General features: G+C 63.9%; 81 protein-coding genes (1 of these 81 cut by a window edge). 31 read left to right on the forward strand and 50 right to left on the reverse strand.

Annotated elements, in window-relative coordinates; translation table 11 throughout:
• Both nirK and FXV83_RS28330 read left to right on the forward strand, forming a co-directional pair.
• Positions 1-770: the 3' portion of a copper-containing nitrite reductase gene (gene nirK, locus FXV83_RS28325; protein ID WP_187436219.1), read on the forward strand. The gene continues 328 nt to the left of window position 1, outside the view; 770 of the gene's 1,098 nt are visible here — the last part of the coding sequence; the start codon falls outside the window, past its left edge; its stop codon occupies positions 768-770.
• A gap of 52 nt (positions 771-822) precedes the next feature.
• Complete coding sequence (locus FXV83_RS28330) at positions 823-1,701, forward strand: formylglycine-generating enzyme family protein (RefSeq protein WP_148742874.1); 879 nt, start codon at positions 823-825, stop codon at positions 1,699-1,701.
• 430 nt (positions 1,702-2,131) lie between these two features.
• Here the strand turns inward: FXV83_RS28330 and FXV83_RS28335 are convergent, their stop codons facing one another.
• Positions 2,132-2,782, reverse strand: coding sequence for a CoA transferase subunit B (locus FXV83_RS28335; RefSeq protein WP_148742875.1), 651 nt, complete (start codon positions 2,780-2,782; stop codon positions 2,132-2,134).
• A 75-nt stretch (positions 2,783-2,857) separates the two neighbouring features.
• On the reverse strand, positions 2,858-3,565 hold the full coding sequence (locus FXV83_RS28340) for a CoA transferase subunit A (protein ID WP_148742876.1): 708 nt from the start codon (positions 3,563-3,565) through the stop codon (positions 2,858-2,860).
• A gap of 285 nt (positions 3,566-3,850) precedes the next feature.
• On the opposite strand from FXV83_RS28340, the gene FXV83_RS28345 reads away from it, so the two are divergent.
• Positions 3,851-5,779 carry an AsmA family protein gene (locus tag FXV83_RS28345; RefSeq protein ID WP_187436227.1) on the forward strand — a complete coding sequence of 643 codons (1,929 nt, stop codon included), beginning with the start codon at positions 3,851-3,853 and terminating at the stop codon, positions 5,777-5,779.
• Positions 5,780-5,845: 66 nt separating this feature from the next.
• On the opposite strand, the gene dctA is transcribed toward FXV83_RS28345, so the two are convergent.
• The gene (dctA, locus tag FXV83_RS28350; protein WP_148742878.1) at positions 5,846-7,231 is read right to left on the reverse strand and encodes a C4-dicarboxylate transporter DctA; all 1,386 of its coding nucleotides are present in this window, start codon (positions 7,229-7,231) and stop codon (positions 5,846-5,848) included.
• Between the two features lie 82 nt (positions 7,232-7,313).
• Positions 7,314-8,387: a 4-oxalomesaconate tautomerase gene (locus FXV83_RS28355; RefSeq protein ID WP_148742879.1), complete on the reverse strand. Its 1,074-nt coding sequence runs from the start codon at positions 8,385-8,387 to the stop codon at positions 7,314-7,316.
• 119 nt (positions 8,388-8,506) lie between these two features.
• Here FXV83_RS28355 and FXV83_RS28360 point away from each other — a divergent pair, with 119 nt between their 5' ends.
• The 4 genes from FXV83_RS28360 to FXV83_RS28375 all read left to right on the forward strand — a co-directional run bounded on the left by FXV83_RS28360 (position 8,507) and on the right by FXV83_RS28375 (position 13,010).
• Complete coding sequence (locus FXV83_RS28360) at positions 8,507-9,487, forward strand: LysR family transcriptional regulator (RefSeq protein ID WP_148742880.1); 981 nt, start codon at positions 8,507-8,509, stop codon at positions 9,485-9,487.
• A gap of 321 nt (positions 9,488-9,808) precedes the next feature.
• The gene (locus tag FXV83_RS28365; RefSeq protein ID WP_148742881.1) at positions 9,809-11,194 is read left to right on the forward strand and encodes an ABC transporter substrate-binding protein; all 1,386 of its coding nucleotides are present in this window, start codon (positions 9,809-9,811) and stop codon (positions 11,192-11,194) included.
• A 95-nt stretch (positions 11,195-11,289) separates the two neighbouring features.
• Complete coding sequence (locus FXV83_RS28370) at positions 11,290-12,162, forward strand: carbohydrate ABC transporter permease (protein ID WP_148742882.1); 873 nt, start codon at positions 11,290-11,292, stop codon at positions 12,160-12,162.
• The gene (locus tag FXV83_RS28375; RefSeq protein WP_148742883.1) at positions 12,159-13,010 is read left to right on the forward strand and encodes a carbohydrate ABC transporter permease; all 852 of its coding nucleotides are present in this window, start codon (positions 12,159-12,161) and stop codon (positions 13,008-13,010) included. Before FXV83_RS28370 ends, FXV83_RS28375 begins: the two co-directional genes overlap by 4 nt.
• 102 nt (positions 13,011-13,112) lie before the next feature.
• Here the strand turns inward: FXV83_RS28375 and FXV83_RS28380 are convergent, their stop codons facing one another.
• The 5 genes from FXV83_RS28380 to FXV83_RS28400 all read right to left on the reverse strand — a co-directional run bounded on the left by FXV83_RS28380 (position 13,113) and on the right by FXV83_RS28400 (position 20,366).
• Positions 13,113-13,925 carry an ABC transporter permease gene (locus tag FXV83_RS28380; RefSeq protein ID WP_148742884.1) on the reverse strand — a complete coding sequence of 271 codons (813 nt, stop codon included), beginning with the start codon at positions 13,923-13,925 and terminating at the stop codon, positions 13,113-13,115.
• A gap of 4 nt (positions 13,926-13,929) precedes the next feature.
• Positions 13,930-14,844: an ABC transporter permease gene (locus FXV83_RS28385; protein WP_148742885.1), complete on the reverse strand. Its 915-nt coding sequence runs from the start codon at positions 14,842-14,844 to the stop codon at positions 13,930-13,932.
• The gene (locus tag FXV83_RS28390; protein ID WP_148742887.1) at positions 14,841-16,013 is read right to left on the reverse strand and encodes an ABC transporter ATP-binding protein; all 1,173 of its coding nucleotides are present in this window, start codon (positions 16,011-16,013) and stop codon (positions 14,841-14,843) included. The genes FXV83_RS28385 and FXV83_RS28390 overlap by 4 nt, the downstream gene beginning before the upstream one ends.
• Positions 16,014-16,064: 51 nt before the next feature.
• The gene (locus tag FXV83_RS28395) at positions 16,065-17,543 is read right to left on the reverse strand and encodes a glycerol-3-phosphate dehydrogenase (protein ID WP_148742888.1); all 1,479 of its coding nucleotides are present in this window, start codon (positions 17,541-17,543) and stop codon (positions 16,065-16,067) included.
• A gap of 141 nt (positions 17,544-17,684) precedes the next feature.
• On the reverse strand, positions 17,685-20,366 hold the full coding sequence (locus FXV83_RS28400) for a sensor domain-containing protein (protein ID WP_148742890.1): 2,682 nt from the start codon (positions 20,364-20,366) through the stop codon (positions 17,685-17,687).
• Positions 20,367-20,567: 201 nt separating this feature from the next.
• On the opposite strand from FXV83_RS28400, the gene FXV83_RS28405 reads away from it, so the two are divergent.
• The gene (locus FXV83_RS28405) at positions 20,568-21,671 is read left to right on the forward strand and encodes an NAD(P)/FAD-dependent oxidoreductase (RefSeq protein WP_148742892.1); all 1,104 of its coding nucleotides are present in this window, start codon (positions 20,568-20,570) and stop codon (positions 21,669-21,671) included.
• Positions 21,672-21,773: 102 nt separating this feature from the next.
• On the opposite strand, the gene FXV83_RS28410 is transcribed toward FXV83_RS28405, so the two are convergent.
• Positions 21,774-21,953 (reverse strand): YdcH family protein, encoded by a 180-nt coding sequence (locus FXV83_RS28410; protein WP_187436220.1) that lies wholly within the window; start codon positions 21,951-21,953, stop codon positions 21,774-21,776.
• 326 nt (positions 21,954-22,279) lie between these two features.
• Between FXV83_RS28410 and FXV83_RS28420 the strand changes: the two genes are divergently transcribed.
• The 3 genes from FXV83_RS28420 (at position 22,280) to FXV83_RS28430 (ending at position 23,108) form a co-directional block, all read left to right on the forward strand.
• Entirely contained in the window at positions 22,280-22,486 is a 207-nt protein-coding gene (locus FXV83_RS28420; protein WP_027545541.1) for a YdcH family protein, read from the forward strand.
• Positions 22,487-22,615: 129 nt separating this feature from the next.
• Positions 22,616-22,834 carry a hypothetical protein gene (locus FXV83_RS28425; protein WP_148742894.1) on the forward strand — a complete coding sequence of 73 codons (219 nt, stop codon included), beginning with the start codon at positions 22,616-22,618 and terminating at the stop codon, positions 22,832-22,834.
• 22 nt (positions 22,835-22,856) lie between these two features.
• Positions 22,857-23,108 carry a hypothetical protein gene (locus FXV83_RS28430; RefSeq protein ID WP_148742895.1) on the forward strand — a complete coding sequence of 84 codons (252 nt, stop codon included), beginning with the start codon at positions 22,857-22,859 and terminating at the stop codon, positions 23,106-23,108.
• Between the two features lie 107 nt (positions 23,109-23,215).
• On the opposite strand, the gene FXV83_RS28435 is transcribed toward FXV83_RS28430, so the two are convergent.
• Entirely contained in the window at positions 23,216-23,917 is a 702-nt protein-coding gene (locus FXV83_RS28435; RefSeq protein ID WP_187436221.1) for a GGDEF domain-containing protein, read from the reverse strand.
• A gap of 142 nt (positions 23,918-24,059) precedes the next feature.
• Between FXV83_RS28435 and purE the strand changes: the two genes are divergently transcribed.
• Both purE and FXV83_RS28445 read left to right on the forward strand, forming a co-directional pair.
• On the forward strand, positions 24,060-24,548 hold the full coding sequence (gene purE, locus FXV83_RS28440) for a 5-(carboxyamino)imidazole ribonucleotide mutase (protein ID WP_148742899.1): 489 nt from the start codon (positions 24,060-24,062) through the stop codon (positions 24,546-24,548).
• Positions 24,545-25,651: a 5-(carboxyamino)imidazole ribonucleotide synthase gene (locus FXV83_RS28445; protein WP_148742900.1), complete on the forward strand. Its 1,107-nt coding sequence runs from the start codon at positions 24,545-24,547 to the stop codon at positions 25,649-25,651. Before purE ends, FXV83_RS28445 begins: the two co-directional genes overlap by 4 nt.
• A 37-nt stretch (positions 25,652-25,688) precedes the next feature.
• Here the strand turns inward: FXV83_RS28445 and aqpZ are convergent, their stop codons facing one another.
• The gene (gene aqpZ, locus FXV83_RS28450; RefSeq protein ID WP_148742901.1) at positions 25,689-26,411 is read right to left on the reverse strand and encodes an aquaporin Z; all 723 of its coding nucleotides are present in this window, start codon (positions 26,409-26,411) and stop codon (positions 25,689-25,691) included.
• A 262-nt stretch (positions 26,412-26,673) separates the two neighbouring features.
• Between aqpZ and rpsU the strand changes: the two genes are divergently transcribed.
• The gene (rpsU, locus tag FXV83_RS28455; protein WP_148742902.1) at positions 26,674-26,979 is read left to right on the forward strand and encodes a 30S ribosomal protein S21; all 306 of its coding nucleotides are present in this window, start codon (positions 26,674-26,676) and stop codon (positions 26,977-26,979) included.
• 125 nt (positions 26,980-27,104) lie between these two features.
• A complete protein-coding gene (locus tag FXV83_RS28460; protein ID WP_148742904.1) occupies positions 27,105-27,752 on the forward strand; it encodes a tetratricopeptide repeat protein in 648 nt (215 codons plus the stop codon).
• Between the two features lie 30 nt (positions 27,753-27,782).
• Here the strand turns inward: FXV83_RS28460 and FXV83_RS28465 are convergent, their stop codons facing one another.
• From FXV83_RS28465 to FXV83_RS28525, 13 genes are all read right to left on the reverse strand, one after another.
• The gene (locus tag FXV83_RS28465) at positions 27,783-28,790 is read right to left on the reverse strand and encodes a hypothetical protein (protein ID WP_148742905.1); all 1,008 of its coding nucleotides are present in this window, start codon (positions 28,788-28,790) and stop codon (positions 27,783-27,785) included.
• Positions 28,791-28,880: 90 nt separating this feature from the next.
• Positions 28,881-29,165, reverse strand: a complete 285-nt coding sequence (locus FXV83_RS28470; protein WP_148742906.1) for a cupin domain-containing protein — start codon at positions 29,163-29,165, stop codon at positions 28,881-28,883.
• A 62-nt stretch (positions 29,166-29,227) separates the two neighbouring features.
• Positions 29,228-30,325, reverse strand: coding sequence for a calcium:cation antiporter (locus tag FXV83_RS28475; RefSeq protein ID WP_148742908.1), 1,098 nt, complete (start codon positions 30,323-30,325; stop codon positions 29,228-29,230).
• 50 nt (positions 30,326-30,375) lie between these two features.
• Positions 30,376-31,710 (reverse strand): sodium:proton antiporter, encoded by a 1,335-nt coding sequence (locus FXV83_RS28480; protein WP_187436228.1) that lies wholly within the window; start codon positions 31,708-31,710, stop codon positions 30,376-30,378.
• 97 nt (positions 31,711-31,807) lie between these two features.
• Entirely contained in the window at positions 31,808-32,605 is a 798-nt protein-coding gene (locus FXV83_RS28485; RefSeq protein WP_148742910.1) for an alpha/beta hydrolase, read from the reverse strand.
• Positions 32,606-32,817: 212 nt separating this feature from the next.
• Positions 32,818-34,215: an NAD(P)(+) transhydrogenase (Re/Si-specific) subunit beta gene (locus tag FXV83_RS28490; RefSeq protein WP_148742911.1), complete on the reverse strand. Its 1,398-nt coding sequence runs from the start codon at positions 34,213-34,215 to the stop codon at positions 32,818-32,820.
• A gap of 43 nt (positions 34,216-34,258) precedes the next feature.
• The gene (locus FXV83_RS28495) at positions 34,259-34,576 is read right to left on the reverse strand and encodes a proton-translocating transhydrogenase family protein (protein WP_007596278.1); all 318 of its coding nucleotides are present in this window, start codon (positions 34,574-34,576) and stop codon (positions 34,259-34,261) included.
• An 11-nt stretch (positions 34,577-34,587) separates the two neighbouring features.
• Entirely contained in the window at positions 34,588-35,715 is a 1,128-nt protein-coding gene (locus tag FXV83_RS28500; protein WP_148742913.1) for a Re/Si-specific NAD(P)(+) transhydrogenase subunit alpha, read from the reverse strand.
• A gap of 137 nt (positions 35,716-35,852) precedes the next feature.
• A complete protein-coding gene (locus FXV83_RS28505) occupies positions 35,853-36,005 on the reverse strand; it encodes an aa3-type cytochrome c oxidase subunit IV (RefSeq protein WP_008136857.1) in 153 nt (50 codons plus the stop codon).
• 94 nt (positions 36,006-36,099) lie between these two features.
• Positions 36,100-36,486 carry a type II toxin-antitoxin system death-on-curing family toxin gene (locus tag FXV83_RS28510; RefSeq protein ID WP_148742914.1) on the reverse strand — a complete coding sequence of 129 codons (387 nt, stop codon included), beginning with the start codon at positions 36,484-36,486 and terminating at the stop codon, positions 36,100-36,102.
• Positions 36,483-36,749, reverse strand: a complete 267-nt coding sequence (locus tag FXV83_RS28515) for an AbrB/MazE/SpoVT family DNA-binding domain-containing protein (RefSeq protein ID WP_148742916.1) — start codon at positions 36,747-36,749, stop codon at positions 36,483-36,485. The genes FXV83_RS28510 and FXV83_RS28515 overlap by 4 nt, the downstream gene beginning before the upstream one ends.
• A gap of 69 nt (positions 36,750-36,818) precedes the next feature.
• Positions 36,819-39,812: a patatin-like phospholipase domain-containing protein gene (locus FXV83_RS28520; protein ID WP_148742918.1), complete on the reverse strand. Its 2,994-nt coding sequence runs from the start codon at positions 39,810-39,812 to the stop codon at positions 36,819-36,821.
• Between the two features lie 316 nt (positions 39,813-40,128).
• On the reverse strand, positions 40,129-42,033 hold the full coding sequence (locus FXV83_RS28525; RefSeq protein ID WP_148742920.1) for a M3 family oligoendopeptidase: 1,905 nt from the start codon (positions 42,031-42,033) through the stop codon (positions 40,129-40,131).
• Positions 42,034-42,160: 127 nt separating this feature from the next.
• On the opposite strand from FXV83_RS28525, the gene FXV83_RS28530 reads away from it, so the two are divergent.
• The 3 genes from FXV83_RS28530 to FXV83_RS28540 all read left to right on the forward strand — a co-directional run bounded on the left by FXV83_RS28530 (position 42,161) and on the right by FXV83_RS28540 (position 48,080).
• The gene (locus tag FXV83_RS28530) at positions 42,161-43,657 is read left to right on the forward strand and encodes a sigma-54-dependent transcriptional regulator (RefSeq protein ID WP_148742921.1); all 1,497 of its coding nucleotides are present in this window, start codon (positions 42,161-42,163) and stop codon (positions 43,655-43,657) included.
• A 346-nt stretch (positions 43,658-44,003) separates the two neighbouring features.
• A complete protein-coding gene (locus FXV83_RS28535) occupies positions 44,004-46,217 on the forward strand; it encodes a L,D-transpeptidase scaffold domain-containing protein (RefSeq protein WP_148742923.1) in 2,214 nt (737 codons plus the stop codon).
• Positions 46,218-46,487: 270 nt separating this feature from the next.
• Positions 46,488-48,080: a peptidoglycan L,D-endopeptidase MepK gene (locus tag FXV83_RS28540; RefSeq protein ID WP_235940250.1), complete on the forward strand. Its 1,593-nt coding sequence runs from the start codon at positions 46,488-46,490 to the stop codon at positions 48,078-48,080.
• A gap of 51 nt (positions 48,081-48,131) precedes the next feature.
• Here FXV83_RS28540 and FXV83_RS28545 read toward each other — a convergent pair whose 3' ends face one another.
• The 3 genes from FXV83_RS28545 to FXV83_RS28555 form a co-directional block, all read right to left on the reverse strand.
• Entirely contained in the window at positions 48,132-49,898 is a 1,767-nt protein-coding gene (locus FXV83_RS28545) for an adenylate/guanylate cyclase domain-containing protein (protein WP_148742926.1), read from the reverse strand.
• 85 nt (positions 49,899-49,983) lie between these two features.
• Entirely contained in the window at positions 49,984-50,256 is a 273-nt protein-coding gene (locus FXV83_RS28550; protein WP_148742927.1) for a DUF2312 domain-containing protein, read from the reverse strand.
• Between the two features lie 220 nt (positions 50,257-50,476).
• The gene (locus tag FXV83_RS28555; RefSeq protein WP_148742929.1) at positions 50,477-50,779 is read right to left on the reverse strand and encodes a DUF1244 domain-containing protein; all 303 of its coding nucleotides are present in this window, start codon (positions 50,777-50,779) and stop codon (positions 50,477-50,479) included.
• Positions 50,780-50,949: 170 nt separating this feature from the next.
• Here FXV83_RS28555 and FXV83_RS28560 point away from each other — a divergent pair, with 170 nt between their 5' ends.
• Positions 50,950-51,543: a DUF1036 domain-containing protein gene (locus tag FXV83_RS28560; protein ID WP_148742930.1), complete on the forward strand. Its 594-nt coding sequence runs from the start codon at positions 50,950-50,952 to the stop codon at positions 51,541-51,543.
• The gene (pyk, locus tag FXV83_RS28565) at positions 51,540-52,976 is read left to right on the forward strand and encodes a pyruvate kinase (RefSeq protein WP_148742932.1); all 1,437 of its coding nucleotides are present in this window, start codon (positions 51,540-51,542) and stop codon (positions 52,974-52,976) included. Before FXV83_RS28560 ends, pyk begins: the two co-directional genes overlap by 4 nt.
• A gap of 159 nt (positions 52,977-53,135) precedes the next feature.
• Here pyk and FXV83_RS28570 read toward each other — a convergent pair whose 3' ends face one another.
• From FXV83_RS28570 to FXV83_RS28580, 3 genes are all read right to left on the reverse strand, one after another.
• The gene (locus tag FXV83_RS28570; protein WP_148742935.1) at positions 53,136-53,816 is read right to left on the reverse strand and encodes a TetR/AcrR family transcriptional regulator; all 681 of its coding nucleotides are present in this window, start codon (positions 53,814-53,816) and stop codon (positions 53,136-53,138) included.
• 215 nt (positions 53,817-54,031) lie between these two features.
• The gene (locus FXV83_RS44330) at positions 54,032-54,412 is read right to left on the reverse strand and encodes a hypothetical protein (protein ID WP_235940252.1); all 381 of its coding nucleotides are present in this window, start codon (positions 54,410-54,412) and stop codon (positions 54,032-54,034) included.
• A 270-nt stretch (positions 54,413-54,682) separates the two neighbouring features.
• On the reverse strand, positions 54,683-54,847 hold the full coding sequence (locus tag FXV83_RS28580) for a Flp family type IVb pilin (protein WP_148742979.1): 165 nt from the start codon (positions 54,845-54,847) through the stop codon (positions 54,683-54,685).
• A 304-nt stretch (positions 54,848-55,151) separates the two neighbouring features.
• Here FXV83_RS28580 and FXV83_RS28585 point away from each other — a divergent pair, with 304 nt between their 5' ends.
• From FXV83_RS28585 to FXV83_RS28600, 4 genes are all read left to right on the forward strand, one after another.
• Complete coding sequence (locus tag FXV83_RS28585) at positions 55,152-56,642, forward strand: hypothetical protein (RefSeq protein WP_148742937.1); 1,491 nt, start codon at positions 55,152-55,154, stop codon at positions 56,640-56,642.
• Between the two features lie 101 nt (positions 56,643-56,743).
• A complete protein-coding gene (locus FXV83_RS28590) occupies positions 56,744-58,306 on the forward strand; it encodes a hypothetical protein (RefSeq protein WP_148742938.1) in 1,563 nt (520 codons plus the stop codon).
• 180 nt (positions 58,307-58,486) lie between these two features.
• Complete coding sequence (locus FXV83_RS45205) at positions 58,487-59,482, forward strand: glycosyltransferase family 2 protein (RefSeq protein ID WP_148742940.1); 996 nt, start codon at positions 58,487-58,489, stop codon at positions 59,480-59,482.
• 8 nt (positions 59,483-59,490) lie between these two features.
• Entirely contained in the window at positions 59,491-60,174 is a 684-nt protein-coding gene (locus FXV83_RS28600; protein ID WP_187436222.1) for a methyltransferase domain-containing protein, read from the forward strand.
• A gap of 1 nt (position 60,175) precedes the next feature.
• Here the strand turns inward: FXV83_RS28600 and FXV83_RS28605 are convergent, their stop codons facing one another.
• The 11 genes from FXV83_RS28605 to tolQ all read right to left on the reverse strand — a co-directional run bounded on the left by FXV83_RS28605 (position 60,176) and on the right by tolQ (position 74,307).
• On the reverse strand, positions 60,176-61,750 hold the full coding sequence (locus FXV83_RS28605; protein WP_235940256.1) for a hypothetical protein: 1,575 nt from the start codon (positions 61,748-61,750) through the stop codon (positions 60,176-60,178).
• Positions 61,751-61,867: 117 nt separating this feature from the next.
• Positions 61,868-63,790 (reverse strand): ATP-dependent zinc metalloprotease FtsH, encoded by a 1,923-nt coding sequence (gene ftsH / locus FXV83_RS28610; RefSeq protein ID WP_014439804.1) that lies wholly within the window; start codon positions 63,788-63,790, stop codon positions 61,868-61,870.
• 267 nt (positions 63,791-64,057) lie between these two features.
• Positions 64,058-65,140, reverse strand: coding sequence for a tRNA lysidine(34) synthetase TilS (tilS, locus tag FXV83_RS28615; RefSeq protein ID WP_148742942.1), 1,083 nt, complete (start codon positions 65,138-65,140; stop codon positions 64,058-64,060).
• 157 nt (positions 65,141-65,297) lie between these two features.
• Complete coding sequence (gene ybgF / locus FXV83_RS28620; protein ID WP_187436223.1) at positions 65,298-66,320, reverse strand: tol-pal system protein YbgF; 1,023 nt, start codon at positions 66,318-66,320, stop codon at positions 65,298-65,300.
• 181 nt (positions 66,321-66,501) lie between these two features.
• Positions 66,502-66,990, reverse strand: a complete 489-nt coding sequence (gene pal, locus FXV83_RS28625) for a peptidoglycan-associated lipoprotein Pal (RefSeq protein WP_148742946.1) — start codon at positions 66,988-66,990, stop codon at positions 66,502-66,504.
• 247 nt (positions 66,991-67,237) lie between these two features.
• Positions 67,238-67,999 carry an N-acyl amino acid synthase FeeM domain-containing protein gene (locus tag FXV83_RS28630; protein WP_148742948.1) on the reverse strand — a complete coding sequence of 254 codons (762 nt, stop codon included), beginning with the start codon at positions 67,997-67,999 and terminating at the stop codon, positions 67,238-67,240.
• A gap of 153 nt (positions 68,000-68,152) precedes the next feature.
• Positions 68,153-70,486, reverse strand: coding sequence for a putative bifunctional diguanylate cyclase/phosphodiesterase (locus FXV83_RS28635; protein ID WP_148742949.1), 2,334 nt, complete (start codon positions 70,484-70,486; stop codon positions 68,153-68,155).
• Between the two features lie 244 nt (positions 70,487-70,730).
• Positions 70,731-72,098, reverse strand: a complete 1,368-nt coding sequence (tolB, locus tag FXV83_RS28640) for a Tol-Pal system beta propeller repeat protein TolB (RefSeq protein WP_430648954.1) — start codon at positions 72,096-72,098, stop codon at positions 70,731-70,733.
• 23 nt (positions 72,099-72,121) lie between these two features.
• A complete protein-coding gene (locus tag FXV83_RS28645; protein WP_148742953.1) occupies positions 72,122-73,090 on the reverse strand; it encodes a protein TolA in 969 nt (322 codons plus the stop codon).
• Positions 73,091-73,094: 4 nt separating this feature from the next.
• Positions 73,095-73,547 (reverse strand): protein TolR, encoded by a 453-nt coding sequence (tolR, locus tag FXV83_RS28650; protein ID WP_148742955.1) that lies wholly within the window; start codon positions 73,545-73,547, stop codon positions 73,095-73,097.
• A 43-nt stretch (positions 73,548-73,590) separates the two neighbouring features.
• Positions 73,591-74,307, reverse strand: a complete 717-nt coding sequence (tolQ, locus tag FXV83_RS28655; protein ID WP_018641591.1) for a protein TolQ — start codon at positions 74,305-74,307, stop codon at positions 73,591-73,593.
• 427 nt (positions 74,308-74,734) lie between these two features.
• On the opposite strand from tolQ, the gene FXV83_RS28660 reads away from it, so the two are divergent.
• Positions 74,735-75,250, forward strand: a complete 516-nt coding sequence (locus tag FXV83_RS28660) for a DUF2231 domain-containing protein (protein WP_148742956.1) — start codon at positions 74,735-74,737, stop codon at positions 75,248-75,250.
• 395 nt (positions 75,251-75,645) lie between these two features.
• Positions 75,646-76,809: an acyl-CoA desaturase gene (locus FXV83_RS28665; protein ID WP_148742958.1), complete on the forward strand. Its 1,164-nt coding sequence runs from the start codon at positions 75,646-75,648 to the stop codon at positions 76,807-76,809.
• A gap of 158 nt (positions 76,810-76,967) precedes the next feature.
• Here FXV83_RS28665 and FXV83_RS28670 read toward each other — a convergent pair whose 3' ends face one another.
• From FXV83_RS28670 to FXV83_RS28685, 4 genes are all read right to left on the reverse strand, one after another.
• Complete coding sequence (locus FXV83_RS28670; RefSeq protein WP_148742959.1) at positions 76,968-77,456, reverse strand: DUF2852 domain-containing protein; 489 nt, start codon at positions 77,454-77,456, stop codon at positions 76,968-76,970.
• Positions 77,457-77,576: 120 nt separating this feature from the next.
• Positions 77,577-78,317: a TetR/AcrR family transcriptional regulator gene (locus FXV83_RS28675; protein ID WP_148742961.1), complete on the reverse strand. Its 741-nt coding sequence runs from the start codon at positions 78,315-78,317 to the stop codon at positions 77,577-77,579.
• Positions 78,318-78,404: 87 nt separating this feature from the next.
• Positions 78,405-78,770: a YciI family protein gene (locus tag FXV83_RS28680; protein ID WP_148742963.1), complete on the reverse strand. Its 366-nt coding sequence runs from the start codon at positions 78,768-78,770 to the stop codon at positions 78,405-78,407.
• A gap of 78 nt (positions 78,771-78,848) precedes the next feature.
• The gene (locus tag FXV83_RS28685; RefSeq protein ID WP_148742964.1) at positions 78,849-79,256 is read right to left on the reverse strand and encodes a YciI family protein; all 408 of its coding nucleotides are present in this window, start codon (positions 79,254-79,256) and stop codon (positions 78,849-78,851) included.
• Positions 79,257-79,598: 342 nt separating this feature from the next.
• Between FXV83_RS28685 and FXV83_RS28690 the strand changes: the two genes are divergently transcribed.
• The 3 genes from FXV83_RS28690 to FXV83_RS28700 all read left to right on the forward strand — a co-directional run bounded on the left by FXV83_RS28690 (position 79,599) and on the right by FXV83_RS28700 (position 81,702).
• Positions 79,599-80,387, forward strand: a complete 789-nt coding sequence (locus tag FXV83_RS28690; RefSeq protein ID WP_148742965.1) for an SDR family NAD(P)-dependent oxidoreductase — start codon at positions 79,599-79,601, stop codon at positions 80,385-80,387.
• 30 nt (positions 80,388-80,417) lie between these two features.
• Positions 80,418-80,855 carry a hypothetical protein gene (locus tag FXV83_RS28695; RefSeq protein ID WP_148742966.1) on the forward strand — a complete coding sequence of 146 codons (438 nt, stop codon included), beginning with the start codon at positions 80,418-80,420 and terminating at the stop codon, positions 80,853-80,855.
• A 502-nt stretch (positions 80,856-81,357) separates the two neighbouring features.
• Positions 81,358-81,702: a hypothetical protein gene (locus FXV83_RS28700; protein WP_148742967.1), complete on the forward strand. Its 345-nt coding sequence runs from the start codon at positions 81,358-81,360 to the stop codon at positions 81,700-81,702.
• 109 nt (positions 81,703-81,811) lie between these two features.
• On the opposite strand, the gene FXV83_RS28705 is transcribed toward FXV83_RS28700, so the two are convergent.
• From FXV83_RS28705 to FXV83_RS28720, 4 genes are all read right to left on the reverse strand, one after another.
• Complete coding sequence (locus FXV83_RS28705) at positions 81,812-82,225, reverse strand: VOC family protein (protein WP_148742968.1); 414 nt, start codon at positions 82,223-82,225, stop codon at positions 81,812-81,814.
• Between the two features lie 38 nt (positions 82,226-82,263).
• Positions 82,264-82,800, reverse strand: coding sequence for an SRPBCC family protein (locus FXV83_RS28710; protein ID WP_148742969.1), 537 nt, complete (start codon positions 82,798-82,800; stop codon positions 82,264-82,266).
• 194 nt (positions 82,801-82,994) lie between these two features.
• Positions 82,995-84,296, reverse strand: coding sequence for an RNA polymerase sigma factor (locus FXV83_RS28715; RefSeq protein ID WP_148742970.1), 1,302 nt, complete (start codon positions 84,294-84,296; stop codon positions 82,995-82,997).
• Complete coding sequence (locus FXV83_RS28720; protein ID WP_148742971.1) at positions 84,293-84,661, reverse strand: YciI family protein; 369 nt, start codon at positions 84,659-84,661, stop codon at positions 84,293-84,295. The genes FXV83_RS28715 and FXV83_RS28720 overlap by 4 nt, the downstream gene beginning before the upstream one ends.
• Positions 84,662-84,803: 142 nt before the next feature.
• Between FXV83_RS28720 and FXV83_RS28725 the strand changes: the two genes are divergently transcribed.
• Positions 84,804-85,769 carry a 2-hydroxyacid dehydrogenase gene (locus FXV83_RS28725; protein WP_148742972.1) on the forward strand — a complete coding sequence of 322 codons (966 nt, stop codon included), beginning with the start codon at positions 84,804-84,806 and terminating at the stop codon, positions 85,767-85,769.
• A gap of 298 nt (positions 85,770-86,067) precedes the next feature.
• Positions 86,068-88,035: a methyl-accepting chemotaxis protein gene (locus tag FXV83_RS28730; RefSeq protein ID WP_187436224.1), complete on the forward strand. Its 1,968-nt coding sequence runs from the start codon at positions 86,068-86,070 to the stop codon at positions 88,033-88,035.
• The last annotated feature ends 160 nt before the right edge of the window (positions 88,036-88,195 follow it).

Consider the following 88,195-nt stretch of genomic DNA (forward strand, 5'->3'; position numbering starts at 1 on the left):
CCATGCCGCACAACATCGACTTCCACGCCGCGACCGGCGCGCTTGGCGGCGGCGCACTCACCCTGGTCAATCCCGGCGAGCAGGTCGTGCTGCGCTGGAAAGCAACGCGGACCGGCGTATTCGTCTATCACTGCGCGCCGGGCGGCCCGATGATCCCGTGGCACGTCGTCTCCGGCATGAACGGCGCCGTGATGGTGTTGCCGCGCGACGGCCTCAACGATGGCAAGGGCCACGCGCTGAAATACGACAAGGTCTACTATATCGGCGAGCAGGACATGTACGTGCCGCGCGACGAGAAGGGCAATTTCAAGTCCTACGATTCGCCCGGCGAAGCCTTCACCGACACCGAAGAGGTGATGAAGAAGCTGATCCCCTCGCACGTCGTGTTCAACGGCAAGGCTGGCGCGCTCACCGGCAAGAACGCGCTGACCGCCAAGGTCGGCGAGAACGTCCTGATGGTGCATTCGCAGGCCAATCGCGACAGCCGTCCGCATCTGATCGGCGGCCATGGCGACTATGTCTGGGAGACCGGAAAATTCTCCAATGCGCCGGAGACCGGACTCGAAACCTGGTTCATCCGCGGCGGCTCGGCGGGGGCTGCAATGTACAAGTTCCTGCAACCCGGCATCTACGCTTATGTCACGCATAATCTGATCGAGGCCGCCGACCTCGGCGCCACCGCGCACTTCAAAGTCGAAGGCAAGTGGAACGACGATCTGATGTCCCAGGTGAAGGCGCCTGCCGAGATACCGCCTGCCAACACCAACTAGACGCGACAAGGGGCCGGTGAGCACCGGTCCCTTCTTTCTTCGGGGAACGACCATGCTGATTGCATTCAAGTTGAAATTGGCACTGGCCTGCGCGGCCGGACTTGCAGGGCCGATCGCGGTTGCGCCGCTGATGTCGGACATGGCGATCGACGGCACCGCGGCGGAGCCTGCCATTGTCGAGGTCGCACCGGGCAGCTTCTTCTATCGGGAAGCCGGCGATTTCACGCGCGCCGGGCAGCAGGCGGAAGCGCCGTTGCGCGCCTTGCAGTTCAAGAGGCCGCTGCACGTCATGCGACATCAGGTTTCGTCATCCGACTATCAGCTTTGCGTGCGGGACGGCGCGTGCCGCGCGCTCGATCGCGGCGTGACGGTCGCACCCGATCGCCCCGCAGTGCAGGTGAGCTGGCACGATGCGCAGGCCTATGCGGACTGGCTATCGCGCAAGACCGGGCACCACTATCGCCTGCCGAGCGATGCGGAGTGGGCTTTTGCCGCCGGAAGCAGGTTCAAGGACGACGGCTCGCCGGTCGATGGCAGCGATCCGGCGAAACGCTGGATCAGCCGCTATGAACGCGAGTCGGAGCGCGATTTCGCCGACACCACGGCCTATCCGTTCGGCAAGTTCGGCCTGAACGAGCACGGCATCGAGGACATCGCCGGCAATGTCTGGGAATGGACCTCGACCTGCTTCGTGCGCTCGCGCGTTGATGAGGCCGGCAATGCCGGCCGCCCGACCGTGAACTGCGGCGTGCGCGTCGCCGAAGGCGCCCACCGCGCCTACGTCACCGACTTCATCCGGGACGCTCGCGCCGGCGGCTGCGCGCAAGGCGTCCCGCCCGCCAATCTCGGCTTCCGCCTGGTGCGCGAGGAAGCGCCGTGGATGGCCAGCGTGTCGGCGAGATGGGGTAAGGTGTGGACGGCGAGGTCGTAGTGCGTTGGTGCGTTCATCCTTGAAGAGCGATAGCGGTGCCTCGCACTTCGTCATTGCGAGCGCAGCGAAGCAATCCAGAATTTCTCCGCGGAGACAGCCTGGATTGCTTCGTCGCAAGCGCTCCTCGCAATGACGATGTGGAGGCAGCCCGCGCCCAACCCCCAGTGTCGTCCTGGCGAAGGCCAGGATCCATAACCACCGAAATGAGTTTTGCGAAGACCAGTGGTGATAGTCCTTCGGGACTAGCACCGGCGGTACTCGATAGACCTCGCGGTATGGGTCCTGGCCTTCGCCAGGACGACACCGAGGTTGCCGCCGTGCCTACCGCTCACTCGCTCGCCCGGCGCCATCAATCTTGCCCAGCGTGCACCGCCAAACGAAGATGGCCGGGACGAAGCCCGGCCATCTCGCGATTATCTCGATCGCGATTTTACGTGTTCTTCAGCGCGACGCGGAATTCGGCTTCGGTCTTGGCCTTGACCTCGTCGAGCGAGACGCCGTCGGCGAGCTCGATCAGCGCCATGCCGCCATCGCCGTGCTTGTCGATGGTGAAGACGGCGAGATCGGTGACGATCATGTCGACCACGCACTCGCCGGTCAGCGGCAGGTTGCACTTCTTCAGGAGCTTGGGGCCGTCCTTGGCGGAATGCTCCATCACCACCACGACGCGCTTGACGCCGGCGACGAGGTCCATCGCGCCGCCCATGCCCTTGACCATCTTGCCGGGGATCATCCAGTTGGCGAGATCGCCGTTCTGGGCCACCTGCATGGCGCCGAGGATCGACAGATCCATGTGGCCGCCGCGGATCATGCCGAACGAGTCTGCGCTGGAGAAATAGCTGGTCGACGGCAACTCGCTCACGGTCTGCTTGCCGGCATTGATGAGGTCGGCGTCCTCTTCGCCCTCATAGGGGAACGGTCCCATGCCGAGCATCCCGTTCTCGCTCTGGAGGCTGACATCCATGCCCTCGGGGATGTAGTTCGAGACCAGCGTCGGGATACCGATGCCGAGATTGACGTAATAGCCGTCACGCAGCTCCTTCGCGGCGCGCGCAGCCATCTGTTCACGGGTCCAGGCCATCTTGTTCTCCTGAAGTCTTATGTTTTTCGCATGATCTGTTCGGAAAACCGGTGCCCACTTTTCCGAATCATGCGCTTAAGCTGCCGTGCGCGGGCGGGTGTTGCGGAATTCGATGCGCTTCTGGGCCGTACCGACCTCGACGATGCGCTTGACGAAAATGCCAGGCGTGTGAATGTGGTCGGGATTGAGTTCACCGGCCGGAACCAGATGCTCGACCTCGGCGACGGTGACCTTCGCGGCGGTCGCCATCATCGGGTTAAAGTTGCGCGCGGTCTTGCGGTAGATCAGGTTGCCGGCGGTGTCGCCCTTCCAGGCGTGCACGATGGCGAGGTCGGCGAACAGGCCGCGCTCCATCAAATACTTCTCGCCGTCGAACTCCTTCACCTCCTTGCCTTCGGCGATCAGCGTGCCGACGCCGGTCTTGGTGTAGAAGGCCGGGATTCCGGCGCCGCCGGCGCGGATGCGCTCGGCCAGCGTTCCCTGCGGATTGAATTCGAGTTCCAGCTCGCCGGCGAGGAATTGCTGCGCAAACAGCTTGTTCTCGCCGACATAGGACGAGATCATCTTCTTGATCTGCCGGGTTTCCAGGAGGCGGCTGAGCCCGATGCCGTCGACGCCGGCATTGTTGGACACCACTGTCAGGCCCTTGACGCCGGAATCGCGGATCGCATCTGACAGCACCTCGGCGATGCCGCAGAGACCGAAGCCGCCCGACATGATCATCATGCCGTCTTTCAGAACGCCCTCGAGAGCCGATTTGGCGTCGGGATAGACCTTGTTCATGCAAAAACCTCGACTGAACCTTCGGCTTGCGGGCGTCGCGCCTCATTGGCGGCGATTATTAGGCGAAATCGTCCAAGTCCGTCAATCATACGGGGTTCTCCGCCCCACGGCGCAGTGATAGAAGCTGCCCACGCCGTGGGCAAACCGGCCTGCGGCCTTGAAAGCGACAAGAAAACCCATCAAGTTGCGGCACTTAACATGATAGGACTTGGGGCAGGGCGCGCGGGTTTCCCGGCCCGCCCTTCCGGCTCCAACGACCAACCCGATCAGGACATGCCATTGACCATGGCCCAAGGAATGAAGCGCCTCGGGACGCCGATCGCGGCGCTGCTCGGTGTCGCGCTGGTCGCCCTGATCGCGACCTCCTGGCTCATCAACCGCGACGCGCTGCGCAAGGCGGTGGAAGCGCAGATCCGCGACGTCACCGGGCTCGAGCTCAGTGTCACGGGCGCGATCGACATCTCGTTGCTGCCAGCGAGCTACATTTCCTTCCATGACGTCGGCCTGAAGGGCGGCGGCACCAGCGACCCCGCGCTCCGTGTCGACGTGCTCACCGCCAATCTGCGGCTGCTGCCGCTGCTGCTGCAACGGTTCGAGATCGCCGACCTGACGCTACTGCGGCCGCGTATCCATGTCAGCCTGAAGCCGGACGGCGAGAGCAACTGGACGCCGTTCATCCGGACGATTGCGCGCACCATGAAGCCCGGCGCCGACAACCAGGTCTCGTTCTCAGAGATCAGGATCCAGGACGGTGTGCTCAATTACGAGGACGCCGCCACGCATGCCACCGAGCAGTTCGACGACATCGACCTGTCGCTGGCGTGGCCCTCGATCTCGCGCTCCTTTGCCGCGACTGGGCAGTTCGACTGGCGCGGCGAGCGCGTCGACGGCTCGATCAGTTTTTCCGATTTCGTCGCGGCCCTCTCCGGCGACCGCTCGGGATTGAAGGCGCGGATCGCCAGCGCGCCGCTCAAGCTCGCCTTCGACGGCAGCGTCGCCAACCGCACCAGCCCGATGATGGAGGGTATCCTCACCATCGACAGCCCGTCCTTGCGCAGCGCGCTGCGCTGGACCGGACAGCCGCAGCCCGGCAGCGGCGGCTTCGGCCGCTTCGCGCTGAAGGCCCGCGCCAATGTCGTGGGCGCCTCGATCGCACTCACCAACGTCAATGTCGAGCTCGATGGCAACGCCGCCGAGGGCGTGATGACCTACGCCAATAACGGCCGGCAGACGCTCCAGGCCACGCTCGCCGCCGACGCGCTCGACTTCACCCCCTACATCTCGACCTTTCGCCTGCTCGCCAGCGGCGCGCGCGACTGGAACAGGCAGCTGTTCGATCTCAACGGACTGTCGACCACCGACCTCGATATGCGGCTGTCGGCGGCGCGGCTGACGGTCGGGCCGTCGAAACTCGGCCGCACCGCGATCGGCGCGAGTTTGCGCAACGGCACGCTGGCGCTGTCGGTCGGCGAGGCGCAAGTCTATGGCGGCATCGCCAAGGGTTCGTTCGGGATCGCGCGCGCCGACACCGTCGCCGACGTCAAGGCGCAATTCCAGTTCGCCGACGTCGACCTCCAGGCCTGCGCCTCCGAACTGTTCGGCATCAACAAGCTGTCCGGACGGGGTACCATCAACGTGTCCCTCGTCGCCTCCGGCTCGAGCCCGTTCGGCCTGGCGCAGTCGCTCGACGGCAGCGCCACGGTGACCGGGCACGACGGCGCGATCGCGGGCTTCAACGCCGAGCAGTTGCTGAAGCGGCTGGAACGCCGGCCGCTGTCCGGCGGCGGCAATTTCCGCAGCGGCTCGACCCCTTACGACAATCTCACCATCGCGGTGAAATTCGCCGACGGGGTCGCAACCGCCGAGGACATCCGCGTCGAAGGACCTGCCGCGAAGATTACGATGACCGGCACAGCCTCGGTGCCGACGCGCGAATACGACATGAAGGGCGTGGCAAGCCTCAACAGCGCATCGGGCTTCGAATTGCCCTTCGTGGTGCAGGGCCCCTGGGACGATCCGCTGATCTTCCCCGATCCCGAAAGCCTGATCCGCCGCTCGCCGGCCTCAGCCCCACTGCTCGACATGCTCAAGGACCGCAAGGCCGGCGATGCCGTACGCTCCGCGATCGAGCGCATCACCGGCACCGGAAAGCGCCCTCCGCCGGCGGAATCACCGACGGCGGAGAACGCCAAAGAGGGCGCCAAATCCAACTAGGCCGATAGCCGTCGCTCTGTCAGATTTTGGCTGAATACTGCGGCCGATGTCATCCCAAAGGTGGGGTCAAGCGGCCGATTGCGTCGTCGCAATCCAGGTCTTGTCCTGCTGCACCACCGCTGCCTCGCCGATCTTCGATCCGGCCGCGACGTTGGAAGTGCCACTCTGTCCCAGTTCGCGGGCCAATACCTCGCGGTCACAAGCGTCCTCCCACAGCGAAATTGTGATGGCTGCGACGCAGTTGCTGATCATGCTGGTCAGCGCCCGCGCTTCCGACATGAAGCGGTCGATGCCGACAAGCAGCGCCACGCCGGTCACGGGAAGATCCGGCATGACGGAGAGGGTCGCGACAAGTGCGACGAAGCCGCTGCCGGTCACGCCGGCCGCCCCTTTGGAAGTCAGCAGCATCAATCCGAGCATCGCCGCAATCTGGCCCCACGACAGATGAATGTCGCAGGCCTGCGCGATGAACATGGAGGCCAACGTGAGATAGATGGCGCTGCCGTCCAGGTTGAAGGAGTAGCCCATCGGCAACACGAGCCCGGACACGCCTTTCCGGCATCCGAGTTGCTCCAGCTTGCGCAGCGCCCCAGGCAATGCTGGCTCCGACGATGACGTGCCGAGCACGATCAGCAGTTCTTCCTTGAAATAGCGGATGGTCCTCCACAGGCTGAAGCCGTTCAGCCGCGCCAATGTACCGAGCACGACGATCACGAAGACGGAGCAGGCGAAATAGAATGTCAGGATCAGCAGTCCGAGCGAGCCGATCGAACGGACGCCGTAGCGGCCCACCGTAAACGCCATGGCGCCAAAGGCGCCGAGCGGGGCTAGCTTCATGATAAAGCCGAAGGACACGAACAGCACCCGTGAAAACGAGTCGATTGCCTTTGTCACCACGGCACCGCCGTCGCCGGCGCGGCTTAGGGCAAAGGCGATCAGGACGGAGACCAGCAGCACCGGCAGCACTTCACCGTCGGCGAACGCTCCGAAGAACGAATGCGGGATAATGTGCAGCACGAAGTCCGCGAATCCGGACGTCCCTGCTTGCTTGGTGAATTTCGCGGCCACCGACGGATCCAGCGTGCTGAGGGAAACGTGCATGCCTGCGCCCGGCTGGATCAACGATACAGCGATCAGGCCGCCCAGCAGTGCGAGCGCGGTCAGCAGGTAAAACAGCGCCATGGATTTCACCAGCGTGCGGGCGACGTCGCGGGAATCGCTGATGCTGTTGATGCCGCTCACGATGGTGCAGAACACGATCGGCGCGATCATCATCTTGACCAGCTTGACGAAGCCGTCTCCGAGGGGCTTCAGCGCGGCGCCAAATTCAGGCCAGAAATGGCCCGTGAGGATACCCAGCAAGAGGCCAATCAGCACCTGGACGTAGAGAATCCGGTAGAATGGCTTTCGCACCTCAGTGTTCGGGTGCCCGACCAGCGCTTCCTTCTGCATTCTCGTTTCTCCCATGGTCTGAATTCATGGCTCTGAATTCACGGCTTTGATTTTTCTTGATGGCTTCGGAGGCGGCCCGGCTTCAGGCCGCCAGGACCGAATGAGGCACGTGCGACCTGCGGGCGAAGACGTGGCCCTCGAAAATCCGTCGGGCTGTCCGCTGCACCCGGGCCACCGGGCCGGGCTCCAACCGAACCACGAGTTGGCCGGAGGGATGGGCAAGCGTGATCGTCACCGGCGGCGCCACCGGTCCGACCATCTCTGCGGCGATCGTGCCTAGCGTCACACACGCAGTCGCGATCGCGACGGCGCCGGTCACCGCCAGCGCGCTATGGCAGTCGTGTGGCATGAAGTACCGGGTGTTCAACGTCGCCTCGACCGCGGGCGCAATCAGAACCGGTTTCGGAATCACCATTGACGCGGAATCTGGAAAACCCATCCGGCGTCCAGCCTCGATGCGCAGGTTTTCGAGCCGCGCGCGGAAGCCGCTATCGGCGAAGGCCGAGGGTGCCTCACGGCCGGTCCATCCCAAATCCGCCGCACGGACCAGCATGACGGGCATGGCTGCGTCGATGCAGGTGACGTCGATCCCTTCGATGCGGTCGACCGGACGTCCGGTCGGCAGCAGGCGACCGGTGCGTGCGCCGGCCGCGTTGGGGAACGACAGTTCGATGGGCGCGGCCGTTCCGGGTACGCCGTCGATCCGCGCTTCGCCCTCGTAGGTCACCCGCGCGCCGGGCGTGGCAACCGTCGCGTCAATCAGCTTGCCGGTGTTCACATTATGGATGCGCACATGGGTGCGATCTGCGGCAGCGGCGACCAGGCCGGCTTCGATTGCGAACGGCCCTACCGCCGCCAGCATATTCCCGCAGTTCGGCGCGGTATCGACGATCCCTTCACGGACCCGCACCTGAGCGAACAGGTAGTCGACATCGGCACCGGCTACCGATGGCGGTCCGACGATCGCGACCTTGTTGATCACGGCGTTGCCACCGCCAATGCCGTCGATTCCAAGATCGTGTCCCCCTCCCATCACAGACAGCAGGATCGCGTCGCGCAGCCTGGGATCGGCCGGAAGATCGCTGGCCAGAAAGAACGGCCCGCGCGAGGTACCTCCGCGCATCACCACACAGGGAATAGCGATCTGATCGTTCATGGGATTCTTCCTTCGGGCTACATCTTGCGCCCGGCCCCCACGATCCCGCGATCCTACTCTTTTGTGAAATGCAAAGATTTGGTGTATTATTCCGATTATCAATATAAAGGAGCCCAGCCATGAATGCCGAACTGCTCGACCTCAAGGCGTTCATCACCGTGGCGGAGATGGGCAGCTTCGTCCGCACCGCGAAGGCGCTGAACCTGTCGCAGCCGGCGCTCAGCCGACGCATTCAGAAGCTGGAGGAAAGCCTCGGTGCGCCGTTGCTCGAACGGTCCACGCGCCACGTCAATCTCACCATGACGGGCCGCGACTTCCTGCCGAAAGTGCGCCGCCTCATCGACGAGTTTGAAACCTCGGTGCTGGCCATCCAAGATATCGGCGCGCGAAGTTCAGGTTTGGTCTCGGTGGCTGCGGTGCCGACAGCGGTATTCTATTTCCTGCCGCGGGCGATCGGCCGGTTCGCCGAAGCGTATCCGCGTATTCGCATCCGGATTCTGGACATCGGCGCCAATGAAGGATTGGAGGCGGTAGCACGCGGAGAAGCTGACTTCGGCATCAATTTCATTGGCGCTTCGCATGCCGAAATTGAATTCGAGAAACTGGTTGAAGATCCTTTCGTCCTGGCCTGCCGCCATGACCATCCATTGGCATCGCGCAAACAGGTGAGTTGGTCGGAGATTGTGCCGCACCGTATCATCACCGTGGGTCGCAACAGCGGCAATCGCGCGTTGATCGACAATGCGATGGCGCGGCACGGCTTGCAGCTCAACTGGACCTACGAAGTCGCTCACCTCTCCGGTTCGCTTGGCTTGGTCGAAGCGGGATTGGGCATCGCTGTGCTGCCGAGGCTCGCGACGCCAGCCGACGGCCATCCGATCATTCACACCATTCGGTTGATCGAGCCGGAGGTGTCGCGGACGATTGGAATTGTGCGCAGGCGCGGGGCGACACTATCTCCGCATGCCAGCCAGCTTCTCAAAATGCTCCTCGAGGCATGGCGCTCTCCCTTGCGGACGAGCGGGCAAGGCAGGTCGCGGCCCCGATCTGCTGAGGCGAGTTCGAATGCTGCTTCGGCGGGCCTGAAGCGGAAACGCTGACAGCTGCCCGCGGCGCGGTGCCAGTCTGTTCCCCTATCAAGCTGGAGCCCCCACGGATCACTCCACGACAGCCGGATCTTCTGGCGATTCGGTGTGTGATGCAGCGGATTGTGCGGCGAAGCCAGAACCCACGAGGCGAATTGATTGCCGCGAATTGATGCAGCGTTTAGATCGATGCGCGGACGGATGCGCGGATTAAGCATCTTCACAGCCTTCACCCCACGACCTATGTCTGACAAGAAGCCGCTAGATCGGATAGCGGCCATGGGCTAGTGTTTTATACGACCGGTTAAAAACACCGGCCGTTTGAGGGAGAAAAACGTGAAATCCAAGGTTATTGGCGCAGTATCACTGGCGGTCGCTGCGGTCGGGCTGTTTGCGGCCACTGCACCCGCCTTTGCGCAGCAAAAGACGATTACGGTCTGGTGGGGCAAGGGCTTCTATCGCTCCGAAGACGACGCGCTGATCGAAACTATCAATAAGTTCGAAGCCAAGACCGGCATCAAAGTCGAATTGTCGCAGTACGCGATCCAGGACATGATTCCGAAGACGGTCGCGGCACTCGATGCCGGCACCGTGCCCGATGTCGCCTATTCCGACTCTTATGACGTGCAGGCGCAGGGCAAATGGGCCTATGAAGGCAAGCTCGAGGACCTCACGGACGTCATGGAGCCTATCAAGGGCCGGTTCGTGCAGAACACGCTGGATGCGTCGATCCTCCACAACGACGTCGCCAAGAAGAAGGCCTATTACGGCTTCCCCCTGAAGCAGCAGAGCATGCATGTCCAGATCTGGAACGACATGCTGGAGAAGGCCGGCTTCAAGCAGAGCGACATTCCGACCGACTGGGCGGGCTACTGGACGTTCTGGTGCGACAAGGTGCAGCCGGCGATCCGCAAGGCGACCGGCCAGCGCATCTACGCCGTCGGCCAGCCGATGGGCGTGGAATCCACCGACTCCTTTCAGTCGTTCTACACCTTCATGGACGCCTACCATGTCAAGCTGGTCGACGACGACGGCAAGCTCACCGTCGACGATCCCAAGGTGCGCGAGGGCCTGATCAAGGCGATGAAGGACTACACCGACACCTACATCAAGGGCTGCACCCCGCCATCCTCCACGACCTGGAAGGATCCGGACAACAACGTTGCCTTCCACAACAAGACCATCGTGATGACGCACAACTTCACGATCTCGATCGCAGCGAAGTGGTACGAGGATTCGACCAACCAGGCGCTCACGCCCGAGCAGCGCGAAGCCGGCAAGAAAGCCTACGAGCAGGACATCATCACCGCGTCCTTCCCGAAGGCGCCCGACGGCACGACTATCCGCTACCGCTCCGACGTCAAGACCGGGCTTGTCTTCACCGCGGCCAAGAACAAGGCCGAGGCCAAGCAGTTCATCAGCTTCCTGCTCCAGGAGGAGAACGTCCGTCCCTATATCGAGGGCGCACTTGGCCGCTGGTTCCCGGTGACCAAGGAAAGCCAGGCGAGCCCGTTCTGGCAGGCTGACAAGCACCGCAAGGCCGTTTACGCCCAGTTCACCGGCGGCACTGCGCCGTTCGACTTCACCAAGAACTGGAAGTTCACGATCCTCAACAACGAGAACGTGTGGGCCAAGGCGATGAACCGGGTCGTCAGCGAGAAGGTTCCGGTCGACAAGGCTGTCGACGAGCTGATCGTCCGCATCAAGCAGGTCGCGGGCTAAACGATCTTTCCCTCTCCCCGCTCCGCGGGGAGAGGTGCTAGAACAGCACCGGCCGCGTCTCGCGGCCGGCAATTCGTTTTGAAGAGTCCTAAAGAATGGCGATCACGCTCTCTGGCGATCATGCGATCCTCTCACCGCCCTTATCGTCACGACTGACACCGGCGCAGGTCTGGGGCATCGTGCTGCTCGCGCCCTATCTGCTCGTCTTCCTCGCCTTCGTCGTCTATCCCGTCTGCTACGGGCTCTGGCTGGCGCGTGCTCCGGCGAACTATGTGGCGCTCTATAACGACCCGATCTTCGCGCGCGCCGCGGTCAACACGCTGATCTTCCTGGTCATCGGCATCAACATCAAGATGCTGATCGCGCTGTTCCTGTCCGGCTTCTTCGCGCAGCAGCGCACCTGGATCAAATGGCTTTCGGTGATCTTCATACTGCCCTGGGCGGTGCCGTCGATCCCGACCATCCTGTCGGTGCGCTTCATGCTCAATCCCGAATGGGGCGTGATCAACCACCTCATCTTCTCTTTCACCGGCGATGACGGCCCGAACTGGCTGAACGACCCGACGGTGGCGCTGACCATGGCGATCGCTGTGCACATCTGGAAGTCGCTGCCGTTCTGGACGCTGATCCTGATCACAGGCCGGCTTGCGATCTCGCACGATCTGTTCGAGGCCGCCGAGGTCGACGGTGCGAGCTGGTGGCAGAAATTCCGCTTCATCACCTGGCCGTCGATGCAGACGCTCTACATCACCTGCACGCTGCTCTCGATGATCTGGACGCTGGGCGACTTCAACAGCGTCTATCTGCTCACCGGCGGCGGGCCGGCCGACCTCACGCACGTGCTGGCGACGCTCGGCATCCGCTATCTCAGGCTCGATCAGCTCTCGCTCGCGATGGCCTCCATCGTCTGCGCGATGCCGTTCGTGCTGCCGCTCGTGTACTTCATGATGAAACGGTTGTCGCGATGAAGATTCCTACCTTACGCGAAGTCGCGACCGAAGCGCGGTTGCTGCTGATCGGCATTCCCGTCTTCATCTGGACGATGGTTCCGATCTATCACATGTTCCTGTTCGCGATCTCTCCGAAGGAGGACGCGTTCTCGGGCAAGCTGTGGCCGGACCATCCGACGCTGCACAACTTCGAAATCGTGTTCAAGCAGCAGCATTATTTCCTGCGCGACTTCTACGTTCAGTTCTGGAATTCGCTGGTGATCGCCGCCTCTGTCGGCGTGCTGACGCTGTTCATCGCCACCGCAGCGGCGTTCTCGATCTCGCGGCTGAAGGTGCCCGGCGGGCGCATCGTGATGAACCTGGCGCTGTTTACCTATTTCATCCCCGCGGCGTTCCTCGCCGTGCCGATGTACCGCACCATGGGCAATTACGGCCTGCTCAACAATCACTGGGCACTGATCCTCGCCATGGTGACGATCGCCTCGCCCTACGCGATCTGGGTGCTGAAGCAAGCGTCCGACAAGCTGCCGGTCGAGCTCGACGAGGCCGCGGTGATGGACGGCGCCACCACGCTCCAGATCTTCCGCCTGGTCTACCTGCCGCTGATGATGCCCTCGCTGGTCGCGATCGGCACCTATGCGGTGCTGCTCGCCTGGAACGAATATCTCTACGCGTTCCTGCTGCTCTCGAACGACCGCGAGATCACGCTCCCGGTCGCGCTCGGCAACTTCCTCGCCGCCGACGATTCGCCCTGGGAGCTGTTGATGACCACCGGCTTCATCTACGCGCTGCCGCCGGCCGCAATCTACTACGCCTTCCGCCGCTACATGGTGGGCGGGCTCACGGCGGGTGCGGTGAAGTCTTAAATAGCGTTCGTCATTGCGAGCGAAGCGAAGCAATCCAGACTACCTCTGCAGAGACAGACTGGACTGCTTCGTCGCAAGAGCTCCTCGCAATGACAGCGCGGCCTACAGCGGTGCCGCGCTCTCGCCCTGCGCGCTCGACAGTTTCGAGGCCAGCGAGGCGATGACGATGACGATCGCGATCAGGCCGATCACCAGCGTGCAGATGGCGTTGATCTCGGGTTTCACGCCAAGCCGTACCTCGGAATAGATCCGGATCGGCAAGGTCGCCGAGCCGGGGCCGGTGGTGAAGCTCGCGATCACGAGATCGTCGAGCGACAGCGTGAAGGCCAGCATCCAGCCCGCGATGATCGCAGGCGCGATCAGCGGCAGCGTGACGGCAACGAACGCGCGGACCGGGTCGCAGCCGAGGTCCATCGCCGCCTCCTCCAGCGAACGGTCGAGCGAGCCGAGGCGGGACTGCACGACCACAGCGACGAAACACATCGTCAGCGTGGTGTGAGCGATCGTCACCGTCCAGAAGCCGCGCTCGGCGTTCAGTGCCACGAACAGCAGCAGCAGCGACAGTCCCGTGATCACCTCCGGCATCACCAGCGGCGCATAGAGCATGCCGGAGAACAGCGTGCGGCCGCCAAAGCGCTCGCCGCGCGACAGCGCGACGGCGGCGAGCGTGCCGAGCAGGGTGGCGATGCTCGCGGATGAGGCGGCCACCTTGAGGCTCATCCAGGCCGCCTCGATCATGGCGCGGTCACCAAAGAACTCGTGGTACCAGCGCAGCGACCAGCCGCCCCACACCGTCACCAGCCGCGAGGCGTTGAACGAATAGATGACGAGGATGAGGATCGGCAAATAAAGGAACCCAAGCCCCAGCGCGAGCGAGGCGATGTTGAAGTGGGACAGGCGGGAGCGTTTGCGCATCGCCTCACCGTCCCTGTTCCAGTTGCCGGCGCTGCAGCCGTTCGTACAGCAGGAGCGGCACCAACAGCACCACGAGGAGAACGATGGCCGCAGCGGAGGCGACGGGCCAATCCTTGTTGGTGAAGAACTCGAGCCACAGGGTCTGGCCGATCATCAGCGAATTTGAGCCGGCCAGAAGGTCGGGAATGACGAACTCGCCAACGATCGGAATGAAGCAGAGCAGCACGCCGGCGCCGACGCCCGGCAGCGATAGCGGGAAAGTGACGAGCCAGAATACCTGCCGGGGCGGCGCGCCCAGATCGCTGGCGGCCTCCTCCAGCGCCGGCTCCATCTTGGCGAGCGTCGCGTAGAGCGGCAGGATCATGAATGGCAGGTAGGAATAGACGATACCAATATACATCGCGCTGTCGGTGGAGAGCCACACCACCGGCTGGCTGACCAGATGCAGCGCCAGCAGGATCCGATTGAGCAGGCCGTCGTGCTGGAGGATGTTGATCCAGGCGTAGATGCGGATCAGGAACGAGGTCCAGAACGGCACGATCACCAGCACCATCGCCACCGCCTGCCAGCGGGTCGGCAGCCGTGCCATGCCGTAAGCGATGGGATAGCCGATCAGGAGCAGCAGCGCGGTCGCGGTGACGGCAACCGTGAGGCTGCGCACGTAGGCGTAGACATACAGGTCGTCGGAGACCAGCAGCTTGAAATTGTCGATCGACAGCGCGGCAAAGGCAGCCTCGAGCGATGCCCGTCCCGCCGTCAGGTCGAACACCGGCTCGTAAGGCGGCTGCGCGATCGCGGTCTGCGACAGGCTGATCTTGAGCACGAAGGCGAACGGCACCAGGAAGAGTAGCACCATCCAGACATAAGGCGCGATCGCGGCGAAGCGCGCTGGTCGCGCGAAGATGCGGCGCGCGCTCATGGCGGCAGCACCACGCAGTCGTCGGGCGTGAACCAGGCAACGACGTGCTGGTTCAGGCTATAGGCATCGGCGTCGAGGCGCGCGCTGTTGGCCACCGAGGCCTGCACTATGCCGCCCGTGTCGAGCTTCACCTTGTAGACGGTGGAGCCGCCGAGATAGCAGATGTCCGCGACCATGCCATCCAGCCGGTTGATCGCTGTCTCATGACCGGCCTCGCTCACCGGGCCAAGGCGAGACAGCTTGACCTTCTCGGGACGGATCGCGACCGACAATCTTGTTCCGTCGGTGGGCTCGCGCGGCTCGGCCACCACCAGGGTGCCGGCGTCGCGCGTGGCGATCACCAGGCGATGACCGTCGCGCAGCTTGAACTCGCCGTCGAACAGATTGACGTCACCGACGAACTCCGCGATCCAGCGCGAGCGCGGCGCCTCGTAGAGTTCGCGGGGACTCGCGACCTGGGCGAGCTTGCCGGCGTTCATCACGCCGATCCGGCTCGCCATCGTCATCGCTTCCTCCTGGTCGTGGGTGACGATGATGAAGGTCGTGCCGAGCCGGCGCTGAAGCTCCATCAGCTCGCCTTGCGTGCTCTCGCGTAGCTTCTTGTCGAGCGCCGCGAGTGGCTCGTCGAGCAACAGAAGCTGCGGACGGCGCGCCAGTGCACGGGCCAGCGCCACGCGTTGCCGCTGGCCGCCGGAGAGCTGGTCGGGCTTGCGCTTTTCAAGTCCTTCGAGCTTCACCAGCGCCATCATCTCCGCAACGCGCGTGTCGATGTCGGCGCGCCCCATGCCGGCGCGCTTCGGGCCGAAGGCGATGTTATCGCGCACCGACAGGTGCGGAAACAGCGCATAGCTCTGGAACATCATGTTGATCGGGCGCTCGTGCGGCAGCGCGTGCGCGATGTCCTTGCCGCCAAGCAGGATGCGTCCCTCGTCCGGTGCCTCGAAGCCGGCGAGCATGCGCAAGAGCGTGGTCTTGCCGCAGCCGCTCGGACCAAGCAGCGCAAAAAACTCGCCGGCCCTGATATCGAGCGAGACGCCGTCCACGGCCCGGAACGTCCCGAACGTCTTCGCCACGCCCTCGATGCGCAGCAAGGGCTGGTCGGGCGCCGGATGTGTCGCCACATCCGCAACACCCGCTGCGGCTTCCATTTTGCGCAACTCTTCAGCCATGTTCCCCGCCAACCCGATTCCGCCGCACGCTAGCGGCCGATCGGCCTTTGCTCAACCGGTCCGAGGCGGATCGTTCACATTCGCCATGAACGCAGCCAGAGCGTCGCGGTCCGCCGCAGGCATGGTCAGGCCGAGCTTGGAGCGGCGCCACAGGACATCTTCGGGAAAACGCGCCCATTCGTGGCTCATCAGATAGCGCACCTCGGCACCGGTCAGCTCGGGGCCGAAGACCGGACCAAGCTCGTCGCGTGTCTTTGCCTCGCCGAGCACGGCCGACAGCCGCGAGCCGTAGGCCGCAACCAGGCGCTGGGCCTGCGGCTCCGACAGAAAGCGCCAGCGGTCGCGCGCGAGGTCGACCTCGGTATCGAAACGATCCCAGGCAAAATCTCCGCCGGGGAGCGCCGCGCCGGCCGTCCAGCGCGGTGACATCGGATAGAACGGCGTCAACCGCGTCACCGCCCGCTCCGCGCGCAGGCGCGAGGTGGTGACGTCGCCGCCGAACATCGTGATCAGCGGCGCTTTGCGCCGGCGCGCGTCAAACTGCGCCGTCCCGTCCCGCCTCCGCGGCGATGCCGGCACCAAGTTGACGCCGGCGATGGTCCGCACCACGTCGGCCGTCGCGACCCGTTCACGGAAATAGCGGCTCGCCGCCTCGCAAAGATAGGCGATGTCGGCGCCCGGCATCGCCACGATCGCAGGGTCTCCGGTGAAGGCACGCGTGACGGTGCCGATCAGCGTAAAGTCGTGTTCAAACGGACTGGCGAAGATCAGCCGCCCGTCGTTGTTCTGGAAGACGTAGACGTTCCCGGACTCAAACAGCCGCGGCACGACAATCTGGCTCATCTGCATGGCCGCCATCGGCGGCTGCGGCTGCCGCAGCACGGTCTCGGCGACCATCGAGGTCCAGGCCCCCGTGGCATTGGCCATCGCGCGGGCCGTGATCACCCGGCGATAGCCGCGGTCGATCACGGCAAGCCGCCAGATATCGCTCCTGTCGGCGCGCACGCAGCGCGCTCCGGTCCGGATCACGGCGCCACGTTCGGCGGCATCCAGTGCCGTGAGCACCACCAGGCGGGAATCGTCGACGACGCAATCCGAATATTCGAAAGCGGTCCCGAACGGACGCTTCAGGGCGTTGCCGACCGGATGATGCGTAATGTCGAGGGTCGTCGTTGCAGGCAGGCCGCCGCGGTGCGTGAGGCTGTCATAGACGAACAGGCCGGCGCGCAGCAGCCACGGCGGACGCTCGTCCGAATGAGCCGGGATCACGAAGCGCATCGGCCTGACCAGGTGCGGCGCGATTCTGAGCCAGATCCGTCGCTCGGCCAGTGCCTGCCGCACCCGCCAGAAGCCCCGCCGTTCCAGCACCGACAGATCGCCGTGGACCAGCCGCGGCGTCGCCGACGAGGCGGCGCCGCCGAGATCGCCCTGTTCGACCAGGATGACCCGCAGGCCGCGGCCGGCGGCATCGCGCGCGAGGCTGACACCGTTCAGGCCGCCGCCGATGATCGCGATGTCGTAATCCGCCATGAAGCCGTCGAGAGGAGCGAAACTAAGCGCCTGCCATCACTAGGGCCATTTCCGTTCCGATGAAATCGGGACGGGGCTCAAGATTCTCGTTTTGACGCGTTTTCTTGACGCGACCCACAATCCACTTCGCTTGAAAACAAGCTAGCCGGTCTTGAGCGCAAGCTCCATGGTCTCGGCGCGGCCGACGAGGCCGGCATATTGCCCGATCGGCAACGGCTTGCCGAGCAGATAACCCTGGACGCCGTCGCAGCCTTCCTTGGCGAGGAACGTCAGCTGGTCGAGCGTCTCGACGCCCTCCGCGATGATCGACATTTCAAGGCCGTGGCCGAGATCGATCACGGCGCGCACGATCGCCGCCGATTGCGGGTTGCGGCCGAGATTGATGACAAAGGCGCGGTCGATCTTGATCTTGTCGAACGGGAACGCCTGCAGGTAGCTCAGCGAGGAATAGCCGCTGCCGAAATCGTCCATGGAGATACGCACGCCGAGCGCCTTCAGCCGGCGCAGCAGCGCCAGACCGCGATCGAAATCCCCGATCAGAACGCCCTCGGTGATTTCGAGCTCGAGCCGGCCAGGCGCGAGCCCGGTCTCAAGCAGGATCGAATGGACCAGCCCGACCACATCGCCGTGCATGAACTGCGCCGGCGAGAGATTGACCGCGACCTGGAGCGGCTTCGGCCACGACGCCGCCTCCCGGCAGACCTGACGAAGAATCCATTCGCCCATCTCGACGATCAGGCCGCTCTCCTCCGCGATGGGGATGAACTCAGCCGGCGAGACCTGGCCACGCACCGGATGCTGCCAGCGCGCCAGCGCCTCGAAGCCGATGATCTCGCTTTCGGCGACGCTATGGCCGGCAATCGCCTGCGGCTGGAAGGCAAGCGACAGCTCGCCATTCCTGATCGCCATCGACAGGTCCTGGTGCAGCACGCGGCGGTCGCGGATCTGCTGGTCCATCTCCGGCTGGTAGAGGCTGATCGTGCCGCGTGACTTCTGCTTTGCCCGGAACAGCGCGGCACCCGCATTGGCGAGCAGCGAGGCGCCATCGGCGCCATTATGCGGGAAGATCGACATGCCTGTGGTGACGCCGGCGCGGACCGCGCGACCGTCGATCTGGAATTCCCGGGCGACGGCATCGCCGAGCTGTTGCGCCAGCGCAAGGCCCGTCTCCGGCTGCTTGCCGTCGATGATAAGGCCGAACTCGTCGCCGGACAGGCGCGCCACAACGCCGCCGCGCGCGGCATCCTGGAGCCGCTGCGCCACCTCGACCAACAGCTTGTCGCCGAGCGCATGGCCGAAGACGTCATTGACCTCCTTCAGTCCATCGAGATCGACGCAGAGAACGGCAAACTCCTCGCTGGTGCCCTCGCAGGCTTCGATCATCTGGGTCAGGGCCTGTAGGAAGGCCGCGCGGTTCGGCAGGTCGGTGAGGCCGTCGTGATAGGCCATGTGCGCCATGCGCGATTCGGTCTGCCGCCGGTCGGTGACGTCCTCGTGGGTCTTGATCAGATATTGCGGCTCGCCGGTGTCGCCAAGCACGGTGGCGCGGCGGGTGAGAAACAAGCGCAATCCGTCCTTGGTGGAGATCGGGTGCTCCTCGGTGATCATCCCGCGCTTCTTGATGGCAGCCTCGTCGCGCGCGATGATCAGCTTGGCTTCCTTGGGATTGAAGATATCGGCGGCGGTCAGGCCGGTGGCTTCTTCGCGCCTGCGGTTGAGGATCGTTTCGGCGCTGCGGTTGGCGAGCAGATAGCGGCCGTCCTTGACCTGCTCCACAATCAGCGCCACCGGGATGTTGTCGACCACGAGCTCGAGGAACTTCTTGGTGCTCTCCAGTTCCTCCGACAGCGAGCTCCGGTCGGTAATGTCCTCGAACACCAGCAGCAGGAATTCGGGCTGGTTGTTCTCGTTGCGGACCACGATCCGGATCGAGGCAACCATGCGCCGGGTCGTGCCGCGCTCGACCTCGAATTCGTTGCGATACTGGCCGCCCGGCGCCGCGAGCGCGGCGCGGTCGGTCGCCTCGATGGCGGCCGCCGAATCGGACGTAAACAGCTCCCGCGCGTTCTTGCCGACGACATGGTCCCGCGAGAAGCCCCAGAACCGCTCATAGGCGCTGTTGGCGAAGATGTAGCGGCCGTCCTCGATGGCTTTCGCGGCGACGCAGGCCGGCACGTTGTCGAGCACCGATTCCAGGAACTGCTTGGTCGAGGCGAGCTGCCGCGACAGCCTGCGCTGCTCGCTGACATCGAGATGCGTTGCCACCGAGCCGCGGTTGGGCAACACGAAATATTTCACCAGGATGGCGCGCCCGTCCGGCAGTTCCGTGATCAGTCCGTTGGGGCTGGCCGCCTTCTCGTAGAATTCGCCGTCCGAGACGCCGAGCACCCCACGTTGCCGCCGCAGCTCGAGAATGTCGCGTCCGGTCATGTCGGGCCAGAGATCCGCTCGCGACAGGCCGTAGATCTCGAGGTAACGGTCGTTGCAGAAGATGATGCGCCGCTGCGCATCCGTCATCACCACGCCCTGGTTCAAATTGTTCATGGCGGAGGAGACGAAGGCGTTGCGCCGCAACTGGGACCGCTGGGCGCGGTGCACTGCGGCATGAATCCACAGGACGACGGCGGCTAGCAGCGAGCAGACGGCGGTGCCGCCGATCAGGGCTTCCCAGATCAGGCTGGGATCGAGCCCGCCGAGATAGCGCGCCGGGGCGAATTGTTCGGACAGCACAAGAGCCCGCGCAGGCGCAGCCGCACCGGCCAGGCACACGACGGCCTGCACAGCAATCACAATGCTGCCTGTGTGCCAGTTCTTCTCAGCCATCCGCCACCCGCGTTTCAACGTCGGATTGTCTGGCTTCACGGGTTTGGATCGGGTAAACGCCTGTTGGCGCAGCAGAAAAATGTGATGTGAAATACGGCAATTGCCCTGACATGATAAACGTTTCGTTAACGGAAGACGGCCTGGAGCGGCCGTTCCCGGGCAAACCGGCCCCCCCGCTTCCAGTGAATATCCTGAACAGCCATGGATAAGGTCGATTGCGTCGTCATTGGAGCCGGCGTGATCGGGCTCGCTGTGGCGCGAAAGCTGGCGCAGGCAGGCCGCGAGGTGATCGTGCTCGAGGTGGCCGAAGCCATCGGCACCGTCACCTCCTCGCGCAACAGCGAAGTGATCCACGCCGGCATCTACTACCGCGCCGGGAGCTGGATGGCGCGCATGTGCGTCAGCGGCAAGCACGCCCTCTACCGCTACTGCGCCGAGCGCGGGATCCCCCACAGGAATTGCGGCAAGCTGATCGTCGCCACCAGTGCAAGGGAAACCGAGAAGCTGCAATCGATCAAGGCGCATGCCGAGGCCAATGGCGTACTCGACATGCAGCTGCTCTCCGGCGAGGCCGCGCGCGCGCTGGAGCCGGCGCTTGCCTGCGACGCCGCGCTGCTCTCGCCTTCAACGGGCATCATCGACAGCCACGCCTACATGCTATCGCTGCGCGGCGAGGCCGAGGCGGCGGGCGCAGCCTTTGCGTTTCACACGCCGATGATCCGCGCCAAGGCGACGGGCGGCGTCATCGAGATCGACGCCGGCGGCGAATCGCCGATGACGCTGCAATGCGGCCTGCTCGTCAACGCCGCAGGTCTCTCGGCGACGACGGTGGCGCGCAACATCGAAGGCATGCCGCTGGACCGGATTCCGCCGGCCTACCTCGCCAAGGGAAATTACTTCAGCTGCAACGCCAAGGCGCCGTTCTCGCGCCTGATCTATCCGGTACCCGAACCGGGCGGGCTCGGCGTGCATCTGACGCTGGACCTGGCAGGCCAGGCGCGTTTCGGCCCGGACGTCGAATGGATCGAGACGATCGACTACGCGGTCGATCCCTCGCGCGCCGAGCGCTTCTATCCGGCGATCCGCAAATACTGGCCGACGCTGCCCGATGGCGCGCTGCTGCCGAGCTATTCGGGCATTCGTCCGAAGATCGTGCCGCCGGCCGTCGCCACGCAGGATTTCCTGATGCAGGGCCCGCGCGATCATGGGGTCGAAGGCCTGATCAATCTGTTCGGCATCGAATCGCCGGGGCTGACGTCATCGCTCGCAATCGCGGATCACGTCGCCGAGTTCGCGGGACTCTAGCGCAAACAAGTCTGTACGACGCAGCCTTACGCAGGGACGAGCGCAAAAGCTGTCATCCCTGCGTGAAAGGGTAGGATCAACTCTACGCTGTTACGGGGGTCACTAGTGAAGCGTTTCGTTCTGCTTCAATCGCTCGATCTGGTCCTTGACCATCAGCTTCCGGCGCTTCAACTCAACAATTCGCAGGTCGTCTGTTGAAAGGTGCACGAGAGCTTCGTGCAATTCGTTTTCGAGAGTTTTATGCTTCCGTTCCAATTCAACCAGATGTGCCTGAATTGTCATTCGAAACCTCCTCGGTAGGGGCAACCTTGGATTCGATCCGGACGAGGAAGTGTACATCACCGATTCGTTCTGTCGATGGGTATCCATCGCCGCAGTGTCATTTTTGAAAATTCATATGTAACGAAGCGTGAGTAAGGGAACCGCGGCGGAAAAATCCGTGATATCAATGCGTCTGCGCGGCGCCGTTGCGATCCAGGGAAATAACTTGTGGTAGATCCGTAAGCCACGATCCGAGATCGCTTGCGGTCACGCGGCGCAAGGACGATAATTTCCACAGGACATCCACAGCCTTAATCTTAGCCTATCGGTTTTCGGCCACCGCAGACATGACCCATGAAGACGAGCGCGAGCTCGAAGCCGAGCTCGCCCGGTTGCAGCAGGAACACCGAGATCTCGATGCGGCGATCGATGCACTGCATCAATCGCCTGCCCCCGACCTATTGCGGTTACAGCGATTGAAGAAACGCAAGCTGCTGTTGCGAGATCGCATCGCGTTCATCGAAGACCAGATCACGCCCGACATCATCGCCTGATCCACAGCCATCGTTCCGCGGGCGCTTCGCAGCATTTGAATCTGCTTGACTCGAAAAGAACAAAATAGGAACATTTACGGACCCTGATGCCCCAGAAAACCGCCCAGCAAACGCCCAAGGACAACGCGCATGTCGGCAACCGCCCTTTTCGACAACAGCCATTACGAACAAGCCTGCGATCAGGCGATCGCGATGTGCGACGGCAATCTGCGCAGCACCATCAAGGCGCTGCTCATGGCCAACGAATATCTGGAGGCCGAGCTCGAGGAATTGCAGGCGGCGATCTCGGCCGGCTGCATTCCGGAGACCTCACGCAGCAAGATGCGGAGCAAGAGCAGCGCCGCCTGAGTTCACCCCCTGGAGCAACGCCATGTCGGACGTGACCTATTACGTTGCAATGCCCTTTTTGATGGATGCCGACGGATCGCCGGTCGCGGGTGCGGCTGAGGAATGTCAATCCTCGGCCGCAGCGCTGCGGCGCGCCGAGATCCTTGCGCGCAGTGCCGGCCACATCGGCGCAGTCGCATTCAGCCGCAGCGGCGATCCCATGACCGGCGAATTCGGTGACGCAACGCTGTTGCGCAAATTCGGCAACGTGCCGCAAGACCTCGCCACGCTTTGATTCATTTTGTTCGAGCATGATCTCCGCGCAAACGCGTTCCGCGTTTGTCGCGAGGGAAAACCGCTGCACACTTGCGCCAACGCGGCCCTTCGGGTCCGGATCATGCTCTAGTTGTTGACGAGCCCGACGTGCGGCTCATGCCGCCGGTGCGCCTTGCGGACATACATGGCGGCGTCGGCCTGCTCCAGCGCACGAGCCGCATCGGATTGCGGGCCGAGCAACGCGACGCCGGCGGAAGCGCCCGCAGTCACGCGCTGTCCGCGGAACACAAAGGACAATTCGTCGACCGCCTGCTCGAAAATCGCGGCCTTCGCCTTGGCATCGGTCTCGCTGAGATTCCACAACAGCAGCGCGAACTCGTCGCCGCCGAGCCGGCCGACCACGTCCGACGCGCGGATCTGCCGCTTCAGTGCTCCCGCAATCGCCTTGAGCACCTCATCGCCGGCGGCGTGGCCGAAGGAATCGTTGACCGGCTTCAGCCGATCCACGTCGAGCACGATCAGCGCCCCGCTAGCGCGATAACGTTTCATGTAGGCAATGGCGCGGTTGAGCTCGCGTTCGAAGCCGCGCCGGTTCGGGATGTCGAGCAGGAAATCGGTATCGGCGGCCGCCTCGAGTTCCGCGACCCGCAGCATTGCCGCCTTGAGTTTGCTCCGCAGGTTGCGGATAGCAGCCTTGGCGCCGTCATCGGCCGACGCCACGCGACGGGCCGGCCCGGCGGAACGCCTGGGCGCAGTCCTGGATCGGTTCGCGCTGGTCTTGCGGCCCTTTTTGGCCTTCGCAGCGCTTGCCCTTTTCGGTTTCTTCATGGGCATCCTGCTCAATGAAGGCTTGCGGGGATTCACCAAGACAGGATAGTGCATTCCCTTCTCCTTGCCACCGCCTTGCGATCCGCCGGCCGGAACCGTTAATCTGGCCTATGTTTCTGTTTTCCTGAGCACAATTGACGTCATGACCGCGCCGATCGCCATTATCATGGGAAGCCAGTCGGACTGGGACACAATGCGGCATGCCGCCGACACGCTTGCAGCGCTCGGCATCGCCGCCGACTCCCGCGTCGTCTCGGCCCACCGGACCCCTGACCGGCTGTTCGCTTTCGCCAAGGGCGCCAAGGCGGCGGGTTACAAGGTCATCATTGCCGGCGCCGGCGGCGCCGCGCATCTGCCCGGCATGGCTGCAGCGCTGACGGAACTCCCCGTCTTCGGCGTTCCCATCGAATCCAGGACGCTCAAGGGCGTGGATTCGCTGTACTCGATCGTCCAGATGCCCGCCGGCATCCCGGTCGGCACCCTCGCCATCGGCAAGGCCGGCGCGATCAACGCGGCGCTGCTCGCCGCAAGCGTGCTGGCACTGTCCGACCCGGCCCTGTCCGATCGCCTTGCAGCCTGGCGCAAGGCGCAGACCGAGGCGGTTGCCGAACGCCCGGAGGACAGGGCGTGACGGACACCAGACCGGTGAAGCTGAAGCCCGGCGACACCATCGGAATCCTCGGCGGCGGACAGCTCGGCCGGATGCTGGCAATGTCGGCGGCGCGGCTCGGCCTGCGCTGCCAGGTGTTCTCGCCCGACCCGGATTCGCCGGCCTTCGACGTCGTGCTGAACGCAACCTGCGCCGAATATGCCGATGTCGAGGCGCTGGAGATGTTTGCCAACGACGTCGACATCATCACCTACGAATTCGAGAACGTGCCGGCGGCCGCCGCGATGGTGCTGGATGCGCGCCGCCCGGTTCTGCCCAACCGCAAGGTCCTCGAGACCACCCAGGACCGGCTCGCCGAGAAGGATTTCGTGACGCGGCTCGGCATCGGCACCGCTGCTTATGCCGACGTCACGTCCGTCGCTTCGTTACGCGAGGCAATCGTCCGGATCGGACTCCCGGCCGTGCTGAAGACCCGCCGCTTTGGCTACGATGGCAAAGGCCAGGCCATCATCCGCCAGGGCGACGACATCGCCAGGATCTGGACCAGCCTCGGTACCAAGCAGGCCATCCTGGAAGCCTTCGTGCCGTTCGAGCGCGAGATCTCCGTGATCGCCGCGCGCTCGGCCGCGGGCCAAGTCGAGTGTTTCGACGTCACCGAGAACGAGCATCGCGACCACATCCTGAAAGTATCGCGGGCGCCCGCGTCGATTCCGGATGCGTTGGCGGAGGAAGCCCGCAGCATCGCGGGTAAAATAGCAAACGCACTGGACTACGTCGGCGTGCTCGCCGTCGAGATGTTCGTTCTCGCCAATGGCACCGGACCGAAGGTGCTGGTCAACGAGATCGCCCCGCGCGTGCACAATTCCGGACACTGGACGCTCGACGGTGCATCCGTCTCCCAGTTCGAGCAGCACATCCGTGCCATTGCCGGCTGGCCGCTCGGCAAGCCCGTGCGCCATGGCGAGGTTGTCACCATGACCAATCTGATCGGCGACGAGATCAACGATTACGAGAGATGGCTGACCGCCCCGGGCGCGACCATCCACATCTACGGCAAGGGCGCGCCGCGCCCCGGCCGCAAGATGGGCCACGTCACGGAAGTCAAGCCGACAACAAGCAAGTAACGGGACCGCGGCGAGTGCCTGCGATCCCGCTCTCCGATCACGCCGTCTTCGCGCCCGCGACGACGCCGGTGGGCTCTTCGCTTAGCCAGCGATAGATCACGCCGCCCAGCGCGCCACCGATCAGCGGTGCGACCCAGAACAGCCAGAGCTGAGCCAGCGCCCAGCCGCCGACGAACACGGCCGGTCCCGTGCTGCGCGCCGGGTTTACCGACGTGTTGGTGACGGGAATGCTGACGAGATGGATCATCACCAGCGCGAGCCCGATCGCGAGTGGCGCAAAACCGGCGGGCGCGCGGCCATGGGTCGCGCCCATGATGATGAACAGGAACATCATGGTCATCACCACCTCGGTGATGAAGCACACGATCATGCTGTATTGACCGGGCGAATGCGCGTCGTAGCCGTTCGATGCGAAGCCCTTGGTGACGTCGAACTCGGGAGCCCCGCTTGCGATGACGTAGAGCAGCCACGCGGCCACGATCGCGCCAGCCACCTGCGCAATCACGTAGGGCAGGATCTGCCCAGTTGGAAAGCGTCCGCCAGCTGCAAGGCCGACCGTGACAGCCGGGTTGAGATGGCAGCCCGAGATATGGCCGATCGCATAGGCCATGGTAACGACGCTCAGGCCGAACGCGAGGGACACGCCGACCAGGCCGATGCCGACCTGCGGAAAGGCGGCCGCGATCACGGCGCTGCCGCAGCCTGCGAATGTGAGCCAGAAGGTACCGATGGACTCGGCGGCATATTTCTTCATGTCCATGTGACGTCTCCCCAAATTTCCAGATTTTCCGGATCAACCTCCGGAAAACGGCCCGCCTTTTGGCACCAAATCACCCAAAATGCGACCGCAAGGCGGAGTTTTCGCCCCATTTAATGGCATAACTTGGCCCGATAGACCGCTTCGCAGGTAGACATGTCAGGTTTTGTCTGATACATCCGCGCCCTCAAGGTTAAGGGCTTGCGCTTTGCCATCCCCTTAGACTTACCAGAATTCAAATCCGATCCACCAAAGAGGATGCCGCGTGCAGGTTCTCGTCCGCGATAACAATGTCGACCAAGCTCTCAAGGCGCTGAAGAAGAAGATGCAGCGCGAGGGCATTTTCCGCGAGATGAAGCTCCGCGGTCACTACGAAAAGCCCTCCGAGAAGAAGGCCCGCGAAAAGGCCGAAGCCGTGCGCCGCGCGCGCAAGCTCGCCCGCAAGAAGCTGCAGCGTGAAGGCCTGTTGCCGATGAAGCCGAAGCCGGTGTTCGGCGCGGGTCCCGGCGGCGATCGTGGTGCTGCTGGCGGCCGTAGTGGCCCGGGTGCCGGTCCGCGCGGACCCCGCTGATCTTGCCGAATTTACAAGGCTGAGTTTTCGATGACGCGGGCCCTGGGCCCGCGTTATTGTTTTGTAGAGGTGCCTTTTCTGGGACGGGGCACTACCGATGCGGCACCAGCGCGAGCCAACCGTAGATGGCCCTCCCTTTCCCTGAGCTCAGCCTGGCACGCGCATGCCGAACCTGGCAGCGACCGTTCACGCTGGCTCTGGTGTCAATCGCGCTCTGTGGCTGCTCCTTCGACCTGGGCTCTCTGATGCCCGAAAAGGAGAAGCCTCAGGAAGCGCCCAAGGCAGTGGCCACCGAAAGCGCCGTCAGTGCCGGCAGTGTCAACGAAGCGCAAAGCCGTACGGCCAAAGGCCAGGCCCTGGCGAGGTCCGGAGATGCAGTCGCGGCGCTCGACGAGTTCAATCGCGCTGTCGCGCTCGATCCCTACAACGCACAGGCTCTCTATGGCCGGGCCCTAATCTACCAGGGCAGCAACGAGCACGAGCTTGCGATCGCCGATTTCGGTGCGGCAAACGGGCTCAACCCCCAGAAGGCTGAGCCGCTGCTTGGCCGCGCCGTCAGCTATCTCGCCGTCGGCAAGGTCAAGGAGGCTGCGGCCGATCTTGACGAGGCTTCGGAGGCCGAGCCGCACAATGCCCAGGTCTGGACGACACGAGGACAGGTCTATGAGCGGCTGGGCGACAGGACCAAGGCGGCGGCGTCCTACACCAAGGCTGTCTCGCTTCGTCCGCGCGACGACGCCGCGCGCAGCGGCCTTGCCCGCGTCGGCGGCTGAGGGGCGATCGAGCGCAACGCAGGCGCCTTATTAATCCGGGGTGACGCTCTTTGGAATAACAGCGTGGAACATCGACTTGACGCCGGACAACATCTCGTCGGCGACATTGGTCTTGGGCCGCGGCATCGGGCCGCCTGCGTCCGCGCGCAGGTCGAGCGGCGGCGCAATCATCGGCACGGGAATGTCAGCCGGCGGCGTCAGGCGGTTGACATTGTCGTTATCGACCGAGGCCGTGTAGGGCGGGCTCGCCGGCGACGGTCCGTTGGCATAGGTCTCGGCTTGCGGTGTCGACACCGTGATCGGCGGCGGCAGCGGGCGCACCATCGACGGTGCAGCGGTCATGACGCGCGGGGCTTCCTGGACGCGGGGTCCCGCTTCCGGTGCGCGGCTAGCTTCCTGCGGCGCTAGCTCCGGCGACTTGTCGGCAGACTTGGTCTCAGGCGACTTGCTCTCAGAGGACTTGCTCTCAGGCGACTTGCGCAAACGCTCGATCGCGGCACGGACGAGATCGTTGGCGTCGGGGCTTGCGGCTGGCGAGGCTGCAACCGGCGCCGAACTGGCCTCGACCACCGGAGCGGCGGTCACGGGAGCGGCAACCGCCGGGGCGGACCTGGCGGCGGCCTTCTCACGCGCCGAAGGCCGGCCGCGCGGGCCGGCCGGCGCGGTCTCGGCCGGTGTTACGTCCGCAGTCTTGGGCTCGGCAGCCTTCGAGTCCTTGGAATCAGCAGCTTTGGAGTCCGCAGCCTTGGAGTCCGCAGCCTTGGTCTCGGCCGCCGGGTGATCGGCGGGCTTCTCGGCCGCCGGCTTGTCCGTCACGCTCTTCTCGGAGATGCCCTTGGCCTTGACACCCGGCGCCGGGAGGTTGGCGACATCAGAGGGCTTGCCATTCTTGCCGGCTTGGGCGGGCGCCACCACAGCCGCAGGCGCATCCGCCGCCGGCTTGGCATTGATGTAATGATTAACGATGTACGCCCCGATGATCGTCGCGAGCACCGAGGGGAAGATGTCCATCGAAATTTTAGCGATGTATTTCAGCATTCCGGCCACTCCCCGCGATCTGATGCGGGAACTTTGAGGCATAGTAAGGGATCAACTGCGACCGATCGATGGCAAAGAGTAACGCCGGACTTACGGCTTCAGCTCGATCTCAAGGAACACGATCTCGGTTGAGGTTTCGTTAAGCACATCATGTTGGACGCCGGCCTTGCGAAAATAGGATTTTCCGGCAGCAAGCTGCGCCTTGGAGCGTTCGCCGCCGGGCGCCACGATGGTCATTTCGGCGGCGACGACGGGAACGATCACGTAGTCCATCCCGTGGGTGTGATACCCGGTCGCGCTGCCCGGCCCCAGCCGCCACTCGGTGACCCGGACCTCCTCGTTGTCGATCTGAATCTCGGATTTGGCGGCAAGCATTGGAATTCTCCTGGGACGCCACCGATAGCCTAAAGGCGATGACGATTCGATCTCATTGCGCTCTAGGGGACGAAGACCATGAACACGTAGACGGCAAATACCACCAAATGCACCAGCCCGAACAGGACGTTGGTTCTGCCCGTGCCGAAGGTCAGCATGCTCAGAAAGAAGGTCAGCGCCAGCAGGACAATCCCCTGCTCGTTGAGTCCAAGCTCGAGCTCCTTGTCGAACGCGTAGGTGGCAACGCCGACGGCCGGGATGGTCAGCCCGATGGTGGCCAGGGACGACCCGAGCGCAAGGTTGATGCTCTTCTGCAGATCGTTCTTGCGGGCCGCCGAGACGGCTGCAACACCTTCCGGCAGCAGGATCAGAACTGCAACGAGCAGGCCGGCAAAGGCCGGCGGCGCACCGATCTTGGCGCCGACCGCATCGACAACCAGCGAGAATTTCTTCGCGAGCAGCACCACCGCCAGCAGCGAGACAAGCAGCAAAGCAACGCTCAGCCAAAATATCCGGCCCGAGAGATGGGCGCCCGCACCCTCGCCGTCTGTCCGCTCGTGGACGAAATAGTCCTTGTGCAGAACGGTCTGGGTATAGAGGAACACCCCGTAGAGCGCGAGCGTAACAACGTCGACAAAGCCGAGCTGGACCGCCGAATAGGCCGGGCCCGGCGTGGTGGTCGTGTAGTTCGGCATGATCAGCGTGATGGTCGCGAGCGCGAACAGGACGCTCAGATAGACGTTGGCGCCGGAGAGCTGAAAGCCCTGCTCGCGATAGCGCAGACCGCCGATGAAGATGCAGAGCCCGACGAGGCCGTTGCAGACGATCATGACCACGGCGAACACGGTGTCGCGCGCCAGTTGCGGGGCGGGCTTGGCTCCCAGCATGATCGTGGTGATCAGCGCTACCTCGATGATGGTAACCGAGAGCGTCAGCACCAGCGTTCCATAGGGCTCGCCGACCCGTTCGGCGATCACCTCGGCATGATGGACAGCGGCGAACACCGTGCCGAACAGGATGACGAGCAGGACGGTCGCGAAGACAAGTCCGCCCAGCGAGAGCGTGAATGCATAGTCCGTCGCGCCGACGGCCATGAACAGCAGCACGGCCAGCGCCGGAAAGATCCAGGCTGATCGTGGCATCGGGCTATGCACGCTCATCCACCGGCTCCAATTGTTCGATAGGAGCAGTAGCAAATTGGCAGGCAGATTCAATGCCAGCGCAGGATCGGCGCGACAGGCAGCAGGGTCAGCAGCAAAAACAGCGGGATCAGCACGGCGCCGGCGCGCAGGAGATAACCGAAGAAGCTCGGCATCTCGATGCCGCTCTCGCTTGCGATGCTGCTCACCATGAAATTCGGCGCGTTGCCGATATAAGTGAGTGCCCCCATGTAGACGGCCCCCATCGAGATCGAAGCAAGCGTGCCCGAGAGCTCGCCCATCAGCACCTGCGGGTCGCCGCCGGCGAGTTCGAAGAACAGCAGGTAGGTCGGCGCGTTGTCGAGGAAGGCCGACATCAGGCCGGTGAACCAGAAATACGCGACCTCGCGCGGCGCCCCGTCTGGCGCCGTCACCGCCGACAGCAGCCAGGCGAAGGCGCCGTGGTGGCCCGCGTCGAGCATGGCCAGCACCGGGATGATGGCGACAAAGATGGCGGCGAACAGCTTTGCGACCTCGCGGATCGGCTCCCAGGTGAAGCCGTTGGCCTGTCTGTGCTCGTCCGGCGTTAGCCAGACCGACAGGGCGGCAATTGCCAGCAGCAGCACATTGCGGGCCAGGCTTTCCAGCTCCAGCTTCGTTCCGAGGATGTCGAAGGCGATGCCGGGCTTCCACATCGCCGAGGCGAGCAGGCTGGCGACGATCGCCGCGATCAGCGGCAGATTGATCAGCCCGCGGATCCGGAGCGGCTCCGCCGGCCCTACGCCGGCGAACAACGGCTCCCTGCGGAAGCGCCAGACGTCGACGACAACAAAGATGGCGAGCAATAGTCCGGCAACGATCGCCGTCTGGAACCAGATGGTCCGCGTTGTCCAGAAGAAGTCGACGCCATGCAGGAAGCCGACGAACAGCGGCGGATCGCCGAGCGGACTCAGCGCGCCGCCGACATTGGCGACCAGGATGATGAAAAAGACGACGATGTGGGCGTTATAGCGCCGCGCCCGATTGGCGCGGATCAGCGGACGGATCAAGATCATCGCGGCCCCCGTCGTGCCGACGACGCTCGCCATCAGTGTACCGAGCGCGAGGATGCCCGTATTGGCCGCCGGCGTACCCTTGATGTCGCCGCTGATGAGAATGCCGCCCGCCACGACATAGAGCGAGAACAGCAGCACGATGAAGCCGAGATATTCGGCGAGCATGGCGTGGAGGAACGCGGCAAGCGTCACCATGCCGCCGACGAACCAGACGAGCGAGCCGAGCGCCAGCAGTGACCAGGCCGCGGCGATCTTGCCGTAATGGTGGTGCCAGAACTTTGGAAACAGCAGCGGCCCCAGTGCGATCGACAGCAAGAGGCCGCCAAAGGGCAGCGCATAGGGCCAGCGCATCGTCGCACCGTCGAGCCCGGTTGCGGCCCATGCGTGCTGCGGCAACAGCGCGATGCCCAAGGTGATGAGCGCGCCCACACACCTCGTCACGGACGGTCTAGGATGCAATGAAATGCCTCGCCGTTTCGATCGCGCCAAAAGAATCGAGATTGTCGTGTCCACCGCCCGCAAAGCGGACGAACTGCTTCGGTTCATGCGCGAGCGCGAACAAACGCTCTCCGAACACGATCGAAATGACAAGGTCATCGGTGCCGTGCATCACGAGCAGCGGCACCGTGACGCGGGCAACGCGCTCGTCGGAACGGAACGGGTCGCGCATGAGAAGGCGGACCGGAACGAACCGGTAGAGCGAGGCGGCAACATCGACGGCCGACGTGTAAGGAGCCTCAAGGATCAATTTGCCCACCGGATGCTCGGAAGCGGCAGCGACCGCAACGCCGCTCCCGAGCGAAAAGCCCCAGACGTTGATCCGTTCCGGCGCGTAACGCGCGCTCGTGAAGGCGTAGGCGGCCGCAGCATCGAGCAACAGCCCCTGCTCGCTCGGCGCGCCGCTCGAGCCGGCATAGCCGCGATAGGACAGCGCGACGAGGCCGGTGCCATCGGCCGTGATGGCCTTGAAACGGCCGACCAGGCCGGCCAGAGAGTCGCCGTTGCCGTGGAAATAGAGGACGACGGACCGGCCGGGCTTTGCCGGCGCGTGCCAAACGATGACCTTCTCACCGTCCGACGAGGTCAGGACATGCTCCTCGGCTTCCGGAAAGCCCGCCGCTGCCGGCGTCGTACGCGCGGCGGTCGGGATCGGAAACAGCATCTCGCGCTGCCTGACATACAGCACGGTGAGACCGGCGAGATAGCCGGTCACGAGCAGGAGAACGATCCATTTCACGAATATCATGACTGCGTCGCCCGCTCCCGACTTAGGGCTTGCGACGGCTCCGCAGCAATTTCATGACATCGAACCGGATACTCAAGAGGATCTCGCGGCAGCCACACACCGCCTCGTGGGCAGCGTGCCATGCGACGCGCTGCTCCCGCGTCGCCTTCGGCGGCATGCGATGGGACCGGTGCCACTCCTCGTTCAGGGCCACGGTCCGCCTGCCTCGGCTGCTACATCGCCTTGACGATGTTCTCGGTCACCTTCTTGGCATCGCCGAGCAGCATCATGGTGTTGTCGCGATAGAACAGCGGATTGTCGATGCCGGCGTAGCCCGAGGCGAGCGAGCGCTTGATGAACATCACGGTGCCGGCCTTCCAGACCTGGAGCACCGGCATGCCGTAGATCGGCGAGGTCTTGTCCTCTTCGGCGGCCGGATTGGTGACGTCGTTGGCGCCGATCACGAAGGCGATGTCGGCCTGCGCGAATTCGGAGTTGATGTCCTCAAGCTCGAATACCTCGTCATAGGGCACGTTGGCTTCCGCCAGCAGCACGTTCATGTGGCCGGGCATGCGGCCCGCGACCGGGTGGATCGCGTACTTCACCTCGACCCCTTCCTTCTTCAGGACGTCGCCCATTTCGCGCAGCGCATGCTGGGCCTGCGCCACCGCCATGCCGTAGCCGGGCACGATGATGACCTTGGAGGCGTTCTTCATGATGAAGGCGGCATCGTCCGCCGAACCGAGCTTGGCCGGCTTCTGCTCACCGGTCGCGCCGCCGGCCGCGGCGGTTTCGCCGCCAAAGCCGCCGAGGATGACCGAGATGAAGGAGCGGTTCATCGCGTGGCACATGATGTAGGACAGGATCGCGCCCGACGATCCGACTAGCGCGCCGGTGATGATCAGTGCGGAGTTGCCGAGCGTGAAGCCGATGCCGGCGGCCGCCCAGCCCGAATAGGAGTTCAGCATCGAGATCACGACCGGCATGTCGGCGCCGCCGATCGGGATGATCATGAGCACGCCGAGCGCCAGCGCGAGGATGACGATCAGCCAGAAGTCGAGCGCGCTGCCGGACAGCACCAGGCCGACGATGAAGAACACCAGCGCCAGCGCCAGCACAATGTTGATGGCATGGCGGAACGGCAGGATGATCGGCGCGCCGCTCATGCGAGCGGACAGCTTCAGGAACGCGATCACCGAGCCGGTGAACGTCAGCGCGCCGATGGCGACGCCGAGCGACATTTCCACCAGGCTCTGCGGATGGATGTTGCCGGGCGTGCCGATATCGAAGGCCTCAGGCGCGTAGAACGCGCCGGCGGCGACCAGGACTGCGGCCATACCGACCAGCGAGTGGAAGGCCGCGACCAGTTCCGGCATCGAGGTCATCGGCACCCGGCGCGCAATCACGGCGCCGACGCTGCCGCCGATGGCGATGCCGAGGATGACCAGCAGCCAGGCAAGGCCGTCTGCCGGCGGATGGCTGGCCAGCGTGGTCGCGACCGCGATTCCCATGCCGATCATACCGAAGAAATTGCCCTGCCGGGATGAGGCGGGGCTCGACAGCCCGCGCAGTGACAGGATGAACAGCACACCCGCCACGAGATACAGAACTGCAGCCAGATTGGCGTTCATCTCAGGTCCCCCATTGTCTTCGTCACCCCGAGGTGCACGCCGCTCACTTCACTTTCTTCTTGTACATCGCCAGCATGCGCTGGGTGACAAGGAAGCCGCCGAAAATGTTCACACAGGCGAAGATCAGCGCGATGAAGCCGAAGCCGCGCGCCCAGCCCGAGCCGCTCGAGATCATGCCGACGCCGACCGCGAGCAGCGCGCCGACCACGATCACCGACGAGATCGCGTTGGTCACGCTCATCAGCGGCGTATGCAACGCTGGCGTCACCGACCACACCACGAAATAGCCGACGAAAACGGCGAGAACGAAAATCGACAGCCGGAAGACGAAGGGGTCGACGACCTGTGCAATGTGCTCCATGGCGGCTCTCCTTACGCTTTCGGCTGGAAGTTCGGGTGGATGACGGCGCCGTCCCTGGTCAGCGCCGTCGCTTTGACGAGTTCATCGTCCCAATTGACGGCCAGCGCCTTGCCGGCCTTGTCGACCATGGTCTCGATGAAATTGAACAGGTTGCGCGCGTAGAGACTGGAAGCCGACGCCGCGACGCGGCCGGCAACATTGGTGTAGCCGACGATCTTGATGCCATCGAGCTCGGCGACCTCGCCCGGCTTTGCGCCCTCGACGTTTCCGCCGCGCTCGACGGCGAGATCGACCAGCACCGATCCGGGCTTCATCGATTTCACCATCTCGGCCGAGACGAGCTTCGGCGCCGGGCGGCCCGGGATCAGCGCGGTCGTGATCACGATGTCCTGCTTCTTGATGTGCTCGGCGGTGAGCGCGGCCTGCTTGGCCTGGTACTCCTTGGACATTTCCTTGGCGTAGCCGCCGGCGGTCTGCGCGTTCTTGAACTCTTCGTCCTCGACGGCGAGGAATTTTGCGCCGAGGCTCTCCACCTGCTCTTTCGTGGCAGGCCGCACGTCGGTCGCAGTGACGACGGCGCCGAGGCGCCGGGCGGTCGCGATCGCTTGCAGGCCGGCGACGCCGACGCCCATCACGAACACCTTGGCGGCTGGAATGGTACCGGCCGCCGTCATCATCATCGGGAAGGCACGGCCGAAGGCTTCGGCGCCCTCGATCACGGCGCGGTAGCCGGCGAGGTTCGCCTGCGAGGACAGCACGTCCATCACCTGCGCGCGCGTGATGCGCGGCATCAATTCCATCGCGAAAGCCGAGATGCCGGCGTCGGCCATCGTCTTCAGCGCGGCCTCGTTGCCATAGGGATCCATGATGGCGATGACGAGCGCGCCGCGCTTGTACTGCGCGAGCTCGGAGGCCTCGGGCCGCTTCACCTTGATGATGACGTCGGCATCCTTCAGCGCATCCGCGCTGACGGTGGCGCCCGCCGCGGTGAATTCGGAATCCGGCAGGCCCGACTTCAGGCCGGCACCCGGCTCGACCACGATCTCGGCGCCCAACGCCTTAAACTTCTTCACCGTATCAGGCGAAGCGGCGACCCGCGGCTCCGACGGATCGATTTCCTTGGCAACGGCGATCTTCATAGGCCCTCCGGCGACGCGGGAAAAAACGCGCACGCGAACTTAGCGTTACTCCCGCAACGTTGGATACCGGTTTTAGAACCGGCTTGTGTGCAAATTTTCTGGGCACCGCCGGCATTGGCGGTGCGGCCGGCGATGGATCAGGTCAGGAAGATCGCCATCAGGATCACGATGAGCGCGACCGAGGCCGTGCCGTACTTCACCAGCTTGATGAAGCCCTCATAGGTCTGCTCGTGGGCAACGTAGTCATTGCCGTCGGCGGTGGTGTACGCCACTTCGCTATGGTCAGCCATGGATGTCCCCAGTCGAAAGTCAATTCCCGCTGGCAATACCGCAAACCTTCGGGCAGGGCAACGGCACCAATGAGCGGTTTTCCCGCAAATCAGGTCATTTGGAATTCCAATTGTCGCGGATCCAGAGCGCGAGGCTCTGCTCGCTGACTTCGCCGGCAGCAAGGGAGAGGATGATCGCTGCCGCTTCTGCCTCGGGCACGACGAAATCGACACCGTTTACGCCGAGAAAAGTGTACAGCGCGAGAAGTGACGTGCGTTTGTTGCCGTCGACGAACGGATGGTTATGCGCAATCCCAAAAGCATAGGCCGCCGCCAATTCCACGAGATCGGCATTTTCGTACGACCACTTGTTTTTTGGTCGATCGAGCGCGGAGTCGAGCATGCCATCATCGCGCAAGCCACTTGCACCGCCGTGGATCGCAAGCTGTTCGTCGTGGATTGCTATGATCATTCGACGCGTCAGCCAGAACGGCTCGCTCATTTGGCGAGTTCGGCAAGGGCATTGTGATAACGCTTCATGCCTCGCCGCGCGACTTCCATCGCTTTCTCGAAATCAGGGTCGCGGGGCGTCAGCAAGAACCCGCCGTCCGATTGCTCTATCGGAAACAGCTTGTCGCCCTCTTTGAGATTCAGACGCGCAGCCAACTCCTTCGGCAAAATGACGCCGATGGAATTGCCGATCTTGCGAACTTGAAGAACAGTGGATTCATTTTTCAGGTCTTTGGAGGATGCATTCTCGTTCATGGCCACACCTCGTTATACATATGTATAACACACCTCGTCAGGCCGTTCAACAAATGTTTTACCGCCAGCCTACCCCTGATCCAGCCCGGCGATCGTCCCCGCCATCATTATGGGCCGCTCGACGACCGGCCAGCCCAGGGAACGGCGAACCTCGTCGATCGCCCTCTCGCCCGCCTCGGTGAACCGCGCCGTGCGCGGGGCGGTGCCGGGACCGACTGCGACGGGATGGTCGCCGGCGAGGAAGCCATGGGTCATGTGGAAACCAAGCGCACGATAGACTTCGAACTGCTCTTCGGAGAAGAACTGATCGCCGGTGGTCTCGTGCGGAAAGCGATCATTCCGCCGCGCGTAGTCCCGGATGTAGTCGTTCTCATCACAGGTGAGCGAGGATTTGACATAGACGAGGTAGCCCTTCTCCTCTCCCCCGTAATCAATGCTGCCGATTGCGACGTGAACGTGGTCTTGCGGAGCGTCGCCGTCCACATCGGGAGGAGACGACGGATCGCCGGCCTTGTCGGCATTGCGTGCCATCAGCGCGCGAGTGCGTTCGCGAATCGGCGTCCATGGCAAGTCGATCCGGACGCCGAGATCAATGCGGGCGTAGCGCTGCAACGTCATCAGCGAACCGAAATTCATCGGCGCATCGGCTTCCGCATCCACCGCAATGATCACCTTGCAGCGGCGGCGCAACAGCTCGTAGACGCCAAGATTTTCGATGTGGCCGCCGTCCGTCAGGTAGACACTGTCGCTATTCTCGTACAGCCGCCCCGAGATTTCGGACCAGAAATAAAGCGGTGTGGAGCGGCGCTGCGGCCGCACGCGCGCGTCGACGTAACGCGGGTTCTTCAGCCAGTAGCCCAGCCGTACGTTGAGAAGCGCGAGCGTGGGTGTCAGCGCCTTGATCGAGTTCGAGCCCATGTTCGAGGAAGCCGCCGCGCCGGAAATCGCCATTGCGGTCGCAAGGTCGAGACTTTGCTCATCGTCCTGCAGCAAGCCGGTGGATGCATAGCCCGTTGCCTCGCTACCGACGTTCAGGGCGGAGAACATGAAGAAGTCCGCGTTGCGGCCACGCCGGTTGGCAAAGTCCGAGCCTTGAATATTCAGCGCCGTATTGATGAGTTGATACGGCCCGCGCAACGTCGGCGTTGCCGGCTGCCCCGGAATACGGGCGGTCTCGGTCGGAGCGGCGTAGAGATCGGTCAGCTTCATGCGATCGAGCGTCCTGAAATCACGCCCCTGATCGAGGCTGGCTTCGGCCCGGGCGATGCCGCCGTCGGCCGAACGAGTCGGATCGAACAGGAAAGCCTTGCTCAGCCGATCGCGATAGAGCCGATGCAGCGAGTTCGCATTCGGCGTCAGGCAGAACGAGATGGCGAACAACAGGAGCCCGGCAAACGTGTAGAGGATCACCATCGGAAGACTGAACGAGTAGCTGAGTTCCGAGGCCGAGCCCTGGAACAGACTGGGAATGCGGGCCTGAACCAGATGCCCCGCCTTCTGGGCCAGGAATTCGAGCCATGCCGGGGCATGCCAAGTGGGTGTCAACCGCTCGGTATCGGCCACGACCGGCGGCGCGGCCTGCGGCGAAATCTCGGCTGACAGGGTACCCTTGCTGGCATCGAACTGGATCTTGCCTGCCAAACTCCCGGCCGACGTATTCGATTTGGCGTTGACCAGGCACTCTCTTTGGGAGGTAGCCCCCAGAGCCGACGGGCACCTCTCGAACAAGTCGTTGGCGATGCCCCAATACGACAAATAGAGGTATGCGACCCAGATGATGAGCGGAAGTGCGAGGCCTGCAATCCAAAGCGCCACCTTGGCGACGACCGCGAGCACCAGCGATCCCCATTGCGAAGATACGCTGTTGCCCTTCAACAGTTCAACGAACTGCTGCCTGAATGCGGTGACGACGATGCCGATCGGCGCAGCGGCTGCCGCGAGCGACTTGATCCAGGTGATTGCAACAGCGGCAGCCGGTCCACCGATTGCGCTGCTCTCGGCAACATCAAACATCTGCTCCAGCATGAACGGCTGAAATTCGAAGAAGGCGATCGCCGCCAGCAGCACCAGAAAGGTCGCGCCCATGCTCGGCCAATGCGAGCGAAATTCTTGCCGCTTTCCCGGGCTCGCGAACGACTGCTTGAGTGCCCATCCGAAGAACAGGACGACCCCGATGACAGCGATGGCCAAGGTCAGCGCAAAGTGCTGGACCTTGAGGAACCGTGCAAAGTCGCAGGCGACGCCGAGCAGCAAGGCTATACCGGCAAGGTAGGCGCACACGATGCTGGGGCCGTTGCCGCGAACGGAACGGGAGCTCAAATAGGTCAGCCCACTGCAGAGAAGCAGCACCAGCGCCGCGGCCGCGCCAAAGGCGCTGAAGCCGTAGCGATCGATGCTGCCAAAATCATGCAATTCGCACAATTTGCGATCGTTGAGGCCGATACCAAAGACGTTCGCGACCGTCAGGCAACTGCGCAACGGCGTCGACCATATGGTGACGGCGGCAAGCAGCAGCACGATGGGCAACGTCAGCCCGATATTGGCCACCAAGCCGCGCACGACAATCGCAAATCCGGTCAGAAGATCGCGTGCGCCGGCGGGGATCAGATAGTTGGAATAGTTGCGGAGATGTCCGACCGAAGGCGTGTCGCTGATTTCGGCAGCGGTTACGGTACCTGCGACCGGCCTTTCACCGAATACAAACCGCCCTGCCGCCGTCATGGTCGCGCTGAGCGAAGTGCCGATATAGCCGCCACCCGACACCGTGGAGAGATAGTCGATCCGCCCGATCAGGCTGTGGTGATTCAAGGCTTGTAGCACGCCGAGGCAAAGGGCCGACGAGCGGATGCCGCCGCCGGACAACGCGAGCCCGACGACGTCGAGCAACTGGCAAGGCTCCAGGGCAGCGGAATCGAGGCGCCGTTCCGGCTCACGCCGCGTGTTGATTGCCGCGATCTCGTCGCGGACGATTTGATGGTGCTTCTCGCACCAGGGCGTCTCCTCATCGACCGCTGCAGTATTTCGCGCTTCGGGAACTGGCGCGGCGGGCCCTTGATCGCGCATGGGCATCTCCCCAGGCAAAAATCGACCGATCCACAATCAACAGTTGAATATTATATCCGCAGTCTATCAAGGTTAGTCTTGCGGGCCGCGGGGACGTTCAATCCCACGTAGCAAATATCAAGACGATCGCGAGGACCGCCAGGGAGAGCGGAGTCGCGGATTGGAACTCACAGCGCTACAAATATTTGCAACGCCCCCGTTCGGCATGAATGCGCCAAGACGCAGCTTGCGCCTCTATCTGGCGTAGCTCCGCTGAGCAGCCGGTGTCGCAGACATCAGGTTGCAGCCACGCGCTCCGGGGAACGCGCGACGTCCCTCAGCCCATGGCCTCGAGCTCGTCGATCATGCCGGCGATGACCGAAAGACCACCATCCCAGAATTTTGGATCCTTGGCGTCCAGGCCGAACGGACGCAGCAGCTCGGAATAATGCTTGGTGCCGCCGGCTGCGAGCATGCCGAGATAGCGTTCGGCAAAGCCTTCGGCCGCGTTCTCGTAGACGGCATAGAGCGAGTTCACGAGACAATCGCCGAAGGCATAGGCGTAGACGTAGAACGGCGAATGGATGAAGTGCGGGATGTACATCCAGTAGTTCTCGTAGCCCGCCTTGATCTCGATCGCCGGCCCCAGGCTCTCGCCTTGCACCGAGAGCCAGATCTCGCCGAGCCGCGTCGCAGTGAGCTCGCCGTGCTTGCGCTCGGTGTGGACCGCGCGCTCGAATGAATAGAACGCGATCTGCCGCACCACGGTGTTGATCATGTCCTCGACCTTGCCGGCGAGCAGCGCCTGGCGCTGTTTTGCATTTTTGGTCTGCGCCAGCAGCCGTTTGAACGTGAGCATCTCGCCGAATACGCTCGCGGTCTCCGCCAGCGTCAGCGGCGTCGGCGCCATCAGCGCACCGTTTTTCGCCGCCAGCACCTGGTGCACGCCGTGGCCGAGTTCGTGGGCGAGCGTCATCACATCGCGCGGCTTGCCCTGGTAGTTCATCAGCACATAGGGGTGCGCCGACGGCGTGGTCGGATGCGAGAAGGCGCCCGGCGCCTTGCCCGGACGCACCGGCGCATCGATCCAGCGGTCGGTGAAGAAGCGCTCGGCGATGTCGGCCATGTCGGGCGAGAAGCCGCGATAGGCCGATAGCACCATGTTGCGCGCCTCGGGCCAGGCGATGATGTCGGTCGCGGCAAAGGGCAGCGGCGCATTGCGGTCCCAATGCGCGAGCCGCTTCTTCTTGAACCAGCGCGCCTTAAGCGCGTAGTAGCGATGCGACAGCTTTGGGTAGGCCGCGCGCACGGAGGCGACCAGCGCATCCACGACCTCGCGCTCGACGCGGTTGTTCAGATGCCGGGAATCCGCGACGTCCTTGAAGCCGCGCCAGCGGTCGGAAATGTCCTTGTCCTTGGCGAGCGTGTTGGTGATCAGCGCGAAGGTGCGCTCATTGGCCTTGAAGGTTTTTCCCAGCGCTTGCGCCGCGCTCCTGCGCTTGGCGCCGTCGCGGTCCTGCAGCAAATTCAGAGTCGGCTCGATCGCCAGCTCCTTTGCGCCGATCTTGAAGCGCAGACCCGAGATGGTCTGGTCGAACAGCCTGTTCCAAGCGGAATAGGCGGTCTGCGACTTCTCCAGAAAAAGCTGCTCGAGCTCGTCGTCGAGCTGGTACGGCTTCTCCTTGCGCAAATCCTCGATCCAGGGACGGTAATGTGCCAGCTCCGGCGCCTGCATCGCGCCGGTCAAAATATCGTCATCGATGCGATTGAGTTCGAGCGCGAAGAACAGAAGATGGGTGGACGCAGCCGTCAGCCGCTCGGAGACATCGCCGTAAAACTTTGAAATCTTGGCATCAACGCTGTCGCCGGCGTGAACCAGACCCGCATAGGAGCCGAGGCGGCCGGCGAGATCGTCGATCGCCTCATAGCGTCGCACGGCCTGAGCGAGCCATTTTCCGCCATCTTCGTTTGCTGTTCCTGTCGCGAGCTTGCCCTTGTAGTCCGTCTCGAACGCGACGCAATCGGCGTCCATCCTTTCGAGATCGCGCGCCACTTCCGGAGCATCGATCCCGGAATAGAGATCGGCGAGGTTCCACTCCGGAAGCTTGGCGGTCTTGTTTGCAGGCCTTGAGGATTTTGCCTTGGGAGGGGATTTGCCAGCGGAGTTCTTGGTGATCGGCTTGCCGAGGGCGGGCTTGGTACGAGCGGATTTATTACGAGCGGATTTGGAGCGCGAATTCATTGTGTGGGAAACCTGTGTTCAACAATCGCGGCGGCGGGCGGGGCCATCAAGGTTTAAGAGTGCGTTAATCGGCTTCGGCCAGAGTGCCCCGATTCGAGACAGATAGTAGTAGCGTGCGGGGAACACCATGGCTGCCAGTATTTTGATCGCCGATGACGACGCTGTGGCCCGCCGGCTGGTCGAGAACATGGTGCAGAAATGCGGCTATGAGACGGTCGTCGTGGACTCCGGCGATGCCGCGATTGCCATCCTCACCGCCCCCGACGCGCCCGCCATCGATGCCATGGTGCTCGATCTGGTGATGCCCGGCCTCGACGGCATGGGCGTGCTGGCGAAGATCCGCGAAGCCGGACTGACCATTCCGGTGATCGTGCAGACCGCCCATGGCGGCATCGATAACGTGATCTCGGCGATGCGCGCGGGTGCCGCCGATTTCGTGGTCAAGCCGGTCGGCATGGAGCGGCTCCAGGTGTCGCTCCGCAATGCGCTTAACGCCTCCGCGCTCAAGGGTGAATTGCAGCGCATCCGTCACAGCCGCGAGGGACGGCTGACCTTCTCCGACATTGTCACGCGCGCCGAGGCGATGGCGAGCGTGATGCGTACCGCGCAGAAGGCGGCGGGCTCGTCGATACCGGTGCTGATCGAGGGCGAGTCCGGCGTCGGCAAGGAAATGTTCGCGCGCGCCATCCATGGCAGCGGCGAGCGCAAGGCAAAGCCGTTCGTTGCGGTCAATTGCGGCGCGATTCCCGACAACCTCGTCGAGTCGATCCTGTTCGGCCACGAGAAAGGTGCCTTCACCGGCGCCACCGAACGGCACATGGGCAAGTTCGTCGAAGCCCATGGCGGCACGCTGTTTCTGGACGAGGTCAGCGAGCTGCCCCTGACCGCGCAGGTCAAGCTGCTCCGCGCGCTCCAGGAGGGCGCGGTGGAGGCGGTCGGCGGCCGCAAGCCCGTCAAGGTCGATGTCCGCATCATCTCGGCAACCAACCGCAAGCTTTTGGAGCGGGTGAAGCAGGGCCATTTCCGCGAGGATCTGTTTTATCGTCTGCACGTGCTGCCGATGACGATTCCCTCGCTGCGGGCCCGCCGCGAGGACATTCCGCATCTCCTGCGGCATTTCCTGGCGCGCTTTGCCGCCGAAGAAAACCGCGCCATCGCAGGCATCAGCGGCGAGGCGGTGGCGCATCTTTCGCAGCTCGAATGGCCGGGCAATATCCGCCAGCTCGAAAACGCGGTCTACCGCGCGGTGGTGATGAGCGACGGCGACCAGCTCGGCCTCGACGATTTTCCGCTGCTCGCCTCGCATCAGCACGTGGCAACCGAGATTCCGACCGCGCCGCTGATGCTCGAGCCGATTGCGGCGCCCTCGCTGGTCTCGGGTAATGAAATACCGATTGCACCCCTACCCTCGGCAGGAACCCTGGCCATGCTGACCGCGACCGGCGATGTCCGTCCGCTGGAGGAGATGGAGAACGAGATCATCCGCTTTGCGATCTCGCATTACCGCGGACAGATGTCGGAGGTCGCCCGCCGCCTCAAAATCGGCCGGTCCACGCTCTACCGAAAACTCGATGAAGCCAGCGTGCCCGGACATGGCGGCAAAAGCGGCGAGGAGACGCACTGAGCCGCGTTGCCAACGGCCGACCGCCCGATCGCGCGATGTCGCCTTAAACCCTTCGCATGACGAAAGAATTCGACTGCGATTCGAACCGTGACCTGGAAGTGACAGACAAAGGGAAAAGCGCGTGGCAGAAGCGCACTATCCGTTGCAAAGGGGCTTCCTTGAAGTCAGTTTGTCGTGAGTTGTCCCGGGTAACGCTGGCTGCAAAAACGGGGCCTGTATATCGTCTGCGTAAGAATCGTTGCGTGCAGGCGTGCAACTTGCGAGAGGCCGGCGCGGTTTAGCCGAAGCTGAAAAGACATAACAAAGCCGTTCCACCAGGGGCGGTTCACCCAAGGGGTGTGACACAATGCGTGACTGTTTGAACCACCGTGCAGGCTTTGACCGCGTCTTGATGGCGGTCGCGGCGACCTTCCTCACGGTGTCGGGCGGCTCAGCCCTGGCGCAGGATCAGGCGCGCAGCAGCGCCGCCGAGCTCGCGATCGAAGCCGCGATCCCGCGCCCCGAGCCCGCAAACGTCCCGCCCCCGAGCGCAGCCGATATCAAGCTCGACACCACCGCCACGGTTCAGGACTCCGCGAAGGAGCCGGTGAAGGCGGAAGCCGCGCCGACAGCGGACAAGGTCGAGACCAAGCCCTCCGACGTCGCGACCACGCCCGCAACCGAAGCGCCGAAGAGCGAAACGGCCAAAACCGAACCTTCAAAGACCGAACCCGCAAAGACGGAATCCGCAAAGTCCGAGCCCGCCAAAGCTGACACTGCAACGGCGCCGGCCACTCCGGCGGCCCCTGCCGCCGCCACAGCGACCCCGGCGTCTGAACCGCTGAAGGCCGCGAGCAACGTTCCCGCCGCCGATCAGCCGGTCGCCGAAAAGCTCAAGGACATCATCAGCGCCAAGACCTCGCGCCATTTCGACCGTAAGAACGAACGCGCCGCCGTCGAGAAGTTTTATGGTGCCCGCGACTACGCGCCGGTCTGGACACAGGGCGGCAGCCTCACCGCTGCGGCCAAGGGCGTGATCGCCCGGCTGAAGGATGCGGCCTCCGATGGCCTCAATCCCGCCGACTATCCGGTGCCGGATTTCGCCGCCGCTACGACGCCCGATGCCCTCGCCGATGCCGAGCTGAAGCTCACCGCCAGCATGTTCGACTATGCACGCCAGGCCCAGAGCGGCCGCATGCACTGGTCCCAAGTCAGCGCCGACATCCTTTATCCCGAGCATCCGGTCGACCCGAACGACGTGCTCGCCAAGGTCATGACCGCGAGCGATGCCTCCGCGGCGCTCGACAGCTACAATCCGCCGCACAAGCTCTACAAGGAGCTGAAGGCGAAGCTGGCGCAGCTGCGCGGCCAGACCGACGGTCCGGCGATCGAGATCGCCGAAGGCCCCGCGCTGAAATACACCCCGGCCCGCGGCAAGAAACAGGCTGAAATCGTCGTGGAAGATCCGCGCGTGCCGCAGCTTCGCGCCAAGCTCGGTATCGCCGAGAATGCCAGCGACACCCGCTATGACGCCACGGTCGCAGAAGCCGTGCGAAAATTCCAGGACGGCGTTGAGATCAAGGCGACCGGCATCCTCGACGACAAGACGGTCAAGGCGCTGAACAGCCCCAAGCGCGACAAGCAGATCGACGTTGTGCTCGTGAATATGGAGCGCTGGCGCTGGCTGCCGCGCGACCTCGGCGTGCCTGCGCTGGGCGACGCCTATGTCATCCTCAACATTCCGGACTATACGCTGAAGGTAATGCAGCGGGGCCAGCAGGCCTGGACCACCCGCGTCGTCACCGGCAAGCCGGGCCAGCACGCCACGCCGCTCCTCACCGAGACGATGAAGTACATCACGGTCAACCCGACCTGGAACGTGCCGCCCTCGATCGTCTACAACGAATATCTGCCGGCGCTTCAGCAGGACCCGACCGTGCTTCAGCGCATGGGCCTCAAGCTCGAACAGAATCGCGACGGTTCGGTGCACATCTCGCAGCCACCGGGTGAGGCGAACGCCCTCGGCCGCATCCGCTTCAACTTCCCGAACAAGTTCCTGGTCTATCAGCACGACACGCCGGACAAGAACCTGTTCGCGCGGGACGAGCGCGCCTTCAGCCATGGCTGCATGCGTGTACAGAATCCGGATCAGTACGCGTCCGTTCTGCTCAACATCGCCATGCCGAACGAGAAGTACACGCCGGAGCGCGTGCGCAGCATGTACGGCAAGAGCGAGATCGACCTGAAATTCCCGACGCCGATCCCGGTCAACATCACCTACCAGACCGCGTTCGTGGACGATGGCGGCAAGCTGCAATTCCGCAAGGACGTCTATGGCCGCGACGCGACCATGATCAACATCCTGAAGAACGGCCGCGGCAAGGATCTCGAGAACGTCGTAGCTCACTCCCAGCCGAGCTATTCGCGCCCGGCGACGACGCTGCCGTCCGGCGTGGCGATAGCAAACAATGGCGGCGGCTCGTCCGGCCTTAACTTTTTCGAGCGGCTGTTCGGGGCGCCGACCCCGCCGCCGGCTCCGATTGGCCGCCGTCCGCAGCAGCAGCGGGTGTTCACCCGCTGAGGCCTCTTCTGAAATTCTTCAATCAAAACAGCGACCTCGTCCTCTGGATGCGGTCGCTTAACGTTAACCATTCTCCACCCGAACTCGGGCAGCGGGCGTTTTTTCGCCACACTCAACCGGTTAGGTTTGCATTCTGACTTGGTTTGGGGGCGGGAAGGTCAACCTCAAATTAACCTTCTCGCTTTAACAAAGCGTTCATCCTCTTTCGCGCGCTAACGGGGTTGGCGGGAGAGTCCATTTTGAACGCTGGTCGACTGGGTGGGCTCTAACGTGCTGACTGGTCTCGCACGCCAATTCGCTGTGCTGTCGTTGTCCCATGCGGGCGTGAAGGCTGGATCGCGGATCGGCCTCGCATCCGTATTGCTGTTTGCTGCGGCGGGTTCAGTTCACGACGCCGCCGCGCTGAACGAGACCAAGACACTCTCCTTCCACCACACCCATTCCGGCGAAGATCTCACCGTCACCTTCAAGCGCGACGGGCGCTTCGACGAAGCGGCGCTGAAGCAGCTCAATCATTTCCTGCGCGACTGGCGCACCCAGGACGAGACGGTCATGGACCGTCACCTCTTCGACATCCTCTGGGAAGTCTATCGCGACGTCGACGGCAAACAGCCGATCCAGATCATCTCCTCCTACCGTTCCCCCGCCACCAACGCCATGCTCCGCCGCCGCTCCTCGGGCGTCGCGCGCTTCAGCCAGCACATGCTGGGACATGCGATGGACTTCTACATTCCGGGCGTGCCGCTGGAGCAGATCCGCTTCGCCGGCCTGCGGCTGCAGCGCGGCGGGGTCGGCTTCTATCCGACCTCCGGCTCGCCCTTCGTGCATCTCGACACCGGCAGCATCCGGCACTGGCCGCGCATGACGCATGACCAGCTCGCCCGCGTCTTCCCGGACGGCCGCACGGTCCATGTCCCGACCGACGGCACGCCGCTGAAGGGCTATGAGTTCGCCAAGGCCGACATCGAGCGGCGCGGCAATGGCGAGGACGCCGGCAGCAAGCCGAATTTCTTCGCCGCGCTGTTCAAGGGCAAGTTGGCTCCGGCTGCCAGCAGCAGCGACGAGGATGACGAGGGCGGCCCCGCCGCGGCCGCCAAACCGTCCGCGCCGACCGTGGTCGCAGCCGCAGCCAAGTCCTCCGATCCGGTGCCGACACCGCGCGCCAAGCCGGTCGCCGCTACGCTCCAGCTCGCCTCGGCGGATGCGCAAACCGTCGCGGCGCCCAAGCCGAAGCCCGTGGCTGACAAGCCGGCTGCCGCCAAGCCGGAGACCCCGGCAGACATCATCAATGCCCGCGGCTTCTGGGATTTCCCGGCCACGCCGCAGCAGGCAACGCCGGCGCAGGTCGCCGCGCTGAAGGCGCGCCAGGCGCTCGCCGCCGCCACTGACCCGCAGCCGACCGCAAGCGTATCGTCGTCGGCCTATCAGGCGCTGGCCTACGCACCGGCCTCCGCCTCGCCGGTCGACCGCGCCAACGTGGTCGCCGCCTCCGCGCCGATCCCGCGCTCCGCCCGCCCCGCGTCCCGCAACCTCGCAGCCGCGACCGAGATCAACACGGTGGTGGGCAAGCGCATCGACGGCATGGTCGCAACCGCGACCCGGCTCTCCGCGGCCAAGGGCGAGAGCATCTGGCTCAAGATCGTGATGCTGTCGCCCAGCGCCAGCCGCTCGATGTCGGTCACGCTGATGGGCGAGCTCGACACGGTGGCGATGCGCGCCTATTTCGTCAAGCCGCAGTCCGTGATCGCGATGGGCTTTGTCGACGATCCGATGCAGGGCCTATCCTGCGACAGTTTCTCGGGCACCGCGACTGCGAAGCTCGAGACGACGTCCTTCGTCGTGCGCACAGCGGCACTGCGCTGAGAGGTCGGGGTCCGCAAAGCGGTCCCCTGCCTTCTTTCCCAGTCAAATTGATTATGCCGGCAGGCCGGCCCTGATGAGGCCAGCTTCATGGCGCTGGCGGTCGACTTCGCGCTTGTAGTGCAGGGTTGCAAGATGGGCTGCCACCGAGAATCCTGGTTCGCGCTTCAGAACCTCGGCAGCGTGAGCTCCAGCCGCGACGGCATTGTTCATCTGCGCGAATGTCGCCGCGAGGAACGCGTGATGGGTATAGTCGGCTCGTGTGATCCTTGAAAAGGCCTCGGCGGCATCGGCGTATTTCTCCGCGCAATAATAAGCGCGGCCCAGATGGCTCCAGAAGCGCTCGGGATGATAAGGGTTGAGGCGCATCGCTTTCTTGATCCAGTCGATGCCTTCCTCAGGCAGACCGAGCCAGGTCAGAAGCTCTCCCTGCTGCACGACCACTAGATCGTAATTCGGGTTGAGGGCGAGCGCGCGCTCCTGATGATACGTGGCTCTTTCGTAATCGTGGCGCGTCAGATTGAGCGCGGCGAGGATCCGGTGCACGTCCGCATCATTGTCATCGAGCGCCAACGCGGTCTCGAGTTCCGAAGCCACCTGTTCAAATGTCGCATCGCGATCGGCGCACCAGCCATAGATCCAGCACTGGCCGAGCACGCATGCCTTCCACGCGTGGGCGTGGGCGTAGTTCGGATCCATCGCCAGCGCCCGGTTGAGTAGCATCTGCGCCTGCGCGTTGTCTTCGCGGGTTGAACGGTGATGCAGGAGCTTTGCCGCCAGCACGCATTCGTAGGCGGCCATGTTATCGGTCGGCTTGCGCTTGGTGCGGTCGTGCGTTGCTGCTTCCACGCGACCCGGTAGCGTCGCGGCGATTGCGCGGGTCATCTCGTCCTGGATGGCAAAAATATCCTGGAGCTCGCGGTCGTAGCGTTCGGCCCAGATATGGCGGTCGGTTTCCGCATCGATCAGCTGCACGGTGACGCGGACGCGCCCTCCGGCCTTCCGCACGCTGCCCTCGATGACGTAGTCGACTGCGAACTCACGGCCGATGTCCTGGACCTTTACGGCTTTGCCCTTGTAGACGAAGGTCGAGTTGCGGGAGATGACAAGCAGGTCGTGGAAGCGTGAAAGCTCCGTAATGATGTCTTCAGTAAGACCGTCCGCGAAGAACTCCTGTTCGGGATCGCCACTCATGTTGGCGAACGGCAGCACGGCGATGGACGGCTTCTTCGAGATACCCCGTGGCATATCGGCAGCCTTTGCCCCATCGGGCAGGCTTGCAGGCCCCTCCGCCAGCCGAACGCGGAAGACCCGGATCGGGCGGGCGATGTTTTTGACGTTCTGCTCGCCGAGATCGTCGAATTGAACTCCGTCCAGCCGGTCGCCAACCTGATCGCGCACCGCGCCTGAAACGCAGATTCCTCCAGGCTCGGCGAGCGCCTCCAGTCGCGCTGCGACATTGACGCCGTCGCCGAAGATGTCGCCTTGATCGACGATTACATCGCCCAGATTGATGCCGATGCGGAATTGTATCCATCGCGGCGGCGGGACGTCGGCATTGCGCCGTGCCATGCGGCGCTGAACCTCGGCGGCACATAGCACGGCATCGACGACGCTGTGGAATTCGGCGAGCATGCCGTCACCCGTCGTCTTGATGATCCGCCCGCGATTTTTGGCAATGGCTGGATCGATGAGCTCGACCCGATGGGTCTTGAGGCGCGCAAGGGTACCCGCCTCGTCGACCTCCATGAGCCGGCTAAAGCCGACCATGTCAGTCGCGAGAACCGCGGCGAGCCTGCGCTCTGGTCCGGGCACGTCCATTGCTCGGTCCTCTCGCCGAGCATTCTAGCAGACCACGAGATTTTGCCCAAGCTTGGTGCGCTGCAACGCCAACCGGCGTGGCGTCTCAGATCATCCCCAGCGCCTGCAGGTAGGTTTCGAGGATCGTCTCGGCTTCGGCGCGCTCGTTGGGATCCTGCTTGCGCATGCGCACGATGGTGCGCAGCGCCTTGACGTCGTAGCCGTTGCCCTTGCTCTCGGCATAGACGTCGCGGATGTCGTCGGAAATCGCCTTCTTCTCCTCCTCCAGCCGCTCGATGCGCTCGATGATGGATTTGAGCTGGTCCTTGGCAAATTTCGTCGCGGGCTCGTCGTCGCGGACGGCGGCGGAGGTGGCCATCTTGGTACTCCCAAATGAAACTGGCAAAACGAGGTGACGCCGGCATCGTCACCGCGCGTGCTGGTTAGACCCTTAGGGTTGGCGCCCCCCGCATTCAAGGCAGCATCTCGCTCGTCCACAGCGCGCCCACACTTTCGTGCACCGAGGCAAGAATCCGGTTGTGTTGCGCACGACTCAGAGCTCGCGCGCCGGAAGGAGCGATCTGGACGGTCAGGCGAATTCAGTGACCGGGATGAACCTTCTTCATCGCCTCGAGCTGCTCGGGCGTGGCCGTGCCCTGGTGTTTCGACTTCCAGGTCTCATAGGGCATGCCGTAGACGGCCTCCCGGCTCTCGTCCTTGCTCAAGGCGACGCCTTTGGCATCCGCGGCGTCCTTGAGCCAATTGGACAGGCAGTTGCGGCAGAAGCCCGCCAGATTCATCAAATCGATGTTCTGGACGTCCGTCCGCGTCCGCAGATGCTCGACCAGGCGCCGGAAGGCCGCCGCCTCGAGCTCCGTTCTGGTTTTGTCGTCGATTGCCATCGTTCGCTTCCCCGGCAGTGGCCCGTTGTCTGGCTAAACCCTTACGGGATCAGGTGGGGTCCTGTCACAGATTTTGCCATATCGCGGCGCACAGGGGGTTGAGCCGGCTTGGGCTGGTTCCGGAGGCCCCTACGCCAAATCGTCAATGATCTGATATAGCTTCCGCGACAATGATCGCCGAATCCCCCCGTTCCCCTGTTCGCCTGCTTGCCCGGTTCGCCCCGGTGCTGGTGCTTGCCCTGTTCTGCCTCTGGAACGGCCCCGCGTCCGCGGACTTCCGCCTCTGCAACAACACGTCGAGCCGCGTTGGTATTGCGCTGGGCTACAAAGACGCCGAGGGCTGGACCACTGAGGGCTGGTGGAACATTTCGTCCCGCTCCTGCGAGACGCTGCTGCGGGGAACGCTGGTCGCCCGCTACTACTACATTTACGCGATCGACTATGACCGCGGCGGCGAGTGGTCGGGCCAGGCCTTCATGTGCTCGCGCGACAAGGAATTCACCATTCGCGGCACCGAGGATTGCCTGGCACGCGGCTATGACCGCACCGGCTATTTCGAGGTCGATACCGGCGAGCAGCGGGCCTGGACGGTGCAGCTCACCGACGCCAACGAACAGCCGGCGCAGCAGCGCGTCCCAGGCATGCCCGGCACGGTTGGCCCGGGCGGAGTTCCGGGTTTGCCCAATGGTTCGCCGGGTGGTACGCCCCCGGGCTCGCCCGGCCTCCCACCGGCCGCTCCGCCCCCGCCTGGAAATAAGCCATGAGGCGTCTTCGCCGTATCAAGATTCTCGCGACCCTGGGACCCGCCTCTTCAGATCTCGCGATGATCCGCCGCCTGTTCGAGGCCGGCGCCGACCTCTTCCGCATCAACATGAGCCATACCCCGCATGACAAGATGCGGGAGCTGGTCGCCACGATCCGCAATGTCGAGAGCAGCTACGGGCGGCCGATCGGCATCCTGGTCGATCTCCAGGGACCGAAGCTCCGTCTTGGCTCATTCGTCGAGGGCGCGGTCCAGCTCCAGAACGGCCAGATCTTCACCCTCGATTCCGACAAGACGCCGGGCGACACCACGCGTGTCCATCTCCCGCATCCGGAAATCCTTGCCGCGCTGCGGCCGGGCCATGCGCTGCTGCTCGACGACGGCAAGGTGCGGCTGATCGCGGAGGAGACCACCAAGGAGCGCGCGGTGACCCGCGTCGTGGTCGGCGGCAGGATGTCCGACCGCAAGGGCGTCAGCCTGCCCGACACGGATTTGCCGGTCTCGGCGATGACGCCGAAGGACCGCGCCGACCTTGAGGCGGCGCTGGTCACCGGCGTCGACTGGATCGCGCTCTCCTTCGTACAGCGCGCCGACGACGTCACCGAGGCCAAGAAGATGATCCGCGGCCGCGCCGCCGTGATGGCCAAGATCGAGAAGCCGCAGGCGATCGACCGCCTCGCCGAGATCATCGAGGCCTCCGACGCGCTGATGGTGGCGCGCGGCGACCTCGGCGTCGAGCTGCCGCTGGAACGCGTGCCGAGCCTTCAGAAGCAGATGACGCGGATGGCACGGCGCGCCGGCAAGCCGGTGGTGATCGCAACGCAAATGCTGGAATCGATGATCCAGTCGCCAGTGCCGACCCGCGCCGAGGTCTCCGACGTCGCCACCGCCGTCTATGAAGGCGCCGATGCCATCATGCTGTCGGCGGAATCTGCAGCTGGCAAATTCCCGGTCGAGGCGGTCTCGACCATGAACCGTATCGGCGAGGAGATCGAGCGCGACCCGACCTATCGTTCCGTGCTCACCGCGCAGCGGCCCGCGCCGGAATCCACTGCCGGCGACGCCATCGCGGACGCCGCGCGGCAGATCGCCGAGACGCTCGACCTGCCGGCCCTGATCTGCTGGACCAGCTCGGGCTCGACCGCGACGCGGGTGGCACGCGAGCGGCCGAAGCCGCCGATCGTGGCGATTACGCCGAACATCGCGGCCGGACGCCGGCTCGCGGTGGTGTGGGGCGTGCATTGCGTGGTAGCCGAAGACGCGCGCGATCAGGACGACATGGTGAGCCGTGCCGGCCAGATCGCGTTCCGTGACGGCTTTGTCCGCGCCGGTCAGCGCGTGATCATCGTCGCCGGCGTGCCGCTCGGCATCCCCGGCACCACCAACATGGTCCGCATCGCCTCCGTCGGTCCCGAGGGCGAGGCCAATATCTAATCGATGCGTCATTCCGGACGCGCACGACAAAAAAGCGCGAAAACAACCCCATGCACGGTAGCCGGCCATTCCGGCGAGCGTGCTGCTGTATCCTGAAAACGGACGCTCCGGCAACACCCTGAGCGGATTGAGGCCTCCGCCTCGGTCGCGCAGCGATTTTTACGCCCCGACCAGCGCTTTCGCAGTCGGCAGCAGCGTCTGCTGCACCACCAGGCCGCGGGCGCGGGCATCCATGACGCCGACGGCGCGCAGCGCGAGCAGCGTCACGGTCTGCACGGCGTCGCGCATCTTAGCGGAATCATCGAGATTGTCGGGCGCGAGCGGTCCGACCAGTGCCTCGTGCAGCGCGCCGAGCAGCGCGGTGGCGGCGAGCGCAGTGTCCTGCGCCGGCAAATGACCGGCGCGCACGGCAGCGTCGATCCTCGCTGCGATCTCGCCGGCGATTTCGCGGCGGCTGGCGAGGCGCGAGGCGCTGACATCGACATCGACCGGCTCGGCCAGGATGCCCCAAGCCAGCCTGCGCTGTGACAGGGTGTGGACCGCAACCGTGGTCACGGCAGCCGCCAGTGCCGAGGATGGGCCGGGCGCGGCATCGGCCGCCCGCCGGATCGCCGCGAGCTCGTCGCGCGACACCTCGGCAATCAATTCGGAGATCAGTTCGGCCTTGGAGGGGAAGTAGCGGTAGACGGTGCCCGCCGCGACATTGGCCCGGACCGCGACCGGCGCGATCTGCACCGCCGCCATCCCGCCTTCCGCCGCAGCCTCGCGCGCCGCCGCGAGGATTGCACTGCGCCGGGCCGCCAGGCGCTTAACCACTTGATGCGTCCGCCGATAAACCATGGCGCGCTTCCTGTCCCACACGCTTGCCGCACGCCCGCGGCCGAACGCTTCGTCACTGCAATAGTCGCAAATCGCCCCGCAAGGACTGAACAACTATTCAGGGGGGATGACAAGATGAAATGCTTGAAGCGTCACGTCAAAGAGGCGGGATCGCGAACATCTAAGAGTGTATCGAACGGGTTGGTGAAAAAGCGAGAATGGCCGTTACATCTATTTTAGCGTGTGCCGGCGACTGTACCGTGATATCTCGGTGCAGCATGGTCGATACTGACTCCCAGACGGCTTGGCAGCTCTTCCAGCTGAACTGGCTTCCTATCGCGGCCATGGGCAGCCTGCTGGCGCTCGGCCTTCCCATCACGCAGCTGAGTCTCGAGCCGGTCGCCTACGGCCTGACGCTGGCGACCGCCGCGTTCCTGCTCGCGATCGTCTATTGCCACCGGATGGTTAAGGGCGAGCTTGCGGATCCAAAGCTCGTGTTTTCGCTCGGCACGATCGGACAGGTCATCCTCACCTGCGCCATCGTCGGACCGCTCAGCTACGTCGCGAGCAAGCTGAACTGGCCGCTGCAGGACCAGGCGCTGCTCGCGATCGCGCACTACATCATTGACATTGTCGGCGGCATCGCAGTCGCCGCGGCGTCGATCTGGGCCGCGAAATTCTATCTCGAATGGATCGGCCGCCCCTCGCGGACTGCCAACGCAGCCGCTCTATCGCCGGTCCGGCGGACCACTCTCGCAGAAGAACAAGCGCGTGACTGCCGCCCCCTTTTGCCGACGGCAACGGCCGTCCTTCCCTGCAATCGCCCGCCAAAAAGAAAAGAGCCCCGTCAAGGACGGGGCTCTTTTGGATTCCTGGTTCGTCAGCTCTTACTTGAGACTGGACGAGATCGAGGTGAACTTGGCGTTCATCGTGGTGCCGAGGTTGTTGACGACGGTGATGATCGCCAGCGCGATGCCGGCGGCGATCAGTCCGTATTCAATGGCGGTGGCGCCGGATTCATCATTCATGAAACGCGAAACGAGGTTCTTCATAGACTGCTCCCAAAAAAACTACACGAGGCTACAACTGGTCTGGTCTCTTCGGCTTCCCAGCGCCGTCCGACCATGCGTTGAACGTACGGGCAAAGAATTTCGCCGCAGTTAATTCGACTGCGGAAACCCGGAGCGGTTTGCGTGTATTCTGCGATGGTAAACCGAAATTGAAAACAAACCGTTAAATCGTTGATATCCGCAGCAACACCGACCTCTGGTGATTTACTCGAAGTTATGACCGCGCGTGGTCCAATGCCGCCCGCTCGGCCCACCCCGACAAGAACAAACAGGACGACGAGGCGGCATGTCCCTTTCCTTTGCCAGCAGCATCGCGGTGCAGAGCCGCGCGCGAGCGCTGGTGCCGCTGTGCGTCGGTGCGGCCACCTACCTCTTCTTCGTTTATGTCGGCGACACGCTGCTGATGGATTCCGATTCATTCTGGCAGATCAAGATCGGGCAATGGATCCTCGATCATCGTGCCATGCCCTACACCGACTTCTATTCCTTCACGCGGCCGGGGGCACCATGGATCTCGACGTCATGGCTGTCGCAGGTGCTGTTCGCCTTCTCCTATGCGCAATGGGACTGGGCCGGACCGGTGATCCTCACCGCAACCGCGATCGCGCTGACGGCCGCCATGTTCGTCTATCTGCTCGATGCACAGCTCGAGATTCCGCGGTCGGTGCTGTTTGCAATGCTGGCACTGCTGCTGTCGCTGCATCATATCCTGGCGCGACCGCATATCCTGGCCCTGCCTGTCATGATGGCATGGGTAGGCCTGCTGATGGCGGCTGCCGACCGCAGAAGCGGGCCGTCCTGGACATGGCTGCCGCTGATGGCACTCTGGGCGAACCTGCATGGCGGCTTCGTGCTCGGTCTCGCGCTGATCGGCCCGATCTCGCTTGAGGCGGTCGAGCATGCCGAGAAGGGACAACGGCTTCGGCTGTTCATGCGCTGGGTGCTGTTCGGCGTCGGTGCACTGATCGCGAGTTGCTGCACGCCTTACGGCTGGCGGACGCCGATGGGCGCGACCAACATCCTCAGCCTCGGCGAGCTGCTGTCGCTGATCTTCGAATGGATGCCGGCGAACTTCACGACGTTCACCCCATTCGAAGGCGCGCTGCTCGGCCTGATCGCGCTCGGCTACTATCGCGGCCTCGTGCTCTCGGCGCCCCGGATCTTCCTTATCCTATTCCTGACCTGGAGCGCGCTGACCCATGTCAGGAGCATCGAAGCCTTTGCATTCCTGGTACCGCTGGTGCTGGCGAAGCCGCTTGGCCAGATGTCCGCGCGCCCGGCGCGGGACCCAGCCGGGACCGATGGCTGGCCGGCCCGCTATGTGACCACGCTTGGCGCGCTGATGATCGTGGCGGCGGCCTGGACCTCGACGTCGATCTATATGGGGCAGCACCGCTTCACCTTCACGATGGTGCAGACACCCGTTGCGGCGGTCGACCTGCTCCATCAGCGCAAGGCGCAGCGCATCTTCAACGCCTATCAGTTCGGCGGCTATCTGATCTCGCGCGATATCCCGGTCTTCGCTGACGGCCGTGCCGAGCTCTATGGCGAAAAGTTCGTCATGGACTTCTTCAAGGCGACGGAGGGGAAACAGCCTGAGCTGCTTCCGCGCCTGCTCGATAAGTACAAGATCGACGCGACGCTCCTAGTTGCTTCTGCTCCTGGTCCCCAGATCCTCGATCATCTCAAGGGCTGGAAGCGGATCTACACGGATGACATCGCAGTGATCCATGTACGAGACCCTGCGGACAGCGCGACCGCGACGCCTTCGAAGTGAGAACCTACTTCAGGGCGTGTACTCGTAACCTGAGACGTCCTTCCAAATGTGAAGCAGACTTGACGTGGCACACCGCGCTCAAACCTCAGGGGCCCCATGACATGGTTCCTTCCGACAGGCCGACCTTGACGATCCCGGCTCGTCTCGGCTCGGACCGATCCGTGGCGATCGCCGTTTTTGCAATGCTGGCAGCCCTCTCGTTTCTTCCGGTGCTGCTGACCCCCATACCCGCGATGGTCGATTATCCCAATCACCTCGCCCGCATGTATATTCTGAGCCAGAACGGCACCCCCGATGCCAATCCGCATTACGAGGTGGCCTGGGCATTCTATCCCAACCTTGGAATGGACCTGCTGGTCCCGCAGATGGCACGGCTGATGAGCGTCGAGAACGCGACACGGCTGTTTCTGCTGCTGAGCCAAATGCTGATCGTCGCCGGCGCGCTTCTGCTCGAATGGGCCCGGAAGGGACGGGTCCATCTCGCCGGCTTCGCTGCGCTCGCTTTCCTCTACTGTCTGCCGTTCAGCTGGGGCTTCGTGAATTTCGAGTTCGGCCTGGGCCTCGCTCTCTGGGGCATCGCCGTCTATCTGATGCTCGCAGAAGGCCCATGGCCGCTGCGTTTCGTCGCCAACGTGATCTTCGTCGCTGCGCTGTATGTGGCGCATTTCTTTTCGCTCGGCATCTACGGCGCGACGCTCGGCCTCTACGAGCTTTGGCGCCTCCGCGACAAGCGAATAGCGTATCGCGTCGCGGCCGCGCGGCTTGGCGCGTTGGCCATACCGGCGCTTGCCCTGTTTGGGATCATGCATATGGCCTCGGGCTCGATCGGAAGCGAAGGAACGAGCTGGTTCCTCGGGTTCAAGCCGATCTGGCCGCTCCGCATCATGAACGGCTACAATCTGACGACAGCGGCAGCGACCGGTCTGGCGCTCGCCATCTCGCTGCTTTTCGCCACAAAACGCGGCGTCCTCAAGCTCGAGCCAGCCGGGATTTGGCTCGCGATCGCTTTTGCGCTCCTGTACGCGGTCATTCCTTCGAAGCTGTTCGGAACCTCGTTTGTCGACCTTCGTGTGATTCCCGCCGCGGCCCTGATCCTGCCCGCCTTCTGCTCGCTGTCGCTGCCCGGCCGGGCGTGGAGAATGGCTGCGCTCGCTGGGATCAGCGGCATCATATTGATCAATCTCGCTGTCGTCCTCGCGGTGTGGCTGCCTTACCGTGCCGATTATGCGGCTATCGTCGGGTCGTTCCACAAGCTCGATCGCGGTTCGCGCGTCCTGGTTGGCAGCACGGGCGACAATGGAGACCCGCCCTTCGCCGACCTCACCTCGTATCCAATGTATTATGCGCCGACGCTGGCCGTGCACTATGCCAACGCGTTCGTGCCCAATCTATTCACGGAAGCGGGCAAGCAGCCGGTGCGGGCACGCGAGGCCGTGCGTCGTCTTGCCATTCCCTACGGAGGGCCAGTGCCGTCAGGCCTGCTTGCCGCGATTGCGGCAGGCCAGCCGGCGGCGGACGTTCCCCCATTTGTCCGCACATGGTACCGCGATTACGACTACCTCTATGTGCTTGGACCGCCGGCCGCGAACCCGCTGCCGGATCTGCTGGAGGTGTTGGACGTCTCAGAGCGATTTGTTCTCTACAAGATCCGCCGCCGGTCCTAGACCGAAGCCGCGGCTGCACAGCCGGGTTAATCGGGCATCACCATCCCCCCGCCGCGCCGGCCTCGGCCCCAACCCGCCGCGGCGTCCCCAAAGACCTAGACCCTTAACAGTTGTGGCAAGGCCACCTTAACCACCGACGAATTAGACTTCCGCCCCTGCAACCGAGTTGGACTCTTTCGCATGGCGGCCACTTCCAGATCGATCCGCTACAGCCTCGTTATCCCCGTGTTCAACGAGGAAGCCGTGTTGCCGGTCCTGTTGCGCCGGCTCGACCTGGTATTGTCCCGGCTCGACGGGCCGGCAGAAGCGATCTTCGTCGACGACGGCAGCAGCGATTCCAGTTCGATCGTGCTACGGGCGCTCGCCACGCGCGACCCGCGCTTTCGCTACATCGGCCTGTCGCGAAATTTCGGCCATCAGGTCGCCATCACCGCCGGCATGGACGCTGCGCAAGGTGACGCGATCATCGTCATGGATGCCGATTTGCAGGATCCACCCGAAGTGATCGAGGAATTGATCGCAAAATGGCAGGAAGGCAACGACATCGTCCACGCCCGCCGCCTGTCACGCGACGGCGAAAGCCGCTTCAAACGTGCGACCGCGCATCTGTTCTACCGGCTTCTCGGCAGGGTGTCCTCCGTCGGCATCCCCGCCGATGTCGGCGACTTCCGCCTGATCGATCGCAAGGTGCTCGACGCACTTCGGCAGATGCCGGAGCAGGATCGCTTCGTACGCGGCATGATCGCCTGGCTCGGCTTCCGGCAGACCGAGGTCGCCTTCCACCGCCTCGAGCGCGCAGCGGGCGAAACCAAATACCCGCTGTTCAAGATGGTCAGGCTGGCGATGAACGCTGCGCTTGGCTTTTCCGATCTGCCTTTGCGGCTTGCAATCTGGTGCGGATTGACGGTCTCCGGACTTGCACTGCTGTACGGCGGCTGGGTGATCCTGTTGTGGTTCGGCAAGGACAGTCATCTCGTGACCGGCTGGTCCTCGACGATCGTCGTCGTGTCCCTGCTGTGTGGAATCAACATGCTGATGACGGGCATCGTGGGGCTCTATGTCGGCCGCATCCATGCCGAGGTGAAACGCCGCCCGCTCTACGTGGTGCAAACACGCGCTGGCTTCGATCGCAACGAGACGGCGGCGGCACCCGCGATCCACGCCGTCAACGAGTGACCCAACGCATGACCGAACTCTTCGACGGCTATCACGACAACTACCGTGATGTGGTCCAATCCTCGATCGACTTTTCCGGCCTGCCGCATCATTTCTTCATGCGCGCGAAGGCCGATCTCCTGCGCGATCTGATCGCGCAGCGGCTGGACACGGAGAGGCCCGAAATGCTGGACGTCGGCTGCGGCGTAGGCAGCCTTCATCCCCTGCTGCACGGCATGGTCGGACGCTTGAGCGGTATCGACGTTTCGTCGGCCAGCCTGACACAGGCGCGCGCCGACAACGGTGCGGTCGATTACCGCGAATTCGACGGGCGCACTTTTCCTTTCGACGACGCCAGCTTCGACCTCGTCACGGCCATCTGCGTGATGCACCATATCGTGCCGGCCGAATGGGCGCATTTCATCGCCGAGATGCGGCGAGTGGCGCGCCCCGGAGGGCTCGTCTGCGTGATCGAGCACAATCCGTACAACCCGCTGACGCGCCTGGCCGTTGCGCGCTGCGAGTTCGACCGGGATGCCGTCTTGCTCGGTGCCGGCACAACCCGAAAGTTGATGGCTGCGGGCGGCCTGCGCGAGATCGGCGCGCGGCATTTCCTGCTGCTCCCCTGGGACGCCAAACCGGCACGGCGCCTCGAACAGGCCCTGAGCGGCGTGTGGCTCGGGGGCCAATACGCCGCCTTCGGTGCGGCTTGACTTATCTTTGCGTATCTCGCCGCTTGTGCACAACCGCCACGTCGTCGGTGTAGACGCGCTGCCACTGGGGCAGCCGGTCGAGCATCGCTACCGCCGGTGTGCGCGGTGCGAGCAGCGTCGCGCCGATGTTGTATTCGTCGAGCAGCTTGAGAAAGTCTCCGAGGTCGATGAGCGCCAGGGCACGATTGTAGCGATCGATGAACGGCCCCCCGTACAGTTCGCCGCGACCATCGATAAAGGTGGGAATGCCGGCAAAGATCAAATAGCCACCAAAAGAATAGTCGTTGAGCACGGACCCCGCCTTGGCGAGGTCGGCTTCGGCGATGGCAGCCTGAGGGGTGATGATCGGAGCCGGCTTGACGTCACGCGCCCAGGCCAACCCGCTTATCGCGATCAACACACCGAGCCCAATCAGATTCAGGCCGCGCGACGAGGCGGCAGCATCGTCTACGGCCGGTCCGCCGAACTTCCGACCCAGCGGGGCCGCCAAATAGAGCGGCGCCAGCATGGCCAGCAGATCCGCACTGCGGATTTGCGCCAGCGCGAAATGGAGCAAGCCGATCACCACCAAAGCCCGCACGACCGGCAGCGTCACGCCGCGCGCGAGCGCAAAGATGCCAGCCAGCAGCAGCAACTCGAAGCCACCTACGTGACTGAAATCCTGCGGCCGCCATTCCGAGATCCAAGCAAGTGCCGGACCAAGGCCGAGTGTCGTCAGCGGCATCAGCAGCGGTTCCGGCCCGTAGGGCGTCAGGCAGGACGCCGCGACCGCGAGTGCCGTGAATGGCAGCCACCGCAGGATCGCCTGCGGCCATTCGCTTCGCCCCTCACGCAGCAGTGCCTCGAGCACCGCAGGGCCGATCAACCCAAGCGCCAGCACCACGCTGCCGTGCAGATTGGCCCACAGGACCAGCAGCGGCAGGGCCCAGTATGGCGGAGGCCCCTCACGATCCATGCAGCGCACCATAGCCCCTGCCCAGGCCACCATCACCGGCAGGACGAGCACGTGCGGCCGTGCCAGCATATGCGGCGCCAACAAGATGACGGCCGCCATCACCATGAGAAGCGTCAGAGTTGGCGAAAGCTCGCGCAGCAGGAAGGCGGTGAACAGTCCAAAGGCGAGCGCTATCGCCGCGGCTGCGACGACGACGACGCCTGGCCAGCCGGAAAGCGCGTAGGCTCCGGCGTAGATGACTTCCGAGAGCCATTCGAAGGTGATCCAAGGCGCGTCATGCTTCGAAAACGAAAAAGGATCGCTCGCCGGCAGGGTGCCATGCGCTATGATCCAACGCCCCACCTCGATGTGAGAATAGCTGTCGGGATCTCCGAGCAGCCGCGGGCCAACGATTAGCAGCAGAGCATAGACGCTAAGGCTCACCAGCCAGGGGAGCGCTGCACGTGCCGAAAACGGTTGAACCGCGCTGTGGACGACCTGGTCAGTCATGGCGGGCCAAAGTAGGGCGCAAGCGTTAAGTTCTTCTTTAATGTTTCTCGCATTTGCCCCAAGGCGGGCTGACGGCTCCAGCGCTGTGGTGAACGGCAGCGCCGCCTGACGTGACCGGTTCCTCGTCTGCAAGGAGTGTGCGGCTATCGCGCGCTTCTCTCGTGCCCCGGACGCGCTGCACCAGCGAACCGCAGCCAATAAAAAACGCGGCGTTTCCGCCGCATTTTTATTTCGATCTGCCGCTTGCGATTACGCCTGCGGCTGCGGTTCGAGGCCGGGATCCGGATCGGGACGCGGGCGCGACTTGCCGGCCGGCGGCACGGCGGAGGCGCGCGGCGTGGTCGGCTCGAGCACGGACTCGCGGTTCGGCTTCTTGCCCTTGAGCAGGTCGATGATCTCATCGCCGCTCAGCGTCTCGAACTCGAGCAGGCCCTTCGCAAGTGCTTCAAGATCGGCGCGCTTCTCGGTGAGAATGCGCGTCGCTTCGTTGTAGCCCTCTTCCACGAAACGCCTGATCTCGGTGTCGATCTTCTGAACCGTCGCTTCCGATGCGTTCTGGGTGCGCGACACCGACATGCCGAGGAAAACCTCGTCCTGGTTTTCGCCATAGGACACGGTGCCGAGCGCCTCGGAAAGGCCCCAGCGCGTCACCATCATGCGCGCCAGCCGCGTCGCCTGCTCGATGTCGGACGACGCACCCGAGGTCACCTTCTCACGGCCGAAGATCAGCTCCTCGGCGACGCGGCCGCCCATCATGATGGCGAGGCGCGACGTCATCTGCTCCAGCGACATCGACAACTTGTCGCGCTCGGGCAGTTGCATCACCATGCCGAGCGCACGGCCGCGCGGAATGATCGTCGCCTTGTGGATCGGATCGGTCGCGACGACGTTGAGGCCGACGATGGCGTGACCGCCCTCGTGATAGGCCGTCAGCAGCTTCTCTTCCTCGGTCATGACGAGCGACTTGCGCTCGGCGCCCATCATCACCTTGTCCTTGGCCTCTTCGAACTCGGCCTGGGTCACCATCCGCTTGTTGCGGCGGGCGGCTGTCAGGGCGGCCTCGTTGACGAGGTTCATCAGGTCGGCGCCGGAGAAACCCGGCGTGCCGCGCGCGATGGTCTTGAGGTTGATATCCGGCGCCAGCGGCACCTTACGAACGTGAACCTTCAGGATCTGCTCGCGGCCGACGACATCAGGATTGGGTACTACGACCTGGCGGTCGAACCGGCCGGGACGCAGCAGCGCGGGATCGAGCACGTCGGGACGGTTGGTCGCGGCGATCAGGATCACGCCTTCATTGGCCTCGAAGCCGTCCATCTCGACCAGCAACTGGTTCAGCGTCTGCTCGCGCTCGTCATTGCCGCCACCGAGACCGGCGCCGCGGTGACGACCGACCGCGTCGATTTCGTCGATGAAGATGATGCAGGGCGCGTTCTTCTTGGCCTGCTCGAACATGTCGCGCACGCGAGAAGCACCGACGCCGACGAACATCTCGACGAAGTCAGAGCCCGAGATGGTGAAGAACGGCACGTTGGCTTCGCCGGCGACCGCGCGTGCGATCAGCGTCTTGCCGGTGCCGGGAGGGCCGACCAGCAGCACGCCGCGCGGGATGCGGCCGCCGAGGCGCTGGAATTTGCCGGGATCGCGCAGGAATTCGACGATCTCCTGGAGGTCCTGCTTGGCCTCGTCGACGCCGGCGACGTCCTCGAACGTGACGCGGCCATGCGCCTCAGTGAGCATCTTCGCACGCGACTTGCCAAAGCCCATCGCCTTGCCGGCGCCGCCCTGCATCTGCCGCGACAGGAATATCCACACGCCGATCAGCGCGATGAACGGCAGCCAGGAGACCAGCAGCGAAACGAACCACGGCACGTTGTCGCCGGGCGGCTTCGCGGAGATCTGGACCTTGCTGTCATAGAGGCGCTTCACCAGCGTCGGATCGTTCGGCGCATAGGTCTGGAAGCTCGAGCCGTTGGTGAAGGTGCCGTGAATATCCGGACCTTGGATCACCACGTCGCGCACATTCCCCCGATCGACCTCGCTCAGAAGCTGCGAGAAGGCGATGTCCTGGGACGAGGCGCGCTGACCCGGATTCTGGAAGAGCGTGAACAACGCCAACAGCAGCAAAACAATGATGACCCATAGGGCGAAATTGCGCAGATTGGCGTTCATCGATCTTCCTTCGTGGTCGCGCGGATCGCGGCCCTGATCCTTGGGCAGTTACTCGGGCAGTTACTCGGACGGTGCGAGGAAATCCCCAAGGAATCCTCTCGGTTAGACCCATACAATTTAGGTGCCGTCCCGGTCGCTGCCAAGGGAACGAGGTGGGACTATTTATCCCATCTTAGTCCGATTCCCGCTGAAATAATGGCGCCCGGACCGGGGTTTTTCCCGCCTGGTTAAGGCTGGCCTGACAGCGCGGGCTCAAGACGGCCGGTGTCATGATCCGCCCGCATCCGCTTTCCTGATCCGTTCCTTGCGCCGCCGGGCCGGCGCCGGCGCGACGTGGATACGCCCCCCGGCAAGGCTGATCAAGGCTCCCGCAAGCGTTTGCTTCAGGGCTGGCCGGCCCTTTGTGGCTGTACGGGCGCCTGCGATGGCCTGATCGAGCGCAGCCAGGAGGGATTCGACCTTGCCGAGTTCCGCCGGCCCCTCATGACCGAGAGCGTTGATAGCCCGCAGCAGCAGCCGCAATCGAACCTCTTCCGGCAGAGCGGCGAAGCCAGCGGCTTCGAAGCTTCGCCCACCCAGGTCATGCGGCGCATCGCCGCGATCCCGCAGGCGAAGGAAACGCTCGGCGCCGTCGGCCAGCACCTCGACCGCCGCATTGGCCCGCGCCAGCCGCGCAGCGAGCCGCGCCAGATTTCGGATGTCGCCGCCCTCGGTTGCGAGCTGCGGCAACAGCGCGCGCAGCCGCGGCCGGGTGAAGGCCGTATCGCGGTTGGTGGGATCGTCGGCAAAGCCGAGCTTGGCCCGCTTCAGGGTCGCAACGAGCTGCGACTTGGGGACGTCGAGCAGCGGGCGCGCCAGCACGATCCCGTCGCGTTCCGCCAGGCGCGCCATCGCCGACAGCCCGGCAATTCCGCTGCCGCGCAACAGCCGCATCAACAGGGTCTCGGCCTGGTCGTCACGGGTGTGCGCGGTCAACACGTGGCTCGCGCCGGCCGCACAGGCGGCTTGTGCGAGCAGGCGGTAGCGGGCTTCGCGCGCAGCGGCAGGCAGCCCCGTCTTCGGCTTTGCCCCACGCCAGCGCAGGGTCCGGTGCGTCAATCCGAGCGCCGCGGCCTGCCGCTTGACCTCGCGCGCCTCGCGCGCCGCCTCAGGCCGCAGGCCGTGATCGACGGTGACGACCAGCAGTCGAGGCCCGCGCGCAAGGCTGCGCTGCCAACGTGCCGCGAGCCACATCAGCGCGACCGAGTCGGGCCCGCCGGAGACCGCGAGCACCAGCGCCGGCGCAGTTTTGAAATCGGCGAACAGCCGCCTGGCCTCGCGCGCCGAAATCGGTGAGTTGTCGTCTGACATGACGCTGCAATCGTCCGCGAATGGACCGCCTGTTTAGCGCAGCTCGGCCCGTCCTGTCAGGAACGAACCGGCTTTGTTGCTTGGGCATGATCTCCGCGCAAACGCGTTCCGCGCTTGCATCTTGCGCTTACACGGCGCTTCCGGTCCGGATCAGGCTCTAGCACTTCACCCGCTTCTGCTCGCGGTCGACCGCGGCTTTGACGCCTGCGGAAGCGCGCGGATATTTGCGGCCGACCTCGCCGAAGGCGGCGCAGGCGGCCTCCTTCTCCTTCAGCGCGGCGAGCGACTGGCCGAGCCGCAGCAGGGCATCCGGCGCCTTGGCCGACTTCTCGTATTTGGTGGTGACGGAGAGGAAGGCCTCGGCGGAGTCGCGATATTGCTGGCGCTGGAAGTAGCTCTCACCGAGCCAGTATTGCGCGTCGCCGAGCAGCGGATCGCTCGGATATTTCTGCGCAAAGGTCTTCATCGTCTGCTCGGCGAGCGCATAGTCCTTGCGCTGCATGTAGCCAATGCCGAGGTCGAACTCGTCGCGCGGCGATGCCGAGGGCGGCAGCGTGGCAAGGCCGCCGCCCGCCGGCGCGGGATAGCCGGGCGGGGTCGGCGCCGGCGTGGCAGCTTGCGGATTGCGCGCGCCGGTGTTGGCGAGATCGAGCGGTTCGCCGGCGCCGCGCCCGCCGGGCGCCCCGACCGGGGCTCCTGCCGGCATCGGCTGCTGTCCGCCGCCGAGCGCGCGCGGCGCGCCGGGCGCGCTCGGATTCTGGCTCGGATCGAACGCATCGCCGCGGCGTCGCGTGCCGGGCGCGCCCGGCTGAGGTGGTTCCTGAGCAATCGGAGCTGGAGCTGCAACCTGCGGCTCGTAGCTCGGCAGGGCGGGTTGCGGCTGCTGGCGATAGACCGGCGCGGACTGAGCGGGCGGCACGGCCGCGATGTTGGGCTGCGCCGGCGGCTGTCCGGGGGCGGCTTGCGCGCCGCCCTCGAGCTGACGCAGGCGCTCTTCGAGCTGGCGGTTGCGGTACTGCAGCTCTTCGTTCTGGCCGGTGAGCTGGCGCAGCTGGTTCTCCAGCCGCTCGATCCGCATCTCAGGGTCGGCATCGTCCGACTGCGCGAGGACGGGCGAACACAGAGAGAGCAGCGCGGCGATCGCCACGATGCCGGTAATTGCCTTGAATTTCGATGACATTTTGCCCTGACGACGACAGCGAAACGGCCTGCGACGAAACCTTCGACGCATCACACGTTGAAGGGGAGTACGCCAAAAATGTGACTCGAACAAAGGGGTTTCTATCACAGGACGCTGAAACGAAACCGGCGCCCGAGAGGACGCCGGCAAATTGCTTCCTGGTCATGGAACGGGCGGCTGTCTAGGAGCTCGCGTTCAGCACGGTGACGGCGCGGCGATTCTGCGACCAGCAGGAGATGTCGTTGCAGACGGCGACCGGCCGTTCCTTGCCGTAGGAGATGGTGCGCATGCGGTTCGGGTCGATGCCGCGCGAGGCCAGGAATGAGCGCACCGACTGGGCTCTGCGGGCGCCGAGTGCGATATTGTACTCGCGGGTGCCGCGCTCGTCGGCGTGACCTTCGATGGTGAAGCTGTAGCGCGGATAGCTCTGGAGCCACTGCGCCTGCTTCTCGAGGGTCACGATCGCCTGCGGGGTCAGATCGGTCTGGTCGCTTTCGAAGAACACGCGGTCGCCCACGTTCACCACGAAGTCCTGCTGGCTGCCAGGCGTCGCCGCGCTGGCCATCGCATCGGCACCCAGGTTCTTGTTGGCGCAGGCGCCCATCGACAGCGCGACCGCGAGCACCGCAGCCAGCTTCAATCCCTGGAGGATGCGCATAGGATGTTTCATTCCGGAGCCTCCACGCTCACGTTAGTCCACTGCTGTCCGGTCTACAGGGGGTTGGTTAAGCGAACGTTCCGTCAACCTTGATGGGACGTTGCCAGAGCCGGTCAAATGCCCCCCACCGGCGAAAAGCAACCACCATGGTTAATGGGTTGTAAATGTGGCGCGAGGGTGAAGGCAAGCCGCCTCAACCGGCAAAAGCGCAGGCTTTGCCGGAATTTTGGGCCAGTCGCATGGAGAGCCGGGGATCGTGCTAGCGGACGGAACCGATTGCCGAGGCCACCGCGTCCGAATTCCGCTGGGCGGCCAGCAACACCGGCCGCGGGGCGGCCTGGCGCGGGCTGCTGCGCTCAAACAACATGCGCCGCTCAAACGCACTGGAGCGCATGATCGGAAAGCGGGTCAGGATCCTGTCCCGGACCTTGGGATAATCCGACGCCATCAGGACCGCCTTCTTCGTCGGCCAGCCCGGAAACGAGCGTGGTTCGCCGAGGGTCTCGCACAGGAATACGCGGCGGTAGAACAGCTGATGATCGGTGCGCACCATCGAAAGCCCGACATCGGCATTGAAATGCTCGCAGGCAACGAAGGGTAACCGCACAGTCAAATACGGCAATTCCGGGAACCGCTGCTGCATTTCGGGATCGGCAACAAATCGACACGGATCGACAAAAACTTCGCCCCGGTCGAGGCGAGGATGCAGGATGTCGCCGAACACCTCGGTGGTGTAGGACAGCCGACATTCGGACGTCAGAACGTGGATGCGAACGGCACTGCAGAGTTCATCGTCGACGTAGACACCGAAATTCCAGACGTTGGGCGCGTCGTCGAAACGGTCGGTCACCCGCTGTGACTCCGACTGCGGGATCAGTCCAGCCTGCAGATAGGCCCGATAACGCATCAGGTGGAGGCGATCTTTGTCCTCCGGCGTTTCAATGAGCCGATAGTCGATACGATCGAACAGCGCGGCTCCACGTGGAAGAAGCGCCGTCTGCGGTTCGGCCCCGGACTTCATCTGCAATCCCTACGCTACAACAACTTCTGCGAGTAGGACGAGATTAATGGTTCCTTAACGAAATTGCAAAGGCTTAGAAACGTTAGGGTTAACCTTTGCACCCCGTAGAAGTGCGGGATAGCAGATGCCCTCAGAGATGGATGGAGGAAATTATCAAGCGATGGATCGCGATGCGGCGACCATCGGATCATTGCCCCCGCGACGGCCGTGGGAGGCATTGAGCAACTGACGAATCCGTACGGCCGGAACAGGCCGACTGAATAGATAGCCCTGGCCTTCGGTCACCGTCCCGTCGGCACTGATCAGTTCGAGTTGCTCGTTGGTCTCGATGCCCTCGACCACGACCGACATGCCGAGGTCGGCAGACAGCCGCGCCACGCCGCGCAGCAGAGTGAGCGGACGGTCGGTGTCGATGCCTTCCAGGAAGGAGCGGTCGATCTTCACCTTCTGCATCGGGAAATTGTGCAGATAGCTGAGGCTGGAATAGCCGGTACCGAAATCGTCGAGCGAGATGTGCACGCCGAGCGCATGCAATTGTGACAGGATGTCATGGGTGAGTTGGGTATTGCGCAGCAACGAGGATTCTGTGATCTCGATCTCGAGCCGATGCGCCGGCAGCCCCGAGACCTCCAGGGCGTAACGGATTTCGCTCAGCACGTCGCGCTGGTGGAACTGGTGCGGCGAAAAATTGACGGCGACGCTGACGCCGTCCGGCCACTTCATGCATTCCATGCAGGCGCGGCGGAGGATCCAGCGGCCGAGATCAACGATCAAGCCCATGTCCTCGGCGACAGGGATAATGTCGATCGGCGAGACCGTGCCACGCACAGGATGATTCCAGCGCAGCAGCGCCTCGCAAGTGGTGATCTTGCCGGACTTCAAATTGATCAGCGGCTGATAGAACAGCTCGAATTCCTCGTTGGCGAGCGCCTTGCGCAGGTCGAGCTCGAGGGTGCGGCGCGCCTCCACGGTCGCCGCCATCTCGTCGCGGAAGAAGCAGAAGGTGCCGCGGCCGTCGGCCTTGGCGCGGTATAGCGCCATGTCGGCGTTCTTGAGCAGCGTATCAGCCCGGACGTCGCCTCCCGGCGAGGTCAGCGCGATGCCGATGCTGGCGCCGATCTCGACCAAATGATTATCGATGCGGTAGCGCTCGCTCAGGCGCTCGACGATACGCCGGGCAAGACTCGCGGCGTCCTCGGGCGAAGAGATGTTCTGCTGGAACACGACGAATTCGTCGCCGCCGAAGCGCGCGACGAAATCCTCAGGGCGCAGCATCTCGCGCAAACGGTTGGCGACCGCGCACAGGAGCTGGTCGCCGCAGGGATGACCCAACGTGTCGTTGACCTGCTTGAACTGGTCGAGGTCGACGAAGAGCAGGGCCGATAGACGCTCCGAATGCCTCGCGACCGCGAGCAACCGCTCGATTTCGTCGCGAAAACTGACGCGGTTAGGCAGCGCTGTGAGATCGTCATAGCGCGCAAGGTGGCTGATCCTGGCCTCGGCATTGCGCCTCTCAGTGACATCCTCAAGCAGCACAACCGCGCCGCCGTCGGCCATTGGCTGCACGGTCCATGACAGCGAACGGTTCCTCTGCGTATCGGGATCAGAGGTAATGATCTCCTTTGCCTGCAAGGTTTCGATGTCGGCAATGATCGACTCGCCGCTGGGCGCTGAAATCGATCCCGATTCGACGCACGCCGCGACGATGTCGCGCGCGCTCGTCCTGCTCCGTGCGAGATTGTCAGGCAGGCTCATCATCGCGGCAAAGCGGTGGTTCATCACCGCGAGCTGGCCGTCGACGCGAAACATGCACAATCCATGCGGCATGTTGTTGAGGGCGGTGTCGAACTGGCCGGCGAGCGCCGCCTCGCGCTCACGCGCGACAACCGCCCGCAAGAATATCCTGTGCAGATTGGCCGAGAGCTTCATGACGGACAAAAGAAACGCGGCACACACGACGGACATGGCCACGTAATAGGCCGTGGCGTGCAGCGCCAGCGCGATCACCGCCGGGCCGAATATCAGGGTGGCTTGCAGACGAAAGATCGATTGCCGTCCGTAGGCTCTCCCCGCTCCTCCCGCCACGATTCCGGTGGTGACCGAGAGAGCGATCATGTGAGCGATGGCGTCGTCATTGCTCAACAGGGTCGTGGAACACCATAAGCCAATCACGATGGCCTGAATGAGCGCTCCTATTTGGTAGCGGTTCTGCCAGCGCGCAGCTTGTTCGACACTAAGGACCGACTTTCCAGTCTGGTACCGGTGCAAATCGAAGGCGCGTATAGCTCCCGCGATAATGAGAAGCGGGACAAATCCCCAGATCAGCGTCTGTCCCGTCTTCAGCGCCGTCAGGGATGCCGAGAATGCCGAGAAGACGATTCCGGTCAGCACCGTGCCGGGAGCCTCGAACAACGAATCAGTCAGCGCCGCCGAAAGATTCGGCGAGGATTTTTGATCGATCTCTCCGCTCTGGCTGTCGAACTGCATCTGATTTGTACGCGCATCCTGTCCGGCGCGTACTTTTACCCAGTTCAGGTGAAGTCTTTCTGAGGGAACATCGTTAAAGTCGAGTTGTTTTGAACCCTCAACAATCGAAATAAGCCAATAGAAACAAAGCACTGGGAAAAGTTTGCCGAGCACAACCTTAAAGATTTGTTGCCGCGGACAAACATCTCGCAAAGTTTTCGGAAAAAGGCGCGCGTTCAAGCGAACGCGCGCCGAGGTCCGGCCGCTACTGTCCGGACGTTGAGGATAGCAGCGGCGACCACGCCGGATCGGACGCGAAGCCCGGCGTCGGCACCTTGAGCTCATTGCGGCCCGATATATCGACGGAGAACAGCGACGGTCCGCCGGCGCCGCCGGGATCGCGGAAGAACATCAGCACGCGACCGTTCGGCGAGAAGGTCGGCCCCTCATTATGGTAGCCAGAGGTGAGGAGCCGCTCGCCGGTGCCGTCCGGCTTGATGACGCCGATCGAGAACTGCCCGCCGCCCTGCTTGGTGAACGCGATGTAGTCGCCGCGCGGCGACCACACCGGCGTCGAGTAGCTGGCGTTGGTGTCGTCCTTGGAGAAGGAGATGCGCTGCGCCGCGCCGCCGCCCGCGGCCATCACGTAGATCTGCGGCCTGCCGCCGCGATCGGACTCGAAGCAGATGCGGGTGCCATCGGGGGAGTAAGAAGGAGAAGTGTCGATCGCCGGCGTGTCGGTGAGGCGCGTGGTCGAGCGCGAGCGCAGGTCCATCACGAACAGGTTGGAATTGCCACCCTGCTGCAGGCTCATGATGACACGCTGGCCGTCCGGCGAGAACCGCGGCGCGAAGGTCATGCCGGGGAAGTTGCCGACGATTTCGCGCTGCCCGGTCTCGATGTTGTAGAGATAGACCTTCGGATCGCCTTGGCCGAACTCCATGTAGGTGATCTCTTGCGAGTTCGGCGAGAACCGCGGCGTCAGCACGAGATCGGCACCGCGGGTCAAATAGCGCACATTGGCGCCGTCCTGGTCCATGATCGCGAGCCGCTTGACGCGCCGCTCCTTCGGCCCGGTCTCGTCCACGAACACCACACGGCTGTCGAAATAGCCCTTCTCACCGGTCATCCGCTCATAGATCTGGTCGGAGATGATGTGGGCGATGCGGCGCCAATATTCCGGCGAGGTGAAATATTGCTGGCCGGCGAGCTGCTGGCCCGAGACCACGTCCCAGAGGCGGAATTCGGCCTTGAGCCGGCCGTCCGGCTGCCGCGTCATGCGGCCGGTGACCAGCGCCTGCGCGTTGATGGTTTTCCAGTTCTGGAATTGCGGCGCCACATCGATATTGCTGATGCGCTCGATGAAGGCGGCCTGGTCGATCGGGGCAAACAGGCCCGAGCGCTTCAGATTGTTGGTGATGACCTGGGTGACGCCGTTGCCGACGTCGCCGTCGGACGGCGAGCCCGGCAGGAAGTTGGTGATCGCGATCGGGACCGGCTGAAATTCGGTGGGATCGATGCGCAGCCGCGGCTGGGCCTGCTGGGCGAAGGCCCGCCCGCCCCCGAGCATCGCAAGCGTCGATCCGGTCAGGGTCATGAAGCGGCGGCGGTTCATCGATCGGACGTCATTCATCGCAAAATTCTTTTGTTCGGATGTCACAACATATCTTTCAGGCCGAATGTCATCGGAATGAGCTTCCAGCTGTCGTACTGCTGCTTTGGCATGAACGAATAGACCTGACACTGCACGATAGCGCGCTTGGCGCTCTCCGCCACGGCCTGCGCAATCGATCGCGAGGGTCCCCTCACCGCGACGACGATGGGCTCGGACGCGAGCGATCCATCGATCTTCATGGGAATATCGATGTCGGCCTCGTACTGATCCGCGTCCTGCCCGTTATAGGTGGGCGTGAAGCAGCGCTTGACCGCGCCCTGGAAAGCGCCCCGCCAGGTCGCAACGTTGGTAACGGCGGTCCCGGTGGTCGATCCGAGCGAAGCGGACGCATTCATTGTCGTCCCGGTGAGCTCGTGCCGGGTCGTTGCGCGCTTGTCGAGCTCGCGCTGGATCTGCGCCGGATCGAACGAGCGCTCCTTGGGCTTCGGCTGCTGCGGCTGCACCGCCGCGACCTTGGGCTCCGGCGGCTTGGGCGGCGGCTTCTTGGTCTCCAGCTTCTTCTGGAGCTCGGCGATCGGATCTTCCTTGGCCGGATCAGGCTTCTTTTCCTGCGGCTTCGGCTCTTCCTTCGGCTCTTCCTTGGGCTTGGCCTCGGCGACCGGCTTGGGCGGCTCGGGCTTCTTTTCGACCGGCTTCTCGACGGGTTTCGGAGGCGGCTCGGGCGTCGAGTTGGTCTTGATCAGCTCTTTCTTCTCGGTGATCTTGCCGACGGCGTCCTCTTCGGGCTTGGCCTCCGCGATCTTCTCGACCTTGGGCTTCGGCTTGTCCTTTTCGCCAGTCTTCTGCCCAGCTGTGATCTGCGCAAGCTGGTCGCTGGAGATGATGTCGATCGGAAGCGACTCTTCCGGCGCGACAAAAGCCCTGCTGCTAAAGGTAACCAGCCCCCATCCGATCACGAGGACGTGCAGGGCAATCGACGCAACCAGTGTCTTGTCGACGTTCACCTTCACCGGCCTAGGACCCCTGATCCGCTTCCGTGACGAGCGCCAGCTTCTTGAATCCGGCGCCGGACAGCAGGCCCATCACCTTGGCCACGGTCCCGTAATCTGCCTTCTTGTCGGCGCGCAGGTAGATGCGTTCCTCGAGCCCTCCGCGCGCATCCGTGATCGCTTTGAGCTTCGGCACCAATTCGTTGATCGCGATCTCGGCGTCGGCGATGAACACCTTGCCCTTTATGTCGACGGACATCTGGATCGGCTTCTGGTCGTTCTGCTCGAGGCTCTTGGCCTGGGTCTGCGGCAGGTCGAGCGGCACGCCGACCGTGAGCAGCGGCGCCGAGACCATGAAGATGATGAGCAGCACCAGCATCACGTCGACCATCGGCGTGACGTTGATCTCGGCCATGACCGGCTTGCGCCGGCTGCGGCGCCCACCGCCGCCGGACGAACTGGCTACGTTCATGCCCATGATCTGCTGCCCAACTGTGCCCTGACACTATACACGCCGTCCGTCAGCCCCGCTCGTCGATCTGACGCGACAGAATGGCTGAAAATTCATCCGCGAAGCCCTCGAGCCGCTGGGCCTGCCGATTCACCTCGGAGGTGAACTTATTGTAGAAAATAGTGGCAGGAATGGCGGCGATCAGGCCGACGGCGGTCGCAAACAGCGCCTCCGCGATGCCGGGGGCGACCACCGCCAGAGAGGTATTTTTCGACGCCGCGATCGACTGGAAGCTCGACATGATGCCCCAGACCGTGCCGAACAGGCCGACGAAGGGCCCGGCCGAGCCGACCGTCGCGAGCACCAGAAGCCGGCGCTCCAGCCGCTCGACCTCGCGCGCGATCGAGACGTTCATCACCTTGTCGATACGCATCTGAAGACCCGCGACCGAGCGCGCATGGCTCTCGAACGAGCGCTTCCACTCCCGCATCGCGGCCACGAAGCAGGCCGCCATTGAATGCGTCGGCTTGGCCGAGAGCGTGCGATAGAGTTCCTCGATCGACTCGCCGGACCAGAAGGCCTGCTCGAAGCGGTCCATCGAGCGGCGGGTGCGGGCAAACAGGAAGATCTTGTCGATGGCGATCGCCCAGACCCAGACCGAGCAGGACAGAAGTCCCAGCATGACGGCTTTCACGATCCAGTGAGCCTGCCAGAACAGCGCAATCAGCGACACGTCCGCGGAAGCGGCAACCGGAAGGGCTGACTGAGCCACGTCGGCCGGATTCATAAGCAGTATCCTCTCAAGGCGATCGTTATCCAACGTCCCCCGGCAGCATATGGCTGCCGGTTCCCCAACGGCCGCGCCGACCGGCGCAGCCGGCAAGCCCGTTTAAAGCCTGGTCTTTTCTGGGGTGCAGGGCTCGTCCAAAGCCAGCCGTCTGCATTCCCTGCCAAGATGTCAAAACTAAGGGCCCCGACCCAAGGCCCTTGACTTCGGGCTTTGGGCGCGATTGTCCGCAATTACCAGAGCCCGGCGTAGGTTAATGCGCGGTTACCGGGACCGAATTTGGCTGCGGGAAAGGTAGCCAGTGCAGACGATTGGGAGCTCTCGACCCAAGGACATGCGCCGCCTGGCGTTGTCGGGGCGCTCGGCCGGAGGAACCACCGCTCTCTCGGAAAATTGTCCCGAAAATCACTTTCCGCGAGGTTTTGCCATGACCATCAACCCCAAGACGACCGCCGCCATCGGCGATCACCCGCTCCACCCGATGATTATCCCGTTTCCCGTCGCATTTCTGGTCAGCGCGCCGATCGCCGATCTGGCCTTCATTGGCACCGGCGATGGCTTCTGGGCCAGGGCCGCGATGTGGCTGATCGGCGCCGGCATTGTCATGGCGCTCGTTGCCGCCGTGGCCGGCTTTACGGACTTCTTCAGCGAGCCCCGCATTCGCAGCCTGAATGCCGCCTGGTACCATATGGCCGGCAATCTGGTGGCGGTCGTGCTGGCCCTGATCAATTTCTATCTCCGCTTTGCCCAAGGCGCGGAGGCCGCGATCAAGCCGTGGGGCGTGGTGCTCTCTTTGGTCGTCGTCGGCATCCTTCTGTTCACGGGGTGGAAGGGCTGGGAAATGGTCCACCGGCACCACGTTGCCGTGCTGGACGCACCGGGCCAGACCAGTTCGGAGCCGGTCACGCCGCACCATGGCAGCGAGGGTCGGCGCGCGGCCTGAGCAGCGGCACTGCGACGCCGATCACGATTGCGCTGCGTCGGCGGCAACCGCGACGCCGCACCGCAACTCCCGTGAGACTACGAGCTTGCATGCCAGATATGTGCAACCATATAATTGGTCGGGTTTCGGCGAGAAGTGTGTCGGCCAACGACATCTCAGCCAACGACTTGGGCAAGCTGCATATGACCTCGATGGGCAACTCGACCCCGGACAATCTGTACGCCCTGTGAGCGGCGACCAGCTTCGCCGCACTGCTTGACCAGGGATGTACCCTCAACAACATCTCGTTCAAGTCCCCGCGGTGGTCCGCCACCCCAGGGATTTTCGCACACGGGACGCCTTGGCGCGTCCGAGCAAATTCCACGCCCGCCTCCCATCCAAGGTCACGCTGAAATATGTCGCCCAACGCCCCCGCCGACGACCATCACGACGACATCATGTATCCCTCCGCCCTGCCGTTCCTGCTGGTCCATCTCAGCTGTATTGCAGCCATCTGGACCGGCATCACGTGGCAGGCCCTTGCGATCTGCGTGTCACTGTACGTCGTGCGGATGTTTGCGATCGGAGCGGGCTACCATCGCTATTTCTCGCATCGGGCGTTTGCGACCAGCCGACTCTTTCAGTTCATCCTGGCCTGCCTCGCCCAGAGCACCGCGCAGAAAAGCGTTTTGTGGTGGGCGGCCAAGCATCGACACCATCATCTGCATTCCGATACCGAAATCGACGTGCATTCGCCGCGTCACCGCGGCTTCCTGTACAGCCATCTCGGCTGGATTTTCTACCGGCAGCACGACGCGACCGATCTGGTGAAAGTCGGCGATCTCGCGCGCTATCCAGAGCTGATGTGGCTGCATCGGCTGGAACTCCTGCCGGCCGTTGCGCTTGCTGGGCTCTGCTTCCTGATCGCTGGCTGGTCCGGCCTGGTCGTCGGCTTCCTCTGGAGCACGGTGCTGCTCTATCACGCCACCTTCTGCATCAACTCCCTTGCCCATGTGCATGGACGCAAGCGCTATGTGACCGGCGACGACTCCCGCAACAACTGGCTGCTGGCATTGTTCACCCTTGGTGAGGGCTGGCACAACAATCACCACGCCTACCAGAGCAGTGTGCGACAGGGCTTTCGCTGGTGGGAAATCGACGTGACCTATTACACCCTGAAGGTCTTGTCCTGGATCGGCATCGTCTGGAACATGAAGGCGCCGCCCGAACAGGTGCTGCGCAACGAGCAGCCGCTCGGCGCTCGCGTGATCAACCGCGCGGCCCGCGAACTGGCCGGACGGTTCGATGCACAGACTCTGGCGGATGCGATCTCGTCGGCACGGCGCCGCGCCGATCTGGCCCAATTGCAATGGCCAACGCTGCAGGAGATCCTCAATCGCGCCCATGAAGGCGTCGATGCGCTGACGCATCTGCATTTGCCGAAGATACCGACCCGCGACGAGTTCCTTGCCGAGGCCAAGGCGATGTTCGCGCGAACGCGTTCGCTCAACGAGATCGTGGATCACGCCTACGAACATTTCCTGACGTCGGTTCGCGCACAGCTTGCCACGGCGAGCTGACCAAGACGCTCTGAACGTCGCGGCCGCCAGCCGCATTCCCCTCAAAACCAAACCGCCCGCCAGCGGGGTGCGCAGGCGGGCGGCTCGGGGCCATCAGGACTTTGGGGGCGTGCGCCTGAAGGCTTTGCGAGATGTCGGCTTCCAGGCCGGCCTCCGGATCAACCTTGCGGCTGGTCGGTCGGCGGCGGCGGGGTCGGACGGGTTTTGTGCTGCGCCATGAACTGGTCGAACTCTTCCTTGTCCTTGGCGTGGCGCAGACGGTCGAGGAAGTTCTTGAACTCGACCTGCTCCTCCTCGAGCCGCTGCAGCGTCTCGGTGCGATACTCGTCGAAGGCGCGGTTGCCGCTCGAGGGCGGGCCGAAGCCAAAGCCGAAGCCGCGGCGCTCCATGCGGCCGCGCATGCGGTCCATCTTGTACTGCATCCGCTCCATCTTGTTCTGCCAGCGATCCGAGTAACTCCAGCACGACATTCTTCTGCTCCCGAGTGTGAAAAAGAGAAGGGCAAGTCCGATCGGCCACCAGATGATGAAGCCGAGGATGGTCACCGCGATCCAGCCGGGGTGCCAGGGCGTATCGAGCATGTGAGGGCGCTCGTAGTGTTGGTCCGAAGGGCCGCGCCATCGATTGACATCAGCGGTGTAGGCCATTTCCTTCTCCATGACGGCATCAGCGCCGTTGTGAATGTAAATAACATTCACATACCTAAATCATCGCGCGATTTTGTCAAGCCGACCGTCAAACACGGTCTCGGGAGCATTCGCGCAACTTTATTTCGGCCTGCCCCAGGGACCGCCGGGCGGCACTCCAGAACCGGAGGATGCCTCCGGTGGCACGGGCGGCGGCTCGGCGCTTTTCGCGGGCGGACGCCGGTCGGTCGGGAAGCCGAGCCCGCGCAGATAGATCAGCACCTCGGCTTCGAGCAGCTCATCCGGCGACATCGGCAGTTTTCGTCGCGCCGCATCGCCACGCGAGAACAGCGACGCCACGCCGTGCGACATCGACCAGATGTGCAATGCCATCATCATCGCCGGCGGTCGCGGCGTGCCGGGCGGTGCGAGGGCCGCAAGCCGTTCGGCCGCGGCGCGAATGATGTTGAAAGCGCGTTCGCTGGCAGCCTGGAGCGCCGGATTGGCATCGACCGGCAGGCCTGATTCGAACATCGCGTTGTAAAAAGCTGGCTCCTCGCGGGCAAAGGCAAGATAGGCCTTGCCGACCCGCTCGAACGCGGTGAGCGTATCGGGACGGCCGTCGTCCCAGGCCGCGGTCAGGCGCGATTCGAACTGCTCGAAGCCGCGCAGTGCGATCGAGGACAGCAGCTCGTCACGGTCGCGGAAATGCCGGTACGGTGCGGCGGCGCTGACGCCGGCCATGCGCGCGGCATCGGCAAAGGTGAAGCCGGCGGCACCCTTCTCGGCGATCAATCCAAGGGCAGCCTGCAACAGGGCTTCCTTCAGATTGCCGTGGTGATAGCCGCGCTCGGCGCGGCGCGTCTCCTTGCGCCAGCTCATGTGAACGGCTTTTACATGAGCTGGACGTGAAGGTCACTAGCGCAGGCGGGATTTGATTAACCTGCATGTCCCGCAGTTGCGCGGCCCCTAGCGGCCCGGGATCGGCAACACCGGCATGACCTCGATCGCCTCGCCCGGGAAGATCGTAAAGTGCGGGTGGTTCTTGAACAGCTCTGCGGCGGCTTCCTGCGAGGCGGCGCGGACCACCGTGAAGCCAGTCAGCGCATTGCTGACCTCGGTGACACCGCTAGCGTCGATCCTCCGCGTCTTGCCGAGCGGGCCGCCCAGCTCGACGATGACGGCCTTGTGCTTCTCGACCCAGCCGTGCCAGGCCGCCATGCCCTCCTGCTCCTTCGCCTTCCGTTCAGCCTCAGGCATCGCCTGCCAGGCCGCCATTTTCGTGCCGGTCATGCTGCCGAGATAGATGGCAAGAAATGTGTGTTCGGTGCTCATGGATGTCTCCTCAGGTTTGATGGGTCCGGCAAGAATTCGGGCTACGGCAGTGGCCGCCGTCTTGGCTATTTGATTTGGCTATTTGATCTTCAGGTCGGCAAACCCGGCGGCGGCCTCCTGCACCTCAGGGGGAAAGTCACTCATCTCCTGCACCTGCCGGATCTCGATGATTTCGTTGGGCGAGGCCGGGCACTTCTTCGCCCAGGCGATCGCCTCCGCCCGCGAAGCGACCTCGATCATCCAGTAACCGCCCAGGACTTCCTTGGCCTCGGCGAAGGGACCGTCGGTCACGATCGGCTCGCCGGTCGCGAACGAGACGCGCGCACCGGTGGACGGCGGATGCAAGCCGTCGAGCGTGACCAGCACGCCGGCATCCTTCAGCGCCTCATTGTAGCGCATCATCGCGGCGACGCGCTCGGGATCGAGTTGAACGTCCGGCGGCGCGATCTCGTAACCGAGCGGGATCATCAGCATCATGAATCGCATGGGAGCTTTCCTCGTTTGTCTCATCATTCCGGGATGCGCAGTAAGGCGCAGGCCCGTATCCATTCATCCCACGGCGGCCAGCAACTGCCGATGGGGCCGAGCTGGCTCGCACTCCCCTGTAAGACGAGCGCCCTCTTCCAAAACCGACACCGGACTAGAATTATTTTGGAGGCCATGGCCCGGAGGTTTTGCTCGGAAGCCTTTCCGAAGATCTCGGCTGGCCGATCGCGCCCGCTCCGCTCAATTGGCGGGGCTGGGCCTTTCTCATCAGAGCGAAAGCGAAGTAAAAGGAGCCGGCGCTCGCGCGCAACCAACCTCCCGGACCCAGGATAGATCAGCAAAATGCCGCAAGCCCCGCAAAAAGTCGCCCTAGTCACTGGAGCCGCACGCGGCATCGGGCTTGCGACCGCGAAAAAATTTCTGGCCGAGGGCTGGCGGGTGGCGCTGCTCGATATCGAGCGCGAATTGCTCGGCCGCGCGGTCGCCGAGATCGACCAGGGCGAGACGACGCTGGCGCTGACTTGCGACGTCTCGGAGGTGGCCGCGGTCGGCGCCGCGATCAAGGCGATCGAGCGGCAGTTCGGCCGGCTCGACGCGCTGGTCAACAATGCCGGAATTGCGGTGTTCGCGCCGCTGATGGACACGCAGGACGCCGACTGGCGCCGCGTGCTCGAAGTCAACCTTACCGGTCCGTTCCTCTGCACCAAGGCGGCCGTGCCGTTGATGCGCGAGGGCAGCGGCGGCGCCATCGTCAACATCACCTCGATCTCAGCGGTACGCGCCTCGACGCTGCGCTCGGCGTACGGAACCAGCAAGGCGGGGCTCGCGCATCTGACCAAGCAGCTCGCGGTTGAGCTCGCGTCCCTCAACATCCGCGTCAACGCGGTGGCGCCGGGGCCGGTCGACACTGCGATGGCGAAGCAGGTGCATTCGCCGGAGATCCGCGCCGATTATCACGATGCCATTCCACTCAACCGCTACGGCCTGGAAGAGGAACTTGCTGAAGCGATCTTCTTCCTGTGCTCGGAACGGTCCAGCTACATCACCGGCCAAATTTTGGCCGTCGATGGCGGCTTCGATGCGGCCGGCATCGGTCTGCCGACGCTGCGCGGGCAGCGCCGCAATGGGTAGACCCCGGGGATCGAGTTCGTGGAGCGTTCCATGCATATCACGACGATCGTCAAGGCCTGGGCGCTCGCAGCCGTAATGTTCGCCGCCACACCCGCTGCCGCCGAAATCCGCATCATCCAGAGTCCGGGCGGCCAAGTCGGGACGTTCCTTGATCTGTTCGAGAAGGTGCGCGAAAGCGGCGAGCGCGTGGTGATCGACGGGCCCTGCCTGTCCGCTTGCACGCTGGTGCTGAGCATCGTGCCGGGCGAGCGCATCTGTGTGACGAAACGCGCCGCGCTCGGCTTCCATGCGGCACGCTCGGTCGACCGGCGCGGGCGGTTCTATGCCGAGCCGGAAGCGTCCGAAGCGGTGCTGCAAGCCTATCCAGGTCCGGTGCGCGACTGGATCAGCCGCCACGGTGGTCTCACGTCGCGGTTGCTCGTATTGAAGGGGCGCGATCTCGCCGCGATCTTTTCGCGCTGCCGATGACGATTCGACGGCCCGCAGCAGCGTGACGCGGATCAACACGCCGGCTCGCGAGCGCGGTCGCAACCGTTGGCTGGCTCCACGTGCTCGCAGAGGGAGCCATGTTCGTCACAGATTGGCTGTTCCTCTAAAGGAAAGTCTGAACCAACGGCGCCAGCTTCATGCTTGCGCAGATCAGCATTCCCCAAAGAGCAAAATTGATTTGCAGCGCCGCCGCCATCGGTCGCTCCCCTTCCAAGTCACGCCCCACCCTAGTTTGTAGATTTTATGAATGACAATTAGCGATTCTGACGCGGAGTTCACAGCCCAATCTTGCGCCAATTGTTGTGCGATGCGGTCCGCACCTTTTCACGAAGCGGCCTCACTGCTCTCGCAATGTAGTGCGAAGCATGATTCGATATTCGGCCATGCCGGCTAAGTGTTTCCCTTGAGTTCCATTGACCGACGCGATGCAAAGTTTCCCACGTGGATTTTTGCGTGACGCGTACTGCACCGAAGGCCCGGCATGATGCGACACGGCTTTATCCTGCTCACTTTCTGCGCAGCGATCACGGGATGCACGGTGGCGCCGGCGCAGGAGCGCCGCCCCATCGCATGGGACGGCCTCGGCCAGGATCCGAACCGGCCCTCCGTCACGAAGCGTCGTGTGGTGAATCAAGCACCCGCCGCGAGCGATCCCAATCGGGAACGGGAAAGAGTGCTGGCTACCCTGCGCCCGTACTCCGATGCATGGTGGGCAGTCCATGACGAGATCGAAGCGGAGAATGACAGGCAGCTCGGCACCAAGCTCGTGATCTGCCCTCGCTGCGTTCCGGCGCCAAGCGAAGACGTGACGGGATCGGTCCGTTGAGGGAACTCGCGGCCGAGCGCACGCACTGACTACTCATGCGCCTCCCCTCTCCTGCAACAACGCAGAGAGAGGGGGCGCCAGTTGATGCATCGGGCGATCACGCCCGCGCTCACATCCCTTCCGCCGGGCAGTTCACCATCCAGGGAATGCCGAACTTGTCGACGCACATGCCAAAGCCTTTGGCCCAGAACGTCTTGCTGAAGGGCATGGTGACCGAGCCGCCGTCGGCGAGCGCGTTGAACTTGCGCTCGGCCTCCGCGACGTCGGCGACCGTCAGCGAGATCGAAAAGCCCTGCGGTTTCTGAGCATGCTCGGGCGGAGCGTCGGAGGCCATCAGCACGCTGCCGTCGGGCAGCGACATCCGCGCGTGCATGATCGTCTTCTCGCGGCCGGGCGCGGCGGGCATGTCCGGCGGCGCGTCCGAAGACCGCATCATCGAGTCGATCTTGCCGCCGAGAATCTTGGCGTAATAGTTGAACGCCGCTTCGCAGGTGTCCTGATAGAACAGATAGGGATTGAGCATCGTTTCTCTCCTTGTTCACTTTCTGGCAGTGACGCTCGCTACTTCTCGGCGAGCTTCTTCAGGCTGGCGAGGCCGGCCTCGAAGTCCTTGCCGATCATGCTGTCCATGTTGATGAAGACCTGCATGACCTTGGACATGAACGGTGCCGGACCATACATCACCCATGTGACCAGTGTTGCATCGCCTTGCGGCACAAAAGTGAACTCGGCGGTGTTGTGGCCTTCGAAGGGACGTTCGAAATCGAGCTTGATGCGAAGCTTCGACTGCGCGTTCGCCTCGAGGATCTCCATGTGGCCGGCGCCGACATTGTTGTTCCCATCCCAGGCATAGGTCGCGCCTTTGCCCTGCGCGGTTCCGCCGAAGGTCCGCTTCATGGCGGGATCCCGGCCCTCATAGGGCGACCAACCGGTCCAGCGGTGGAAATCAGCGACATGCGGATAGATGGCATCAGCTGGCGCCTTCACGGCGAGGCTGCGTTCGACACGGAAAGTGTCGGACTTGGTCAGCGCGAGCACGAGGACGGCGGCTATACCGACCGCGAACACGACGGCAATGATGGCGACTGCTTTTAGCATCAATGGCTCCCGGGATACAGGCTTAGGACGAAGGGAGGAGGCTGGAGCCGACAATTCGAAATAGAATTTCTTGGCACGCTACAAGCTTCACGTCATGGCCGGGCTTGTCCTGGCCATCCACGCCCTGAACCGCAAAGGAAGTACGTGGATGCCCGGGACAAGCCCGGGCATGACGGCGGAGATGGTGTTGAGCCTTACTTCGCCTTTGCGCCCCGCCTGGCGCCGCCGTTAACGTCCTTTGGCTGGCTATCCCTGATCAATCGATCAATGTGCATGCGGATGTGGGCGGCCTCGGCCGATGTGTTGGCGAGCGCGATGGCACGGTCGAAGGCGACGCGGGCTTCGTCGTTGCGGCCGAGCTGCATCAGGAAGGCGCCGCGCACGCCGTAGAAATGGAAGTAGTTGGCAAGTTTCGGCGCTAGCGGCTCGATCACGTCCAGCGCGGCCTGCGGCCCCCGCACCTTGGAGACAGCCACCGCGCGGTTGAGCGTCACCACCGGCGAGGGCTGCACCAACTCCAGCGCGCCATAGAGCAGATCGATCTGCGCCCAGTCGGTTTCTGCCGGCGTTGCCGCGCGCGCATGCAGCGCGGCGATTGCAGCCTGGATCTGGTAGGGCCCGCTGCGGCGGTGGCGCATCGCCTTGTCGATCAGCGCCAACCCTTCCGCGATCATGGTGCCGTTCCACAGCGAACGGTCCTGATCATCAAGAAGAATGAGCGAGCCGTCGTCGGCAAAGCGCGCGTTGCTGCGCGCGTGCTGCAACAGCAGCAGCGCCGTCAACCCCATGATCTCCGGCTCGCTCTGGAACAGCCGCAGTAACAGCCGCGCCAGCCGGATCGCCTCCTCGCACAGCGGCTTGCGGATCTCCGCGGTATCGCCGCTTGCCGAATAACCCTCATTGAAGATCAGGTAGATCATCGCCGCAACGCCGGCGAGCCGCTCGGAGCGCTCGACTGGGCCGGGCGCCTCGAACGGCACGCCGGCCTCCGCGACCTTGGCCTTGGCGCGGGTGATGCGCTGCTCCATCGCCGCCTCCGACACCAGGAAGGCGCGCGCGATCTGCTTCACCGTCAAGCCCGACACGATGCGCAGGGCGAGTGCAATCTGCTGCGTCGCCGGCAGTTGCGGATGGCAGCAGATGAACATCAGCCGCAGGATGTCGTCGCGATAATGCGAGCCGTCGAGGCGTTCGGCGAGCGCGCCTTCGGCATCGTCGAGATCGGAGATCGCCTGGTCGTCTTCGGGCAACGGCGCCTGCTTGCGGGCGCGGCGGACCTCGTCGATCGCGACGTTGCGGCCGACCATGATCAGCCAGGCCGCGGGATCGCGCGGCGGACCGTTCTGCGGCCACGTCTTCAGCGCGCGCAGGCAGGCATTCTGGAACGCCTCCTCGGCGGTATCGAGATCGCGGAAGTAACGGAGCAGCGCGCCGACCGCCTGGGGTCGCGCCGACGTCAGCGCGGTCTCGATCCAGGCAGTATCGGCCTCGCTCACGTCAGATTTCCTCCGGGCCTGAACACGCCAACGGGGCGCACTTCGTAGGCGCCGCCGGGATTAGCGGCACCAAGGTCGCGCGCGACGTCGAGCGCGTCGTCGAGATTCTTGCAGTCGACGATGTAGAAGCCGAGCAATTGCTCCTTGGTCTCGGCATAGGGACCGTCGAGCACCAGCGGCGGGTCCTCCTTGCGCAGCGTCGCCGCCGCGGTGGTCGGCAACAACCGCGCCACCGGCCCGAGCCGGCCCTCCTTGGTGAGCTTGTCCTGCACCACGGCGAGCTTCTTCATCACGGCCTGGTCCTGGTCCTTGCTCCAGGAGCCGACGAAGTCCTCATCGTGATAGCAAAGGATGGCGTAGAGCATGGGTCGTACTTTCCTTGAACTCTTGTTCTGAAGACGAACAAATATGCCTCGCCCCGACAGTATTGCGGAAATAATTTGCAGGAAAGATCCGCCCGTTCATGCCAAGGAGGGCCTTTCAAAGCGGAACCGACGAGGCACATGAATGACCAAAGGCACACTGGCCGTCCTGATCAACAGCACGCAGCAGAACTGGCTGCCGGAGCGCTGGAAGGCCCGGTTCGACGCGGTCTGTGGCGGCCGCCCCGTGGTGCTGCTGCCCGATGCAGGGCTCGATCCCGCCGAAGTACACTATGCCGCGGTATGGAAGCCGATGCCGGGCGACCTCGGCGCCTTCCCCAATCTGCGTGCGATCTTCAATCTCGGCGCGGGCGTCGATGCTCTGATGGCGGACAAGAGCCTACCCGATGTGCCGCTGGTCCGAGTCGCCGTGCCCGACCTCACGGGCCGCATGACCGAATATGTCGTGCTGCATGTGCTGATGCACCATCGCCAGGAGCTTTACCTGCGGCAGTCGCAGCGCGAGAAGCGCTGGGAGCCGAAATATCAGGGGCCGGCGAGCGCCGTCACGGTCGGAATCATGGGGCTCGGCACGCTCGGCGCCGACGCGGCCGACGTGCTGCGGCGGCTTGGCTTCTGTGTCGCGGGCTGGAGCCGCAGTCCGCGTGCCATTGAGGGAGTCGCGTGCTTCCACGGCGCCGCGCAGATCGATGCGTTCCTGCGCGCGACCGACATTCTGGTCTGCCTGCTGCCGCTGACGCCGGACACACGGGGCATTCTCAACCGCGATGTGTTCGCAAAGCTCAACCGCAAAAGCCCGCTCGGCGCGCCCGTCGTGATCAATGCCGGCCGCGGCGGCTTGCAGAACGAGGACGACATTCTCGCCTGCCTCGACGACGGCACGCTGGGAGCCGCCTCGCTCGACGTCTTCGTCCAGGAGCCGCTGCCAAAGGACAGCCGGCTCTGGACCCATCCCAAGGTGGTGCTGACGCCGCACAACGCCGCCGACACCGACGCCGAAGCAATCTCGGCCTACGTCGCCGAGCAGATCGCGCGGTTCGAGGCCGACGGCGCGCTGGAGAATGTGGTGGACCGGGCAAGGGGGTATTAGGCGCCCTGGATTTTGGAGAGCGCAGGCGCCTCACAGTCAGTGTCGTCCCGGCGAAGGCCGGGATCCATACCGCGGAATCTAACGGGTGTGGGCGGTTGGAGTACCGAACGACGGTCTTCGCCAAATTGCATCCTGTGGTTATGGGTCCTGGCGTTCGCCAGGACGACATCTTCATTTTGGGCGCGAGGCCTCCATCCCAAATGGCGCGCACAACCACCGCTCCCCCACCCCCATTCACCCTCTCTTAGCGAGAAGTTGATAGACGTTCTTTAACCAACGCTCAAAGAACGAGTCGGACATGCGGGCGACACTCGGCCTCAGGATGCGGATTACGGTTGCGCTGGCAGTGACGGCGGCGGCGACCGCGCTGTTCGCCGTGCTCGGGGCGATGTGGATCATCGCAGGTATCATCGATCGCGCCGACCAGCGCGAGCTGCGCAGCCATTACGACGCCCTGCAATCGCGCATCGCCGAGGAATCGCACCGCGCCGCCGCGATGAGCGCCGTGGCAGCGGCGATGCCGGCGACGCAGGAGGCGATGGCAAAGCAGGACCGCGAGGCCCTGGTGCGGCTGTTCGGGCCCGTGTTCGCGGCCATCAAGTCGGACTATGGCGTCGATCAGTTCCAGTTCCACGTGCCGCCGGCGACGTCGTATCTGCGCGTGCACCAGCCCGCCAAATTCGGCGACGACCTTTCGGGCTTCCGCAAGACCGTCCTTATCGCCAACGAGGAGCGCAAGGTCGTGGTTGGCCTCGAAGGCGGGGTCGCCGGACTCGGGATTCGCGGCGTGGTGCCGATCGCGCAAAGCGGCAAGCATCTCGGCAGCGTCGAGTTTGGCCTGACCTTCGGCCAGCCGTTCCTCGATGACTTCAAGACCAACCGCCACGTCGACGTCGCTTTCCATCTTGCCGACGGCAGCGGCTTCAAGCTGTTCGGCGGCACGCTGAAGGGCAGGAGCTTCTTCGATGCGGCCGAGTACGGCCGCGCCGCCGAGGGTGGCTTCACCGTGCGGCGGGCCAAGCTCGAGGGCACGCCGGTCGCCGCGCTACTCGGACCGATCAAGGACTTTTCCGGCAAGCCGCTCGGCGCGGTCGAGCTGGTGATGGACAATGGCGATTACGAGGCCTCCGCCGACCGCGCCTGGCTGCTGGCGATCGGCATCGCGGCGCTCGGACTCTTGCTGGCGGCGATCGTCGGCTATCTCATTGCCCGGAGCATTTCGCGCCCGATCCTGTCCATCACTTCCGTGATGCGCGAGCTCGCGGACGGCCGGCTCGACGTCGCCATCCCCGCCAGCAAGGCGAATGACGAGGTCGGCGCGATGGTGAAGGCGGTTGCGGTATTCCGCGACAACGCGGTCAACTTCAACAAGCTCCAGGCCGACCAGGCCGACGCCAAGGCGCAGTCCGAAGCGGAGAAGCGGCGCGCCTTCGCCGAGCTCGCCGACAATTTCGAGGCCAGCATCCGCGACGTCGTCACCACGGTGTCCGCGGCCGCGGTCGAGATGGAGCATACGGCGCGCTCGATGTCTGATATCGTCGAGCAGTCGCGGCAGCAGACGCGCACGGTGTCATCGGCCTCTGCGCTCGCCTCGGAGAACGTGCAGACGGTCGCGGCCGCCGCCGAAGAACTGTCGTCGTCGATGACCGAGATCAGCCGGCGGCTGGCGCACGCGACCGAGGTGGTGGGCAAGGCCGCGAGTGACGGACGGCAGTCCAATGCACGCGTGCAGAGCCTGGCCGAGGCGGCCCAGAAGATCGGCGACGTCATCTCGTTCATCAGCGGCATCGCGGGGCAGACCAATTTGCTGGCGCTCAACGCCACCATCGAGGCGGCGCGCGCGGGCGAGGCCGGCCGCGGCTTCGCCGTCGTCGCCTCCGAAGTGAAGGCGCTGGCAACCCAGACCGCGAAGGCAACCGAGGAGATCGGTGCGCAGGTCACGGCCGTGCAAGGCGAGACCAGCGGCGCCGTGGAAGGCATCCAGTCGATTTGCGCGACGATTCAGCAAGTCGACGAAATATCGGCGGCAATCGCTGCCGCCGTCGGGCAGCAGGGCACGGCAACCCAGGAGATCGCGCAAAACGTCCAGCAGGCCGCGGCCCGCACCGGCGAAGTCTCGCAGAATATCGCCGGCGTCACCGACGGCATCGCCGCCACGGGCACGGCGGCGGAGGAAGTGCTGGGTTCGGCGGTCGAGCTGTCGAAACAGTCGCAACGGCTGCGCGATGAGGTGGACCGCTTCCTCGCGCATATCCGCGCGGCGTAGCGGATGCGGGATATCTCACTACAAACTCGTTGTCGTCCCGGCGAACGCCGGGATCCATGCCGCGTGATCCATCGATGGTGCGCGGTGTGAGTAGCGGTTGAACGCTCAACTTAGAGTCTTCGCCAAACTACTCCCTGTGATTATGGGTCCCGGCCTTCGC

Source organism: Bradyrhizobium hipponense (assembly GCF_008123965.1).
GTDB lineage: Bacteria > Pseudomonadota > Alphaproteobacteria > Rhizobiales > Xanthobacteraceae > Bradyrhizobium > Bradyrhizobium hipponense.

Coding starts and splice junctions, on each gene's coding strand:
- ftsH (WP_014439804.1), bottom strand. CDS start 63,790: ATGAACGCCAATCTGCGCAATTTCGCCCTATGGGTCATCATTGTTTTG.
- FXV83_RS45205 (WP_148742940.1), top strand. CDS start 58,487: ATGGCGGCCACTTCCAGATCGATCCGCTACAGCCTCGTTATCCCCGTG.
- ybgF (WP_187436223.1), bottom strand. CDS start 66,320: ATGTCATCGAAATTCAAGGCAATTACCGGCATCGTGGCGATCGCCGCG.
- FXV83_RS28425 (WP_148742894.1), top strand. CDS start 22,616: ATGTCGGCAACCGCCCTTTTCGACAACAGCCATTACGAACAAGCCTGC.
- FXV83_RS28470 (WP_148742906.1), bottom strand. CDS start 29,165: ATGCTTGCCGCCAAATCCGAGATTCAGATCGACAACGAGGAGGTCCGG.
- FXV83_RS28525 (WP_148742920.1), bottom strand. CDS start 42,033: ATGAATTCGCGCTCCAAATCCGCTCGTAATAAATCCGCTCGTACCAAG.
- FXV83_RS28685 (WP_148742964.1), bottom strand. CDS start 79,256: ATGCGATTCATGATGCTGATGATCCCGCTCGGTTACGAGATCGCGCCG.
- FXV83_RS28520 (WP_148742918.1), bottom strand. CDS start 39,812: ATGCGCGATCAAGGGCCCGCCGCGCCAGTTCCCGAAGCGCGAAATACT.
- FXV83_RS28705 (WP_148742968.1), bottom strand. CDS start 82,225: ATGCTCAATCCCTATCTGTTCTATCAGGACACCTGCGAAGCGGCGTTC.
- FXV83_RS28490 (WP_148742911.1), bottom strand. CDS start 34,215: ATGAACGCCAATCTGGCTGCAGTTCTGTATCTCGTGGCGGGTGTGCTG.
- tolQ (WP_018641591.1), bottom strand. CDS start 74,307: ATGAATCCGGCCGACGTGGCTCAGTCAGCCCTTCCGGTTGCCGCTTCC.
- FXV83_RS28385 (WP_148742885.1), bottom strand. CDS start 14,844: ATGAGCGCGCGCCGCATCTTCGCGCGACCAGCGCGCTTCGCCGCGATC.
- FXV83_RS28340 (WP_148742876.1), bottom strand. CDS start 3,565: ATGAACAAGGTCTATCCCGACGCCAAATCGGCTCTCGAGGGCGTTCTG.
- FXV83_RS28465 (WP_148742905.1), bottom strand. CDS start 28,790: ATGCTGAAATACATCGCTAAAATTTCGATGGACATCTTCCCCTCGGTG.
- FXV83_RS28545 (WP_148742926.1), bottom strand. CDS start 49,898: ATGGACGTGCCCGGACCAGAGCGCAGGCTCGCCGCGGTTCTCGCGACT.
- FXV83_RS28410 (WP_187436220.1), bottom strand. CDS start 21,953: ATGACAATTCAGGCACATCTGGTTGAATTGGAACGGAAGCATAAAACT.
- FXV83_RS28335 (WP_148742875.1), bottom strand. CDS start 2,782: ATGGCCTGGACCCGTGAACAGATGGCTGCGCGCGCCGCGAAGGAGCTG.
- FXV83_RS28430 (WP_148742895.1), top strand. CDS start 22,857: ATGTCGGACGTGACCTATTACGTTGCAATGCCCTTTTTGATGGATGCC.
- FXV83_RS28475 (WP_148742908.1), bottom strand. CDS start 30,325: ATGAGCGTGCATAGCCCGATGCCACGATCAGCCTGGATCTTTCCGGCG.
- FXV83_RS28570 (WP_148742935.1), bottom strand. CDS start 53,816: ATGGTTTATCGGCGGACGCATCAAGTGGTTAAGCGCCTGGCGGCCCGG.
- FXV83_RS28690 (WP_148742965.1), top strand. CDS start 79,599: ATGCCGCAAGCCCCGCAAAAAGTCGCCCTAGTCACTGGAGCCGCACGC.
- tolR (WP_148742955.1), bottom strand. CDS start 73,547: ATGGGCATGAACGTAGCCAGTTCGTCCGGCGGCGGTGGGCGCCGCAGC.
- FXV83_RS28505 (WP_008136857.1), bottom strand. CDS start 36,005: ATGGCTGACCATAGCGAAGTGGCGTACACCACCGCCGACGGCAATGAC.
- FXV83_RS28460 (WP_148742904.1), top strand. CDS start 27,105: ATGGCCCTCCCTTTCCCTGAGCTCAGCCTGGCACGCGCATGCCGAACC.
- FXV83_RS28590 (WP_148742938.1), top strand. CDS start 56,744: ATGGTTCCTTCCGACAGGCCGACCTTGACGATCCCGGCTCGTCTCGGC.
- FXV83_RS28670 (WP_148742959.1), bottom strand. CDS start 77,456: ATGGCCTACACCGCTGATGTCAATCGATGGCGCGGCCCTTCGGACCAA.
- tolB (WP_430648954.1), bottom strand. CDS start 72,098: ATGAATGACGTCCGATCGATGAACCGCCGCCGCTTCATGACCCTGACC.
- FXV83_RS28510 (WP_148742914.1), bottom strand. CDS start 36,486: ATGAGCGAGCCGTTCTGGCTGACGCGTCGAATGATCATAGCAATCCAC.
- FXV83_RS28535 (WP_148742923.1), top strand. CDS start 44,004: ATGCGTGACTGTTTGAACCACCGTGCAGGCTTTGACCGCGTCTTGATG.
- FXV83_RS28330 (WP_148742874.1), top strand. CDS start 823: ATGCTGATTGCATTCAAGTTGAAATTGGCACTGGCCTGCGCGGCCGGA.
- FXV83_RS28710 (WP_148742969.1), bottom strand. CDS start 82,800: ATGCTAAAAGCAGTCGCCATCATTGCCGTCGTGTTCGCGGTCGGTATA.
- FXV83_RS28725 (WP_148742972.1), top strand. CDS start 84,804: ATGACCAAAGGCACACTGGCCGTCCTGATCAACAGCACGCAGCAGAAC.
- FXV83_RS28630 (WP_148742948.1), bottom strand. CDS start 67,999: ATGAAGTCCGGGGCCGAACCGCAGACGGCGCTTCTTCCACGTGGAGCC.
- FXV83_RS28515 (WP_148742916.1), bottom strand. CDS start 36,749: ATGAACGAGAATGCATCCTCCAAAGACCTGAAAAATGAATCCACTGTT.
- pyk (WP_148742932.1), top strand. CDS start 51,540: ATGAGGCGTCTTCGCCGTATCAAGATTCTCGCGACCCTGGGACCCGCC.
- FXV83_RS28480 (WP_187436228.1), bottom strand. CDS start 31,710: ATGCGCTGGCCCTATGCGCTGCCCTTTGGCGGCCTCTTGCTGTCGATC.
- FXV83_RS28360 (WP_148742880.1), top strand. CDS start 8,507: ATGAATGCCGAACTGCTCGACCTCAAGGCGTTCATCACCGTGGCGGAG.
- FXV83_RS28600 (WP_187436222.1), top strand. CDS start 59,491: ATGACCGAACTCTTCGACGGCTATCACGACAACTACCGTGATGTGGTC.
- pal (WP_148742946.1), bottom strand. CDS start 66,990: ATGAAACATCCTATGCGCATCCTCCAGGGATTGAAGCTGGCTGCGGTG.
- FXV83_RS28395 (WP_148742888.1), bottom strand. CDS start 17,543: ATGGCGGATTACGACATCGCGATCATCGGCGGCGGCCTGAACGGTGTC.
- FXV83_RS28585 (WP_148742937.1), top strand. CDS start 55,152: ATGTCCCTTTCCTTTGCCAGCAGCATCGCGGTGCAGAGCCGCGCGCGA.
- FXV83_RS28530 (WP_148742921.1), top strand. CDS start 42,161: ATGGCTGCCAGTATTTTGATCGCCGATGACGACGCTGTGGCCCGCCGG.
- FXV83_RS28400 (WP_148742890.1), bottom strand. CDS start 20,366: ATGGCTGAGAAGAACTGGCACACAGGCAGCATTGTGATTGCTGTGCAG.
- FXV83_RS28355 (WP_148742879.1), bottom strand. CDS start 8,387: ATGAACGATCAGATCGCTATTCCCTGTGTGGTGATGCGCGGAGGTACC.
- FXV83_RS28675 (WP_148742961.1), bottom strand. CDS start 78,317: ATGAGCTGGCGCAAGGAGACGCGCCGCGCCGAGCGCGGCTATCACCAC.
- dctA (WP_148742878.1), bottom strand. CDS start 7,231: ATGCAGAAGGAAGCGCTGGTCGGGCACCCGAACACTGAGGTGCGAAAG.
- FXV83_RS28370 (WP_148742882.1), top strand. CDS start 11,290: ATGGCGATCACGCTCTCTGGCGATCATGCGATCCTCTCACCGCCCTTA.
- FXV83_RS28485 (WP_148742910.1), bottom strand. CDS start 32,605: ATGATATTCGTGAAATGGATCGTTCTCCTGCTCGTGACCGGCTATCTC.
- FXV83_RS28660 (WP_148742956.1), top strand. CDS start 74,735: ATGACCATCAACCCCAAGACGACCGCCGCCATCGGCGATCACCCGCTC.
- FXV83_RS28390 (WP_148742887.1), bottom strand. CDS start 16,013: ATGGCTGAAGAGTTGCGCAAAATGGAAGCCGCAGCGGGTGTTGCGGAT.
- FXV83_RS28435 (WP_187436221.1), bottom strand. CDS start 23,917: ATGAAGAAACCGAAAAGGGCAAGCGCTGCGAAGGCCAAAAAGGGCCGC.
- FXV83_RS28635 (WP_148742949.1), bottom strand. CDS start 70,486: ATGCAGTTCGACAGCCAGAGCGGAGAGATCGATCAAAAATCCTCGCCG.
- aqpZ (WP_148742901.1), bottom strand. CDS start 26,411: ATGGACATGAAGAAATATGCCGCCGAGTCCATCGGTACCTTCTGGCTC.
- FXV83_RS28700 (WP_148742967.1), top strand. CDS start 81,358: ATGATGCGACACGGCTTTATCCTGCTCACTTTCTGCGCAGCGATCACG.
- FXV83_RS28405 (WP_148742892.1), top strand. CDS start 20,568: ATGGATAAGGTCGATTGCGTCGTCATTGGAGCCGGCGTGATCGGGCTC.
- FXV83_RS28730 (WP_187436224.1), top strand. CDS start 86,068: ATGCGGGCGACACTCGGCCTCAGGATGCGGATTACGGTTGCGCTGGCA.
- FXV83_RS28720 (WP_148742971.1), bottom strand. CDS start 84,661: ATGCTCTACGCCATCCTTTGCTATCACGATGAGGACTTCGTCGGCTCC.
- purE (WP_148742899.1), top strand. CDS start 24,060: ATGACCGCGCCGATCGCCATTATCATGGGAAGCCAGTCGGACTGGGAC.
- FXV83_RS28665 (WP_148742958.1), top strand. CDS start 75,646: ATGTCGCCCAACGCCCCCGCCGACGACCATCACGACGACATCATGTAT.
- tilS (WP_148742942.1), bottom strand. CDS start 65,140: ATGTCAGACGACAACTCACCGATTTCGGCGCGCGAGGCCAGGCGGCTG.
- FXV83_RS28495 (WP_007596278.1), bottom strand. CDS start 34,576: ATGGAGCACATTGCACAGGTCGTCGACCCCTTCGTCTTCCGGCTGTCG.
- FXV83_RS28555 (WP_148742929.1), bottom strand. CDS start 50,779: ATGGCAATCGACGACAAAACCAGAACGGAGCTCGAGGCGGCGGCCTTC.
- FXV83_RS28695 (WP_148742966.1), top strand. CDS start 80,418: ATGCATATCACGACGATCGTCAAGGCCTGGGCGCTCGCAGCCGTAATG.
- FXV83_RS28420 (WP_027545541.1), top strand. CDS start 22,280: ATGACCCATGAAGACGAGCGCGAGCTCGAAGCCGAGCTCGCCCGGTTG.
- FXV83_RS28680 (WP_148742963.1), bottom strand. CDS start 78,770: ATGAGCACCGAACACACATTTCTTGCCATCTATCTCGGCAGCATGACC.
- FXV83_RS28550 (WP_148742927.1), bottom strand. CDS start 50,256: ATGGCCACCTCCGCCGCCGTCCGCGACGACGAGCCCGCGACGAAATTT.
- FXV83_RS28380 (WP_148742884.1), bottom strand. CDS start 13,925: ATGCGCAAACGCTCCCGCCTGTCCCACTTCAACATCGCCTCGCTCGCG.
- FXV83_RS28375 (WP_148742883.1), top strand. CDS start 12,159: ATGAAGATTCCTACCTTACGCGAAGTCGCGACCGAAGCGCGGTTGCTG.
- FXV83_RS28580 (WP_148742979.1), bottom strand. CDS start 54,847: ATGAAGAACCTCGTTTCGCGTTTCATGAATGATGAATCCGGCGCCACC.
- FXV83_RS28345 (WP_187436227.1), top strand. CDS start 3,851: ATGGCCCAAGGAATGAAGCGCCTCGGGACGCCGATCGCGGCGCTGCTC.
- FXV83_RS28500 (WP_148742913.1), bottom strand. CDS start 35,715: ATGAAGATCGCCGTTGCCAAGGAAATCGATCCGTCGGAGCCGCGGGTC.
- FXV83_RS28560 (WP_148742930.1), top strand. CDS start 50,950: ATGATCGCCGAATCCCCCCGTTCCCCTGTTCGCCTGCTTGCCCGGTTC.